Origin of the sequence: Streptomyces sp. WMMC940, assembly GCF_027460265.1 — a bacterium.
Taxonomy (GTDB): Bacteria; Actinomycetota; Actinomycetes; order Streptomycetales; family Streptomycetaceae; genus Streptomyces.
The window spans coordinates 6,255,129-6,370,471 of the sequence record NZ_JAPZBC010000001.1; the positions used below are offsets into that span (position 1 = coordinate 6,255,129).

The 115,343-nt window shown below is 71.9% G+C and carries 107 protein-coding genes and 3 pseudogenes (2 of these 110 cut by a window edge); 74 read left to right on the forward strand and 36 right to left on the reverse strand.

Going from position 1 to position 115,343, the window contains the following annotated elements:
- The 4 genes from O7595_RS27550 to O7595_RS27565 all read right to left on the reverse strand — a co-directional run.
- Positions 1-116 carry the start of a glycerol-3-phosphate dehydrogenase/oxidase gene (locus O7595_RS27550; RefSeq protein WP_269731297.1) on the reverse strand. It extends 1,495 nt beyond the left edge of the window, so only the first 116 of its 1,611 coding nucleotides appear in the window; the start codon lies at positions 114-116; its stop codon lies off the left edge, out of view.
- A gap of 16 nt (positions 117-132) precedes the next feature.
- The gene (gene glpK, locus O7595_RS27555; RefSeq protein WP_269731298.1) at positions 133-1,662 is read right to left on the reverse strand and encodes a glycerol kinase GlpK; all 1,530 of its coding nucleotides are present in this window, start codon (positions 1,660-1,662) and stop codon (positions 133-135) included.
- 37 nt (positions 1,663-1,699) lie between these two features.
- On the reverse strand, positions 1,700-2,485 hold the full coding sequence (locus O7595_RS27560; protein ID WP_269731299.1) for an MIP/aquaporin family protein: 786 nt from the start codon (positions 2,483-2,485) through the stop codon (positions 1,700-1,702).
- Between the two features lie 639 nt (positions 2,486-3,124).
- Positions 3,125-3,892, reverse strand: coding sequence for an IclR family transcriptional regulator (locus tag O7595_RS27565; protein WP_269731300.1), 768 nt, complete (start codon positions 3,890-3,892; stop codon positions 3,125-3,127).
- Positions 3,893-4,133: 241 nt separating this feature from the next.
- Between O7595_RS27565 and metH the strand changes: the two genes are divergently transcribed.
- The 4 genes from metH to O7595_RS27585 all read left to right on the forward strand — a co-directional run bounded on the left by metH (position 4,134) and on the right by O7595_RS27585 (position 12,210).
- Positions 4,134-7,685: a methionine synthase gene (metH, locus tag O7595_RS27570; protein ID WP_269731301.1), complete on the forward strand. Its 3,552-nt coding sequence runs from the start codon at positions 4,134-4,136 to the stop codon at positions 7,683-7,685.
- A gap of 104 nt (positions 7,686-7,789) precedes the next feature.
- Entirely contained in the window at positions 7,790-8,491 is a 702-nt protein-coding gene (locus tag O7595_RS27575) for an HAD family hydrolase (protein WP_269731302.1), read from the forward strand.
- 471 nt (positions 8,492-8,962) lie between these two features.
- A complete protein-coding gene (locus tag O7595_RS27580; RefSeq protein WP_269731303.1) occupies positions 8,963-10,564 on the forward strand; it encodes an ABC transporter substrate-binding protein in 1,602 nt (533 codons plus the stop codon).
- Positions 10,565-10,623: 59 nt separating this feature from the next.
- Positions 10,624-12,210, forward strand: a complete 1,587-nt coding sequence (locus O7595_RS27585) for an ABC transporter substrate-binding protein (protein WP_269731304.1) — start codon at positions 10,624-10,626, stop codon at positions 12,208-12,210.
- 241 nt (positions 12,211-12,451) lie between these two features.
- On the opposite strand, the gene O7595_RS27590 is transcribed toward O7595_RS27585, so the two are convergent.
- Positions 12,452-13,123 carry a response regulator gene (locus tag O7595_RS27590; protein ID WP_093657207.1) on the reverse strand — a complete coding sequence of 224 codons (672 nt, stop codon included), beginning with the start codon at positions 13,121-13,123 and terminating at the stop codon, positions 12,452-12,454.
- A gap of 89 nt (positions 13,124-13,212) precedes the next feature.
- Positions 13,213-14,232 (reverse strand): RecB family exonuclease, encoded by a 1,020-nt coding sequence (locus O7595_RS27595; RefSeq protein WP_443071743.1) that lies wholly within the window; start codon positions 14,230-14,232, stop codon positions 13,213-13,215.
- A 107-nt stretch (positions 14,233-14,339) separates the two neighbouring features.
- Between O7595_RS27595 and O7595_RS27600 the strand changes: the two genes are divergently transcribed.
- The 3 genes from O7595_RS27600 (at position 14,340) to O7595_RS27610 (ending at position 17,357) form a co-directional block, all read left to right on the forward strand.
- The gene (locus tag O7595_RS27600) at positions 14,340-15,584 is read left to right on the forward strand and encodes a site-2 protease family protein (protein WP_269731305.1); all 1,245 of its coding nucleotides are present in this window, start codon (positions 14,340-14,342) and stop codon (positions 15,582-15,584) included.
- A 44-nt stretch (positions 15,585-15,628) separates the two neighbouring features.
- A complete protein-coding gene (locus tag O7595_RS27605) occupies positions 15,629-16,516 on the forward strand; it encodes a tRNA (adenine-N1)-methyltransferase (protein ID WP_269731306.1) in 888 nt (295 codons plus the stop codon).
- Between the two features lie 253 nt (positions 16,517-16,769).
- Positions 16,770-17,357, forward strand: coding sequence for a hypothetical protein (locus O7595_RS27610; protein ID WP_269731307.1), 588 nt, complete (start codon positions 16,770-16,772; stop codon positions 17,355-17,357).
- 30 nt (positions 17,358-17,387) lie between these two features.
- On the opposite strand, the gene O7595_RS27615 is transcribed toward O7595_RS27610, so the two are convergent.
- A complete protein-coding gene (locus O7595_RS27615) occupies positions 17,388-17,666 on the reverse strand; it encodes a ferredoxin (RefSeq protein WP_138056199.1) in 279 nt (92 codons plus the stop codon).
- A gap of 258 nt (positions 17,667-17,924) precedes the next feature.
- Between O7595_RS27615 and arc the strand changes: the two genes are divergently transcribed.
- From arc to prcA, 6 genes are all read left to right on the forward strand, one after another.
- A complete protein-coding gene (gene arc / locus O7595_RS27620) occupies positions 17,925-19,691 on the forward strand; it encodes a proteasome ATPase (protein WP_269731308.1) in 1,767 nt (588 codons plus the stop codon).
- A gap of 269 nt (positions 19,692-19,960) precedes the next feature.
- Complete coding sequence (gene dop, locus O7595_RS27625; protein WP_443071744.1) at positions 19,961-21,472, forward strand: depupylase/deamidase Dop; 1,512 nt, start codon at positions 19,961-19,963, stop codon at positions 21,470-21,472.
- A gap of 132 nt (positions 21,473-21,604) precedes the next feature.
- Positions 21,605-21,823 (forward strand): ubiquitin-like protein Pup, encoded by a 219-nt coding sequence (locus O7595_RS27630; RefSeq protein ID WP_269732650.1) that lies wholly within the window; start codon positions 21,605-21,607, stop codon positions 21,821-21,823.
- A gap of 365 nt (positions 21,824-22,188) precedes the next feature.
- Positions 22,189-22,422 (forward strand): endonuclease VII domain-containing protein, encoded by a 234-nt coding sequence (locus O7595_RS33720; protein ID WP_332328327.1) that lies wholly within the window; start codon positions 22,189-22,191, stop codon positions 22,420-22,422.
- On the forward strand, positions 22,374-23,219 hold the full coding sequence (prcB, locus tag O7595_RS27640) for a proteasome subunit beta (protein WP_269731309.1): 846 nt from the start codon (positions 22,374-22,376) through the stop codon (positions 23,217-23,219). The genes O7595_RS33720 and prcB overlap by 49 nt, the downstream gene beginning before the upstream one ends.
- 62 nt (positions 23,220-23,281) lie before the next feature.
- Positions 23,282-24,043 (forward strand): proteasome subunit alpha, encoded by a 762-nt coding sequence (gene prcA, locus O7595_RS27645; protein ID WP_269731310.1) that lies wholly within the window; start codon positions 23,282-23,284, stop codon positions 24,041-24,043.
- A gap of 169 nt (positions 24,044-24,212) precedes the next feature.
- On the opposite strand, the gene O7595_RS27650 is transcribed toward prcA, so the two are convergent.
- Positions 24,213-25,244: a LacI family DNA-binding transcriptional regulator gene (locus O7595_RS27650; protein ID WP_269731311.1), complete on the reverse strand. Its 1,032-nt coding sequence runs from the start codon at positions 25,242-25,244 to the stop codon at positions 24,213-24,215.
- 140 nt (positions 25,245-25,384) lie between these two features.
- Here O7595_RS27650 and O7595_RS27655 point away from each other — a divergent pair, with 140 nt between their 5' ends.
- The 11 genes from O7595_RS27655 to O7595_RS27705 all read left to right on the forward strand — a co-directional run bounded on the left by O7595_RS27655 (position 25,385) and on the right by O7595_RS27705 (position 36,534).
- Positions 25,385-26,656, forward strand: a complete 1,272-nt coding sequence (locus O7595_RS27655) for an MFS transporter (RefSeq protein WP_269731312.1) — start codon at positions 25,385-25,387, stop codon at positions 26,654-26,656.
- 9 nt (positions 26,657-26,665) lie between these two features.
- Complete coding sequence (pafA, locus tag O7595_RS27660; protein WP_138056207.1) at positions 26,666-28,027, forward strand: Pup--protein ligase; 1,362 nt, start codon at positions 26,666-26,668, stop codon at positions 28,025-28,027.
- Between the two features lie 138 nt (positions 28,028-28,165).
- Positions 28,166-29,098, forward strand: a complete 933-nt coding sequence (locus O7595_RS27665) for an FKBP-type peptidyl-prolyl cis-trans isomerase (RefSeq protein WP_269731313.1) — start codon at positions 28,166-28,168, stop codon at positions 29,096-29,098.
- Positions 29,099-29,141: 43 nt separating this feature from the next.
- A complete protein-coding gene (locus O7595_RS27670) occupies positions 29,142-29,516 on the forward strand; it encodes an FKBP-type peptidyl-prolyl cis-trans isomerase (protein ID WP_269731314.1) in 375 nt (124 codons plus the stop codon).
- A gap of 122 nt (positions 29,517-29,638) precedes the next feature.
- Complete coding sequence (locus tag O7595_RS27675; RefSeq protein ID WP_269731315.1) at positions 29,639-30,595, forward strand: helix-turn-helix transcriptional regulator; 957 nt, start codon at positions 29,639-29,641, stop codon at positions 30,593-30,595.
- A gap of 17 nt (positions 30,596-30,612) precedes the next feature.
- On the forward strand, positions 30,613-31,569 hold the full coding sequence (locus tag O7595_RS27680; RefSeq protein ID WP_269731316.1) for a helix-turn-helix transcriptional regulator: 957 nt from the start codon (positions 30,613-30,615) through the stop codon (positions 31,567-31,569).
- Positions 31,570-31,597: 28 nt separating this feature from the next.
- Positions 31,598-31,852, forward strand: a complete 255-nt coding sequence (locus O7595_RS27685; RefSeq protein ID WP_269731317.1) for a hypothetical protein — start codon at positions 31,598-31,600, stop codon at positions 31,850-31,852.
- Positions 31,853-31,877: 25 nt separating this feature from the next.
- Positions 31,878-32,075: a hypothetical protein gene (locus tag O7595_RS27690; RefSeq protein WP_269731318.1), complete on the forward strand. Its 198-nt coding sequence runs from the start codon at positions 31,878-31,880 to the stop codon at positions 32,073-32,075.
- Between the two features lie 211 nt (positions 32,076-32,286).
- Positions 32,287-32,577 (forward strand): Sec-independent protein translocase subunit TatA, encoded by a 291-nt coding sequence (tatA, locus tag O7595_RS27695; RefSeq protein WP_269731319.1) that lies wholly within the window; start codon positions 32,287-32,289, stop codon positions 32,575-32,577.
- Between the two features lie 42 nt (positions 32,578-32,619).
- Positions 32,620-33,567: a twin-arginine translocase subunit TatC gene (gene tatC / locus O7595_RS27700; protein WP_269731320.1), complete on the forward strand. Its 948-nt coding sequence runs from the start codon at positions 32,620-32,622 to the stop codon at positions 33,565-33,567.
- 138 nt (positions 33,568-33,705) lie between these two features.
- Positions 33,706-36,534 carry a DEAD/DEAH box helicase gene (locus O7595_RS27705; RefSeq protein ID WP_269731321.1) on the forward strand — a complete coding sequence of 943 codons (2,829 nt, stop codon included), beginning with the start codon at positions 33,706-33,708 and terminating at the stop codon, positions 36,532-36,534.
- A 461-nt stretch (positions 36,535-36,995) separates the two neighbouring features.
- Here O7595_RS27705 and O7595_RS27715 read toward each other — a convergent pair whose 3' ends face one another.
- The 4 genes from O7595_RS27715 to O7595_RS27730 form a co-directional block, all read right to left on the reverse strand.
- Positions 36,996-37,808: an anti-sigma factor gene (locus tag O7595_RS27715; protein ID WP_269731322.1), complete on the reverse strand. Its 813-nt coding sequence runs from the start codon at positions 37,806-37,808 to the stop codon at positions 36,996-36,998.
- The gene (locus O7595_RS27720) at positions 37,805-38,389 is read right to left on the reverse strand and encodes a sigma-70 family RNA polymerase sigma factor (RefSeq protein ID WP_269731323.1); all 585 of its coding nucleotides are present in this window, start codon (positions 38,387-38,389) and stop codon (positions 37,805-37,807) included. The genes O7595_RS27715 and O7595_RS27720 overlap by 4 nt, the downstream gene beginning before the upstream one ends.
- A gap of 624 nt (positions 38,390-39,013) precedes the next feature.
- Complete coding sequence (locus tag O7595_RS27725) at positions 39,014-39,850, reverse strand: siderophore-interacting protein (RefSeq protein WP_269731324.1); 837 nt, start codon at positions 39,848-39,850, stop codon at positions 39,014-39,016.
- Positions 39,851-39,897: 47 nt separating this feature from the next.
- The gene (locus tag O7595_RS27730; protein WP_269732651.1) at positions 39,898-40,818 is read right to left on the reverse strand and encodes a 5'-3' exonuclease; all 921 of its coding nucleotides are present in this window, start codon (positions 40,816-40,818) and stop codon (positions 39,898-39,900) included.
- A 142-nt stretch (positions 40,819-40,960) separates the two neighbouring features.
- On the opposite strand from O7595_RS27730, the pseudogene O7595_RS27735 reads away from it, so the two are divergent.
- The 3 genes and pseudogenes from O7595_RS27735 to O7595_RS27745 all read left to right on the forward strand — a co-directional run.
- Positions 40,961-41,233: pseudogene (locus O7595_RS27735) on the forward strand (glycine betaine ABC transporter substrate-binding protein); the annotation flags it as partial.
- 156 nt (positions 41,234-41,389) lie between these two features.
- Positions 41,390-41,941: a helix-turn-helix domain-containing protein gene (locus O7595_RS27740; protein ID WP_269731325.1), complete on the forward strand. Its 552-nt coding sequence runs from the start codon at positions 41,390-41,392 to the stop codon at positions 41,939-41,941.
- Complete coding sequence (locus O7595_RS27745) at positions 41,938-42,648, forward strand: helical backbone metal receptor (RefSeq protein WP_269731326.1); 711 nt, start codon at positions 41,938-41,940, stop codon at positions 42,646-42,648. The genes O7595_RS27740 and O7595_RS27745 overlap by 4 nt, the downstream gene beginning before the upstream one ends.
- On the opposite strand, the gene O7595_RS27750 is transcribed toward O7595_RS27745, so the two are convergent.
- Entirely contained in the window at positions 42,584-43,750 is a 1,167-nt protein-coding gene (locus O7595_RS27750; RefSeq protein WP_269731327.1) for a C4-dicarboxylate ABC transporter, read from the reverse strand. The two genes, O7595_RS27745 and O7595_RS27750, sit on opposite strands and share 65 nt — an antisense overlap.
- Positions 43,751-43,820: 70 nt before the next feature.
- Between O7595_RS27750 and O7595_RS27755 the strand changes: the two genes are divergently transcribed.
- The gene (locus O7595_RS27755) at positions 43,821-44,744 is read left to right on the forward strand and encodes a LysR family transcriptional regulator (RefSeq protein WP_269731329.1); all 924 of its coding nucleotides are present in this window, start codon (positions 43,821-43,823) and stop codon (positions 44,742-44,744) included.
- 67 nt (positions 44,745-44,811) lie between these two features.
- Here O7595_RS27755 and O7595_RS27760 read toward each other — a convergent pair whose 3' ends face one another.
- The 3 genes from O7595_RS27760 to O7595_RS27770 form a co-directional block, all read right to left on the reverse strand.
- On the reverse strand, positions 44,812-45,489 hold the full coding sequence (locus O7595_RS27760; RefSeq protein WP_269731330.1) for a gamma-glutamyl-gamma-aminobutyrate hydrolase family protein: 678 nt from the start codon (positions 45,487-45,489) through the stop codon (positions 44,812-44,814).
- Positions 45,490-45,786: 297 nt separating this feature from the next.
- Positions 45,787-47,238, reverse strand: coding sequence for an ethanolamine permease (gene eat, locus O7595_RS27765; protein WP_269731331.1), 1,452 nt, complete (start codon positions 47,236-47,238; stop codon positions 45,787-45,789).
- A gap of 389 nt (positions 47,239-47,627) precedes the next feature.
- Entirely contained in the window at positions 47,628-48,356 is a 729-nt protein-coding gene (locus O7595_RS27770) for a FadR/GntR family transcriptional regulator (RefSeq protein ID WP_269731332.1), read from the reverse strand.
- A 78-nt stretch (positions 48,357-48,434) separates the two neighbouring features.
- On the opposite strand from O7595_RS27770, the gene O7595_RS27775 reads away from it, so the two are divergent.
- From O7595_RS27775 to O7595_RS27790, 4 genes are read left to right on the forward strand one after another with little or no spacing between them, the layout of a single operon-like run.
- Positions 48,435-49,799, forward strand: coding sequence for a glutamine synthetase family protein (locus O7595_RS27775; protein ID WP_269731333.1), 1,365 nt, complete (start codon positions 48,435-48,437; stop codon positions 49,797-49,799).
- A gap of 8 nt (positions 49,800-49,807) precedes the next feature.
- Positions 49,808-51,178, forward strand: a complete 1,371-nt coding sequence (locus O7595_RS27780; protein ID WP_269731334.1) for an aldehyde dehydrogenase family protein — start codon at positions 49,808-49,810, stop codon at positions 51,176-51,178.
- A 6-nt stretch (positions 51,179-51,184) separates the two neighbouring features.
- Complete coding sequence (locus O7595_RS27785; protein WP_269731335.1) at positions 51,185-51,979, forward strand: 3-oxoacyl-ACP reductase; 795 nt, start codon at positions 51,185-51,187, stop codon at positions 51,977-51,979.
- 31 nt (positions 51,980-52,010) lie between these two features.
- Positions 52,011-52,970, forward strand: coding sequence for a DUF2510 domain-containing protein (locus O7595_RS27790; RefSeq protein ID WP_269731336.1), 960 nt, complete (start codon positions 52,011-52,013; stop codon positions 52,968-52,970).
- Between the two features lie 111 nt (positions 52,971-53,081).
- Here the strand turns inward: O7595_RS27790 and O7595_RS27795 are convergent, their stop codons facing one another.
- Positions 53,082-54,284, reverse strand: a complete 1,203-nt coding sequence (locus tag O7595_RS27795) for an amino acid deaminase/aldolase (RefSeq protein ID WP_269731337.1) — start codon at positions 54,282-54,284, stop codon at positions 53,082-53,084.
- A 1,163-nt stretch (positions 54,285-55,447) separates the two neighbouring features.
- On the opposite strand from O7595_RS27795, the gene O7595_RS27800 reads away from it, so the two are divergent.
- From O7595_RS27800 to O7595_RS27860, 13 genes are all read left to right on the forward strand, one after another.
- Positions 55,448-56,230, forward strand: coding sequence for a hypothetical protein (locus tag O7595_RS27800; RefSeq protein ID WP_269732652.1), 783 nt, complete (start codon positions 55,448-55,450; stop codon positions 56,228-56,230).
- On the forward strand, positions 56,227-57,420 hold the full coding sequence (mycP, locus tag O7595_RS27805) for a type VII secretion-associated serine protease mycosin (protein ID WP_269731338.1): 1,194 nt from the start codon (positions 56,227-56,229) through the stop codon (positions 57,418-57,420). The genes O7595_RS27800 and mycP overlap by 4 nt, the downstream gene beginning before the upstream one ends.
- 70 nt (positions 57,421-57,490) lie before the next feature.
- Positions 57,491-58,228 (forward strand): SseB family protein, encoded by a 738-nt coding sequence (locus O7595_RS27810; protein ID WP_269731339.1) that lies wholly within the window; start codon positions 57,491-57,493, stop codon positions 58,226-58,228.
- A 23-nt stretch (positions 58,229-58,251) separates the two neighbouring features.
- The gene (locus O7595_RS27815; protein ID WP_269731340.1) at positions 58,252-58,632 is read left to right on the forward strand and encodes a DUF1844 domain-containing protein; all 381 of its coding nucleotides are present in this window, start codon (positions 58,252-58,254) and stop codon (positions 58,630-58,632) included.
- A gap of 356 nt (positions 58,633-58,988) precedes the next feature.
- The gene (infC, locus tag O7595_RS27820; protein WP_269731341.1) at positions 58,989-59,657 is read left to right on the forward strand and encodes a translation initiation factor IF-3; all 669 of its coding nucleotides are present in this window, start codon (positions 58,989-58,991) and stop codon (positions 59,655-59,657) included.
- 103 nt (positions 59,658-59,760) lie between these two features.
- On the forward strand, positions 59,761-59,955 hold the full coding sequence (gene rpmI / locus O7595_RS27825; RefSeq protein WP_017945471.1) for a 50S ribosomal protein L35: 195 nt from the start codon (positions 59,761-59,763) through the stop codon (positions 59,953-59,955).
- A 105-nt stretch (positions 59,956-60,060) separates the two neighbouring features.
- The gene (gene rplT / locus O7595_RS27830; protein WP_017945472.1) at positions 60,061-60,447 is read left to right on the forward strand and encodes a 50S ribosomal protein L20; all 387 of its coding nucleotides are present in this window, start codon (positions 60,061-60,063) and stop codon (positions 60,445-60,447) included.
- A gap of 218 nt (positions 60,448-60,665) precedes the next feature.
- A complete protein-coding gene (locus O7595_RS27835; protein WP_269731342.1) occupies positions 60,666-61,556 on the forward strand; it encodes a TrmH family RNA methyltransferase in 891 nt (296 codons plus the stop codon).
- 230 nt (positions 61,557-61,786) lie between these two features.
- A complete protein-coding gene (locus O7595_RS27840) occupies positions 61,787-62,905 on the forward strand; it encodes a sensor histidine kinase (protein WP_269731343.1) in 1,119 nt (372 codons plus the stop codon).
- A 125-nt stretch (positions 62,906-63,030) separates the two neighbouring features.
- Positions 63,031-64,173, forward strand: coding sequence for a phenylalanine--tRNA ligase subunit alpha (gene pheS, locus O7595_RS27845; RefSeq protein WP_269731344.1), 1,143 nt, complete (start codon positions 63,031-63,033; stop codon positions 64,171-64,173).
- On the forward strand, positions 64,173-66,707 hold the full coding sequence (gene pheT / locus O7595_RS27850) for a phenylalanine--tRNA ligase subunit beta (RefSeq protein ID WP_269731345.1): 2,535 nt from the start codon (positions 64,173-64,175) through the stop codon (positions 66,705-66,707). Before pheS ends, pheT begins: the two co-directional genes overlap by 1 nt.
- A gap of 601 nt (positions 66,708-67,308) precedes the next feature.
- A complete protein-coding gene (locus tag O7595_RS27855) occupies positions 67,309-68,649 on the forward strand; it encodes a transcriptional regulator (RefSeq protein WP_269731346.1) in 1,341 nt (446 codons plus the stop codon).
- Between the two features lie 86 nt (positions 68,650-68,735).
- Positions 68,736-69,266: an NUDIX hydrolase gene (locus O7595_RS27860; RefSeq protein WP_269731347.1), complete on the forward strand. Its 531-nt coding sequence runs from the start codon at positions 68,736-68,738 to the stop codon at positions 69,264-69,266.
- A gap of 136 nt (positions 69,267-69,402) precedes the next feature.
- Here the strand turns inward: O7595_RS27860 and O7595_RS27865 are convergent, their stop codons facing one another.
- Positions 69,403-69,660: a hypothetical protein gene (locus O7595_RS27865; protein ID WP_269731348.1), complete on the reverse strand. Its 258-nt coding sequence runs from the start codon at positions 69,658-69,660 to the stop codon at positions 69,403-69,405.
- 221 nt (positions 69,661-69,881) lie between these two features.
- Positions 69,882-70,742, reverse strand: coding sequence for a 3-hydroxybutyryl-CoA dehydrogenase (locus tag O7595_RS27870; protein ID WP_269732653.1), 861 nt, complete (start codon positions 70,740-70,742; stop codon positions 69,882-69,884).
- Positions 70,743-70,993: 251 nt separating this feature from the next.
- Here O7595_RS27870 and O7595_RS27875 point away from each other — a divergent pair, with 251 nt between their 5' ends.
- Complete coding sequence (locus O7595_RS27875) at positions 70,994-72,172, forward strand: glycoside hydrolase family 10 protein (RefSeq protein ID WP_443071868.1); 1,179 nt, start codon at positions 70,994-70,996, stop codon at positions 72,170-72,172.
- 22 nt (positions 72,173-72,194) lie between these two features.
- On the opposite strand, the gene O7595_RS27880 is transcribed toward O7595_RS27875, so the two are convergent.
- Entirely contained in the window at positions 72,195-72,389 is a 195-nt protein-coding gene (locus O7595_RS27880) for a DUF1918 domain-containing protein (RefSeq protein ID WP_138056243.1), read from the reverse strand.
- Positions 72,390-72,454: 65 nt separating this feature from the next.
- Entirely contained in the window at positions 72,455-73,414 is a 960-nt protein-coding gene (locus tag O7595_RS27885; protein WP_269731350.1) for a DMT family transporter, read from the reverse strand.
- On the opposite strand from O7595_RS27885, the gene O7595_RS27890 reads away from it, so the two are divergent.
- The 6 genes from O7595_RS27890 (at position 73,413) to O7595_RS27915 (ending at position 78,794) form a co-directional block, all read left to right on the forward strand.
- Positions 73,413-74,861, forward strand: a complete 1,449-nt coding sequence (locus O7595_RS27890; RefSeq protein ID WP_269731351.1) for an aminotransferase-like domain-containing protein — start codon at positions 73,413-73,415, stop codon at positions 74,859-74,861. The genes O7595_RS27885 and O7595_RS27890 overlap by 2 nt on opposite strands.
- 257 nt (positions 74,862-75,118) lie before the next feature.
- Complete coding sequence (locus O7595_RS27895; protein ID WP_269731352.1) at positions 75,119-75,556, forward strand: GNAT family N-acetyltransferase; 438 nt, start codon at positions 75,119-75,121, stop codon at positions 75,554-75,556.
- A gap of 61 nt (positions 75,557-75,617) precedes the next feature.
- A complete protein-coding gene (locus tag O7595_RS27900; protein WP_269731353.1) occupies positions 75,618-76,193 on the forward strand; it encodes a histidine phosphatase family protein in 576 nt (191 codons plus the stop codon).
- A gap of 88 nt (positions 76,194-76,281) precedes the next feature.
- Complete coding sequence (locus O7595_RS27905; RefSeq protein ID WP_269731354.1) at positions 76,282-76,779, forward strand: DUF2975 domain-containing protein; 498 nt, start codon at positions 76,282-76,284, stop codon at positions 76,777-76,779.
- Positions 76,779-77,063 (forward strand): helix-turn-helix domain-containing protein, encoded by a 285-nt coding sequence (locus O7595_RS27910; RefSeq protein ID WP_269731355.1) that lies wholly within the window; start codon positions 76,779-76,781, stop codon positions 77,061-77,063. Before O7595_RS27905 ends, O7595_RS27910 begins: the two co-directional genes overlap by 1 nt.
- Positions 77,064-77,282: 219 nt before the next feature.
- Complete coding sequence (locus tag O7595_RS27915; RefSeq protein ID WP_269731356.1) at positions 77,283-78,794, forward strand: hypothetical protein; 1,512 nt, start codon at positions 77,283-77,285, stop codon at positions 78,792-78,794.
- A gap of 238 nt (positions 78,795-79,032) precedes the next feature.
- On the opposite strand, the pseudogene O7595_RS27920 reads toward O7595_RS27915, so the two are convergent.
- Positions 79,033-79,450 (reverse strand): annotated as a pseudogene (locus O7595_RS27920) (ricin-type beta-trefoil lectin domain protein); the annotation flags it as partial.
- Between the two features lie 321 nt (positions 79,451-79,771).
- Here O7595_RS27920 and O7595_RS27925 point away from each other — a divergent pair.
- From O7595_RS27925 to O7595_RS27965, 9 genes and pseudogenes are all read left to right on the forward strand, one after another.
- Positions 79,772-81,082, forward strand: coding sequence for an alkyl sulfatase dimerization domain-containing protein (locus tag O7595_RS27925; protein WP_269731357.1), 1,311 nt, complete (start codon positions 79,772-79,774; stop codon positions 81,080-81,082).
- Positions 81,083-81,641: 559 nt separating this feature from the next.
- Positions 81,642-82,235: a TetR/AcrR family transcriptional regulator gene (locus tag O7595_RS27930; RefSeq protein WP_269731358.1), complete on the forward strand. Its 594-nt coding sequence runs from the start codon at positions 81,642-81,644 to the stop codon at positions 82,233-82,235.
- Between the two features lie 13 nt (positions 82,236-82,248).
- Positions 82,249-83,157: a phytanoyl-CoA dioxygenase family protein gene (locus O7595_RS27935; protein WP_269731359.1), complete on the forward strand. Its 909-nt coding sequence runs from the start codon at positions 82,249-82,251 to the stop codon at positions 83,155-83,157.
- Positions 83,158-83,300: 143 nt separating this feature from the next.
- A complete protein-coding gene (locus O7595_RS27940; protein WP_269731360.1) occupies positions 83,301-83,945 on the forward strand; it encodes a GAP family protein in 645 nt (214 codons plus the stop codon).
- Positions 83,946-84,351: 406 nt separating this feature from the next.
- Positions 84,352-85,380, forward strand: coding sequence for an N-acetyl-gamma-glutamyl-phosphate reductase (argC, locus tag O7595_RS27945; protein WP_269731361.1), 1,029 nt, complete (start codon positions 84,352-84,354; stop codon positions 85,378-85,380).
- On the forward strand, positions 85,377-86,531 hold the full coding sequence (gene argJ, locus O7595_RS27950) for a bifunctional glutamate N-acetyltransferase/amino-acid acetyltransferase ArgJ (protein ID WP_269731362.1): 1,155 nt from the start codon (positions 85,377-85,379) through the stop codon (positions 86,529-86,531). The genes argC and argJ overlap by 4 nt, the downstream gene beginning before the upstream one ends.
- 236 nt (positions 86,532-86,767) lie before the next feature.
- A complete protein-coding gene (gene argB, locus O7595_RS27955; RefSeq protein WP_269731363.1) occupies positions 86,768-87,673 on the forward strand; it encodes an acetylglutamate kinase in 906 nt (301 codons plus the stop codon).
- Positions 87,670-88,873, forward strand: a pseudogene (locus O7595_RS27960) (acetylornithine transaminase). The gene argB and the pseudogene O7595_RS27960 overlap by 4 nt, the downstream one beginning before the upstream one ends.
- Positions 88,874-88,880: 7 nt before the next feature.
- Entirely contained in the window at positions 88,881-89,444 is a 564-nt protein-coding gene (locus tag O7595_RS27965; RefSeq protein WP_269731364.1) for an arginine repressor, read from the forward strand.
- Between the two features lie 124 nt (positions 89,445-89,568).
- Here the strand turns inward: O7595_RS27965 and O7595_RS27970 are convergent, their stop codons facing one another.
- The 5 genes from O7595_RS27970 to O7595_RS27990 all read right to left on the reverse strand — a co-directional run bounded on the left by O7595_RS27970 (position 89,569) and on the right by O7595_RS27990 (position 94,997).
- Positions 89,569-90,321, reverse strand: coding sequence for an FAD:protein FMN transferase (locus O7595_RS27970; protein WP_269732654.1), 753 nt, complete (start codon positions 90,319-90,321; stop codon positions 89,569-89,571).
- Between the two features lie 38 nt (positions 90,322-90,359).
- Complete coding sequence (locus O7595_RS27975; RefSeq protein ID WP_269732655.1) at positions 90,360-91,199, reverse strand: FMN-binding protein; 840 nt, start codon at positions 91,197-91,199, stop codon at positions 90,360-90,362.
- A 38-nt stretch (positions 91,200-91,237) separates the two neighbouring features.
- Positions 91,238-92,605 (reverse strand): ferredoxin reductase family protein, encoded by a 1,368-nt coding sequence (locus O7595_RS27980; protein ID WP_269732656.1) that lies wholly within the window; start codon positions 92,603-92,605, stop codon positions 91,238-91,240.
- A 302-nt stretch (positions 92,606-92,907) separates the two neighbouring features.
- Positions 92,908-93,489 carry a pyridoxamine 5'-phosphate oxidase family protein gene (locus O7595_RS27985; RefSeq protein WP_269731365.1) on the reverse strand — a complete coding sequence of 194 codons (582 nt, stop codon included), beginning with the start codon at positions 93,487-93,489 and terminating at the stop codon, positions 92,908-92,910.
- Entirely contained in the window at positions 93,465-94,997 is a 1,533-nt protein-coding gene (locus tag O7595_RS27990; protein ID WP_269731366.1) for a hypothetical protein, read from the reverse strand. The genes O7595_RS27985 and O7595_RS27990 overlap by 25 nt, the downstream gene beginning before the upstream one ends.
- 116 nt (positions 94,998-95,113) lie before the next feature.
- Between O7595_RS27990 and O7595_RS27995 the strand changes: the two genes are divergently transcribed.
- Both O7595_RS27995 and argH read left to right on the forward strand, forming a co-directional pair.
- Complete coding sequence (locus tag O7595_RS27995) at positions 95,114-96,307, forward strand: argininosuccinate synthase (RefSeq protein ID WP_138056265.1); 1,194 nt, start codon at positions 95,114-95,116, stop codon at positions 96,305-96,307.
- Between the two features lie 140 nt (positions 96,308-96,447).
- Entirely contained in the window at positions 96,448-97,875 is a 1,428-nt protein-coding gene (gene argH, locus O7595_RS28000; protein ID WP_269731367.1) for an argininosuccinate lyase, read from the forward strand.
- Positions 97,876-97,958: 83 nt separating this feature from the next.
- Here the strand turns inward: argH and O7595_RS28005 are convergent, their stop codons facing one another.
- A complete protein-coding gene (locus O7595_RS28005) occupies positions 97,959-98,465 on the reverse strand; it encodes a hypothetical protein (protein WP_269732657.1) in 507 nt (168 codons plus the stop codon).
- Between the two features lie 152 nt (positions 98,466-98,617).
- On the opposite strand from O7595_RS28005, the gene O7595_RS28010 reads away from it, so the two are divergent.
- Positions 98,618-99,103 (forward strand): hypothetical protein, encoded by a 486-nt coding sequence (locus O7595_RS28010; RefSeq protein WP_269731368.1) that lies wholly within the window; start codon positions 98,618-98,620, stop codon positions 99,101-99,103.
- A 48-nt stretch (positions 99,104-99,151) separates the two neighbouring features.
- On the opposite strand, the gene O7595_RS28015 is transcribed toward O7595_RS28010, so the two are convergent.
- The 5 genes from O7595_RS28015 to O7595_RS28035 all read right to left on the reverse strand — a co-directional run bounded on the left by O7595_RS28015 (position 99,152) and on the right by O7595_RS28035 (position 103,894).
- On the reverse strand, positions 99,152-99,562 hold the full coding sequence (locus O7595_RS28015; RefSeq protein WP_269731369.1) for a hypothetical protein: 411 nt from the start codon (positions 99,560-99,562) through the stop codon (positions 99,152-99,154).
- Positions 99,563-99,643: 81 nt separating this feature from the next.
- Positions 99,644-100,219, reverse strand: a complete 576-nt coding sequence (locus tag O7595_RS28020) for a DUF6262 family protein (protein WP_269731370.1) — start codon at positions 100,217-100,219, stop codon at positions 99,644-99,646.
- On the reverse strand, positions 100,216-101,265 hold the full coding sequence (locus tag O7595_RS28025; protein WP_269731371.1) for a tyrosine-type recombinase/integrase: 1,050 nt from the start codon (positions 101,263-101,265) through the stop codon (positions 100,216-100,218). Before O7595_RS28025 ends, O7595_RS28020 begins: the two co-directional genes overlap by 4 nt.
- Positions 101,259-102,719: a hypothetical protein gene (locus O7595_RS28030; RefSeq protein ID WP_269731372.1), complete on the reverse strand. Its 1,461-nt coding sequence runs from the start codon at positions 102,717-102,719 to the stop codon at positions 101,259-101,261. Before O7595_RS28030 ends, O7595_RS28025 begins: the two co-directional genes overlap by 7 nt.
- Positions 102,716-103,894 carry a tyrosine-type recombinase/integrase gene (locus tag O7595_RS28035; protein ID WP_269731373.1) on the reverse strand — a complete coding sequence of 393 codons (1,179 nt, stop codon included), beginning with the start codon at positions 103,892-103,894 and terminating at the stop codon, positions 102,716-102,718. The genes O7595_RS28030 and O7595_RS28035 overlap by 4 nt, the downstream gene beginning before the upstream one ends.
- 238 nt (positions 103,895-104,132) lie before the next feature.
- Between O7595_RS28035 and O7595_RS28040 the strand changes: the two genes are divergently transcribed.
- Together O7595_RS28040 and O7595_RS28045 are read left to right on the forward strand one after the other, a co-directional pair.
- Positions 104,133-104,684 carry a TetR/AcrR family transcriptional regulator gene (locus O7595_RS28040; protein ID WP_269731374.1) on the forward strand — a complete coding sequence of 184 codons (552 nt, stop codon included), beginning with the start codon at positions 104,133-104,135 and terminating at the stop codon, positions 104,682-104,684.
- Positions 104,681-106,228, forward strand: a complete 1,548-nt coding sequence (locus tag O7595_RS28045) for an MFS transporter (RefSeq protein ID WP_269731375.1) — start codon at positions 104,681-104,683, stop codon at positions 106,226-106,228. Before O7595_RS28040 ends, O7595_RS28045 begins: the two co-directional genes overlap by 4 nt.
- 196 nt (positions 106,229-106,424) lie before the next feature.
- Here O7595_RS28045 and O7595_RS28050 read toward each other — a convergent pair whose 3' ends face one another.
- On the reverse strand, positions 106,425-107,087 hold the full coding sequence (locus O7595_RS28050) for a lysophospholipid acyltransferase family protein (RefSeq protein WP_269731376.1): 663 nt from the start codon (positions 107,085-107,087) through the stop codon (positions 106,425-106,427).
- A gap of 252 nt (positions 107,088-107,339) precedes the next feature.
- Between O7595_RS28050 and O7595_RS28055 the strand changes: the two genes are divergently transcribed.
- The 3 genes from O7595_RS28055 (at position 107,340) to O7595_RS28065 (ending at position 109,909) form a co-directional block, all read left to right on the forward strand.
- Positions 107,340-108,524 carry a glycerophosphodiester phosphodiesterase gene (locus O7595_RS28055; protein ID WP_269731377.1) on the forward strand — a complete coding sequence of 395 codons (1,185 nt, stop codon included), beginning with the start codon at positions 107,340-107,342 and terminating at the stop codon, positions 108,522-108,524.
- 143 nt (positions 108,525-108,667) lie between these two features.
- Entirely contained in the window at positions 108,668-109,345 is a 678-nt protein-coding gene (locus O7595_RS28060) for a sigma-70 family RNA polymerase sigma factor (protein WP_332328328.1), read from the forward strand.
- A 36-nt stretch (positions 109,346-109,381) separates the two neighbouring features.
- The gene (locus tag O7595_RS28065; protein WP_269731378.1) at positions 109,382-109,909 is read left to right on the forward strand and encodes a GNAT family N-acetyltransferase; all 528 of its coding nucleotides are present in this window, start codon (positions 109,382-109,384) and stop codon (positions 109,907-109,909) included.
- A gap of 107 nt (positions 109,910-110,016) precedes the next feature.
- Here the strand turns inward: O7595_RS28065 and O7595_RS28070 are convergent, their stop codons facing one another.
- Together O7595_RS28070 and O7595_RS28075 are read right to left on the reverse strand one after the other, a co-directional pair.
- A complete protein-coding gene (locus tag O7595_RS28070; RefSeq protein ID WP_443071747.1) occupies positions 110,017-110,484 on the reverse strand; it encodes a hypothetical protein in 468 nt (155 codons plus the stop codon).
- On the reverse strand, positions 110,465-110,824 hold the full coding sequence (locus O7595_RS28075; protein ID WP_269731379.1) for a hypothetical protein: 360 nt from the start codon (positions 110,822-110,824) through the stop codon (positions 110,465-110,467). Before O7595_RS28075 ends, O7595_RS28070 begins: the two co-directional genes overlap by 20 nt.
- A gap of 584 nt (positions 110,825-111,408) precedes the next feature.
- Between O7595_RS28075 and O7595_RS28080 the strand changes: the two genes are divergently transcribed.
- The 5 genes from O7595_RS28080 to cbiE all read left to right on the forward strand — a co-directional run.
- The gene (locus O7595_RS28080; protein WP_269731380.1) at positions 111,409-112,485 is read left to right on the forward strand and encodes a methionine ABC transporter ATP-binding protein; all 1,077 of its coding nucleotides are present in this window, start codon (positions 111,409-111,411) and stop codon (positions 112,483-112,485) included.
- Entirely contained in the window at positions 112,482-113,150 is a 669-nt protein-coding gene (locus O7595_RS28085) for a methionine ABC transporter permease (protein ID WP_269731381.1), read from the forward strand. The genes O7595_RS28080 and O7595_RS28085 overlap by 4 nt, the downstream gene beginning before the upstream one ends.
- Positions 113,151-113,257: 107 nt before the next feature.
- A complete protein-coding gene (locus tag O7595_RS28090) occupies positions 113,258-114,115 on the forward strand; it encodes a MetQ/NlpA family ABC transporter substrate-binding protein (RefSeq protein WP_269731382.1) in 858 nt (285 codons plus the stop codon).
- Between the two features lie 178 nt (positions 114,116-114,293).
- Positions 114,294-114,932, forward strand: a complete 639-nt coding sequence (locus O7595_RS28095) for a GNAT family N-acetyltransferase (RefSeq protein WP_269731383.1) — start codon at positions 114,294-114,296, stop codon at positions 114,930-114,932.
- A gap of 369 nt (positions 114,933-115,301) precedes the next feature.
- A protein-coding gene (gene cbiE / locus O7595_RS28100; RefSeq protein ID WP_269731384.1) for a precorrin-6y C5,15-methyltransferase (decarboxylating) subunit CbiE crosses the window boundary here: on the forward strand, positions 115,302-115,343 show its 5' portion. 1,173 nt of this gene lie beyond the right edge of the window; 42 of the gene's 1,215 nt are visible here — the first part of the coding sequence; it begins with the start codon at positions 115,302-115,304; its stop codon lies beyond the right edge, outside the window.

Sequence of the window (115,343 nt, forward strand, 5' to 3'; positions counted from 1 at the left end):
ATCACCAGGAGGTCGTAGGTCGCCTTCGCAAGCTGCTCCCTCGTCTCGGCGCGGCTCGGGAGGGAACCGGAGGCCGGGTGCGTCCCCAGCGAGGGGACGCTCTGCAGGGTGGTCATTCTCGATTGCTCCTCGTCAGCTCTCGTCGTGCTCGAGCCAGCCCATGGTCCGCTCGACGGCCTTGAGCCAGTACTTGTACTCGTGATCACGCTGGGCAGCGTCCATGTGGGGGGTCCACTCGGCGGCCCGGCGCCAGTTGGCGCGGAGCGCGTCGGTGTCCGGCCAGAAGCCGACGGCCAGGCCGGCGGCGTAGGCGGCGCCGAGGCAGGTGGTCTCGGCCACCATCGGACGCACCACGGGCACGTCCAGGAAGTCCGAGAGGGTCTGCATCAGCAGGTTGTTGGAGGTCATTCCGCCGTCGACCTTCAGGGAGGTCAGCTCGACACCGGAGTCCTTGGTCATGGCGTCCGTGATCTCGCGCGTCTGCCAGGCCGTGGCCTCGAGCACGGCGCGCGCGATGTGCGCCTTGGTGACGTACCGGGTGAGGCCGGCGATCACACCGCGGGCGTCCGAGCGCCAGTACGGGGCGAACAGACCGGAGAACGCCGGGACGATGTAGGCGCCGCCGTTGTCCTCGACGGACGCGGCGAGCGTCTCGATCTCGGGCGCGCTGTTGATGAGGCCCATCTGGTCGCGCATCCACTGCACGAGGGCGCCGGTGACGGCGATGGAGCCCTCGAGCGAGTACACGGGCGCCTCGTCGCCGATCTTGTAACCGACGGTCGTGACCAGACCGGAGTAGGAGTTGATGATCTTGCTGCCGGTGTTCATCAGCAGGAACGTGCCGGTGCCGTAGGTGGACTTCGCCTCACCCTCGGAGAAGCACGTCTGGCCGAAGAGCGCGGCCTGCTGGTCGCCCAGCGCCGAGGCGACCGGGACGCCCGCCAGGACGCCCTCCTTGACCTCTCCGTACACCTCGGCGGAGGAGCGGATCTCCGGGAGGACCTCCATCGGCACCTGCATGGACTGGGCGATCTTCTCGTCCCACTCCATGGTGTGCAGGTTCATCAGCATGGTGCGCGAGGCGTTGGTGACGTCGGTGACGTGGTGGCCGCCGTTGACGCCCCCGGTCAGGTTCCAGATGACCCAGGAGTCCATGGTCCCGAAGAGGATGTCGCCCCGCTCGGCACGCTCGCGCAGGCCGTCGATGTTGTCGAGCATCCAGCGGACCTTCGGGCCGGAGAAGTAGCTCGCCAGCGGAAGACCGGTCTCACGGCGGAACCGGTCCTGGCCGACGTTGCGCCCGAGTTCCCTGCAGAGCGCGTCGGTGCGGGTGTCCTGCCAGACGATGGCGTTGTGGACGGGCTCACCGGTGTTCTTGTCCCAGAGCAGCGTGGTCTCGCGCTGGTTGGTGATGCCGATGGCCTTGACGTCGGCGGCCGTGATGCCGCCCTTCTCGATGGCCCCGGCGACGACCTCCTGGACGTTGTTCCAGATCTCGGTCGCGTTGTGCTCGACCCAGCCCGGCTTCGGGAAGATCTGCTCGTGCTCCTTCTGGTCGACGGAGACGATCCGTCCGTCCTTGTCGAAGACGATGCAGCGGGACGAGGTGGTGCCCTGGTCGATGGCCGCGATGAACGGGCCGGCGGTGTGTGCGTCGGTCACGGTGTGCTCCTGGAAGTCTGAGGAAGAGACGTACGGCTCAGGCGAAGGCGATCTGGTAGATGCCCGCGGCGATGGCGGCACCGATCATGGGGCCCACCACGGGGATCCATGAGTACCCCCAGTCGGAGCCGCCCTTGTTCCGCAGCGGGAGCAGGGCGTGCACGATGCGCGGGCCGAGGTCGCGGGCCGGGTTGATGGCGTACCCGGTAGGACCGCCGAGGGAGAAGCCGATGCTGACGACCACGAGGGCGACGATCAGTCCGCCGAGGACGCCGAGGCCCTTTCCACTGTCGTTGAGACCCATGGTGAGCACGGCCAGCACCAGTACGAGCGTGCCGATGATCTCGCTGGCCAGGTTCTGCCAGACGTTCCGGATCTCCGGACCGGTCGAGAAGATGCCGAGCACGGGGCCGGCCTTCGGGGCGGACCTCTCGTCGACCAGGCCCTCCTCGAGCGGCGGAGGCACGAGCTCCGGGTCTTCCAGATGGGCCTTGAACTGGCCGTAGTACGTGACCCAGGCCAGGAACGCGCCGACCATGGCGCCTATGAGCTCGCCCGCCATCTGCACGGGGACGTTGCTCCAGTCACCGCTGGTGATCGCGATACCCAGCGTGACTGCGGGGTTGAGGTGCGCACCGGAGAGGGGGCCCGCGATGTAGACCGCGGTCATGACCGCGAAGCCCCACCCGAAGGCGATGGCGACCCAGCCGGCGCCCTGTGCCTTTGAGCGCTTCAGTACGACGGCGGCGACCACGCCGGCGCCGAGCAGGATGAGTACGGCGGTACCAATGATCTCGCCGATGAAGATGTCGGAGCTGGACACCCGCGACTCCTTTGTCCTTCGTCCAGGGGAAGGCGAACCAACGGGTCCCTCCGTGGTTCGCGCCCTCGGGGTGAGAGCGATACCGGCCCTTGGCGTTGCCACACTCTAGCGCGTATTGCCGGTAGGTGTTCGACAATGCCGACCGATGCACGGCAGTTTTGTCCTCTGGTTAACACGGCGTCAAGGGTTGTGTGGCCGAAAACCGTTTCGTTATCGATGGTGCGCCCGGAAGGGCGAAATCGCCCGCTGTGAGGGATCTCGGCCGGTCGGGAAGCCGGCGCGGCACCGGTGGGGAACGGTGCGGGAGGGGGGCGGGCCGGATCCGTCGGCCCTTCCGGCCGTATCCGTCCGGCCGCGAGGGGCGGTCGGGCATGGGACGTGCGGGGTGCGGCGGGGCGCCGGGAGTGGGGGGCCGGCCGTGCGGCGGCCGGGCCGCTCCGGGCGGGGGGCGGGCGCCCTGCGACTGGGCGCGGCGCCTCGTACCGCGGCCGACGACGGCGGGGGAGGGCGACGGGGGACGACGGGGGGACGACGCCGAGGGCGACGGCGAAGGGCCGGCCGGGGCGATGCGGGGGAGGCGGGGAGCGCCGGCCGGGTCGAGGGGGCGCGTCCGGCCGCGGGGCGGGCCGGGCCGGCCGGTCAGAAGCGGCCGGCGCCCAGGTCCCGGGAGACGGCGCGGGCGCAGTCCCGTACCGCGGCGACCAGCTCGGCCCGCAGCTCCTTGCCGTCGTCGCACACCCGTTCCACCGCGCCGGTGATGGCGATCGCGCCGACCGGCATCCGCCGGCGGTCGTGGATGGGCGCGGCCACCGCCGCCACCCCCTCCCAGGTCTCCTCCACGTCGGAGGCCCAGCCCCGTGCCCTGGTCAGGTCGAGCTCGCCCTCGAAGGCCCGCAGGGCGGTCACGGTGCGCGGGGTGAACGCCTCCCGGTCGAGCTCGAGGACCTCGCTGTGGGCGACGGGGTCGTACGCGGAGAGCACCTTGCCCAGGGCCGTGGAGTGCAGCGGCTGCATCGCGCCCACCTCCAGTACCTGGCGGCTGTCGTCGGGGCGGAAGACGTGGTGGACGATCAGGACGCCCTGCTGGTGCAGTACGCCCAGGTGGACGCTCTCGCCGCTGGAACGGGCCAGGTCGTCCGTCCAGACCAGTGCGCGGGCCCGCAGTTCGTGGACGTCCAGGTAGCTGTTGCCGAGCCGCAGCAGCTCCGCGCCGAGTTGGTAGCGCCCGGACGCCGGGTCCTGCTCGACGAACCCCTCCGCCTGGAGGGTGCGCAGGATGCCGTGGGCGGTGCCCTTGGCCAGATCGAGGGAGGAGGCGATGTCCGACAGGCCGAGACGGCGCTCGCCACCCGCGAGCAGGCGCAGCATCGCCGCCGCTCGTTCCAGTGACTGGATGTTCTTCGCCATCGTCCCGGCCCTTCTACCCAACCTCGTTCGACAATGCTGAACACTATCGGCCGATGCCGAATCGGTGTTACTGCCGGAACAGTGTGGCAACACCACGCTCACCCGGTCATCACCAGGGACACACGGAGTCCACCTCCTGGACCGCTCCACCGTGTCGCGCCCGGCCCGGCTACGCTGGCCGGGTGCGCCTTCCAAGGGGAGCCGCAAAGCCGACAGCCGTCGCACTTCAGGGAGCACCTTCATGGCCTCGTTGCCGACCCCTTCCGCCGACAGCCCGACTTCCGCAGCCAGCAGTACGTCCCACGACAGCCGTACCCGAGCGGACGCCCTGCGCCGCGCGCTGGCGACCCGCGTGGTGGTCGCCGACGGCGCGATGGGCACGATGCTCCAGGCGCAGGACCCCACCCTCGACGACTTCCAGGATCTCGAGGGCTGCAACGAGATTCTGAACGTGACCCGCCCGGACATCGTCCGTTCGGTCCACTCCGCCTATTTCGAGGTGGGTGTGGACTGTGTGGAGACGAACACCTTCGGCGCCAACTTCGCCGCGCTGGGTGAGTACGACATCCCCGAGCGCGTGTTCGAGCTGTCCGAGGCCGGTGCCCGGATCGCCCGCGAGGCCGCGGACGAGTTCACGGCGTCCTCGGGACGGCAGCGGTGGGTGCTGGGGTCGATGGGTCCGGGGACGAAACTGCCGACCCTGGGCCACGCCCCGTACGTCACCCTGCGCGACGCCTACCAGCGGAACGCGGAGGGGCTGATCGCGGGCGGGGCGGATGCGCTGCTGGTGGAGACGACGCAGGACCTGCTGCAGACGAAGGCGTCCGTCCTGGGCGCCCGCCGGGCGATGGACGCGGCCGGCTTCACGGTGCCGTTGATCTGCTCGGTCACGGTCGAGACGACGGGCACGATGCTGCTCGGCTCGGAGATCGGTGCGGCGCTGACCGCGCTGGAGCCGCTGGGCATCGACATGATCGGTCTGAACTGCGCCACCGGCCCGGCGGAGATGAGCGAGCACCTGCGCTACCTCGCCCGGCATGCGCGCGTCCCGCTGTCCTGCATGCCGAACGCGGGTCTGCCGGTCCTGGGCAAGAACGGCGCGCACTACCCGCTGACCGCCCCGGAGCTGGCGGACGCACAGGAGACGTTCGTGCGGGAGTACGGGCTCTCCCTGGTGGGTGGCTGCTGCGGGACGACTCCGGAGCACCTGCGACAGGTCGTGGAGCGGGTGCGGGACCTCACCCCGGGCGAGCGCCGCCCGCGTCCGGAGCCGGGCGCCGCGTCGCTGTACCAGACCGTGCCGTTCCGGCAGGACACCTCCTACCTGGCGATCGGGGAGCGGACGAACGCGAACGGGTCGAAGAAGTTCCGCGAGGCCATGCTGGAGGGCCGCTGGGACGACTGTGTGGAGATGGCCCGGGACCAGATCCGCGAGGGCGCGCACATGCTCGACCTGTGCGTCGACTACGTCGGCCGGGACGGCGTGGCGGACATGGAGGAGCTGGCGGGCCGGTTCGCCACCGCTTCGACGCTGCCGATCGTCCTGGACTCCACCGAGGTGGAGGTGATCCGCGCCGGTCTGGAGAAGCTGGGTGGCCGGGCGGTGATCAACTCGGTGAACTACGAGGACGGCGACGGGCCCGAGTCGCGGTTCGCCAAGGTCACCGCGCTGGCCCGGGAGCACGGCGCCGCGCTGATCGCGCTGACGATCGACGAGGAGGGCCAGGCCCGCACGGCCGAGAAGAAGGTGGAGATCGCCGAGCGGCTGATCGAGGACCTCACCTCGAACTGGGGGATCCGCGAGTCGGACATCCTCGTCGACACCCTGACGTTCACCATCTGCACCGGTCAGGAGGAGTCCCGCAAGGACGGCGTCGCCACCATCGAGGCGATCCGCGAGCTCAAGCGCCGGCACCCCGACGTGCAGACGACCCTCGGCCTGTCGAACATCTCCTTCGGCCTGAACCCGGCCGCGCGGATCCTGCTCAACTCGGTCTTCCTCGACGAGTGCGTCAAGGCCGGCCTGGACTCGGCGATCGTGCACGCGAGCAAGATCCTGCCGATCGCCCGCTTCGAGGAGGAGCAGGTCGCCACGGCACTGGACCTGATCCACGACCGCCGTGCCGAGGGCTACGACCCCCTGCAGAAGCTGATGGAGCTGTTCGAGGGGGCGACGGCGAAGTCCCTGAAGGCGGGCAAGGCCGAGGAACTGGCCGCCCTCCCGCTGGAGGAGCGTCTGAAGCGGCGCATCATCGACGGCGAGAAGAACGGCCTGGAGCCGGACCTGGACGAGGCACTCCAGGACCGCCCGGCGCTCGACATCGTCAACGACACGCTGCTGGACGGCATGAAGGTCGTCGGGGAGCTGTTCGGCTCGGGTCAGATGCAGCTGCCGTTCGTGCTGCAGTCGGCCGAGGTGATGAAGTCGGCGGTGGCCTATCTGGAACCGCACATGGAGAAGTCGGACGCCGAGGGCAAGGGCACGATCGTGCTGGCCACCGTCCGCGGCGACGTCCACGACATCGGCAAGAACCTGGTGGACATCATCCTGTCCAACAACGGCTACAACGTCGTCAACCTGGGCATCAAGCAGCCGGTCTCGGCGATCCTGGAGGCCGCCGCGGAGCACCGGGCCGATGTGATCGGCATGTCCGGACTCCTGGTGAAGTCCACTGTGATCATGAAGGAGAACCTGGAGGAGCTGAACCAGCGCAAGCTGGCCGCCGACTACCCCGTCATCCTCGGCGGCGCCGCGCTCACCCGCGCCTACGTCGAACAGGACCTCCACGAGATCTACGAGGGCGAAGTCCGCTACGCCCGCGACGCCTTCGAGGGCCTCCGCCTCATGGACGCGCTCATCGCGGTCAAGCGCGGCGTCCCCGGTGCCGCGCTGCCCGAGCTGAAGCAGCGCCGGGTACGGAGCACCGCCACCGCGGTCGTCGAGGAGCGGCCGGAGGAGCAGGGTGCGGTGCGTTCCGACGTCGCCACCGACAACCCGGTGCCGGAGCCCCCGTTCTGGGGCACGCGGGTCGTCAAGGGCATCCAGCTCAAGGAGTACGCCTCCTGGCTGGACGAGGGGGCGCTGTTCAAGGGCCAGTGGGGCCTCAAGCAGGCCCGCACCGGCGACGGGCCGTCCTACGAGGAGCTGGTGGAGACCGAGGGCCGCCCGCGGCTGCGGGGCTGGCTCGACCAGCTGCACACGCAGAACCTGCTGGAGGCGGCCGTGGTCCACGGCTACTTCCCCTGCGTGTCCAAGGGCGACGACCTGATCGTCCTCGACGAGCAGGGCAACGAGCGCACCCGCTTCACGTTCCCGCGCCAGCGCCGCGGCCGCCGGCTGTGCCTTGCCGACTTCTTCCGCCCCGAGGAGTCCGGCGAGACCGATGTCGTCGGCCTCCAGGTCGTCACCGTCGGCTCGAAGATCGGGGACGCGACCGCCAAGCTCTTCGCGTCCGACTCGTACCGCGACTACCTCGAACTCCACGGCCTGTCCGTCCAGCTCGCCGAGGCCCTCGCCGAGTACTGGCACGCCCGGGTCCGCGCCGAGCTCGGGTTCGCGGGCGAGGACCCGGCGGAGATCGAGGACATGTTCGCCCTCAGGTACCGCGGCGCACGGTTCTCCCTCGGCTACGGGGCCTGCCCCGACCTCGAGGACCGCGCCAAGATCGCCGAGCTGCTGGAGCCGGAGCGCATCGGCGTCAAGCTCTCGGAGGAGTTCCAGCTCCACCCCGAGCAGTCCACCGACGCCATCGTGATCCATCACCCGGAGGCGAAGTACTTCAACGCGCGGTGACGGAGCGCGCGCTTCGGTCGCGCGAGTCGTACACTGGTCGGTCCCATACAGGCCGGTCGCCCGATTTGGCGGCCGGCCTGTGCGTCCCCGATGGAGGTGTCCGGATGACCAGTACGGTCCCCGCGTCCCTGGCCCGCACGGCGGGCGGCTCCGCCCTGCAGGCCGTCTTCCTCGACATGGACGGCACCCTCGTGGACACCGAGGGCTTCTGGTGGGACGCGGAGCGCGAGGTCTTCGCCGATCTCGGCCACGACCTGGACGAGGCATGGCGTGATGTGGTCGTCGGCGGTCCCATGACCCGGAGCGCGGGCTACCTCATCGAGGCGACCGGTGCCGACATCACCCTCGCCGAGCTGACCGTGCTGCTCAACGAACGCTTCGAGGCCCGCATCACCAGCGGTGTTCCGCTGATGCCCGGGGCCGAGCGCCTGCTCACCGAGCTGGCGGCGCACAACGTGCCCACGGCCCTGGTCTCCGCTTCCCACCGGCGCATCATCGACCGGGTGCTCGCCTCCCTGGGCCGCGACCGCTTCGCGCTGAGCGTGGCGGGGGACGAGGTGCCCCGCACCAAGCCCCACCCCGACCCGTATCTGCTCGCGGCCCGGGGACTGCGCGCCGATCCCACCCGTTGCGCGGTCATCGAGGACACGGCCACGGGTGTGGCCTCCGCCGAGGCCGCGGGCTGCCGGGTCGTGGCGGTCCCGTCCGTGGCGCCGATCGCCCCCGCCGACGGGCGCATCGTGGTGGGCTCGCTCGAGGAAGTGGATCTGTCATTCCTGCGCACACTGATTACCCGGATGAACTGATCCATTCACCGAGAGTGCAGAGGAATATCCTCGGAAACCATGGGCGTTTGACCGTGTATTTTCCGTGACCATCCATCGTGCGTGACGTTCATCACGCGTGATGCTGCATAAAAAGCGCGGCCATGGCAGGCGCAGTCCGATCTGCGGTGATTTGGGTACGCCTATGTGTCCGGATTGATGTAGTGGTGCACGAATCATTCCGACGCGTGAATATCGACTCCTCGCCATGCCCCCTCATCGAGGGGCAGCCCCCAACTCGGGCCCGGTCAAGCATTCCTGGCGCAGCCACTAATCTCGTCGCGAGAGCTTCGCCGCACCACCGACGTGCCACGGGGACCACCTCCTTCCCCGTGCCCGCAGGACCGATCGCCCCCGCATCCCGGCCCGATCGCACCGCCCCGAACGGGCGGCCGCGGCGGAGTATCCCGCAACCGCTGCATCCCAGTGAGGGATCGAGGGAGAAAGTCCAGGATGAACCGCAAGACTCTGGTGCTGCCGGCCCTGGTGGGCCTGCTCGCCCCCGTACTCGCCGCCTGTGGCACCACGCCCGGGGCGCCGGACGGAGGCAACGCCATTGTCGTCGGGACCACCGACCAGTTCATCGCCGACAGCGGGACCCCGGCGCCCTTCGACCCCGCCTTCGCCTACGACACCGGCGCCTGGAACGTCCTCCGGCAGACCGTGCAGACGCTGATGCACGTGCCGCGAGGCGGCGGGCGGCCCGTCCCCGAGGCCGCCTCCCGCTGCGAGTTCACCGACTCCCGGAGCGAGACCTACCGCTGCGTCCTCCGCGACGGACTCACCTTCGCCGGGGGCCGGCCCGTGACCGCCGAGGACGTCAAGTTCTCCATCGAGCGCGTGCTGGACATCGATTCCGACAACGGCACGGCCGCGCTGCTCTCCACCGTCGGCACCGTCGAGGCCAGGAGCGAGAAGGAGATCGTCTTCCATCTGACCGCGCCGGACGCGACCTTCCCGTACAAGCTCTCCACGCCGGTCGCCGGCATCCTCAGCCGCGACGCCTACGACGCGGACGGGCTGCGCGAGGGCTTCCAGGTCGACGGCTCCGGCCCGTACACGATGGCGGCCGAGACCGACGGCGGCAGGCTCGTCCGGGCCGTCTTCACCAAGAACCCCGACTACAAGGGCGATCTGACGGTCCGCAACGACCAGGTCGAGCTCCGTTCCTTCGCCGATGCGGGCGCGATGGGGGAGGCCCTGGAGTCCGGCGAGATCGACATGATGGCCCGCTCCATGTCCCCGGAGCAGATCAGGGACCTGCGGGAACACCCGAAGGACGGTATCGAGCTCACCGAGGTCCCCGGGCTGGAGATCCGCTACCTCGGCTTCGACACCGAGGACCCGTCCGTCAGGGACAAGGCGGTCCGCCAGGCCATGGCCTCGGTCGTCGACCGCGGAAAGATCGCGAGCAACGTCTACGGCGCCACCGCCGAACCGCTCTACTCGCTGATCCCCACGAGCATCACCGGTCACACCAACTCGTTCTTCGAACGCTACGGCGAGCCCGACCGCCGCAGAGCGGCCCGCGTCCTGGACGAGGCCGGCATCACCACCCCGGTGAAGCTCACCCTCCACTACACCACCGACCACTACGGCTCCGGCACGGCGAAGGAGTTCGCCGTGCTGCGCGACCAGCTCAACGCCACGGACCTGTTCGACGTGACGGTCAAGGGCACGGAGTGGTCCGAGTACCGTCCCGCGCAGAAGCGGGGCGACTACGCCGTCTACGGCCTGGGCTGGTTCCCCGACTTCCCGGACCCGGACAACTACATCGCCCCGTTCCTGGACGAGGACAACTTCCTCAACACCCCCTATGTGAGCACCGCCGCGCGCAATCAGCTCATCCCGGAGTCCCGCCGCAAGGCCGACCGCAGTGCCGCCGCCCTCCCCTTCGCCAGGCTCCAGGACATCGTCGCCACCGATGTCCCGGTGCTGCCGCTGTGGCAGGGCAAGCAGTACGTCGCCGCCCGGTCGGACATCAACGGAGTCGAGTGGACGCTGAACGCCTCCTCCGACCTCCAGTTGTGGGAACTCGAGCGCGGCACCGCCTGACCCTTCATGACCCGGCCGCGAAGGGCGCGGCCGGAAACGAGAGCAAGAGGCAAGGTTCTGTGAAGGCACGATTCAAGCGCACGACGGCGCCGCTGGCCGCGGGGCTGTCCGCCGTACTGCTGGCGGGATGCGGCTCGGAGCACGGCGACGGGTCCGACGGCGACGGCGTCCGCGTCGCCGTCGGCATCTCCGACGACGTCCTCGCCACGGACCCCGCGGACGGTTACGACCCCGGCTCCTGGCTGCTGTTCAACAACGTCTTCCAGTCCCTGATGGCCTTCCCGAAGGGCGGCTCCACCCCGCAGCCGGAGGCCGCGGAGAAGTGCGGTTTCGAGAGCGGCAGCACGGTCTACCGCTGCACGCTGCGCGAGGGTCTCAAGTTCAGCAACGGCAACGACCTGACCTCGAAGGACGTGAAGTTCTCCTTCGAGCGCGCGCTGAAGATCGCCAGCGACTCCGGTCCCGGCCCGCTGCTCTCGACCATCGACAGCATCGAGACGCCCGACGAGCGCACGGTCGTCTTCACGCTGAAGGTCCCCGACGCGACCTTCCCGAGCAAGATCGCCTCCGGTGCGGGCTCCATCGTGGACCACCGCGAGTACGAGGCGGATTCCCTGCGCACGGACGGCAAGGCGGTCGGCTCCGGCCCGTACAGGCTCGAGTCCTTCAGCGACAAGGAGGCCGTCTTCTCGGTCAACCCCGAGTACAAGGGCAACGCCGAGGTCCGGAACACCGGCGTCACCCTGACGTTCTTCCGGGGCGACCAGAAGGGCCTCGGCTCCGCGCTGAAGCAGGGCGACGTCGACGTCGCCTACCGAGGCCTCACCGCACAGGACATCGACGGCCTCCAGGCCTCCGTTGAGGCCGGCAAGCAGGGCATCGCGGTCGTCGAGGGCAACAGCGCCGAGGTCCAGCACCTGGTCTTCAACATGGACCACCCGGTCACCGGCAAGCTCGCCGTGCGCCAGGCCTTCGCCTACCTCGTCGACCGGGACGCCCTCGTCCGCGACGTCTACAAGGGCACCGCCGAGCCGCTGCACTCGATCGTCCCGGCCGGCATCGCCGGTCACAACACCGCCTTCTTCGACCGCTACGGCGGCCACCCGCAGCCGGACAAGGCCCGCAAGGTCCTGCGCGAGGCGGGCATCGACGAGAAGGTGAAGCTCACCCTCTGGTCCACCCCGAGCCGTTACGGCCCGGCCACCGACCTGGAGATGGCCGCGATCGCGCAGCAGCTCAACAAGAGCGGTCTGTTCCAGGCGGACGTCAAGTCGGTCGAGTTCGAGAAGTACGAGAAGGACGTCCAGGCCGGCAAGTACGGCGTCTACGTCAAGGGCTGGGTCCCCGACTACCCGGACGCCGACAACTTCACCCAGCCGTTCTTCGGCGAGGGCAACGTCCTCGGCAACAACTACGAGAACAAGCAGATCATCGGCAAGATCATCCCGGAGACCGCGGCCGTGGCGGACCGGTCCTCCACCGGTGACGAGTTCGCCCAGCTGCAGAACATCGTCGCCGAGGAACTGCCGATCCTCCCGCTGTGGCAGGGCAAGCAGTACGCCGTCTACAACGGCAACATCACCGGCCTGGAGTGGACGCTCGACGCCTCCACGGTCTTCCGTTTCTGGGAGATCAAGAAGGGCTGACACCCGTACGACGGCCGGCTCCGGTCCGGCCGTACGCGGAGGACCCCGGTGGCCATCGGCCCCGGGGTCCTCCGCGGGTGCGGCGGGGCCGCCGGTCCACGCCGGGCGCGGCCGCCGTGGACCGGCCGCTCGCGGCTCACCACCGGACGCCCGGACTCCCGGGACGCCGCCCGGCGGCGCCGGGCGCTGCCGGCCCCGTCAGGTCCCGTCGCCCCCCTGGGGCCCCCGCCGCCCGCGCCGGTCACTGCGCTCCCGGTCGCACCAGCCCGCTCTCGTACGCGTACACCGCCGCCTGGACCCGGTCGCGCAGGCCCAGTTTCGTCAGGACGTGGCCCACGTGCGTCTTGACCGTCGTCTCGCTGACGAAGAGGTCCGCCGCGATCTCGGCGTTCGACAGCCCGCGGGCCACCAGCTTCAGGACCTCGACCTCCCGCTCGGTCAGGGTGTGCAGGGTGTTCGGCGCCGGCTCCTCGCCCGACGGCAGATGCCCCGCGTACTTGTCGAGCAGCCGCCGCGTGATGCTCGGCGCCAGCATCGCCTCGCCGGCCGCGACCACCCGGATCGCCTGGACCAGCTCGTTCGCCGGGGCGTCCTTCAGCAGGAAGCCGCTCGCGCCCGCCCGCAGCGCCTCGACGACGTACTCGTCGAGGTCGAACGTGGTCAGCACCAGTACCTTGGCCGGACCGTCCCGCTCCGGGCCGGTGATCTGGCGGGTCGCCTCGACGCCGTCCATGCGCGGCATCCGGATGTCCATCAGCACCACGTCGGGCTGCAGCGCCCGCACCTGGTCCAGGGCCTGCAGGCCGTCCCCGGCCTCACCGACCACGGCGATGTCCTGCTCGGCCTCCAGGATCATCCGGAAGCCCGTGCGCAGCAGCGGTTGGTCGTCGACGAGTAGGACGCGGATAGCCACGGAATCTCCTCAGGAATACGGGACCGCCCCATTCTGCCCTGACCGCCGGAGGCCGGCCCCGGGCGACCCCGCCCGGGGCACCGGGCGCCTCAGCCCGCGGGGACCACGGGCAGCGGGTACACCGGCGGAGTCCCGCCGAACTCCGGGCACAGGGCCCGGTGGTCGCACCAGCCGCAGAGCTTGGTCGGACGCGGCCGCCAGTCGCCCGTCTCGGTGGCCCGCATGATCGCGTCCCACAGGGCCAGCAGCTTGCGCTCCACCCGCTCCAGGTCCGCCGGGACCGGGTCGTAGGTGAGAACCTCCCCGCTGCCCAGGTACACCAGCTGCAGTCGCCGCGGCACCACGCCCTTCAGCCGCCAGACCACCAGGGCGTAGAACTTCATCTGGAACAGCGCGCCCTCGCTGTACTCGGGGAGGGGCGCCTTGCCCGTCTTGTAGTCGACGATCCGCACCTCGCCCGTGGGCGCCACGTCCACCCGGTCGATCACCCCGCGCAGCCGCAGCCCCGACTCCAGCTCCGTCTCCACGAACAGCTCGCGCTCGGCCGGCTCCAGCCGTGTCGGGTCCTCCAACGAGAACCAGCGCTCGACCAGCGCCTCCGCCTCGGACATCCAGCGCGCCAGCCGCTCGCCGTCCTCGTCCCGGGCGAACAGCTCGCCCAGCTCGGGCCGCGACTCCAGCAGCCTGTCCCACTGACCGGGGACGAGCGCCTTGGCACGCGGCGCCGTGCGCTCCACGGCCGGCGCGTCGAAGAGCCGCTCCAGGACCGCGTGCACCAGCGTGCCCCTGGTGGCCGCCTCGCTCGGCTTCTCCGGCAGCCGGTCGATCACCCGGAAGCGGTAGAGCAGCGGGCACTGCATGAAGTCGCTCGCCCGCGAGGGCGACAGCGACATCGGCGGCCGTCCCTCCGGCGGGGAGGCGGGAGGAGCCTCCGGCGGGACCGGATGCCCGTCGGCAGCGCCGGACTCGTCCGCCGGAAGGGGCTGCGGCGGCACCGCGGCGGCGGACGGAGGACCCTCCACCGCCGGCGCGGGGGCCTCCGCGGCGGGCGTCGGCCCCGCCACGGGGTGCGGCGGGCCTTCCGGAACGGGCGGCTGACTCGTACTCATGACTCAGACCCTACGGCCCGCCACCGACAGCGAGCGGCATACCATCGACGTCAGACCCTCTCGCACTGCATGATCGAGCGAGCCACGCCTCGCGACGAAGGGAACCCGTGAAGAAGGACGAGGAGAGCGGCGAGCGTACGCGCGCGCGGTCCGGCACGGGAGAAGCGGACCCCGGCGGCGGACACGAACGCTCCGCGGAGCCCGGCGGCGGCATCCTCATGGGCCGCCCCTTCGGCGTGCCCGTGTACGTCGCCCCCAGCTGGTTCCTGGTCGCGGCCCTCATCACCTGGGTCTTCGGCGGCCAGCTGGACCGGGTCCTGCCGGAGCTCGGCGGCGCCCGCTATCTCGTGTCGCTGTTCTTCGCGGTGGCCTTCTACGCGTCCGTGCTGGTCCACGAACTGGCCCACACCGTCGTGGCGCTGCGGTACAAGCTGCCCGTGCGGCGGATCCAGCTCCAGTTCTTCGGCGGCGTCTCGGAGATCGAGAAGGAGTCGGAGACCCCGGGCCGGGAGTTCGTCCTCGCGTTCGTCGGGCCGTTGCTGTCGCTCGTCCTCGCCGCGGTCTTCTACGCCGGTATGCAGGCCGTCGAGCCCGGTACGGTCCCCGGCGTGCTGCTGGCGGGGCTGATGATCTCCAACCTCATCGTGGCCGCCTTCAACCTGCTCCCCGGACTGCCGCTGGACGGCGGCCGGATGCTGCGCGCGGTCGTCTGGAAGATCACGGGCAGGCCGATGAGCGGAACCGTCGCCGCCGCGTGGGTCGGCCGTGCCCTCGCCGTCGCCGTACTGATCGGACTGCCCCTCCTCACGCACACCGGCGCCCTCGGCAACCCCACCGAGGACATCGGCGGCATGGAGACCGTCACGGACGCCCTGCTCGCCGCCATCCTCGCCGCGATCATCTGGACCGGTGCGGGCAACAGCCTGCGCATGGCCCGTCTGCGGGAGCACCTGCCCGAACTGCGTGCCCGGGCCCTCACCCGGCGGGCCGTCCCCGTCGGCTCGGAGACCCCGCTGTCCGAGGCGCTGCGGCGCGCCAACGAGGCCGGCGCCCGCGCCCTCGTCGTGGTCGACGGGCACGGCGACCCGACCGCCCTCGTCCGCGAGGCCGCGATCGTCGGCGTCCCCGAGCACCGCCGTCCCTGGGTCGCCGTCGGCGGTCTCGCCCAGGACCTCACGGACGGCATGAAGGTCCCCGCCGAACTCGCCGGCGAGGCACTGCTGGACCGGCTGCGCGCGAATCCGGCCACCGAGTACCTGGTGGTGGAGGAGACCGGGGAGATCTACGGAGTGCTCTCCACGGCGGACGTCGAGCGGGCCTTCGTGGCCGCGATGGCCCGCCCCGGCTCCTGAACCACGTGGCACGGGCGGCTTCCCGCACCCCATACACTGGTCACATGTCCGAACCGACCGGTGCCGCCCGCCGTCGCGGGCCCTTCAAGGTCGGGGACCAGGTCCAGCTCACCGACCCCAAGGGACGCCACTACACGTTCACGCTCGAGGCCGGGAAGAACTTCCACACCCACAAGGGTTCCTTCCCGCACGACGAGCTGATCGGCGCCCCCGAGGGCAGTGTCGTCCGTACCACGGGAAACGTCGCCTACCTCGCGCTGCGCCCCCTGCTCCCCGACTACGTCCTGTCCATGCCCCGCGGCGCAGCCGTGGTCTACCCCAAGGACGCGGGGCAGATCCTGGCCTTCGCCGACATCTTCTCCGGGGCCCGTGTCGTGGAGGCGGGTGTCGGCTCCGGCTCGCTGAGCGCCTTCCTGCTGCGCGCCATCGGCGACGAGGGCATGCTGCACTCCTACGAGCGCCGTGAGGACTTCGCGGAGATCGCAAGGGGCAACGTCGAGCGCTACTTCGGCGGACCCCACCCCGCCTGGACGCTGACCGTCGGTGACCTGCAGGACAACCTCTCGGACGCCGACGTCGACCGCGTCATCCTGGACATGCTCGCGCCCTGGGAGTGCCTGGAGGCCGTCTCCAAGGCGCTCGTCCCCGGCGGCATCCTGTGCTGCTACGTGGCGACCACCACGCAGCTCGCGCGGACCGTGGAGTCCATCCGTGAGATCGGCTGCTACGCCGAGCCGCAGCCGTGGGAGTCCATGATCCGCAACTGGCACGTCGAGGGCCTGGCCGTGCGGCCGGACCATCGGATGATCGGCCACACCGGCTTCCTGGTCACCGCCCGCCGACTCGCGGACGGCGTGGAGCCGCCGATGCGCCGCCGCAGGCCCGCCAAGGGCGCCTACGGCGAGGACTACGAGGGCCCGAACAAGGGCTGAGTACCCGTCAGCAGACCGCCCCGCACCCGTACCGCGTGCGGGGCGGAGGCGTTTGCACAACGCGGTGGCCGTACCGTCGAGTTCCGGTCACGTCCGGGGAACTCGGCGGCCGCCTCGTCGCGTTGGGTCGCGCCGGGCGGATTGCACCGGTTCTTCGCCACGACGGTTTCGCCCCCCGCTGTTCCCGCGCCCTGTGACGTGTGGCACGATGCGGGCACCCCCACCGGAACCGCTGCTCACAGGAGACGCCTCGGTGCAGACCTCCGCCGTCCCGGATCTCGCGCACACCCACGCCCGCCCGGTGCACTGGCTGGCCACCGCGGCGGCGATGTCCGCGGTCGTCGCCGTCGCGGGCCTGCTGCAGCCGGACCACGCCCGAGCGGGGCAGTCCGGGGCCCGGGAGACCACCACCGCGGCAGCCGCCGCTCCGGCGCCGGCCCCCGACGCCGACGGCGTCGCGCTGCCGTTGGAGTGCGGCGGGGGGCCGACCGTGGTGGTCGGGCAGGCCGCCGGCGACCTGGACGGCGACGGCGGCCCGGAGACGGTCGTCGCGGCGCGCTGCGAGGCCGGTTCCGGCACCCCGCCCAGCGGCGTCTACGTGCTGGCCCGGTCCCGCACCGGGGAGCCCCGCCTCGTCGCCACCCTGCTGGAGCCCGCCCGCCGGCAGAGCGTCGGTGAGCTCGCAGTCCGTGACGGAGTCGTCACGGCAGCGCTCCTCGGCTATTCGACGCCTGAGGTGCCGCGCTGCTGCCCGGACGAGCGGGAGACGGTCAAGTGGCGGTGGAGCGGGGGGAAGTTCGTCGAGTCCGGCGTGGGCGGGGACGCCACCGGGAGTGTGTGAGGGGTCACCCTCGGTCCGTGGGGGAACGGGCTACTCGGCGTCGGGCCCGTACACCTCTGTCTTGTCCGAAACGCGGCGTACATGGATGCAGTCGCCGGGGCACTCCTTGGCCGAATCGATGACGTCGGTCAGCAGCGGCAGCGGCACGGGCGTTGTGGCGCCCGGGTCCTGCAGCAGTTCGTCGTCGGCGCTCTTCACGTACGCCAGACCGTCGATGTCCAGCTCGAAGACCTCGGGTGCGTACTGGGCGCAGATGCCGTCGCCGGTGCACAGCTCCTGGTCGATCCAGACCTCGAGCGCCTCGTTCATGTCGCCTGCCGTTCCTGCGCGGTGTGCATCAAGCCGTGTTGTATCAATACGGGCCAGCCCTGACGGGTGTTGACCGTTCCGACCATACAACCGCCCGCTTTCCGATGTTGGTGGGTGGGTATTCCCCTGACGTGAGGGGCCAGCGCAAGGGTGAAGATCGGACACACCCCTTCCGTCTTTGTGATCTAGGGGTTTCAATCACCACCCACCCAGGTAGGGTCAGGAAGCGTCCAGCTCCCCTTGGAGGAGGTGAGGACCGTGGCAGCCCACGACGACGACAACAACCGCGGCTTCCGGCCGGGGCGGGGGTCTGAAGACCCCGCCGGCCAGGTCGCCTATCTCGAGCAGGAAATCGCCGTCCTGCGCCGCAAGCTCGCCGACTCTCCGCGTCATACGAGGATTCTCGAGGAGCGGATCGTCGAGCTGCAGACGAACCTGGCCGGCGTGTCCGCGCAGAACGAACGACTGGCGAACACGCTCCGTGAGGCCCGGGACCAGATCGTGGCCCTCAAGGAAGAGGTCGACCGGCTCGCGCAGCCGCCTGCCGGCTTCGGTGTCTTCCTGCAGGCCAACGAGGACGGCACCGCCGACATCTTCACCGGGGGCCGCAAGCTCCGGGTGAACGTCAGCCCCGGCGTCGAGGCCGAAGAGCTCCGGCGCGGCCAGGAGGTCATGCTCAACGAGGCGCTCAACGTGGTCGAGGCCATGGAGTTCGAGCGCACCGGGGACATCGTCACCCTCAAGGAGATCCTCGAGGACGGCGAGCGGGCCCTGGTGATCGGGCACACCGACGAGGAACGGGTGGTGCGGCTCGCCGAGCCGTTGCTGGACGTCACCATCCGCCCCGGCGACGCCCTGCTGCTCGAGCCCAGGTCCGGGTACGTGTACGAGGTCGTGCCCAAGAGCGAGGTCGAGGAGCTGGTCCTCGAAGAGGTCCCGGACGTCGACTACGACAAGATCGGCGGCCTGGGCGGTCAGATCGAGATGATCCGGGACGCCGTCGAGCTCCCCTACCTCCACCCCGACCTCTTCAAGGAGCACGAACTGCGGCCGCCGAAGGGCATCCTGCTCTACGGCCCGCCCGGATGCGGCAAGACGCTGATCGCGAAGGCCGTCGCCAACTCCCTTGCCAAGAAGGTCGCCGAGGTGACCGGCCAGCCCGCGGGGAAGAGCTACTTCCTCAACATCAAGGGCCCCGAGCTCCTCAACAAGTACGTCGGCGAGACCGAGCGGCACATCCGCCTGGTCTTCCAGCGCGCGCGTGAGAAGGCCGGTGAGGGCACGCCCGTCATCGTCTTCTTCGACGAGATGGAGTCCCTCTTCCGCACCCGTGGCTCCGGTGTCAGCTCGGACGTCGAGAACACGATCGTTCCCCAGCTGCTCGCCGAGATCGACGGTGTGGAGGGCCTGGAGAACGTGATCGTGATCGGCGCCTCCAACCGCGAGGACATGATCGACCCCGCGATCCTGCGGCCCGGCCGGCTCGACGTCAAGATCAAGATCGAGCGCCCGGACGCGGAGGCGGCGAAGGACATCTTCGCGAAGTACCTCACGCCGTCGCTGCCGCTGCACGCGGACGACCTCTCCGAGCACACCGGCTCCAAGGAAGCGGCCGTACAGGGCATGATCCAGTCGGTCGTGGAGCAGATGTACGCGGAATCCGAGGAGAACCGCTTCCTCGAGGTCACGTACGCGAACGGCGACAAGGAAGTCCTCTACTTCAAGGACTTCAATTCCGGCGCCATGATCCAGAACATCGTGGACCGGGCGAAGAAGATGGCCATCAAGGCCTTCCTCGACCACGACCAGAAGGGTCTCCGCGTCGCGCACCTGCTCCAGGCCTGCGTCGACGAATTCAAGGAGAACGAGGACCTGCCGAACACCACGAACCCGGACGACTGGGCCCGGATCTCCGGAAAGAAGGGCGAGCGGATCGTGTTCATCCGCACCCTCGTCACCGGAAAGCAGGGCGCGGACACCGGACGCTCCATCGACACGGTGGCGAACACCGGTCAGTACCTGTAGATCGCAGCCCGGCTGCGGATGTCCTGGGGCTCCCCTTGGAAATCGGGGGAGGGCATCCGCAGCCGGCTGCTTTCCGAGGGTTCCGGACGGGTAATCGCACCACACAGGGCAATGACCGAATTGATCTCCCCACCAGCGCAGAGGCGTTCTAGGCTCGTCCGTACCGCCGCGTCGCGCCGTGCGGGGACGGGCACCGCACAGGCAACGGAGAACGAGCGGTACTTGAGCGCCGCTCCCGGACGGGAGCGCCGCCGGGCAAGGAGGGCCGCATGACCGTACGGCGAGTAATGGGCATCGAGACGGAGTACGGGATCTCCGTCCCCGGCCACCCGAACGCCAATGCCATGCTCACCTCGTCCCAGATCGTCAACGCCTACGCGGCGGCGATGCACCGGGCGCGCCGCGCCCGCTGGGACTTCGAGGAGGAGAATCCCCTGCGGGACGCCCGGGGCTTCGACCTGGCCCGCGAGGCCGCTGACTCCAGCCAGCTCACCGACGAGGACATCGGCCTGGCCAACGTGATCCTCACCAACGGCGCCCGGCTCTACGTGGACCACGCCCACCCCGAGTACAGCGCCCCCGAGGTCACCAATCCCCGCGACGCCGTGCTCTGGGACAAGGCGGGCGAGCGGATCATGGCGGAGGCGGCCGAGCGCGCCGCCCAGCTGCCCGGCGCCCAGCCCATCCATCTGTACAAGAACAACACCGACAACAAGGGCGCGTCCTACGGCACGCACGAGAACTACCTGATGAAGCGGGAGACCGCCTTCTCGGACATCGTGCGGCACCTGACGCCGTTCTTCGTGTCCCGGCAGGTCGTGACCGGCGCCGGCCGGGTCGGGATCGGCCAGGACGGCCACGAGCACGGCTTCCAGATCAGCCAGCGGGCCGACTACTTCGAGGTGGAGGTGGGCCTGGAGACCACCCTGAAGCGGCCCATCATCAACACCAGGGACGAGCCGCACGCCGACGCGGAGAAGTACCGCCGACTCCATGTGATCATCGGCGACGCGAACCTGTCCGAGATCTCGACCTACCTCAAGCTCGGTACGACCGCCCTGGTGCTGTCGATGATCGAGGACGGCTTCATCAACGTCGACCTGGCCGTCGACCAGCCCGTGCGCACGCTGCACCAGGTCTCCCACGACCCGTCCCTGCAGCGGCTGGTCACGCTGCGCAGCGGCCGGACACTCACCGCGGTCCAGCTGCAGATGGAGTACTTCGAGCTGGCGCGCAAGTACGTCGAGGACCGCTTCGGCATGGACGCGGACGAGCAGACCAAGGACGTCCTGGTGCGCTGGGAGGACACGCTCAACCGGCTCGAGAACGACCCGATGAGCCTGTCGGGCGAGCTGGACTGGGTCGCCAAGCGGGAGATCCTGGAGGGCTACCGCAGGCGCGACGACCTCGACTGGGACGCGGCCCGGCTGCATCTCGTGGACCTGCAGTACGCGGACGTGCGCCCCGAGAAGGGGCTCTACAACCGCCTGGTGGCCCGCGGCAAGATGAAGCGGCTCCTGGACGAGCCCGACGTCGAGCGGGCCGAGAGCAAGCCTCCCGAGGACACCAGGGCGTATTTCCGCGGGCGCTGCCTGGAGCAGTACGCGGACGACGTGGCGGCCGCCTCCTGGGACTCGGTGATCTTCGATCTGCCGGGGCGGGACTCCCTGCAGCGCGTACCGACGCTGGAACCGTTGCGTGGTACACGTAACCATGTGAAGGAGCTTCTTGACCGGTGCCGGACGGCGGAGGACCTGGTCCGCGTCCTCTCCGGGGGCTGAAACGGCCCGCGTCCGGGAATCATGGAGGTGTGCCCCGGGCGTTGAGGAAAGTGCGGGGCCGATGTCGGACCCTCCTTGTAGGGTCTGATCTTGAGTCCGAACCATGCGGGCGAACCGAGCGGGGTGAGGGATATGGCGACCAAGGACACCGGCGGCGGGCAGCAGCGGGCGACGCGCTCCACCGAGGAGGTCGAGGAGCAGGCGCAGGAGGCGCAGGCCTCCGAGGACCTCAAGGAGCGCCAGGAGAAGCTGTCGGACGACGTCGACTCCGTGCTGGACGAGATCGACGACGTCTTGGAAGAAAACGCAGAGGACTTCGTTCGGAGTTTTGTGCAAAAGGGCGGTCAGTAGGTAAATGTCCAAAATGGACATTGAGAAAAAATGCTCAACCTGCCAGAAGGTACTTCCGGCCAGCGCATTCGCGTCGAACAAGTCGCGGCCCGACGGGCTGCAGGCCACGCGCCGCGAATGCGCTGCCGAGTACTACCGACACCGCCGGACGGCTCAGGGCGGGACGGTCCGAATCAAGGTCGATGTCCCTGCTGGGTACAAGGAGTGCCGGACCTGCGGCGAGGTGAAGCCCGACAGCGAATGGCATCGCAACGCGACCGCGTCCGATGGCCTCTCGACGCGCTGCAGAGCGTGCAGGGCCGTCCAGAGGCCGTCAGGGACATCTGAAGCGCCGGCACGGCATCACCGAGGCCGAGCGCAACGACATGCTCTCGTTGCAGACGGGTATCTGCGTGCTCTGCCTGTCCGCTCCTGCAGCGCATGTGGATCACTGTCATGAGACGGGTAGGGTCCGTGGCGTACTGTGCTTCAACTGCAATTCGGCCATCGGCAAGTTGGGAGACGATCCCGACACCGTCCGGCGGGCTGCCGCCTACTTGGAAGGAACCTCGTGGAAGCCAACCCTCGTAGCACCGGGCGTCTACCGGCTGCCTTCCTGACGCCCGGCTCCTCGTCCTTCATGGACTTCCTCGGCGAGCACTCTCCCGAGCTGCTCCCGGGCAAGCGCGTCCTGCCTCCGGTGCAGGGCGCGATCGAGGCACCCCACGGCACGACGATCGTCGCCGCCTCGTTCCCCGGCGGCGTGGTGCTCGCCGGTGACCGCCGGGCCACCATGGGCAACATGATCGCCCAGCGTGACATCGAGAAGGTCTTCCCGGCCGACGAGTACTCCGCCGTCGGCATCGCCGGCACCGCCGGCCTGGCGGTGGAGATGGTCAAGCTGTTCCAGCTCGAGCTGGAGCACTTCGAGAAGGTGGAGGGCGCCCAGCTCTCCCTCGAGGGCAAGGCGAACCGTCTGTCCACGATGATCCGCAGCAATCTCGGCATGGCCATGCAGGGCCTCGCGGTGGTCCCGCTCTTCGCCGGCTGGGACGTCGACCGGGAGAAGGGCCGGATCTTCTCGTACGACGTGACCGGCGGCCGTTCGGAGGAGCAGGGCTACGCCGCGACGGGTTCCGGGTCGATCTTCGCCCGCGGGTCGATGAAGAAGCTCTTCCGCGAGGACCTGACCGAGGAGCAGGCGCTCACACTGGTCATCCAGGCGCTCTACGACGCGGCCGACGAGGACTCCGCCACGGGCGGGCCCGACGTGGGCCGCCGTATCTACCCGATCGTCACCGTCATCACCGACGAGGGCTTCCGCAAGCTGACCGAGGCCGAGACCTCCGAGATCGCGCACGCGGTCCTGGAGCGCCGGAGGGAGCAGCCCGACGGCCCGAGGGCCTCGCTGCTCTGATGTTCCCCAGGACACCGCTGGGCGGTGACTCCTCGCCACTGACAGAAAGGGACGGATAGCCGGTGTCGACGCCGTTCTATGTCTCACCCCAGCAGGCGATGGCCGACCGGGCGGAATACGCCCGCAAGGGCATCGCGCGCGGCCGCAGCCTGGTCGTGATGCAGTACGCCGACGGCATCGTGTTCGTCGGCGAGAACCCGTCCCGCGCGCTGCACAAGTTCAGCGAGATCTACGACCGGATCGGCTTCGCCGCGGCCGGCAAGTACAACGAGTACGAGAACCTGCGCATCGGCGGCGTCCGCTACGCCGACCTGCGCGGCTACACCTACGACCGCGACGACGTGACGGCCCGCGGGCTCGCGAACGTCTACGCGCAGACGCTGGGCACGATCTTCTCCAGCGCCGGCGAGAAGCCGTACGAGGTCGAACTGGTCGTCGCCGAGGTGGGCACCTCGCCGGAGGGCGACCAGATCTACCGGCTGCCGCACGACGGCTCGATCGTGGACGAGCACGGCTCGGTCGCGGTCGGCGGCAACGCCGAGCAGATCAGCTCCTTCCTCGACCAGCGGCACCGTGACGGGATGTCCCTCGCGGAGGCGCTGAAGCTCGCCGTGCAGGCCCTGTCCCGCGACACCAACGGCGGCGAGCGGGAGATCCCCGCCGAGCGCCTGGAGGTCGCGGTACTGGACCGCACCCGTCCCCAGCAGCGCAAGTTCAAGCGGATCGTGGGCCGCCAGCTGTCCCGCCTGCTCGGGGCCGACGACGCCGCCTCCGCCCCGACGGAGGCCCCGTCGGACGAGGAGACCCCGGAGGACGAGGCGTAGCCCGCGCTCCGTCCCTCCTCTGCGCCCTGCCCGCGGTCCGTGGGCAGGGCGCGGGCGTGTGCGGGGTGGGACACGGCACCGCCGGGGCCCGCGGACGCGTCCCCACGGCCGACGGGCGCGAGTCCGCTCCGAGACCTCCGAAGGTGTGCGTGCGGCGCCTGGCGCGCCCTCAGGCCGTCGGCGCGGGGCCAGTGGAGCCCCGGGGGACGAGGGTGACCGGGAGGGCGCCGGAGGCCGGGGGGCGGGACGCGAGGACGTCGAGGAGTGCGGTCATGCCGGCCTGGCCGATCCGTTCGGCCGGGAGGCGGACCGTGGTGAGCTCCGGCTCCACCGCCGTCGCCAGGGCCAGATCGTCGAAACCGGTCACCGAGACGTCCTCCGGCACCCGCAGCCCCAGGCGGCGGACCGCCTTGCAGGCGCCGGCCGCGAGGATGTCGTCGTCGCAGACCAGGGCGGTGGGCCGCGGCCCCGGACCGGTCAGGGTCCGCCCTGCCTCCCTCAGCGCACCGGACACGTCGAGCGGCGACGGAACCGTCCGCAGCTCCGCCTCCGGCACCTTACGCAGGGCCGCTTCCAAGGCCCGGGCCCTCACCTCGAAGGTCCATGACGACACCGCGGAGGCGAGATGGACGAAGCGACGGTGCCCGAGGCCGAGCAGATGGTCCGTCACCTGCCGCATACCGTCCGCGACGTCCAGGTTCACCTGGGCCGCTGACCCCGGGTCCGAAGGGTCGCTGTCCAGCATCACCAGCGGCAGATCGGACCCGCGGATCGCGTCCAGCGCCCCGACCGCCATCGAGGAGGCGATCACCCCGTCCAGGGCGGCACGGGCGGACGCGAAGGGGTCCCGGGCGGGTCCCACGCCCTCGGGGGAGGGGTACAGCACCACACCGAAGCCGTGCTCGGCGGCCACCGCGGCGGCGCCCCCGTACACGCGGGCGAAGAACTCGTTGGTCAGGGCGGGCACCACCAGCAGGGCCGTCCGCGTCCGGCCCAGCCGCAGATTGCGCGCGGCGAGATTCGGCCGGTAGCCGAGGTCGGACGCCGCGTCGCGCACCAGTCCGGCGGTGCGCTCGGACACCCGGCCGCGCCACTTCCCACCCAGCACCAGCGACACCGTGGCCTGGGACACCCCGGCGGCGCGCGCCACGTCCCTGCTGGTCGGCCGCGCTCCGCCGGCGGCGGGCTCCCGTGTCTGCACACTCGCCTCCGTGCTCGGTCCCCTGTGCCGCGGGAGTGGACTCGCGGCATCTGACATGGTACGTATGACGCAGCAAGTTATACGTAAAACTTCCCTGGCTCGACGAGAGCGGCCAGGGCGGGAGCAAAGAGGCGGAAGCGATGGGCGCCGGAGCATCCGGGTACATGGACATCCTCAGGGCCCCCCACGCGGCACGCCTGCTCGCGGGCACGCTCGTGGGGCGGCTGCCGAACGGAGTCGCGCACATCGCCATCGTGCTCTTCACCCGGGCCGAGGGCGGCAGCTACACCCTCGCCGGCGCCCTCGCCGCCGTCTACGGGCTGACCACCGCCGCGGGCCAGCCGCTCCTCGGCCGCATGGTCGACCTGCACGGGCAGCCCCGTGTCCAGCTCCCCGCCGCGGTCCTGTCGGGTCTCGGCATGGCCGCCCTCGCCGTGGCGGGCATCGACTCGCTCCCCGTGGCCTACGCCGCCGTCGCCGTCGCCGGGTTCTTCACCCCGCCGCTGGAAGGTGGGCTGCGCGCCCTCTGGCCGGACGTCCTCGGCCACCGGCAGGACCGGGTGCACCGTGCCTACGCCATGGACGCGATAGCCCAGGAAGTCATGTTCACGGTCGGTCCGTTGCTGGTCACACTGCTGGTCTGGCTGATGTCGCCGGCCGCCTCGCTGCTGGTCGTCAACGCGCTGGGCGTGCTCGGCGCCCTCTCGGTGGTGGCCTCCGGGCCCTCCCGCGCCTGGCGCTCGGCGCCCCGCGAGGCCCACTGGCTCGGCGCCCTGCGCTCACCGGGGCTGCTCGCCCTGCTCGGCTCCTTCTTCTTCGTCGGCCTGGCCCTCGGCTCGATCACGGTCGCCGCCTTCGCCTACGCCGACGACCGCGGTGGTGACGCGGTGTACGGCTGGTTCATGGCGGCCCTCGGCCTCGGCGCCCTGATCGGCGGAGCCGCCTACGGCGCGCGCGACTGGGCCGGCGCGCCCGAGCGGCGGCTGCGGGTCATCACCGGACTGCTGGCGCTGGGCTATCTGCCGCTGATGCTCACCCCGGCAGTTCCCGCGATGACCGCGCTCGGCGCCGTCTCGGGGCTGTTCCTCGCGCCCGCGATCGCCTGCGCCTTCATCGTCGTCGACCGGCACGCGCCGCGCGGGACCGTCACCGAGGCGTTCTCCTGGCTGGTGACCACCTTCGGAGTCGGCGCGGCCGTCGGGACGGCCGCCGCCGGTCCGGCCGTGGAATTCGGCGGGACCACCGCGGGCTTCGCCGTCGCCGGCTGCGGGGGGATCACGGCACTGATCGTTCTGCTGGCCACCGGACGGGTCCTCGCAGCTCCCGGCCGCGGCGCGCTCAGGGCGTCCGCGGATGAAAATGATCGAAGCGGTGCCGTCGAACCCGGTTTCAGCTCAGGCCATCGGGCGTAATGTTCCCTCATGGACCGCCGCATTTTCGGGCTGGAGAACGAGTACGGCGTCACGTGCACGTTCAGGGGACAGCGCCGACTGTCACCTGACGAAGTGGCGCGCTACCTCTTCCGCCGAGTCGTGTCATGGGGCCGCAGCAGCAATGTCTTCCTGCGCAACGGGGCCCGCCTCTACCTCGACGTGGGTTCGCATCCGGAATACGCAACTCCCGAATGCGACAACGTGACCGAACTGGTCACCCACGACAAGGCCGGGGAACGCATCCTCGAAGGCCTGCTCGTCGACGCCGAACGCCGCCTGCACGAGGAGGGGATCGCGGGCGACGTCTATCTCTTCAAGAACAACACCGATTCGGCCGGAAACTCCTACGGATGCCACGAGAACTACCTCGTGGCGCGGCACGGGGAGTTCTCCCGGCTCGCGGACATCCTGATTCCGTTCCTCGTCACCCGCCAGCTGCTCTGCGGGGCGGGAAAGGTCCTCCAGACCCCGCGCGGCGCGGTGTACTGCGTCAGCCAGCGCGCCGAGCACATCTGGGAGGGCGTCAGCTCCGCGACCACCCGCTCCCGGCCCATCATCAACACCCGGGACGAGCCGCACGCGGACGCCGAGAGGTACCGCCGCCTGCACGTCATCGTCGGCGACTCCAACATGTCGGAGACGACGATGCTGCTCAAGGTCGGAGCCACCGACCTGGTGCTGCGCATGATCGAGGCGGGCACGGTCATGCGCGACCTGACGCTGGAGAACCCGATCCGGGCCATCCGCGAGGTCAGCCACGACATCACCGGCCGCCGCAAGGTACGCCTGGCCAGCGGGCGCGAGGCGTCCGCCCTGGAGGTGCAGCGCGAGTACTACGAGAAGGCCGTGGACTTCGTCGACCGCCGGGGCATCCGCACCGGCACGGTGGCGCAGGTCCTGGAGCTCTGGGGCCGCACCCTCGACGCCATCGAGCAGGAGGACCTCGACAGGATCGGCACCGAGATCGACTGGGTGATGAAGTACAAGCTCATCGAGCGGTACCGGGCCAAGCACAACATGACCATGTCCCACCCGAGGGTCGCTCAGATAGACCTCGCGTACCACGACATCCACCGCAGGCGCGGGCTCTACTACCTGCTGGAGAAGAAGGGCCAGGCCACCCGGATCTGCAACGACCTCAAGATCTTCGAGGGCAAGTCCGTGCCCCCGCAGACCACGAGGGCGCGGCTGCGCGGCGACTTCATCCGCCGGGCCCAGGAGCAGCGGCGGGACTTCACCGTCGACTGGGTGCACCTCAAGCTCAACGACCAGGCACAGCGCACCGTGTTGTGCAAGGACCCGTTCCGTTCCGTCGACGACCGGGTGGAGAAGCTGATCGCCGGTATGTAGCGTCCGGTCCCGCCCCACCGCAGGGGCCGCGGGACGGGCCGGGAACGTCACCCGGGCCCCGTACGTTTCTCGTACGGGGCCCGCGGCACGGCCTAGAGTGTCGACCGACCGATGTGCCGTCTGAGATCTGAGGAACACGTGCGCCGACTTGCCGGCCTGCTCGTCGTGCCCCTGCTGCTGCTCTCCACAGCGGCTTGTGGCGACGACAAGGGCTCCACTTCCGCCCAGTCGTCGAACGGACTGCCCGCCATCACCGCGGGTGCGAAGTTCGGCGAGAAGCCCACACTGGCCAAGGGCGAGGGCGAGCCGCCCAAGGACCTCAAGGTCGAGGTCCTCAGCGAGGGCAAGGGCCAGGTCCTCAAGAAGGGCGACCAGGCCCAGGTCGACTACCTCGGCCAGGTGTGGGACGGCGACAAGCCGTTCGACAACAGCTTCGACCGGGGCGAGCCCTTCGCCGTGACGATCGGTGGCGGCGGCGTCATCGAGGGCTGGCAGAAGGCCCTCGACGGCAAGAAGGTCGGCAGCCGTCTCGAGGTGTCCATCCCGCCGTCCCTCGCCTACGGCAGCAGCGGCCAGGGCGACATCCCGCCGAACGCCACGCTCGTGTTCGTCATGGACATCGTCAAGGGCACCACGCTCCCCGTGTCCGCCAAGGGCACCGAGGTCGCCCAGGACAACATCGACCTGCCCAAGGTCGGGACGAACACCGACGGCAAGGCGCCCTCGATCACCGTGCCGAAGAAGCCCGCCCCGACGAAGCTCGTCTCCAACTACGTCATCGAGGGCAGCGGTCCCGCGGTCAAGGCCGACGACACGGTGGCCGTCCAGTACAAGGGCGTCCTGTGGAAGGACGGCAAGGAGTTCGACAGCAGCTACTCCAAGGGCGCTCCCGTCACCTTCCCGCTCTCCGGCGTGATCCCGGGCTGGTCGAAGGGCCTGGAGGGCAAGAAGGTCGGCAGCCGGGTGCTGCTCGTCGTGCCGCCGGACATGGCCTACGGCGACCAGGCCCAGGGCCCCATCCCGGCGAAGTCCACGCTGGTCTTCTCCGTCGACGTCCTGGCGGTTCTGTAAGACTGTCGGCGTCGACTCGCACAGAGAACGCAAGGAGCAACACGTGAGCATCGAGAAGCCCGAGATCGACTTCCCGGGCGGCGAGCCGCCGGCCGACCTTGAGGTCAAGGACATCTGGGAGGGCGACGGGCCCGAGGCCAAGGCGGGCGACACCGTCTCCGTCCACTACGTGGGCGTGGCCTTCTCCACGGGCGAGGAGTTCGACGCCTCCTGGAACCGCGGCACCCCGCTGCAGTTCCAGCTCGGCGCCGGCCAGGTCATCCAGGGCTGGGACAAGGGAGTGCAGGGAATGAAGGTCGGCGGCCGCCGCCAGCTGACCATCCCGGCACACCTCGCCTACGGCGACCGCGGCGCCGGTGGCGGCCGTATCGCCCCGGGCGAGACGCTGATCTTCGTCTGCGACCTGGTCGCGGTCTGATCGCGAGCGGTCCGGTGGGGCCCATGCCCGTACGGGCATGGGCCCCCGCGCTTTTGCGACGACGCTCCGTAGCGGTAGGTTCGACGATCAGAAGAACGGTGAGGAAGGGCGGAAGGGCGTCGATGGCCATTGCCAAGGCCGAGCGGCTGATGAACCTGGCGCTGTGTCTGCTCGGGACACGGCGGCCGCTCAGCAAGCGGGAGCTGCGCGGCTCCATCGAGGCCTACATGGAAGCCGCCTCCGACGACGCCTTCAACCGGATGTTCGAGCGCGACAAGGACGACCTTCGCGAACTCGGGCTGGTCATCGCCACGGTGGACAACCTCGACGGCGAGACCGGCTATCTGGCCCGCCGCGACTCCAACCGGCTGCCCCCCATCACCCTCGACGCCGAGGAGGCGGCGGCGCTCGGCCTGGCCGCCAAGGTGTGGCAGCAGGCACGGCTCGCCGGAGCGGCCAGCGGAGCCCTGCAGAAGCTGCGCGCCGCCGGAATGCCGGAGGCGGAGGACCTGTACGAGGCCCAGCACAGCGCCCTGGAGCCGCGCATCCCCGTCCACGAGGCGGCTTTCGAGCCCTTGATGCTCGCCTGCCGGGACCGGCGCCCCGTCGTCTTCGACTACCGCAAGTCCAACGCCGTGCGCCCCGAGACCCGCCACGTCGAGCCCTGGACCCTGGAGTGCTGGCGCGGGCACTGGTACCTCGCCGGCTGGGACCGCGACCGCGGTGCCGAGCGTGTCTTCCGCCTCTCCCGCATCACCGGGAAGGTCCGCTCCCGCGCCGGCTCCTTCACCGCGCCCGTGCCCGACGTGGTCACCGTGCGCGAGACGGTCGAGAGCTGGGCCGGCGAGACCGCCACCAGGTCCGCGCGGATCAGGCTGCGGGCGGGCGCGGGCTACCCGCTGCGCGCCCGCGCCGCGTCCGTGCGGGAACTCGCCGACGGCTGGGACGAGTTGGAGATTCCGTACGGGCACGGTCTGGACGCCTGGCTGGTGGAGTTCGGGCCGGACGTCGTCGTGCTGGAGCCCGCGGATCTGCGGGCCGATGTGGTGGACCGGCTGCGCGCCGTGGCCAAGGGCTGAGGGGGACTCGTACAGGCATGGCCGCGAACGCCATCGACCAGACCCGGCGGATGCTCTCGCTGGTGACCTATCTGCGTGAACGTCCCGGGGCGCGTGTCGGGGACGTCGCCCGGGCCTTCGGGATCACCGAGGACGAGCTGATCTCCGACCTCGACGTCCTGCCCATGTGCGGGACCAGCTTCCGCGGCGGCGATCTCCTCGACATCGACACCGACGGTGAACGCATCTGGTGGCACAACCCCGACGACGTCGCCGAGCCGCTCCGGCTCGCCGCCGACGAGGCGACCGCGCTCCTGGTCGCCGCGCGGGCCGTCGCGACGCTGCCAGGACTGCGGGAGGGCGACCGCGAAGCACTGGTGCGGGCCACCGCGAAGCTGGAGGCCGCGGCCGGCGAGTCCGCGGGTGCCAGCTCCCGGTTCTCCGTGACCTTCGAATCCGAGGGGGGCGTCTTCGCCGACGTCGACCGCGCCATCTCGGAGCGCCGCAGACTGTGGCTCCGCTACTACTCCCCGGCGCGGGACGAGCTCACCGAGCGCGAGGTCGACCCGATCCGGCTCTTCGCCGTCGGCCACACGTATATGGAGGGCTGGTGCTACCTCTCGGAGGCGCGCCGGACCTTCCGGCTCGACCGGGTGGCCGAGATCCGGCTGCTGGACGAGCCGTCGGCACCGCCGGAGACGGAGCTGCGCGATCTGTCGGAGGGGCTGGTGCAGCCCTCGGCGGAGGACCCCGAGGTCGTCGTCGAAGTCGGCCCGGGAGGCCGCTGGGTGGCCGAGTACTACCCGCACGACAGTGCGGAGGAGCGGCCCGACGGCGGGCTGCGGATCAGTCTGCGCACCCCGGACCCGGCGTCCCTGCGGCGGCTCGCGCTGCGGCTGGGGCACGACGGCCGGATCGTGTCTCCGCCCGGTCTCGCGGAGAGCGCCCGGCGGGCGGCGCGTGAGGCACTCGCCGCGTACGACAGCCAGGACTGACGGCCGACCGATGGGAATCAAGAGGGAAATGTCCATTCTGTCAGGAATTCAGGCGCCGAAGGTCCCCCTCCTCTTCAAGGCCGCCTGCCCCGACTGCCGAGGCCGCTTCGAACTCGCGGCGGGCGCGCTGCGCCTCGCGATCGGCGCGAGCAGGCGGACCACCTTCTACTCCTTCACCTGCCCCGAGTGCGGGGCCGCCGTCCGCAAGCCCGCCGGGGAGCGGATAGTCGAACTCCTCACCGGAGGCGGCGTGCGGACGCTGCGCCTCCACTCCACCGTCTGACCCCTGCGACCCCTAGGCTCTGCCCATGTTCTGGCCCATGCTCGCCATCGCCCTGGGATTCCTGGGGATCGCCGTCCTCGGCGTCCTCGGCGTCCTCGTCTTCCTGGAGGCCCGGCGCCTGGGCCGGCAGGTGGCCGCCACCGCCGAACGCGTCAACCGCGCCGCGGAGGACCTGGAGAGAGCGGCGGCGCGGCTGGCACGCACGGGCGAGGCGCTGCGCTAGAGGCAGGCGGTCTCCTCCGGTGGACGGCCCGGAGGTACCCTGCCAGTGGCGGACCCGCTGTCGGTTCGGGTCGCAATCGCCGGTACGCACGGGCATTGCCCTGCGTTTACTCCGGCGGGTTACGATCGCTGTCAAGTCGGTGATCGGACTCCTGTCCGACCGCCCCCGGGCAGCCCGCCCTTCAGCCGTCTCAGTGAGAAGGAAGTCGCACATGATCGGCAATCTGAAGCCCCTCGAGATCATCCTGATCATCGTGGTCATCCTGTTGCTGTTCGGCGCCAAGAAGCTGCCCGACATGGCCCGTTCGCTGGGCAAGTCCGCCCGGATCCTGAAGAGCGAGGCAAAGGCGATGAAGAAGGACGACGAGCCGGCGGGCGGCCAGACGACGCCGGGCGCCGACCCCGCCGCGCAGAAGGACGCCCCTCGCACCATCCAGGCGGCCCCCGGCGATGTGACGAGCAGCCGTCCGGTCTCGGAGCCGAATCGCACGACCCAGAGCTGACCCGGTTCCCCCGACGGTTCCCGCACGAGACGAGGAAGTGGGTTGCTCAAGTCTGCCCGCAAGCAGGAGAGAGACGCCGAGGGGCGGATGCCTCTCGGAGAACACCTGCGTGAGTTGCGCAACCGGCTGATGAAGTCGGTGCTGGCGATCGTGGTGGTGACGATCGTCGCGGCCTTCTTCCAGAAGGAGATCTTCGAGTTCCTGATGCGGCCGATCCTCGAGTCGGTCGGCTGCGTGAACGGTCAGGTCGTCATGCGTAACGGCCAGCTCTGTGCCGAGATGACGACACAGGGCCTTCTCTCGCCGTTCACCATCGCGCTGAAGGTCGCCCTCATGGCGGGCGTGCTGGCGGCGACCCCGGTCTGGCTCTACCAGCTCTGGGCCTTCGTCGCTCCCGGGCTGCACAACCACGAGAAGCGCTATGCGCTGAGCTTCGTGGCCGCCGGCGTACCCCTCTTCGTGGGCGGCGCCTACCTCGCGTACTCGATCCTGCCGCAGACCGCCGAGATCATGCTCGGCTTCGCCCCTTCCGGCGCGAAACCGCTGCTGCCGCTGGACGACTATCTGGACCTGATCACCCGCATGGTGATCGTCTTCGGCATCGCCTTCGAGCTCCCGCTGCTCCTGATCCTGCTCAACATGACCGGTGTGCTGACCGGCAGGCGGATGCTCCGCTGGTGGCGCGGAATGATCATCGGCCTCACCGCGTTCGCCGCGATCGCCACGCCCGGTGGTGAGCCGATCTCGATGCTGCTCCTGGCCGGCCCCCTGGCCGTGCTCTACTTCCTCGCCGTGGGCTTCTCCTTCCTCAACGACGCCCGCCGCGGACGCAGGAACCCCGACGCCGGCCTGAGCGACGACGAGGCCTCCGAGCTCGACCTCACGCCCGAGGCCCTCGGCGAGGTCGAGGCCGTCCCCGCCGCCCGCGCGCTCCCCGAGCAGCAGAGCGGCGACCGGGACCGCATCAACGGGTACGACGACGTCACCTGATCCCGGACGGAGACCCCCGGTCGCGGGGTGTCCCGCGGGCGTGAGCGCGGTGCCCGCCAACGCCCGCCCCGGGCCTCCGCCCGCGCTCGAATAAGATCGCGCCCACTGTCGGACCCGACGGGTAGGCTCGACCACAAGATGACAGAGGACCTCTCACCAGCTGAGCGATACGCAGCTGCTCGGACCCGCGCCGCCGAGCAGGCCACCGCGCTCGCTCCCTTCCGCGAGATGTACGACTTCGAGCTGGACCCCTTCCAGATCGAGGCATGCGAGGCGCTCGAGGCGGGCAAGGGCGTGCTCGTGGCGGCCCCCACGGGCTCCGGCAAGACGATCGTCGGCGAGTTCGCCGTGCACCTCGCCCTCACCCAGGGGCGCAAGTGCTTCTACACGACCCCCATCAAGGCGCTGTCCAACCAGAAGTACTCGGACCTGGTGAAGCGGTACGGCCCCGGGAGGGTCGGCCTGCTCACCGGCGACAACAGCGTCAACTCCGAGGCGCCCGTGGTCGTCATGACCACCGAGGTCCTGCGCAACATGCTGTACGCCGGCTCCCAGTCGCTGAACGGCCTCGGCCATGTGGTCATGGACGAGGTGCACTACCTCTCCGACCGCTTCCGCGGAGCCGTCTGGGAGGAAGTGATCATCCACCTCCCCGAGTCGGTGACGCTGGTGTCGCTCTCGGCGACGGTGTCCAACGCGGAGGAGTTCGGTGACTGGCTGGACACCGTCCGCGGCGACACCGAGGTGATCGTCTCCGAGTCCCGCCCCGTGCCCCTGTGGCAGCACGTGCTGGCCGGACGCCGGATGTACGACCTCTTCGAGGAGGAGACCGACCACGGCGGCCGCGGCGCGGCCCGCCGAGAGGTCAACCCCGACCTGGTCCGCCTGGCCAGGATGGAGAACTCGCGCACCTACAACCCCCGGGACCGACGTCGCGGCAAGATGGTCCGCGAGGCCGACCGGGAGCGCGAGCGCCGGCAGCGCAGCCGGATCTGGACCCCGGGACGGCCCGAGGTCATCGAGCGACTGGACGCGGAGGGGCTGCTGCCCGCCATCACGTTCATCTTCAGCCGTGCCGGCTGTGAGGCCGCCGTCCAGCAGTGCCTGTACGCGGGGCTGCGGCTCAACGACGAGGAGGCCCGCCTGGAGGTACGGGCGATGGTCGAGGAGCGCACGGCGTCCATCCCGCGCGAGGACCTCCACGTCCTCGGCTACTACGAGTGGCTGGAGGGCCTGGAGCGGGGCATAGCCGCGCACCACGCCGGGATGCTCCCGACGTTCAAGGAAGTCGTCGAGGAACTCTTCGTCCGTGGCCTCGTCAAGGCCGTCTTCGCCACCGAGACCCTGGCCCTCGGCATCAACATGCCGGCCAGGTCCGTCGTCCTGGAGAAGCTCGTCAAGTGGAACGGCGAGCAGCACGCCGACATCACCCCCGGCGAGTACACGCAGCTGACCGGACGCGCGGGGCGTCGCGGTATCGACGTGGAGGGCCATGCCGTCGTGCTCTGGCAGCGCGGCATGGACCCGGGGGCGCTCGCCGGCCTCGCAGGCACCCGCACCTATCCGCTCCGCTCCAGCTTCAAGCCGTCGTACAACATGGCGGTCAACCTGGTGCAGCAGTTCGGCCGGCACCGCTCGCGCGAACTTCTGGAGACCTCCTTCGCGCAGTTCCAGGCGGACAAGTCGGTCGTCGGGATCTCGCGCCAGGTGCAGCGCAACGAGGAAGGACTCGAGGGCTACCGGGAGGGCATGACCTGCCACTTGGGCGACTTCGAGGAGTACGCGCGGCTGCGCCGCGAGCTGAAGGACCGTGAGACCGAACTGGCCAAACAGGGCGCGGCCCAGCGCCGGGCGGCGGCCGCGGACTCGCTGGAGAAGCTCAAGCCGGGCGACGTCATCCACGTCCCCACCGGCAAGTTCGCCGGGCTCGCGCTCGTCCTCGACCCCGGCCTGCCGGCGGGCCGGTCCAACGGCCACCGCGGGTACGAGTACCACGACGGGCCACGCCCCCTGGTGCTGACGGCCGAGCGGCAGGTCAAGCGACTCGCCTCGATGGACTTCCCGGTCCCCGTCGAGCCGTTGGAGCGGATGCGGATCCCCAAGTCCTTCAACCCCCGCTCGCCGCAGTCGCGCCGCGACCTCGCCTCCGCCCTGCGGACCAAGGCCGGTCACATCGTGCCCGACCGGCACCGCAAACCGCGCGCCGCCGCCGCGGACGACCGAGAGATCGCCAGGCTGCGCAAGGAGATCCGCGCCCATCCCTGCCACGGCTGCGACGAGCGCGAGGACCACGCCCGCTGGGCCGAGCGCTACCACCGGCTCCAGCGCGACACCCGGCAGCTGGAACGGCGCATCGAGGGCCGGACGAACACCATCGCCCGTACCTTCGACCGCATCGTCGCGCTGCTGACCGAGATGGACTACCTCCGCGGCAACGAGGTCACCGAGCACGGCCGGCGGCTCGCCCGGCTCTACGGCGAGCTGGACCTGCTGGCCAGCGAATGCCTGCGCGAAGGAGTCTGGGAGGGGCTGAACCCGGCCGAACTGGCCTCCTGCGTCTCGGCGCTGGTGTACGAGGCGCGGCAGGCCGACGACGCGGTGGCGCCGAAGCTCCCGTCCGGCAGAGCGAAGGCCGCGCTCGGTGAGATGGTGCGCATCTGGGGCCGGCTGGACGCGCTGGAGGAGGAGTTCCGCATCAACCAGGCCGAGGGCGTGGGCCAGCGCGAGCCGGATCTCGGCTTCGCCTGGGCCGCGCACCAGTGGGCCTCGGGCAAGGGGCTGGACGAGGTGCTGCGCGAGGCGGAGATGCCGGCGGGGGACTTCGTGCGCTGGAGCAAGCAGGTCATCGACGTGCTCGGCCAGATCGCGGCCGCGGCGCCCGGGGAGCACTCCACCGTGGCGCGCAACGCCCGCAAGGCCGTGGACGCGGTGCTGCGCGGCGTGGTGGCGTACAGCTCGGTCGGCTGACCTTCGGTGCCGGTGTGCCGCCCCGGCGCGGGCGGCACACCGGGCTGTGCGGGCGCACACCCTCGAGTGCCGGAGCGCCCGCACCGCGTGCGGCGCCCACCGGCTCGGAGGCCCACGTGCCCGGTCCACCGGCGCCGCCCCGGCGCGCGGAACGTGAGCGCCGTGGGGCTCGGGGCCGACGAGGGATTCGCCCGGCGCCCGCCCGACGCCGGGGAAGCGGGCGCCGGAACACCGCGGTGCGGGCGCTCGGCCGGCACCGGGCCGGGACGTGCACCGCACCCGAACGCGACGGACGGCCACCGCCCGAGCGTGAGCGCCAGGCGCCGCAGGTCAGGCGCGCCGAGGACGCGGGAACCGTGTCCCGGGAGAGGGACGTGGGTAGGACGCGTCCAGCGGGCGGGAATCGCCCCCGCTCCGTGCACCGCCCCGAGGGCAACGCGTCCCTCCCCGCCGTACCCGCCCTACCCGGCCGGGAAGCTGAGCAGGCCCAGTGGTTCGGAGGTCGGGGCCCGGGAGCCGCCGGAGGGTTCGACGGTGATGCCCATGCCCGTCGCCCGGCCGACCGCGCCGTCCATGAGCAGTGCCTCCGCGCCTCCCGCCGAGGCGAGCAGCCCGGCCGGACGCATGGTGTCGCCGTCCGCGAACCAGAGTTGGTACACCTTGCCGCTCTCCGGCCGGGGCAGGCCGGACGCGAGGAAGACGGCACGGTCGCGTTCGCGGGAGACGGCCACCGTGCCGGTGGCGCCCTCGCCGAGCTTCGTGCTCAGCGTGCGCACGTCGGGCGCGGTGAGGACGTCCGCGAGTGCCTGGGTCCGCCGCTGTGCCAGTTCGGCGGCCTCACGGGCCTCGGTCCGCGCCTCGTCGACGGCGCGCTGCTGCGCGAACGTGACGCCGCCGAGCGCCGCGAGCCCCGCGACACAGGCGGCGAGGACGAACCCCGGGAGCCTGCGCCGACCCGCTGGACGGGCCCGGTGGACCGGTGCCGGGATCCGGCCGGCCTCCGCGGCGGCGACCTTCGGGGGTTCCTGGCGTACGGTCGAGATCCGGGCCAGCACCTGGGACTTCATCGCGGACGGCGGGTTCTCGGTCGCGGCGAGCCCGAGCCGTACCGCCGTGGCGCCGAGTTCCCGCACCTCCTGCTCGCAGGCCGCGCACACGGCCAAGTGCCGTTCGAACCGGGCGCGTTCCCGGTCGCCGAGCGCATTGAGGGCGTATGCGCCGGTCAGCGTGTGCAGTTCGGCGTCCCGCCCCGCTCCCTTCGCCGCGGCGCTCATCCGTTCACCCCCAGGCAGTCGCGCAGACGGATCAGTCCGTCGCGCATCCGTGTCTTGACCGTGCCCAGCGGCACCGCGAGCAGTTCGGCGACCTCCCGGTAGGCGAGGCCGCGGTAGTAGGCCAGGGTCACCGACTGGCGCTGGAGTTCGGTCAGCGTGCGCAGACAGCGCCGTACCTGCTCCCGTTCCAGCCGGGCCTCGACCTGTTCGACGACGTCGTCGAACGCCGGTGTGCCGCCGAGCCGTGCGGCTCTGTGCTCGCGTTCGGCGGATGCCTGGGCGGAGCGTACGCGGTCGACGGCGCGGCGGTGGGCGAGGGTGAGGGTCCAGGTGAGGGCCGAGCCGCGGGAAGGCCGGTAGCGCGCGGCTGTGCGCCACAGCTCCACCAGCACCTCCTGCGTCACTTCCTCCGACTGTGCCGGATCGCGCAACACCCCGCGGACGACGCCGAGTACGGGTCCGCAGACCGCGTCGTACACACGCGAGAAGGCCTGCTGATCGCCGCGCGCGACCCGGACGAGCAGTTCGTCGAGTCCCGGCCCCGCCGATGGTGCCCCTGTGATGCGTATCGCTTCCTTCACCGCTCTCCCCTCGCCGCGGCCTGCTCCGGCCGGCCCCTCTTCCCCGGACCTGCGTCGCCGCGGGTGTCACTCCCCCTATACGGAGCGGAGGCGGGTCTTGACTGCCGTCGCGCCCAACTTTTTACGCGTCCGTGTTCCGGCCGAGTCCTTCGCCGTCCGGGGAGTCCCGGGTAGCGGGGGACGGCGAAGGGCCGGCGGGGGAGAGCGGGGCCGTGAGCAGCGGAGACGGCTCCGCGGTGGGGCTTGGGGGACGGCCGGTGGTGCGGGTGCGCCTGAGGTGCCGGTGACGTTCACCCCGCGGGTCGGCGGGTCGGCGGGTCGGCGAGTCGGCGGGGCGTTCCGGCGGGCCGGACGCCGAGTGTGTCCGCGACCACGGCACGCGGGCGCCGTGGGTCCCGCGGGGTGGGTCGACGTCCGTGCCGCGGTGGGCCGGGCGCGACTGCCGTATGCGGTGGCCGCCTCCCTCGCGCGACGGTCCGCCCTGTGTCGGTGCGGGCGGAGGGCCCGGACCCGTGCGGGGCGATGCCTTTCTGTCGTGACGGTCGGCACGTTGACGGCGGTGCGCCCGCACCGGTGCGGCGGCCGTGCGTCCCGCGCCGGTGGGCGCTCGTCCCGCCCGCGTGGTCAGTCCTCCTGCTCGCGCTCCACTTCCGCGTTCCAGTCGCGCTTGATCGCCCGCCAGGCCTCGTCGGACTTGCCCAGGCGCCAGTAGCCGGAGAGGGAAAGCCGCTCGCGCGGGACGCCCCGCTCCATCCGGAGGTGGCGGCGCAGTTCGCGTACCGCGCCCGCCTCGCCGTGGACGAACGCGTGCACGTCCCCTTCGGGGAACTCCAGTCCGCGCACCGCGGCGATCAGTGCCTCGCCGACGGGACGGGAGCCCCGGTGCAGCCAGGTGACGGTCACGCCGTCCGGGGTGGCGATCTTCTGCTCCTCCTCGGGACCGGCGATCTCGACGAAGGCGTGGACCCGTGCGCCCACCGGCATCTGCTCCAGCGAGGCGGCGATGGCCGGGAGCGCGCTCTCGTCGCCCGCGAGCAGATGCCAGTCCGCCGCCGGGTCGGGTGCGTAGCCGCCGCCGGGGCCCAGCAGCCGCACGGTCTCACCGGGCCGCACCGCGGCCGCCCACGGTCCCGCGAGTCCCTGGTCGCCGTGGACCACGAAGTCGATGACGAGCTCACGGTGCGCGGCGTCCCAGGAACGGACGGTGTACGTCCGGTTGCTCGGCCACTGGTCGCGGGGCAGTTCCTCGCGGATGCGGGCCATGTCGAACGGCTCGGGGTACGTCACTCCGGGCGCCGGGAAGACGACCTTCACATAGTGGTCGGTGAACCCCTGCGTGGCGAACGACGCCAGGCCCTCGCCGCCGAGGACGAGACGCACCATGTGCGGGGTGATCCGTTCCGTACGCAGGACCAGCGCCTCATGGACCTGCGGTGCCTTGCGGGCGGCTGTCTCTGCCACGGCGGTCTCCCCTGACTGTAGATGCTTAGGCTTGCCTAAGCTAACACCTAGTCGCGGGGGCTCGCGCTCGCCAGCTCCGTGCGCAGCCGGGCGACCGCCCTGCCGAGCCCCCAGCGCGCGGCCAGTTCCTCCAGCCCGGCCGGGTCGCGAGGCTCCCCGGGCAGAGCCGGATCGAAGGCGGGCAGGGGTACGTCGCCCGCCACCCGGACGACCTTGGGGGCGACCGCCACATAGGGACGCGACTCGTCCAGGCGCTTGCGCTGCGACGGCGTCAGCCCGGACGCGGGGTCGTCGACAGCGGCCATGATCCCGGCCAGGTCGCCGTACGCGGCCAGCAGCTTCGCCGCCGTCTTCTCGCCGATGCCCGGCACCCCGGGCAGCCCGTCGCTGGGGTCGCCGCGCAGCAGCGCCAGGTCCGCGTAGCCCGGGCCGTCCACGCCGTACTTCTCGCGGAGCACCGCCTCGTCGGTGGCCTGCATCATGCCCACGCCCTTCAGTGGGTAGAGCACGCGGATGCCGCGGGCGTCGTCCACGAGCTGGTACAGGTCGCGGTCGCCGGTCACGATGTCGACCGGGCCCGTCGCCCGCGCCGTGAGCGTGCCGATCACGTCGTCCGCCTCGTACCCCGCGACGCCGACCCGCGCGATGCCGAAAGCGTCCAGGACGTCCTCGATGACGGGGACCTGCGGCGACAGGGTGTCCGGGACCTCCTCCGCGTCCGGCCCCGCCTCGCTCTCCACCGCGACCCGGTGGGCCTTGTACGAGGGGATCAGCTCGACCCGCCAGTGCGGGCGCCAGTCCGCGTCCATGCAGGCCACCAGCTCGTCGGGACGGTGGTCCTGGACCAGCCGGGTGATGAACTCGAGCAGTCCGCGCACGGCGTTCACGGGCGTGCCGTCGGGGGCGCGCACGGAGTCCGGCACCCCGTAGTAGGCGCGGAAGTACAGGGAGGCGGTGTCGAGGAGCATCAGGCGTCGCGTCACAGTCCGAATGATGCCGTACGCCGCCGACAACACCCCGGCCCCGTGCCGACCGGACCCGGTCCGCCCGCCCGATCCGTCGCGGGCCCGCCGCGCACCGGGTGCTGCCCGCTCGGCCCGGCACGGCCGCAGCACCTACGACCTGAGGAAGCTGAAGGACCCGAAGGGTGCGTGGGGCGAGGGCGACTGCATCCACACCCTCGCCCGCAAGGGCCTCTCCGAGGAGAACCCGCGGGCCGGCAAGTGGCTCCAGGGTTCCAAGGCGACCGAGGCCCAGCTCACCGGCCTGGAGGCGAAGATCCAGGAGACCGGCAAGGGCGAGGGGCAGGACGCCGTCCGCGCCTGGCCGGCGGAGAATCCCGGTCTCGCCGACGAGCGGACGTGGGTGGCCGGGCCGGGGTGAACGGCTCGCAGCCGCAACAGACCGACCGAATCCCCCACCGGTGAGGACCCCGTCACATAACGTGGCGGGGTCCTCGTCGCCGCGGCAGGGGCGACGGAGGGTTGCCCGGGCCGGAACGTGCGTAAGGTACAGAGAGAGGAGGGAGGGACCTCAGCCATGGGAGACAAGGAAGCGCTCCGCGTGGGCTCCGCCGTCCGCCGAAGGCGCCGGGCCCTGGATCTGACGCTCGCCGCCGTCGCCGGGCGCAGCGGCCTGTCCGTGCCCTTCCTCAGCCAGATCGAGAACGAACGGGCCCGGCCCAGCATGCGGTCGCTGCACCGCGTCGCCGACGCACTGGAGACGACCGCCGCCGAACTGCTCGCCGCCGCCGACTCCTGCCGGGTCGTCGACGTCGTCCGCGCCGACGACACCGGCCTCGTCACCCGGCCGGGCGTGCGCCATCTGGTACGGGGTCACCACCAGCTCCACGCCGTCGAGTTCACCGGCGAGCAGGACGCCGGAGGCGAGCACCAGCACCGCAACGACGAGCTGATGTACGTGGCCGACGGCGGCGCCGAGGTCGAGGCCGAGGGCCGTGCCCATCGCCTGGAGAAGGGCGACACGCTCTTCCTCTCCGGCGGGGTGCTCCACCGCTGGCGGGCCACCCGCCCCGGCACCCGCCTCCTCGTCGTCGCCGTCGCCGACCACATCGAGGCCGTCGCACCGTGACCCGGGTCGTCTCGCTGGTGCCTTCGCTCACGGAGGCCATCGCGGTCAGCGCGCCCGGGCTGCTGGCCGGTGCCACGGACTGGTGCACCCGTCCCGCCGGACTCCGCGCCGCCAGGATCGGGGGCACGAAGAACCCCGACGTGGAGGCGGTGGTCGCGCTGCGGCCCGATCTCGTGGTCGCCAACGAGGAGGAGAACCGGGAACCCGACCTCGCCGTGCTGCGCGCCGCGGGGCTCGACGTGCTCGTCACCGAAGTGAGGACCCTGCCGCAGGCGTTCACCGAGCTGCAGCGGGTCCTGGACGCCTGCGGGGTGCCCCGTCCCCGGTGGCTCGACGACGCCGAGGCCGCCTGGGACGCCGTCGAGCCGCCGGCCGGGCCGCGCCGTGCGGTGGTGCCCGTCTGGCGGCGGCCCTGGATGGTCCTCGGCCGCGACACCTTCGCCGGCGACGTGCTCGCCCGGCTGGGCGTCGACAACGTCTACGCCGCGCACCCGGACCGCTATCCCCGGGTCCCGCTCGACGAGCTGAACGCCGCGGGAGCGGACCTGGTCGTACTCCCCGACGAGCCCTACCGCTTCACCGCGGACGACGGTCCGGAGGCCTTTCCGGGGATCCCCGCCGCGCTCGTCGACGGCCGCATGCTCACCTGGTACGGGCCGTCGCTGGCTGCGGCGCCCACGGCGCTGCGAGCAGCGCTCCGCGGGTGAGACCCCGCAGCGTGAGGATCCCGGTCACGGCCCAGGCCACGACCAGGAAGGCGTACAGCGCGGCCGCGGCCCACGCCGGAGCGGTCGCGCCCGAGCGCGCCGACAGCGCCGCCGCCCCCGTGACGCACGTGCCGACCGGGAACGTGAAGGCCCACCAGGTCATCGCGAACGGCATGCCCCGGCGGGCCGCCCGCGCCACCAGCGCCGCGGCCGGGAGGAGCCACAGCAGCGCGAGGCCGAGCGCGACGGTCCCGTAGCCGGTCGCGAAGGAGCCGAGGGCCGCCGCGTCGGCCGGTCCGACCGCCGAAGGGGCCGCGTCCGCCAGTTTGTGCACGGCGGTCGTGGACTGGCCGAGCGGGCCGAGCACGAGGAACAGGGCCGGCGTGAGGGCGAGCGGCGGCGGACCCTCACGGAGGAGCCGCAGGGTCACCAGCGGGAGGATCACGAGCACGGCGAGCAGGCTCACGGCGAACAGCCCGTAGCAGCCGAGCAGCGCGGCCCCGCGCCACGGTCCGGCGGGCACCCTGTCCACGAGGAGCGCGCCCAGCGTCGCCGCCACCATCGGGGCCACCACGGGCAGCAGCCACACCGGCGACGCGTCCCCCGCCCTCACCCCGCGCCGGGTGACGAGCAGATACGGAACCGCCACCGCGGCCGTCAGCCCGGTCAGCGTGCCGGCGGCGAACAGGGCCGTCGCCGTCAGAACCGCCGCGTGTTGGCCGATGACCCCGCCGCCGACCGTGAGCGAGCCGATGCCGACCGCGAGGAGCGCCATCGCCGTACAGCCCTGGAACGGGGCGACCGCGGGATCGAGGAGGTCGGCGCGCGCCTGGTCGCGGTGGCGCGCCCAGTGCGCGGCGCGCGCGAGCAGCACGGTGGCGAGCGCCAGCGCGGAGAGCACCCAGACCGCCCCGAGTACGTCCGGTGTTCCCGCGGGCCCCGCCGGCAGGGACGCCCCGGCGATGGCCACCGCGGCCGTGCCCATGACGGCGGAGTACCAGTTCGGCCCGAGCCGGCGCAGCGCCGGAGCGGGCCGCGGCGGGCGGACCGGGCCGGGCGGTACGGCGGGGGAGGAGGCGCGGGGATGGGCGACGGTGACCATGGCCCCACTCTGTGGTCCCGACGGGCCGCCCACCAGGCACACCGTCACTATGGCCCCATAAGCTGGCCTTATGAGCGAAGGAGAACGCGGGCCGGTGGCCCACCGGGTGCCCGACCTCGCGGCGTTGGAGCTGCTGCTCGCGGTCGCCCGGCACGGGAGCCTGGGGCGCGCCGCCCGTGAACTCGGCGTCACCCAGCCGGCGGCGAGCAGCCGGATCCGGTCCATGGAGAGGCAGTTGGGCGTCGCGCTGGTGGACCGCTCGCCGCGCGGCTCCCGGCTCACGGACGCGGGCGCGCTGGTCACGGACTGGGCCCGGCGGATCGTGGAGGCGGCCGAGGCGTTCGACGCCGGAGCGCAGGCGCTGCGTGACCGGCGCGACTCCCGGTTGAGGGTGGCCGCCAGCATGACCATCGCCGAGTACCTGCTGCCCGGCTGGCTGATCGCACTCCGCCAGGAACGCCCGGGCACCGCGGTGTCACTGCTCGCGGGCAACTCGGCGGCGGTGGCGGAGCGTCTGCTGCGCGGCGAGGCGGACCTCGGCTTCGTCGAGGGGCTGGCGGTGCCGGAGGGACTCGACGGCGCGGTCGTCGGCCACGACCGGCTCGTGGTCGTCGCGGCGCCGGGCCACGAGTGGGCGCGCCGGCGTTCGCCGCTGTCGCCGGAGAGGCTGGCCGCGACCCCGCTGGTGCTGCGCGAGCGCGGCTCGGGCACCCGGCAGGTGCTCGACTCGGCGCTCGCGGACCACGGCGGTCTCGCCGAGCCCCTGCTCGAACTCGCCTCCACGACGGCGGTGAAGGCGGCTGCCGTCAGCGGCGCCGGTCCCGCGGTCCTCAGCGAACTCGCCGTGACGGAGGAACTGGCGTCCCGCCGCCTCGTCCGCATCCCCGTCGAGGCGGTCCGCCTCCGCCGCGACCTCCGCGCCGTCTGGCCCCACGGCCACCGCCCCACGGGCCCGGCCCGCGACCTGCTGTCGCTGACGCGGTCCGGGGGTTGAGGACCGAGCGGGCCGGGAGCGTTCGCCGTCGGGTGCGGTGCGCTGGGGAGGCTCCCGTCGGGAGCGGTCAGGAGGCGGCGCGGACGAGGCCCGCCATGACGCGGGTGTCGTCGGCCATCTCCGGGTGCCACTGCACCCCGAGGACCCAGGCCGGGTCCGGGAGCTCTACGGCCTCCACGGTTCCGTCGTGCGCGTGCGCCGAGACGACGAGGCCGTCGCCGAGGCGGTCCACGGACTGGTGGTGGTACGTCGGAACCGGCGACTCCTCCGCCACCAGCGAGGCGTACCGCGTACCGGCGACCGGTGTCACGGCGTGCCGGCCGAAGACGCCGACGGCCTCCACGTGCCCGTCGAGGTGCTGGACGAGCGTGCCGCCGAGGGCGACGTTCAGCAGTTGCATCCCCCGGCAGATCCCGAGCAGCGGGGTGCCGGTGTCGATCGCCGCCCGGATCAGGGCCAGTTCCCAGGCGTCCCGCTCCCGGGCCGGAGGTCCGGTGCGGGGATGGGGTTCGGCCCCGTACCGGACGGGCTCGACATCGGGCCCGCCCGCGACGACCAGCCCGTCGAGCCGGGCCACGGTCGCGGCGGCCCGGCCGGGCTCGTCCGGCGGCAGCATCGCGGCGATGCCCCCGGCCGACTGGACGAGGCGCGGATAGCCGACGGGCAGCAGTGCGGCGGGCAGGCGCCACACGCCCCAGGAGGCGTCCTCCAGGTAGGTGCTGACGCCGATGAGCGGCTGGGTCACGGTCGCGGGTCCTCCGGTCGTGATGCGGTGGTTCGGTTGTCCGGTGGTGTGTGGACGTCCTGGTCCAGAAGTCCCTGACACGGGACCGCGGCCCCCATGGCCACGGTGTCGGACGCCCGGCCCCGGGGTGTGCGGCCACCGAGGTCGGGCCCGCCCGGGGCGCGGACACGAGGCCGGCCCCCTGACGCGGGAGCACGGCCGCCGTTACCGGGGTGCACGGCCCCCGGGATCCATGGTGCGGCGTCCGCGGTGCGGCGCCCGGATCGGCGGGCGGCCGCACCGCGGAACGCCGGCGCGTCAGTCGCGGACCAGTTCCGCCTCGGCCGCGGCGAGCGCCGCGAACTCCTCCTCCGGGGCACGGGCCACCAGACGCTTCCGACTGTAGAAGGCGAAGTAGGCGAGGGCGACGCCGTACACGGCGAGTGCGATGAACGCCGCGTCCTTGTCCACCAGGAAGGTCGCCACCAGCGCGGACAGCGCGAGGACGAAGGCGACGGACGAGGTCACCACACCGCCGGGGGTGCGGTACGGACGCGGCAGCTCCGGCTCGCGCCGCCGCAGCACGATGTGGGACAGCGCCATCAGGGCGTAGCTGATCGTCGCGCCGAAGACGGCGATGTTCAGCATCCGCGCCCCGTCCCCGGTGCCGGCGGCCAGCGCGAAGCCGATCGCGCCGGGGATCAGCAGGCCCAGGTACGGCGACTTGCGGCGGCTGGTCAGCGACAGGAAGCGGGGCAGGTAGCCCGCCCGGGACAGGGCGAACAGCTGGCGCGACCCGGCGTAGATCAGGGAGAAGAACGAGGCGACCAGGCCGGCGAGTCCGGCGTAGTTGACGAAGCGGCTCAGCGCGGTCGGGTCGCCGTCGCCCTGCAGTGCCACCACCAGCGGGTTGCCCGCCTCCTGGATCGCGGCCGAGCCGCGGGCACCGGTGGCGGCGAAGAAGGTGATCAGCGCCAGCAGCACCAGGATCGACATCGAGAGCGCGAGTGCCTTCGGCATGGACCGGACCGGGTCCTTGGCCTCCTCCGCGGCGAGCGGTACGCCTTCCACGCCGAGGAAGAACCACATGCCGAAGGGGAACGCGGCCCAGATGCCGAGCAGTCCGAACGGCAGCCAGGAGCTGGAGCCCACCGCGTCGTCGTCGACCGGGATGTCGTCGAGTCCGCTCACCTGGAAGTCGGTGAACGCCCCCGCGGCGAAGATCAGCAGCGCGGCGACGGCGATGACGGTGACGATCAGACTGAAGCGCAGCGCCTCGCCCACGCCCCACAGGTGTATGCCGATGAAGACGGCGAAGCAGGCGAGGTAGACGGGCCAGCCGGACTCCAGCCCGAAGAGCCCGAGTGACTCGACGTAGTCGCCGATGAAGATCGAGATGGCGGCAGGCGCCAGGATGTACTCGATGAGGATGGCCGTACCGGTGAGGAACCCGCCCCAGGTGCCGAGTGCCCGGCGCGCGAACCCGTAGCCGCCGCCCGCGGTCGGCAGGATGGCCGACAGCTCGGCGAGCGCGAAGACGAGGCAGGCGTACATCAGGCCCATCAGCACGGTGGCGGCGGCGAGTCCGCCGAAGCCACCCTTGGACAGGCCGATGTTCCAGCCGGAGAAGTCGCCGGAGACGACGTAGGCGACGCCGAGGCCGGTGAGCAGCAGCCAGCCCGCGCTGCCGCGGCGCAGGGTCCGGCGTTCGAGGTAGTTGTCCGGTGGGGTGTTGCCGCTCCCGGTGGTGTCGGTGTCTTCGAGCGTCATGGCAGAGCTCCCGCGTCGGGCCCAATGGAATGGAGCCATACCTTTGCGGTGGCGGTGGGGGAAACGCAAGACCCCTGCGTTACTTTCGGATTACGCCGTCCCGTTCCCGGCGGCGCGCGGCGGCGTACCCGGAGCGTGTCCGCGCCTCTTCCCGCCCGCCGCCGACGGCATGCCGGCCGGGCCTCGCCCGCCTGCCGCCGCCCCGCGCCGACCGTGCCGGGCGGGGGGTGCCCCCGGCCCTGGCGCGGCCCGTCCGGAGGGTGCCGGGGAGGCCGTCCCCGGGGTCCGTACCGGGCCCTGCCGCGTCCCTTGCCGGTGAGCCGCGCGGTGCTGCTCGCGCACGGGACTGCCTCCGGCGGAGCCCCTACGGGGAGGCCGTGCGGCGTGCCTCACGCGAGGAAGCCGCGCAGCAGCGCCGCCGTGCCCTCGCAGTGCTCCCGCATCACCTCGCGCGCCGCGTCCGCGTCGCCCTCCAGTACCGCCTCGACCAGCGCGACGTGCTGCTGCTGGGAGTGCTCCAGATTGCGCACGAGCAGCGGGATGCAGTCGAGCAGATCGTTCACGGCCGCCCGGACGGCCGCGTACTGCTTGGTCAGCGTGGGTGAGCCGGACAGCTCGGCGAGCGTGAGGTGGAGGAGCGTGTCGCACCGCCGGTAGTCGTCCAGGGGTGCGTCGTGCGTCGCCGTCAGCGCCGTGCGCAGCCGCCCGGCGCCCTCCTCGGAGAGTCCGTGCGCCGCGCACAGCCCCGCCGCGCCGACCTCCAGGACCTCGCGGAAGCGCAGCGTGTCCTCGACGTCCACGGCCGCGATCCGGCGGCGCAGCTCGCCCTCGCCCTCGGTGCGCGGGCGGTGCCGGACGAACGTTCCTCCATAGCGACCGCGCCGGCTCTCCACCAGGCCCTCCTCCTGGAGGACCTTGAGCACCTCGCGCAGCGTGACCCGGCTGATGCCCATGCGCTCGGCAAGTTCGCGCTCGGCGGGCAGCCGTTCGCCGCCGGGCACCAGTCCCAGCCGTACGACCTGCAGGATCTGTTCGAGGGCCTCCTCGAAGCCGTTGCCCCCGCGCACCGGCCGCAGCACGGACGTGAGCCGGTCCCCGGACTCGCTCTTCTCGACCACGTCGCGGTTTCCCCTTCCCAAGCAATGGTCTTCGGCAATACCTTATGGCTCCCGGCTGACCTTAGGAGGCGCTATCCCGTGGCAGACCGCACACCCCCGCTGAGCGTCGAGGAGCTGAGAGCCCTCGTCGCGAGCGGTGAGATCGACACCGTAGTCCTGGCCTTTCCCGACATGCAGGGCAGGCTCCAGGGCAAGCGGTTCGCCGCCCGGTTCTTCCTCGACGAGGTCCTGGAACACGGTACGGAGGGCTGCAACTACCTGCTCGCCGTCGACACCGAGATGAACACCGTGGACGGCTACGCCATGTCCTCGTGGGAGCGGGGCTACGGCGACTTCGCCATGCACCCCGATCCGGCCACACTGCGCCGTGTCCCGTGGAACGAGGGCACGGCCATGCTCATCGCCGACCTGGCGTGGAACGACGGAACCCCGGTCGTCGCCGCACCCCGCCAGATCCTGCGCCGCCAGCTGGAGCGCCTGGCCGAACACGGCTGGACCGCCCAGGTCGGCACCGAGCTGGAGTTCATCGTCTTCAAGGACACCTACGAGCAGGCCTGGGACCGCGGCTACCAGGGCCTCACCCCGGCCAACCAGTACAACATCGACTACTCGGTCCTCGGCACCGGCCGCATCGAGCCGCTGCTGCGCCGGATCCGCAACGAGATGGCCGCCGCCGGCCTGACCGTCGAGTCCGCCAAGGGCGAGTGCAACCCGGGCCAGCACGAGATCGTGTTCCGCTACGACGAAGCCCTCGTCACCTGCGACCAGCACGCGATCTACAAGACCGGGACCAAGGAGATCGCCGCCCAGGAAGGCGTCTCGATCACCTTCATGGCGAAGTACAACGAGCGCGAGGGCAACTCCTGCCACATCCACCTCTCCCTCGCGGACGCCGACGGCCGCAACGCCATGGCGGGCGACGGACCGTACGGAATGTCGCCGGTCATGCGGCACTTCCTCGCCGGGCAGCTGGCCGCCCTGCGCGACTTCTCCCTGCTGTACGCGCCGAACGTCAACTCGTACAAGCGGTTCCAGCCGGGCTCCTTCGCCCCGACCGCCGTCGCCTGGGGCAACGACAACCGGACCTGTGCGCTGCGCGTCGTCGGCCACGGACGCTCGATGCGCTTCGAGAACCGGCTGCCCGGCGGCGACGTCAACCCCCACCTCGCCGTCGCCGCCCTGGTCGCGGCCGGCCTGTACGGGATCGAACAGAAGCTGGAACTCCCCGAGGTCTGCACCGGCAACGCCTACGGCGCCGACTACGAGCACGTGCCGACCAGCCTCCGCGAGGCCGCCGAGCTCTGGGAGAACAGTCCCATCGCCAAGGCCGCCTTCGGGGACGAGGTCGTCGCCCACTACAGCAACATGGCCCGGGTCGAGCTCGAAGCCTTCGACGCCGCGGTGACCGACTGGGAGCTCCGCCGCTCCTTCGAACGCATGTGAGGCACCACTTGTCGCAACCGTACGCACTCGACGTGCTCAACCCGGCCACCGAGGAGGTCGTCGCCACCGTCCCCGGTGCGAACGCCGCCGACGTCGACGCCGCGGTGGGCCGGGCGGCGCGCGCCCAGCGCGCCTGGGCTGCCGCGGCCCCCGCCGACCGGGCCAGGCTGCTGCGCCGTTTCGCCGCCGTCGTCGACCACCATATCGAGGAACTCGCCCTGCTCGAGGTGCGCGAGGCCGGGCACACGCTCGGCAACGCCCGCTGGGAGGCCGGCAACGTCCGCGATCTGCTCGACTACTCCGCCGGCGGGGTGGAGCGGCTCACCGGCCGCCAGATCCCCGTGCCCGGGGGCATCGACCTGACCCTCCTCGAACCGCTCGGGGTCGTGGGCGTCATCGCACCCTGGAACTTCCCCATGCCGATCGCCGCCTGGGGCACCGCCCCCGCGCTCGCCGCCGGCAACGCCGTCGTCCTCAAACCCGCCGAGACGACCCCGCTGACCGCGCTGCGCCTTGCCGAACTAGCCCTGGAGGCGGGCCTTCCCGAGCACCTCTTCCAGGTGCTGCCCGGTCACGGCGCCGTCGCGGGCGACGCGCTGGTGCGCCACCCCGGCGTCGCCAAGATCGTCTTCACCGGCTCCACCCGGGTGGGCAAGCAGATCATGGCGCTCTGCGCCGAGCGTGTGAAGCGGGTGACCCTCGAACTCGGCGGCAAGAGCCCCAACATCGTCTTCGCCGACGCCGACATCGAGGCGGCGGCGGCCGCGGCACCGATGGCCTTCCTCGACAACAGCGGCCAGGACTGCTGCGCGCGCACCCGCATCCTCGTGCAGCGCCCGGTGTACGACGCCTTCCTCGACCGCCTCGCCCCGGCGCTGAAGTCGGTCGTCGTCGGCGACCCCGCGGACGAGGCCACGCAGATGGGCCCGCTCATCTCGCGCGCCCAGCTCGACCGCGTACGGGCGTACGTCACCGACGACCTCGCGACGGTCCGGGGCAGCGCCCCCGACGGCCCGGGCTTCTGGTTCCCGCCGACGCTCGTCACCGGTGTCGCCCCCGAGGCGCCCGTCGCCACCGAGGAGGTCTTCGGCCCCGTCGCCGTCGTGCTGCCCTTCGACGACGAGGACGACGCCGTACGCCTCGCCAACGCCACCGAGTACGGGCTCTCCGGGTCCATCTGGACGCGTGACGTCGGCCGGGCGCTGAGGGTCTCCGGGGCGGTCGCCGCGGGCAATCTGTCCGTCAACTCCCATTCCAGCGTCCGCTACTGGACCCCGTTCGGCGGTTACGGGCAGTCCGGCGTCGGCCGCGAACTCGGTCCCGACGCCCTCACCGCATTCACCGAGACCAAGAACGTCTTCATCAGCACGGAGGCCTGAGATCCCATGACCACTGCCCACAGCGACACCCCCGTCTGCCGCCGGCTCGTCGGCCGCACCGCCGTCATCACCGGCGCCGGCAGCGGCATCGGCCTGGCCGCCGCGCGCCGTCTCGCCTCCGAAGGAGCCCACGTCGTCTGCGGCGACATCGACGAGACCGCGGGCAAGACCGCCGCCGAGGAGGTAGGCGGGACCTTCGTGAAGGTGGACGTGACCGACGCCGAACAGGTCGAGGCGCTGTTCCGGACCGCCTTCGACACCTACGGCAGCGTCGACATCGCCTTCAACAACGCCGGCATCTCGCCACCCGACGACGACTCCATCCTGGAGACGGGACTGGACGCCTGGAAGCGGGTCCAGGAGGTCAATCTGACCTCCGTGTACCTGTGCTGCAAGGCGGCCATCCCCTATATGCAGCGCCAGGGCCGGGGCTCCATCATCAACACCGCGTCGTTCGTGGCCCGGATGGGCGCGGCGACCTCCCAGATCTCGTACACCGCGAGCAAGGGCGGGGTCCTCGCCATGTCCCGCGAGCTGGGCGTGCAGTTCGCCCGCGAGGGCATCAGGGTCAACGCCCTGTGCCCGGGACCGGTCAACACCCCGCTGCTGCAGGAGCTGTTCGCCAAGGACCCGGAGCGGGCGGCGCGCCGGCTGGTGCACATCCCCGTCGGCCGGTTCGCCGACGCGGAGGAGATCGCCGCGGCCGTGGCGTTCCTCGCCAGCGACGACTCCTCCTTCGTCAACGCCACCGACTTCCTCGTCGACGGCGGCATCTCGGGCGCGTACGTCACCCCTGTGTAGGGGCGTGCCCGACCCCTCATAGGGTGGCCGGATGAGCATGACGACCCCTCCCCCCACGCCTGGCGGCCTGGGGGGACCCCCGGGCTGGTACCCGGACCCCGGCACGCCGACCCACGAACGCTGGTGGGACGGCCGTGCCTGGACCGGGCACACCCGCACCGCCGGCGCCCCGCAGCCGCCGGCCGCCGCACCGGCCGTCACCGCGCCCGTGCCGCTCGCCGGCGCGGCCGGGCACGGCGGCATCGGCAAGGGGGCGATCGTCGCGCTCGTCACCGCCGGCGCGGTCCTCGTGGCCGCGATCGCCACCGGCGTCGTCCTCCTCGGCGAGGACGACGAACGAACGGCCCCGCAGTCCGCGCCGGCCGCCCCCTCGGCGCAGCCCTCCGCGACGGGGAACGTCCCGGAGCCGGGCCCGTCGGCCGCCGGCGACCCGGACGTCCTCGTCGACCAGCTCAACGGCATCTCCCTGCCGCTGCTCGACGGCTGGCAGAAGTCGAGCTCCGGCGTCGATCCGGTGCCGACCATGGTGACCGCCGGCTCCTACAAGTGCCCCGGTGACTCCGCCGAGTTCTGCCGCCACGGCACGGTGTCCTCCCGCACTGCCACGGTCACCAACGTGAAGTCGCCCGAGAAACTGGCCGGCCAGGACGTCGGCATCGCCGCGGACTGGGCGTACGACAACGACCGCGTCGGCAACCGTATCCACGGTGGCATCAAGGGGCACGAGTTGGTGAAGTCCGCTCCCGTCACGGTCGCCGGGCGCACCGGCCACGTGGTGCGCTGGCGGGTGACGACGGGCGCCGGCCCGGGCGGCTACGTCCAGTCCCTCGTCTTCCCCTCCGCCGTCGGCTCCGAATCGCTGATCATCGTCCGCTTCGCCTTCGACGCGGGGCCCTACGCCCCGCCACTCGCCGACATGGACCGGATCATCAAGGGCATCCGGCCGCTGACGGACGTCAGCGGGGGAGTCGGCTCCACGGTCGAGCCGTGAACGCCGGGCCCCCGGGCACCGCCGGGCCCCCGGGCACCGCCGGGCCCCCGGGCACCGCCGGGTCGCGGCCGTCCGGGTCATCGAGGCACCCGGGCCCTTCCGCCCGACGACTCAGAGGAACGTACGGCCCTCGCCCCGGTACGTCGGCACGGTGGCCGTCACCCGCTCCCCCTCGACCAGGTGCAGCGAGGCGAAGCGCTCGCACAGCTCCCCGGCCTTCGCGTGCCGGAACCACACCTTGTCGCCGATGAGGAGATCGTCCGCCGGCGGGCCCAGCAGCGGCGTCTGCACCTCGCCCGCCCCCTCCATCGGGTCGTAGCGGAGCCCTTCCGGCAGGTACGGCACCGGCAGCCGGTCCCGCCCGGCGGCGCCCGAAGCCGGGTAGCCGCCGCCGAGCACCGTCACCACGCCGACGCCCGGGCGGCGCACGACGGGCTGCGCGAACAACGCCGCGGGCCGCCCGCTGAACGACGTGTAGTCGTCGAAGAGCCTCGGCAGGTACAGGCCGGAGCCCGCGGCGATCTCCGTGACCGCGTCCTCCGCCGCCGTGTGCTGCACACTGCCGGTGCCGCCGCCGTTCACGAACTCCAGGTCCGGGGCCACCGAGCGCACCGCACGCACCACGTCCGCCCGCCGCCGCGCCAGCTCGCGCCGGGCCGCGGACTGCATCAGCCTGACCATCCGCGAGCGCAGCGGACTGCCCGCGACCGCGTCACCGACTCCCGCGACGTGACCCTCGTACGCCATCAGCCCCACCAGCCGGAACCCGGGGCGGGCGACGATCGCGCGGGCCAGCTCGGCCAGGTCCTCGGGGGCGCGCAGCGGCGAGCGCCGCGCACCGAAACGGATCCGGCCGCCCAGCAGACGCAGAGAGGTGTCCAGTTCCAGACAGATCCGGATCTCCTCGGTGCCGCCGTCCCGGGCGCGGTCGACCAGGTCCAGCTGCGCGGGGTCGTCGACCATGACCGTCACGACGCCCGCGAGCTTGGCGTCACCGGCCAGTTCGGCGAAACCGGCGCGGTCGGCGGACGGGTAGGCGAGGAGCACGTCGCCGAAACCCGCCCGGGCCAGCCAGATCGACTCCTCCAGCGTGTAGGACATGATCCCCGAGAAGCCGTCCTTCGCCAGCACCCGCTCGAGCAGCGCCCGGCACCGCACGGACTTGCTGGCCACCCGGACCGGCTTCCCGCCCGCGCGCCCGACCAGATCCGCCGCGTTGGCGTCGAACGCCTCCAGGTCCACGATGGCGAGGGGCGCGTCGAGGTGGGCGGTGGCCCGGTCGTACCGGGTCCTGAGAGCGGCACGGGGAGTCATGCGCAGAGCTTGCCAGACGGGTCTACCCGAGGGTAGGGGGACGTTCTGCGCAGATCCCCCGGGTGCCGCTGTCCCCATTCCCTTCCGGCGTGCGCCAGCCCGTAGAGTGAGGGGCGCGGCGACGAACGGGCCTGCCCCGAAAGGCGATCCGGCGGCGGTACGAGCACCAGGAAACGGGGGGGCGGATGAGCACCGAGGCGCAGCGCCCGCGTGTCCCCGCCCGCCCGTCCCGCGCCCCGCAGGTCCCGGCCCCCGCACCCGCCGAGACGACCATCCGGCTTCGTCCGGTCAAGGACTCCGTCCCGGACCCCCGCGCCGGCTCCGTCCCGCCGGCACCCCGCCCGCGCACCGCGCCCGCTGACGCCCCCTCAGCCCCCGCGCCCCGATCCCGCACGACCGCCACCACGGGCCACGCCGTCTCGATGTCCCCGGCCCGCGCTGCGAACGATCCGGCCCGCGCCGCGAACGATCCGGGCCGGGCCGGGGGCGAACCGGACGGGTCCGGAACGGGCTCGACCAGCTCGACCAGTTCGACCGGCTCAACCGGTCCCTCCGGTCCGACCGGCCCGGCTCCCGGGTCGGCGTCGCCCCGCCCGCCGCAGCCGTCGGCACCTCGGATCACGGGGAACGGCCCGAGCGCTCCGGCGCCCCGCGGGGCGGTCCCGGGCGCTTCCGCGGGCCGTCCCGCCCGGCCGTCCGTGCCCCCGTCTCCCGCCGGCCGCCAGGACGCTGCCGCGCCCCGTGCCGTGGAGGAGATACCTCCGCGCCCCCTCGCGCCGCCGCATGCCGGTGGTGCGCCCGGGACGTCCCCGGTACCCTCCGCCGGGCCCCTCGCGGCCGAGACGACCCCGGTACCCTCCGCCGGGCCCCTCGCGGCCGAGACGACCCCGGCGCCCTCCGCCCGGCCCCTCGCGCCCTCTGCGCCGCGGACGCCCCCGGCCCCGGCAGGAGTCCCGGCACCCGTGACGGCCACCGGACCCGGAGGGCCGCCGGCAGCCGCAGCTCCTTCCGCGCCGCCGTCTACCGCCCCGTACACCTCCCCGCCGTCACCCGCCCCGGCGGTCGGCGGGGCGGCGGGTGCCCCGGGCAGCCCCTGGCCGTGGAGTTCGCCCGGTGGTCCTCCGGGGCCCAGCGCGAGCCCCGTCCCCGAGACGCCCACCGAGATCACCACCCGGCTGCGGCCCGTCCGGGACCGGCACCCCGCCAGGACCGTGGGTGCCGTCGTCTGCCTCGTACTCGGGCTCGGGCTGATCGGCGGTGCGGTCACCGGAAGCTGGCTCGTGGACGACTCGGCCGCGTCGCCCGCCTCCCAGCCCCTCTACACCGACGCCCGTACGCTCTGGCACAGCGTCCCCGTCGACTCGCTCTTCCCGCGCACGATCAAGGGCGACGGCGCGGGGCCCGGCGGCGCCGACCGCGTGTGGACCCGGATCGCGGTCGCGCCCGACGGCCCGTGCACCGGCGCGTTCGACCCGTTGCTGCTCAAGGCGCTCCAGCCGGTCGGCTGCCTGCGCGTCCTCCGCGCCACCTACACCGACGCCACCGCCTCCAGCGTCACGACCGTCGGCATGGTCGTCACCGAGGCGGACCGGGACGGCATGGCGGCCCTGCGCAAGCGGTTCTCCGAGGAGGGGCTGGACGAGCGCACCGATCTGCTGCCCCGCGCATACGCGGTCCCCGGCACCGTCGCCGCGGGCTTCGGCGACCGCCAGCGGGCCAGCTGGACCGTCGTCGTGCTCACCGACGCGCCCGTCGTCGTCTTCGCCGTCTCCGGGTTCGCCGACGGCCGCCCCGTCGCCGACCCCATGCCCGCCGCCGAGGCCACGGTCCCCGGCGACGCGTCCGCCCCCGCCCAGGCCGGCCTCGGCCACGAGGCCAAGGGAATCGCGGACCGCATCGAGCGCGCCCTGCGCGAGTCCGCCACCCCACCGGAGCGCCCCGAATGACGGCAGCACGCCTCCGCACCCGCGCCACGACCCGACGGCTCCTGGGGACGGTGGCCACGGCCGTCGCGTTCTCGCTCGTCTCCGCCGCGCCCGCGCAGGCCGACGGGATCCGGGTCCGGCAGTGGGCCCTGGACGCCCTGCACACCGAGGACGCCTGGCGGACGACCAAGGGCGCGGGCATCACCGTCGCGGTGCTCGACACCGGGGTCGACGACAGCCATCCGGACCTGGAGGGCAGCGTCCTTCCCACGAAGGACCTCATCGGGTTCGGGGCGAAGCGGGGCGACCGCGCCTGGGCCCGGCACGGCACCGCGATGGCCGGGATCATCGCCGGGCACGGCCACGGTCCCGGCCGCGAGGACGGAGTGCTCGGAATCGCCCCCGAGGCCAGGATCCTGCCCGTGCGGGTGATCCTGGAAGGTGCCGACCCCGCCCGCAGCAAGGCGCGCAACACCCGTGGCACGGCCCTCGCCCGGGGAATCCGCTGGGCAGCCGACAACGGCGCCGACGTCATCAACCTCTCCCTCGGCGACGACAGCGAGTCCGCCCACCCCGACGCCGGTGAGGACGCCGCCGTGCAGTACGCCCTCGCCAAGGGCGCGGTCGTCGTCGCCTCGGCGGGCAACGGGGGCGAGAAGGGCGACCACATCTCGTACCCCGCCGCGTACCCCGGGGTCATCGCCGTCGCCGCCGTCGACCGCTTCGGCACCCACGCCTCCTTCTCCACCCGGCGCTGGTACGCCACGGTCAGCGCCCCGGGCGTCGACGTCGTCATCGCCGATCCCGACCGCAAGTACTACGAGGGCTGGGGCACCAGCGCGGCGTCCGCCTTCGTCTCCGGCGCGGTCGCGCTCGTCCGTGCCGCGCACCCCCGCCTCACTCCCGCCCAGATCAAGCGTCTCCTCGCCGACACCGCCAGGGGCGGCCCGAAGAACGGGCGCGACGACTCCAAGGGGTACGGCATCGTCGACCCGGCGGCCGCGATCGAGAAGGGCGGCGGGCAGGTACCCGGTGGCACCGACCCGAAGACCGCGTCCGTCCAGGGCCACCGCAAGCAGTACTTCGGCACGGGACCGGACGGCTCCTCGGCCGAGCCGGGCGGCGGCTGGCTGGCCCCGGTCACCGGTGGCCTCGGCGCGCTGCTGCTGGCCGCGGCGGTCGTGCTGTGGCGCGGCGGTCGCCGCGCCTGAACCCTGCCGGTACGCGCGGTGCGCCTCCCCGCCGTCCGGGGTACCACCGCCGACGAACTAGGCTCGTCGCGTGGCGCTCAAGAACCTCCCCGACTCCGGCTTCTCCGACGACGACGGCACCGCCGATCCGGCCCTGGAGGCGGCGCTCGCCGCGTGGGCCCGGGACCGGACGGCCGAGGGGCCCGTGCTGGAGGCGCTCAAGGGCGCCCGGCTCCTCGTCCCCGTCGTCGCCGTGCTCGGGGAGGTCGAGGAGGACGAGTCGGGGCTGAGGCGCGAGAAGACCAGCGACATGGCGGTCCCCACGCTGACGGCGGGGAACCGCCGCGCCCTGCCCGCCTTCACGTCGACCGCCGCGCTCTCCCTGTGGGACCCGCAGGCCAGGCCCGTCGCCGTGCCCCTGCACCAGGCCCTCCAGGCGGCCGCCCACGAGAAGGCCGACACCGTGGTCCTGGACCTCGCCGGTCCGGTGCCGTACGAGCTGACCGGCCGTGCGCTGCTCGCCCTGGCCGAGGGGCGTACCAGCACCGACCCGCTGGCCGACCCGGCCGTCGCCCGGGCGGTACGGGCCGTGGTGGCGGCCGAGCCGGCGGTGCTGCGCGCCCATCTCGGCCCCGGCAACGCCGACGGCACGCTCGCGCTCGTCCTCGACGACGGGGCCGGCGCGTCCCCTTCCGAGGCCGCACAGCGCGTCGCCCGCGCCCTGGCCGCCGACGAGACGCTCAGGGCCCGGCTGGTGCGCGGACTCGACCTCGCGCTGCTGCCCGCGTCGGCGGTGCCGCCGGGAGCGCCCCTGTACGTGAGGGCCTGAGGGCACCGCCTATCGTGTGCTCCATGAGTGACGCGACCCCCACCCCCGAGCCGCCCGCGGGCGAGCAGGCTCCCGACTTCGCCGCCATGACCCGCGACATCGCGGAGGTCCCCGCGGTCGAGGTGATCGTCACGGTCGCGGTGAACCTGATGAGCGCCGCCGCGGTGAAGCTGGGACTCACCGAGGACGGCGACGAGCACAAGGACCTGGACGAGGCCCGGAAGCTGGTCCACGCGCTGGCCGGCCTCCTCGACGCGGGCGCCACGGAGATCAGCTCCTTCCACGCGGCACCGCTGCGGGACGGGCTGAAGTCCCTCCAGCTGGCCTTCCGTGAGGCATCGATCGTCCCGGACGAGCCGGGCCGGGGCCCGGGCGAGAAATACACCGGGCCGGTCCACGGCTAGCCGGCCCCGCCGGCCCGGCGGCGCGTCCGCCGCCCCGCGCGCCCGTGGTCCGCGCGGCCTGGCCGTCCTCCGGTTCGCCCCTTCGGGCCGGAGCTGCTAACCTTGAGCAACGACCGGTCGGACACGTGTGTGCCCGACCCACAAGTGGAGGCTCCGATCTCCCACCTGGCCACCCTCGCGGGCGGCGGGTCACCGGTCAGACGGCGCCCATCGTTCCGTACGGACGATGGAGCCGTCCGAAGCAGCGCCCCGCGGCTGACGCGGCGGTGTTCCGGTATCCGAGGAGCCCCGCCTGTGTCCCGTCGGGGCGTTTTTGTTGCACCGGCGCGGTTGGTCCGTACAGAAACAGACGTTGCGTGGCTGTCCGCCAGACCGCCGCGTGGTGCTACCGAGGAGGATCCATCAGCGCCGAGCCCCGCATCAACGACCGGATTCGCGTTCCCGAGGTGCGACTTGTCGGTCCCAGCGGCGAGCAGGTCGGGATTGTTCCGCTTGCCAAGGCCCTGGAGCTTGCGCAGGAGTACGACCTCGACCTCGTCGAGGTGGCGGCGAACGCCCGTCCGCCGGTCTGCAAGCTCATGGACTACGGGAAGTTCAAGTACGAGTCGGCCATGAAGGCCCGTGAGGCGCGCAAGAACCAGGCGCACACGGTCATCAAGGAGATGAAGCTCCGGCCGAAGATCGACCCGCACGACTACGACACCAAGAAGGGTCACGTCGTCCGGTTCCTCAAGCAGGGCGACAAGGTCAAGATCACGATCATGTTCCGTGGTCGCGAGCAGTCCCGGCCGGAGCTCGGCTACCGGCTGCTGCAGCGACTGGCGGAGGACGTCCAGGACCTCGGTTTCGTGGAGTCGAACCCGAAGCAGGACGGCCGCAACATGATCATGGTTCTCGGTCCGCACAAGAAGAAGACCGAGGCGATGGCCGAGGCCCGTGAGGCGCAGGCCGCCCGCAAGGCGGAGCGCCAGGGGGACCGGTCCGCCCAGACCGCGGCCACTCCCGAAGAGCCCGCCGAGGCCTGATTCCGGGGCGCCTGTCCCGGACATCAACCGATACATCTGACGCTTTCGCCTGCCGGTTTACGACCGGCGACGAAAGCGCCACTGACGAGGAGAGAACGGCGCGATGCCGAAGAACAAGACGCACAGCGGTGCCAAGAAGCGCTTCAAGATCACCGGCTCCGGCAAGGTGCTCCGTGAGCGCGCCGGCAAGCGCCACCTGCTCGAGCGCAAGTCGTCCAAGCTGACGCGTCGCCTCACCGGCAACGCCGAGATGGCCCCGGGTGACGCCGCCAAGATCAAGAAGATGCTGGGCATCTGATTGACCTCGCGCCCTCGGTGACCGGGGGCTTCCGGGCAAGACCGGGACCAATTCGTTTCCGGGCCGTGTGAGGACAACCACGGCCCCGCTACAAGGAGTCAAAAAGTGGCACGCGTCAAGCGGGCAGTCAACGCCCACAAGAAGCGCCGGGCGATCCTCGAGCAGGCCAGCGGTTACCGCGGTCAGCGTTCCCGCCTGTACCGCAAGGCGAAGGAGCAGGTCACCCACTCCCTCGTCTACAACTACAACGACCGCAAGAAGCGCAAGGGCGACTTCCGCCAGCTGTGGATCCAGCGCATCAACGCCGCCGCCCGCGCGAACGGCATCACCTACAACCGCTTCATCCAGGGTCTGAAGGCGGCCAACGTCGAGGTGGACCGCAAGATCCTGGCCGAGCTCGCGGTCAACGACGCCAACGCGTTCGCCGCGCTCGTCGAGGTGGCCCAGAAGGCCCTCCCGAGCGACGTCAACGCCCCGAAGGCCGCGGCCTGACGGTCGCGTCCCACCGGACGACAACCCGGACCCGCAGGCCGACGGTCTGCGGGTCCGAGTGTGTTCCGGACGGGCACGCGAGGGCTCCGTACCACCGCACCGCACGGCACCGCCTCGCACCGGACCGAACGCGCCGCACCGCACGGCACCGCCCTGCACCGGACCGAACGCGCCGCCGACCGCGCACCGCGGAACGCCACAAGGAAGTGAGAGCCCCCATGGGGACCCCCGAGCTGATCTCCCCGCGGTCTGCGCGGGTCGTCGCCGCGCGACGGCTCGCCAAGCGGAACTTCCGCTCCAAGGAGCGGCTCTTCCTCGCCGAGGGACCGCAGGCCGTGCGTGAGGCGGTCGCGCACCGGGGCGGCGACGGCCTCCCGACGCTCGTCGAACTCTTCACCACCGTCGAGGCCGCCGAGCGCTACGCGGACATCGTCGACGCGGCCCGCGCCACCGGGGCCCGGATCCACCTCGCACCCGACACCGTGCTCGCGGAGGTCTCCCAGACCGTGACGCCACAGGGCCTCGTCGGAGTCTGCCGCTTCCTCGACTCGCCGTTCGAGGACATCCTGGCCGCCCGTCCGAGGCTCGTGGCCGTGCTGGCGCACGTGCGCGACCCCGGGAACGCCGGCACGGTGCTGCGCTGCGCGGACGCGGCCGGTGCCGACGCGGTCGTGCTCACCGACGCCTCGGTGGACCTCTACAACCCCAAGTCGGTCCGGGCCTCGGTCGGCTCGCTCTTCCATCTGCCCGTCGCGGTCGGCGTCCCCGTCGAGCAGGCCGTCAGCGGGCTGGGGGCGGCGGGCGTGCGCGTCCTGGCCGCCGACGGCGCCGGCGAGGACGACCTGGACGACGAGCTCGACGCCGGGACCATGTCCGGGCCGACCGCGTGGATCTTCGGCAACGAGGCGTGGGGCCTCCCCGAGGAGACCCGGGCACTCGCCGACGCCGTCGTTCGCGTGCCGATCCACGGCAAGGCCGAGAGCCTCAACCTCGCCACGGCCGCCGCGGTCTGCCTCTACGCCTCCGCACGGGCCCAGCGCGCCCCAGGCGGCTGCAGCGCCGCCACCGGCCGTCGGGACGGGTCCGCCGGTCCCTCGGGGACCGTCTGATCCGGTCCGCCGGCCCGAGGTACCGGCCGTGGCCGCGAGTACGACCGCCCGGCGACGCCGGGCACTCCGCGCGGACGGCGCCGCTCTTCGGCCACGCGCCCGCCACCCGGGGGCCGTGCGCCGGCCGACGTCGACCGCCGGTGGACGCAGGGTGTCGCTCCGTCACCGTCGACTAGTAGGGTGACGGGCTCGGGGACCCACTGCACCGGTTCGAGAGGTGGGGTACGGGGATGACTGTCGGCACCAGCGGGCCGTCCGAGGCGTTCCTGGCATCGGCACGCGCCGGGGACGGCGCGGGTCCGGGCATCGGCCCGGACGACCTCCCCGACGGCCTCGTCGTCGCCGACGAGGACGGCCGGATCATCTGCTTCAACGCCGCCGCCGCGCGCATCACCGCCGTGCCCGCCGACCGCGCCCTCGGCCGGCCGCTGGAGCACGTGCTGCCCCTGGAGGATTTGAAGGGCCGCCGCTGGTGGTCGCTCACCGATCCGTACGGCGGCCTCGCCACCCGGGTCGGCCAGCCCGAGCGCAATCTGCTGCTGCCGGGCGGCCGCGAGGTCCTGGTCTCCGCCCGCTACGTACGGGAGGCGCCCACGGGCCCCGTGCGCCGGGTCGTCGTCAGCGTCCGCGGCACCGAGGCGCGCCGCCGCACCGAGCGCAGCCACGCCGAGCTGATCGCCACCGTCGCCCATGAACTGCGCTCCCCGCTGACCTCCGTCAAGGGGTTCACCGCCACCCTGCTCGCCAAGTGGGAGCGCTTCACCGACGACCAGAAGCGGCTGATGCTGGAGACCGTCGACGCCGACGCCAACCGAGTGACCCGGCTCATCGCGGAGCTCCTCGACATCTCGCGCATCGACTCCGGCCGGCTGGAGGTACGGCGCCAGCCCGTCGACGTCGCCGCCGCCGTCGGCCGCCACGTCCAGGCGTACACCGCGGGCGGCCAGTCCCCGGACCGTTTCTTCGTCCGCGTCCACCACGACCTGCCCGAGTTGTGGGCGGACCCCGACAAGATCGACCAGGTTCTCGGCAACCTCCTCGAAAATGCGGTGCGCCACGGAGACGGAACGGTCACCATCGAGGTGGCACCCGCGTCCGGCAGCAGCGAGGAGAAGGGAACGGTCGTCACCGTGAGCGACGAAGGCCCCGGCATCCCAGAGGAGTCGATGGGCCGTGTCTTCACCCGCTTCTGGCGGGGGAGCAAGCGCGGTGGCACCGGTCTCGGCCTGTACATCGTGAAGGGCATCGTCGAGGCGCACGGCGGGACGATCACCGTGGGCCGCGGCCCGGGCGGCGGCGCGGAGTTCCGATTTACGTTGCCCGTGGGCACGCCCGCCTATCTCACCTGATAGGCACCCCGGCGGCCCACGGGCTCATTCGCGTAGCGTCACCCCGCTAAACTCGTCCTTTGGCACCTTTGCGTCCTCGGTCGTCGAGCGGGGGCCCAGCCACCCCATCGGAAGCACGGGAAGAGATGTCGGCACCCAACAAGTCGTACGACCCTGTCGAGGTCGAGGCACTGAAACCGGAAGAGATCGAGCGCATGCGGGACGAGGCGCTCGCCGCCTTCGCCGCCGCGGGCGACCTCGACGCGCTCCACGAGGCGAAGATCGCGCACACCGGCCCCACCTCGCCGCTCGCGCTCGCCAACCGTGAGATCGGCGCCCTGCCGCCGCACGCCAAGGCCGAGGCCGGCAAGCGTGTGGGCCAGGCCCGCGGTGCCGTCAACAAGTCCCTGGCCGCGCGCCAGGCCGAACTGGAGGCCGAGCGCGACGCCCGGGTACTGGTCGAGGAGGCGGTGGACGTCACGCTGCCGTACGACCGCACCCCGTCCGGCGCCCGGCACCCGCTCACCACGCTCTCCGAGCGCATCGAGGACATCTTCGTGGCCATGGGCTACGAGGTCGCCGAAGGCCCCGAGGTCGAGACCGAGTGGCTGAACTTCGACGCGCTGAACATCGCGGCCGACCACCCCGCCCGCGGTGAGCACGACACCTTCTTCGTGAAGGGCGGCGAGGGCACCGGCGGCGAGGGGGACGAGTCCGGCTCCGGCGTGGTGCTGCGCACACACACCTCGCCCGTACAGGTCCGCTCGATGCTGGACCGCGAGCCTCCGCTGTACGTGATCTGCCCCGGCCGCGTGTACCGCACCGACGACCTGGACGCCACCCACACCCCGGTGTTCCACCAGGTCGAGCTGCTCGCCGTGGACGAGGGCCTCACCATGGCCGACCTCAAGGGCACCCTGGACCACATGGTCCGCGCGCTCTTCGGCGGCGAGGGCATGAAGACCCGGCTCCGGCCGAACTTCTTCCCCTTCACCGAGCCGTCCGCCGAGATGGACATGGTCTGCTACGTCTGCCGGGGCGAGTCCGTCGGCAACCCGGACCGGCCCTGCCGCACCTGCTCCAGCGAGGGCTGGATCGAGCTCGGCGGCTGCGGAATGGTCAACCCGAAGGTGTTGACCGCCTGCGGCGTCGACCCCGAGAAGTACAGCGGATTCGCCTTCGGGTTCGGCATCGAGCGGATGCTGATGTTCCGCCACAACGTCGAAGACATGCGAGACATGGTCGAGGGTGACGTCCGGTTCACCCGGCCCTTCGGGATGGAGATCTGATGCGGGTCCCGCTTTCATGGCTGCGGGAGTACGTCGACCTGCCGGCGACGGAGACCGGCCGTGACGTACAGGCCAAACTCATCTCGGCCGGCCTCGAGGTCGAGACCGTCGAGCAGCTCGGCGCCGGGCTCACCGGCCCGCTGGTCGTCGGCCGGGTGCTCACCGTCGAGGAACTGACCGAGTTCAAGAAGCCCATCCGCTTCTGCACGGTCGACGTGGGCCGGTCCAACCAGACCGGCGAGCCGCAGGAGATCATCTGCGGCGCCCGCAACTTCGCCGTCGGCGACAAGGTCGTCGTGGCCCTCCCCGGCGCCGTCCTGCCCGGCGACTTCCGCATCGCCGAGCGCAAGACGTACGGCCGGATGTCCCGCGGCATGATCTGCTCCGCCGACGAGCTCGGCCTGGGTGACTGGGGGGCGGGGACGCACGGCATCATCGTGCTCCCGCCCGAGATCGAGGTCGGCACCGACGCCACCGAGTTGCTCGAGCTGTACGACGAGGTCCTGGACATCGCCGTCACGCCCGACCGCGGCTACGCCCTGTCGATGCGCGGTGTCGCCCGCGAGACGGCCACCGCCTACGGGCTCCCGCTGCGCGACCCCGCGCTGCTCGACGTGCCCGCGCCCAACTCGTACGGCTACCAGGTGCGGATCGCCGACCCGATCGGCTGCGACCGCTTCACCGCGCGCACCGTCGTCGGGCTCGATCCCGAGGCCCGCTCGCCGATCTGGATGCAGCGCCGGCTGCAGAAGGCCGGGATGCGGCCGATCTCGCTGGCCGTCGACATCACCAACTACGTGATGCTGGAGCTCGGCCAGCCCCTGCACGCCTACGACCGCAACCGGCTCGACGGCCCGATCGGGGTCCGCCGCGCCGAGGCCGGCGAGAAGTTCACCACCCTCGACGGGGTCAAGCGCGTCCTGGACGCCCAGGACCTGGTCATCACCGACAGCCGCGGGCCGATCGGCCTCGCGGGCGTGATGGGCGGGGCCAACACGGAGATCGCCGACTCCGAGACCGACCCGGAGACGGGCGAGGTCCGCGGCACCACCGAGGTCGTCGTCGAGGCCGCCCACTTCGACCCGGTCGCCATCGCCCGCACGGCCCGCCGCCACAAGCTGTCGTCCGAGGCGTCCCGGCGCTTCGAGCGGGGTGTCGACCCGCAGGCCGCCGCGGCGGCCGCGCAGCGCACCGTCGACCTGCTGGTCCTGCTGGCCGGCGGCACCGCCGAGGCCGGGGTCACCGAGATCGTCGCCCCGTCCGCGCCTCGCACCATCACGATGCGCGCCGACCACCCCGACCGGGTCGCCGGTGTCGCCTACGGCCGCGAGACGGTGGTCCGCCGGCTGCAGGAGGTCGGCTGCGACGTGTACGGCCAGGACGAGCTCCTGGTGACCGTCCCGTCGTGGCGCCCCGACCTGCACGAGCCGAACGACCTCGCCGAGGAGGTCATCCGGCTGGAGGGGTACGAGAACCTCCCGTCCACGCTGCCCACCCCGCCCTCCGGCCGCGGGCTCACCGCCCGCCAGCGGCTGCACCGCCGCGTCGGCCGCGCACTGGCCGGCGCCGGTTACGTCGAGGCGCTGAACTACCCGTTCGTCGGCGAGGCGGTCCTGGACCAGTTCGGTCTGGCGGCCGACGACCCCCGACGCACGGTGGTCACGCTGGTCAACCCGATCTCCGACGAGGAGCCGGCGCTGCGCACCACGCTGCTGCCCGGACTGCTCTCCGCGCTGCGCCGGAACGTCGGCCGCGGTTCGCACGACCTGGCGCTCTTCGAGACCGGGCTGGTCTTCCGGCCCACCGGTGAGGAGACGGTCCCGGGCGTGCTGCCGGTCGACCGCCGCCCGACCGACGAGGAGATCGCGGTGCTGAACGCGGCGCTGCCGCACCAGCCGCGCCGGGTCGCCACCGTCCTGGCGGGCGCGCGCGAACAGGCCGGATGGTGGGGCGAGGGCCGTCCGGCGGACTGGGCGGACGCGATCGAGTCCGCACGCGCGGTCGCCCGTGAGGCCGGTGCCGGGCTCACCGTCCGCGCCGACCAGCACACGCCGTGGCACCCGGGCCGCTGCGCCGCGCTGTACGCCTCGGTGGACGGCGAGGAGACCCTCGTCGGTCACGCGGGCGAACTGCACCCGCGCGCCATCAAGGCGCTCGGGCTCCCGGAGCGCACCTGCGCCATGGAGCTGGACCTGGACCTGCTGGAGCGGGCCGGTGAGGGCGCCCTCCAGGCACCGCGGATCTCCACCTTCCCGGTGGCCACGCAGGACGTCGCGCTGGTCGTCGCCGCGGAGGTGTCCGCCGCCGACGTGGAGAAGGCGCTGCACGAGGGCGCGGGTGAACTGCTCGAGTCCATCCGCCTGTTCGACGTCTTCGAGGGCGAGCAGATCGGCGAGGGCAGGAAGTCGCTGGCGTACGCGCTGCGGTTCCGCGCCCCCGACCGCACGCTGACCGTCGAGGAGGCGTCGGCCGCCCGTGACGCCGCCGTCGCGCTGGCCGGCGAGCGCACCGGAGCGGTGCTGCGCGGCGCCTGAGCGTCCGCTGCCGACAGCGAGAGGGGCGCGTTCGGACCCGGTCCGGACGCGCCCCTCGCGCATGCACCCACCGCCCCGCCCCTCCGAGGCCACTCGTGCGGTGAGCATCGCTGCGGGGATCCGTGCTGCCCCCGGCCCGTCCGGCCGGATCGCTCGGGCGCCGCGCCCGTGCCGTCCGTCTCGCCCCGTGGGCGCGCTTCCCGCCGTCGCGCCACCCGGACGGCGGGCCGAGCGCTGCTCCGGGCACGCCGCCGTGGCACGAAGGTCGGGCACGGGTGCCGGCGCAGTCCGTCACCGGAGCTGCGCCGTTCCCGCCCTGATCCCTCCAATCACCGACGGGGAAAGGGCCGTTCGCGGCCGGCGCCGTCCGTCCTGCCGCGGAGTGTCGGGCAGATCAGCAGGACGGACGGCGCGGATGCGGGCCGCCGCACTGTACGAGGGGGAGCCGGCGGCCCGGCCGCCTCCTTGAGAGGAAGAACAGTCAACCGGCGCGCGCGGGACAGCGGCAGAGCGCGCACGGCGCGGATATATGCACTTGTTTCACACCCCGTGCGAAGCCCGCTCCACTACTCTGGGCCACACCGAGCCAACGGAGGGGCCCATGCAGCCCAACACCCTGCTCGACGCGCTGCTCGACGAGGCGGGCATCTCGCACGCGGGCCTGGCCGCCCATGTGAACCAGGCGGGCCGGGCGAGAGGCCTCTCGCTCCGCTACGAACACACGGCCGTGGCGCGCTGGTTGAAGGGCCAGCGTCCCCGCGGCCAGGTGCCGGACCTGATCTGCGAGGTGCTCGCCGTCCGGCTGCGCCGCCCGGTCACCCTCGACGACATCGGACTCGGCGTACCGGGGGAGACCGCGGTCCAGCACGGGTCCCCGCTCTCCGGCTTCGTGGAGCGCGCCACGGCGCTGTGGCGCTCCGACGAGCAGCAGCGTCCCCATGTCATCGGCGCACCGGCGGTCACCGGCACACCCGCCGTGATGCCCGTGTGGGAGTGGGAGAACCCGCCGGAGGACGCGGATGTGTCACGCGACGGACGCACCCGCGTCAGCATGGCCGACATCAAGATGCTCCGCGCGGCCCGGGCCCACTACGAGCTGATGTACCGCAAGGCCGGGGGGATCGCCACCCGCTCCCGGATCGTCGGCTTCCTCGACAGCGAGGCGGCCCCGCTGCTGCGCGGCGCCTACAGCGACGCCCTCGGCCGCCAGTTGCACCGGGCGACCGGCGGTCTGGTGGCCGTCGCGGGCATCTGCGCCTACGACTCGGACGCCCACGGGCTGGCACAGCGCTACTTCCACCAGGCACTGCGGCTTGCGAAGGCGAGCGGTGACCGGGGACTCGGCGCGTACGTGATCGCGCTGCTCGTCAACCAGTCCCTGTTCATGGGGGAGTACCGGCAGGCGGTCGCCTTCGCCGAGGCGGCGCTGCGGACGGCCGGCCGGCAGATAACCCCGGCGCTGGCCACCGACCTCTACGCGATGCAGGCGAAGGCGTACGCCCATCTCGGCGACGGGGGCGCGGCGCTGGGCCGGATCCGGCGGGCCGAGGAGGAGGCGGAGCGGATCCTCCCGCGGCACGAGCCGGACGAGACGGGCTATGTGCAGCCGGGGCTGGTGAACGTCCAGGTCGCCGAGGCGCTGCAGTGCCTGGGGGAACTGGGGGCGGCCAGGGAGCACGCCGACGCGGCGGCCGCCGTGCCGTCCCACGACCGCGGTCGGGTGCACCGGTTGGCCGTGCTCAGCCAGATCGAGCTGCGGCAGGGCGAGGACGAGCGGGCGGCGCGGACGGCCGTCGAGATGACCGAACGGGCCAGGGGGATGGAGTCGCTGAGGCTCAGGGACCGCCTGCGGACGGTGCGGGCGAACCTGGCGGCGCACGGCTCCGCCCCGGCCGCCGAGGCGGCCGAAATCATCGAAGGGGCCCTGCGCGTACCCATGTGAGCCCTCCTGCGCCTCCTGTGAGCGTTCCCCTCGGCCCGAGCTCCTGCTGCGATATTGCCACCTACGTGTCGGAAGGTGGCATAACCGTGCAGTGGACGAAGCTGAGCGAGCAAACCGTCTATGAGAACCGCTGGTTCAGGGTCAATCTCGCGGACGTCGAGCTGCCGGACGGCCGGCATCTCGACCACTTCCTGATCCGGCTCCGGCCGGTCGCCGTCGCGACCGCCGTCAACGAGGCAAACGAGGTCCTGATGCTGTGGCGGCACCGGTTCATCACCGACAGCTGGGGCTGGGAGCTCGCTGCGGGCGTCGTGGAGGACGGCGAGGACATCGCCTTCGCCGCGGCCCGGGAGATGGAGGAGGAGACCGGCTGGCGCCCCGGTCCGCTCCGGCACCTGATGACCGTGGAACCGTCCAACGGGCTCACCGACGCCCGGCACCACCTCTACTGGTCGGACGGAGCCACCTACGTCGGCCCTCCAGAGGACGCCTTCGAGTCCTCGCGCCGTGAGTGGATACCGCTGAAGCTGGTCCCGGACATGGTCGCCCGCGGCGAGATCCCCGCCGCCAACATGGCGGCGGGTCTGCTGATGCTGCACCATCTGCGCCTGGGATGAGCCGGGACGAGCGCCCGGCGGGCCCCGGCGACTCCGTGGCTGCGCCGGGGCCCGGACGGCGCTTCCGCGGGACGCCCCGGGCGCGCTTCGAAAGCAGCGTCGCCCGCCCGCGGGCGACGCTGCTTCAAGAAACGTCCTAGCCGCCGGTCGCCTGCCAGACCGCGACCGCCAGCGCGCCCAGTGCGGTGAGCGCGGCGACTGCGGGCAGGGGCCATCTGGTGTGCTCGAGCGTCACCACTCGTGCGGCCAGATCGTCCAGGTCCCGGTCGATCCGGTCGTGGCGCTGGGCCAGCAGGGCGAGGTGCCCGTCGATACGGGCGAGGCCGACGTCGAGGGAGCGGCGCAGTTCGGCGTACTCCTCGACGACGGCTAAGTGATCGGGGTCGGTGGTCACCTGTCTGCTCCTGTTCGGGATGGTCGTCCGATGGTCCCTCGGCCGAGCGATCCCGAGTCAACACTCCCCGGTGGGAGCCGGGGAGCGTGTGCGCACGGCATATGCGGACACGCTCCTCACACCCCGTGTGAAACACCTGTGCGAATCATGCGGCGCGTACCGCGCGGCACGGCGCGGACGAGACGCGACGGATGCGACGCGGCTCGGGCGTACGGTCCGGCTCAGGAGTAGGTGTAGAAACCCGATCCCGTCTTCCGGCCCAGGCGGCCCGCGTCCACCATCCGCTGCAGCAGCGGCGGAGCGGCGTACAGCGGCTCCTTGAACTCGGCGTACATGGAGTCGGCCACCGAGGCGACCGTGTCCAGTCCGATCAGGTCCGACAGCTTCAGCGGCCCCATCGGGTGGGCGCAGCCGAGCTCCATGCCGTTGTCGATGTCCTCCCGGCTCGCGATCCCCGACTCGAACATCCGGATGGCCGAGAGCAGATACGGGATGAGCAGGGCGTTCACCACGAAGCCCGAGCGGTCCTGGGCGCGGATCGCGTGCTTGGCCAGCACTTGCTCGACCACGGCCTCGGAGCGCTTGATCGTCTCCTCCGACGTGGTCAGCGCCGGGATGAGCTCCACGAGCTTCTGCACCGGTGCCGGGTTGAAGAAGTGGATGCCGATGACCTGGTCGGGGCGGGAGGTCGCGACGGCCAGCTTCACCAGCGGGATCGACGAGGTGTTGGAGGCCAGGATGGCGTCCCGGCTGGTCACCACCTGGTCCAGGACCTGGAAGATCTCGGTCTTGACCTGCTCGTTCTCCACGACCGCCTCGATGACGAGGTCGCGGTCGGCGAACTCCCCGAGGTCCGTGGTGAAGGTCAGCCGCTCCAGCGTCGCGCGGTGCTCCTCCTCGCTGATCTTGCCGCGCTCGGCGGCCTTCGCGAGGGAGTTGTGCAGTCGCGTACGGCCGATCTCCAGGGCTTCGCCGGTGGTCTCGGCGACCTTGACCTCGAGTCCGCTGCGGGCGCACACCTCGGCGATGCCGGCGCCCATCTGGCCACAGCCCACCACTCCGACGCGGGATACGCCGGCCACAGTGTCGGTCACATCGTGCCTTTCGCTGATCTCGGTGCGGCGGGCCCCGTATGGTTCCGGCGCCCGCCTCGACGCCACGACGTTACTCCGCCGGTGCGTGTGGACGGGTGCCCGGGGCGGGCATGCTGTGCGCGGACGCCCGCGGAGGCGCGGTGCACGGTGGTGCGGAGGCGCGGTACATGACCCGGCATATGAGGCAGATCACCCGGCGGGGATTCGTCACGGCGGCCGGCGCGCTCGCCGCGCTGGGGATGGCGGCGGACGCGGTCGCGGTCCCCACCCGGGCCCGCGGGCGGGGCTGCCCCCAGGCGTTCCGCGGGATGTGGGTGGCCACGGTCGCCAACCGGGACTGGCCCTCCCGGCCCGGACTGACCGCGGCCCGGCAGCGTTCGGAGCTGCTGGATCTGCTCGACCGCGCGGTGGCCTGCCGGCTGAACACCGTGATCCTCCAGGTGCGGCCGACCGCCGACGCGCTCTGGCCCTCCCCGTACGAGCCCTGGTCCGCGTACCTGACCGGAGTGCAGGGACGGAATCCGGGTTGGGATCCGCTGGGCACCGCCGTCACCGAGGCCCATGCGCGCGGACTGGAGCTGCACGCCTGGTTCAACCCCTACCGGGTCGCCGGCCACACCGACCTCGGCCGTCTCACGGCGAACCATCCGGCCCGGCGGCACCCCGAATGGGTGCTTCCGTACGGCGGAAAGCTCTACTACAACCCCGGTCTCCCGGAGGTCAGGGCCTTTGTGCAGGACGCGATGCTGCACGCGGTCGAGCGCTATCCCGTCGACGCGGTCCACTGGGACGACTACTTCTATCCCTATCCGGTCGCGGGCCAGGTCTTCGACGACGACGACGCGTACCGGCGGTACGGCGGGGGGTTCGGGGACAAGGCCGCGTGGCGGCGCAACAACATCGATCTGCTGGTGCGGGAGACGGCCGCACGCATCAGGCGCGTCGACCCCGGGATCCGCTTCGGCATCAGCCCGTTCGGGGTCTGGCGCAACTCCTCCACCGACCCGCTCGGCTCCGCCACCCGCGCGGGCGTGGAGACGTACGACGACCTCCACGCCGACACCCGGAAGTGGGTCCGCCAGGGCTGGATCGACTACGTGATCCCGCAGCTGTACTGGAACATCGGGTTCGCGGCGGCCGACTACGCGAAGCTGGTGCCCTGGTGGGCCGAGGTGGCCCGGGGCACCGGCGTGGACCTGTTCGTCGGAGAGGCGCTCTACAAGGCCGGCGATCCCGCTCAGCCCGCCGCCTGGCAGGACCCGGCCGAACTCTCCCGTCACCTCAGCCTCGCCTGCCGCCACCCGGAGGTGCGCGGCCACTGCTTCTTCGCGGCGAAGGAAGTCGTCACGGACCGGATCGGCGCCATGGCCAGGGTGGTGACCGACCACTATCCGACCCGGGTCCGGCCGCCGCGCTGAACCTCGAGGCTCGGGACTCGGCTCAGGACTGCTGGCGGTGGCGTACGACGCAGTCGGGGCCGGGCGACATCAGGCACTCGTGACCGTCGTCCTCGAAGCGGACGCGGTAGGGCGGGGTGCCCTTGTCTCCGAGTACCTCGACGACTTCGGCCGTCCGGTCGTGCTGACCGACGACGCGGCCGTGCACGAGCAGCTTGTCTCCCACACTCGCTTCCATCGTGCCTGACCTCCTTGACGGGGGTTGACGGTACTCAGAGTCTACGTCCCGACATATGGCATGTGTCACCTCCGGGCGCCCGTCCGCTGGGTGACGGCGATGCACACCAGAACGGCGACGGCGGCGACGGGAGCGGTGGGGGAGAGCGGCTCCGCGAGCAGCAGCACGGACCAGACGAGGGTGAGCAGCGGCTGGGCGAGTTGCAGCTGACTGGCCCTGGCGATGCCGATCGTCGCCATGCCGCGGTACCAGACCCAGAGCCCGAGGAAGGTCGACCCCGCGGCCACCCAGAGGAGCCCGGCGAACCCCTGCACGCTCGGCCGGACCGGTTCGGCCGTCAGAGCGAACGCCGACCCCACGAGGCCGAGCGGCAGGCACATCACCAGGGCCCAGCCGACCACCTGCCAGCCCGGCATCACCCGGGCGAGCCGGCCGCCCTCCGTGTAGCCCGCGGCGCAGACCAGCAGCGCCCCGAACAGATACAGGTCCCCGGTCGAGAGGGTGCCGCCGCTCTGGGCCAGGGTGAACCCCAGCACCACGGCCGCACCGGCGAGGGCCGCCGCCCAGAACGTCCGGGACGGCCGGCGGCCCGTGCGCACCGCGGCGAAGGCGGCGGTCGTCAGCGGCAGCAGGCCGACGACCACCGCGGCGTGCGACGTGGTCGACGTCCGCAGCGCGAGGGTCGTGAGCAGCGGGAAGCCGACGACCACACCGGCGGCGACCACCAGGAGGGAACCCCGGTGCCGCCGCTCGGGCAGGGGCACCCGAAGCGCGAGCAGAAAGCTTCCCGCGACGACGGCGGCGAGGACGCTCCGTACGGCGACCAGTGACCAGGGGCCGAAGGACTCCAGCCCCCAGACCGTGGACGGGAAGGTGAGGGAGAAGGCGACGACGCCGAGCGACGCGAGCAGGGTGCCGCGCCGGGTGCCGTGCCGGGCCGCCGACGCCGCGGTGTACGGCCCGTGCGGCGGCGAGTCGGCGACCGCTATCGCGCTGCCTGTAGTAGCGCTATTCTTTGCTCTCATGCAAGAGCGTAGCAGTGTCTCCGATCTGGTGAAATCGCTGAAAGCGGAGCTCAACCGCTACTCACCCGGCGAGAAGCTGCCATCGAGTCGAGCACTGGTCGAACGGCACCGCGTCTCACCCGTCACGGTCTCCCGCGCCCTGGCCCGGCTCGCCGCCGAGGGGCTCGTCGTCACCCGCCCGGGAGCCGGGGTCTTCCGGGCGCAGCCGAGGACGGACCCCGCCGTCGTCGACACCTCCTGGCAGGAGGTCGCGCTCAGCGCGGACGCCGCCGCCGAGGTCGTCCCCCGTGCCGTGGACGCCTCCGGCGTGCTCGTCACACTTGCCGCGCCCCCGCCCGGCGTCATCGAGTTCAACGGCGGCTATCTGCACCCCTCGCTCCAGCCCGAGCAGGCCATGGCCGCCGCGCTCGCCCGCGCCGGCCGCCGGCCCGGCGCCTGGGGCCGTCCGCCGACCGACGGACTGGCCGAACTCCGCGACTGGTTCGCCCGCGGCATCGGCCCGGACTTCACCGCCGCCGAGGTGCTGGTGACCGCCGGTGGCCAGTCCGCACTCACCACCGCCCTGCGTGCCCTCGCCCCGCCCGGCACACCCGTGCTCGTGGAATCGCCCACCTACCCGGGGATGCTCGCCATCGCCCGGGCCGCGGGGCTGCGACCCGTGCCGGTGCCCGCCGAACCCGCCCACGGCGTTCGCCCCGACCTCCTCGCCGACGCCTTCCGCGCGACCGGCGCCCGGGTCTTCGTCACCCAGCCGCTCTTCCAGAACCCGACCGGGTCCGTGCTCGCCCCCGAGCGCCGCGGCGAGGTGCTGCGGATCGCGCGTGCGGCCGGGGCGTTCCTCGTCGAGGACGACTTCGCCCGGCGCCTCGTCCACGCCGACGCCGGCCCGCTCCCGGCCACGCTCGCCGCGGACGACCCCGAAGGAGTCGTCGTCCACGTCTGCTCCCTCACCAAGGCGACCTCCCCGAGCCTGCGCGTCGGCGCCCTCGCCGCGCGCGGACCCGTCCTGGAACGCCTGCGGGCCATCCACGTGGTCGACAACTTCTTCGTCCCCCGGCCCCTGCAGGAAGCCGCGCTCGAACTCGTCGGCGCCCCGGCCTGGAACCGTCACCTCCGCTCGGTCGCCGCCGAGCTGAAGACCCGCCGCGACGCCATGACGGCGGCCCTGCGTCTGAGGCTGCCCGAACTCGCCCTGCCGCACGTCCCGGCCGGCGGCCACCACCTCTGGCTGCGCCTGCCCGACGGCACCGACGAGACCGCCCTCGTCTCCGCGGCGCTCCGCGCCGGGGTCGCCGTGGCCCCGGGTCGCCCGTACTTCAGCGCCGAACCACCGGCCGGGCACCTCCGGCTGAGCTTCGCCGGGGTCGCCGGGGCAGCCGAGATCACCGAGGGGGTGCGCCGGCTGCGCACCGCCTGCGACGAGATCCTGGGCCCCGGGTCGGGCTGACGGGGCCGACCCGGGGCGGACTCCGGACCCGGCGGGGGGCCCGGCCGGTCGGGCAGGCCGGCTGACGGGGCCGACCGGGGCGGATTCCCGACCCCGGCGAGGGGCCCGGCCGGTCGGGCGCGGATGGCGTGTGGGTCCGGTGCGGGCAGAGCCCGCGGCACGGGTGGCACGGCCGGGCCTGCGGCACGCACCGCCGTGCCCCGGGCGTCAGAGGCCCCGCCGCTGACAGCCGGCCCCCGTGCTGCGAAGGTACGGGGATGAGCGACACGACCGTCGTACGCGGCGAGTACGAGATCTCTTCCGACCCCGCCCGCCTCGACCCGGCCCGTATCCACCACTGGCTCTCCACCGACGCCTACTGGGCACTCGGCCGCAGCCGTGAGCAGCAGGACCGGGCCATCGCCGGCTCGCTCAACCTCGGGGCCTACGACCGGGCTTCCGGCGAGCTCGTCGCATATGCGCGGGTCGTGACCGACCACGCCACCTTCGCGTACCTGTGCGACGTCTACGTCGACAGGGCAGTGCGCGGCAAGGGCCTCGGGACCGCCCTGGCCGAGGCGGTGCGTGACCGTCTCGCCCCGCTCGGACTGCGGCGGATCGTCCTCGCCACGGACGACGCGCACGAGGTCTACGAGCGGGCCGGCTTCGCCCCGCTCGCCGACCCGGAGAAGTGGATGGCCCTGAAGCCGCGGTAACCACCGACAACGGTCAGTAACCCCTCTTGACCTGGGAGGCGCTCGGTATCACGATCCCGCCATGAGTGTTCGGGTCACCCTCGTCACCGCCGCGCGTTGCGCGTCCCGGCTGGCCGAGCGCTTCGACGACGACCGGCCCCTGGACGAGGCCGGCTGGTACGAGGTGCAGCTCGCCGCGCCCGCGCTCGTTCCGCTGGGCGGGGCGGAACTGCGCTACTGCTCGCCGACCGCACGCAGCCGGGCCACCGCCGACGCCCTCGGCTACGCCACGCTGGCACAGCCCGCGCTGAGCGACTGCGACATGGGCCGGTGGCGCGGCCGCACGCTCGCCGAGGTGGCGGCGGTGGAGCCGGACTCGGTGGACGAGTGGCTCGCCGATCCACGCTCGGCGCCGCACGGCGGAGAGCCCCTGCTGGGCTTCATCACCCGGATAGGGGGCTGGCTCGACACCCGGCCCGCCGACGACGGGAGTTCGGTGCTGGCCGTCGCGGAGCCCGCCGTGGTCCGTGCGGCGCTCGTGTACGCGCTGAAGGCGCCACCCCCGACGTACTGGAACGTGGACGTACGGCCGCTGTCCACGGTGGTGCTGACCGGCAGACCGGGCCGCTGGAACCTGCGGCTGGACACCGGCGGGTGACGCCCGACGGTCCCATGCCCTCACTCCGCCTTGATTTGACTATCGAGTTTCGATAGATTCCCATCGTGAGTCGATTGAAGGAGGGGCGATGGGAAAGCTGACGGTCATCGCGTTGCGCGCCGTGCTCGTGGCGCTGCTCGCCGGCTCGGTGTTCGTGCAGGCGGTCATGGTTCCGCTGCTGGCCGTCGACATGGAGCAGCTCGACGCCGACCACGCGTACCTGCGCACCCCCTTCCTCGTGATCACGGTCCTGGGTGTGGTGACCGTCCAGGTGGTCCTGGTGTCCGTGTGGCGCCTGGTGACGATGGTGGCGCGCGGCACGGTCTTCTCCCACGCCGCCTTCCGGTATGTGGACGTGGTGATCGGCGCGCTCGTGGCGGCCGCTCTCGTGGTGTTCGCGCTGGCGGTCCTCCTGGCGCCCGGTGAGGCCGTCGCCCCGGGCGTGGTCCTACTGATCTGCGGTGTCGTCGTGGCGGTCCTCGGAGTGGCGCTCATCGTGCTCGTCCTCCGCATGCTGCTCGCCCAGGCCGTCGCGCGGGACGCCGAAGCGGCGCAGATGCAGGCCGAGCTGGACGAGGTGATCTGATGCCGATCACCGTCGACATCGACGTGATGCTGGCCAGGCGGAAGATGTCCGTGGGCGAACTCGCCGAGCGCGTGGGCATCACCCCCGCCAACCTGGCGGTGCTCAAGAACGGCCGCGCCAAGGCGGTGCGCTTCGCCACGCTCGCCGCGCTGTGCGAGGTCCTCGAGTGCCAGCCGGGGGACCTGCTGCGCTGGGAGCCGGAGCCGGAGCCGGAGCCGGAGCCGGAGCCGGAGCCGGTGACCGGCGACGCCGGAGCAACCACCGGGGCCGTCCCGGCAGGGTGAGGGCGGCGATGCCGCCGCCGAGCGCCGCGCACGGGGAGCGCCCCGGCGGTGAGACGTCCGGGAGGAGTGGGAGGGCCATGGGACGGCGCGTCCCGGGGTCGGGCCCCGGGACGTCCGCGGTCATCCTGGTGCGCGTCGATCGCCTGGTGGGCTCCGCGCGGATCACCCGGTAGATGTAGATCGGCTGACTGTTCGGGCGCGTTCCGGCAGGATGCGCTCGTGGATGATGTTCTGTGCGGGCTCGCGGCCAATCCGGCCCTGCCGCCCGAACTGGTCGACAGACTGATCGCGGTCGCCGACGACGACCTCGCCCGGGCCCTCACGGACCGCGTGGACCTCAGCCACCCCCAGGCTCTGGCGCTGGCCCTGAGGCACGAGGGGGCCGCCGCCGGGCTCGCTCGTGAGGGCAGGCTGACGGCCGCGGACATCGATCCGGTGGTATGGCCGGACGCCGCCCTCGCCCTGCTGGAGAACGGCGCGGGCGGCCCCGAGTGGGCACGCCTCCTCGTCGGGGATCCGGACGTGCTGCGCCGGGAGAGGCTGGCCGCCTGCCCCGGGCTTCCACCAGACGTGGTGGACAGGCTCGCCGTCGACCCGGAAGTACGAGTCGTCGCCGAACTCGCGCTGTGGGCGCCCCCGGACCTGGCGGCGCGGCTCGCCTTCCACCCGCACACCGAGGTGCGCGGCGCCGTCGCGGCCAACGAGCGGACGCCCCCCGGCACCCTGGCGATGCTCGTCACGGGGGAGGGGGTCCCGCCGGCGCGGTGGTGCCAGGTCTGCGAGCGAGAGGCGACGCCGTTCGTCCACCACTCGAACTGCCCGCGTCCCACCTGCCACCTCTGGCCGGGCGCGGCCTGCGACGGCACCCACCAGACCGCCGTGCACGGCATGTACGAGCAGGCGCTGGGCAATCCCGCGACGCCGGTCGGCGTCGCTGCCGGTTTCGCCCGCCACCCTTCGATGCCGCTCCGCCTGCGGTTGGCCGCCCGACCCGACCTGACCCCCGGGCTCTGGCGACAGCTCTCGGCGGACCCTACTCCCGGCGTCCGGGCGGAACTCGCCGGGAACCCCGCGCTCGACGAAACGCAGATACGGGTCCTGGCCGCGGACCGCGACCCGGAGGTCCGGCGTCGTCTCGCGTTCCACCCCCGGGTGCCGCTCGACGTACTCGGTCCCCTGGCCGATACCGCCAGGATCGGCTCGACCCTGCCGCCCCGGATCGCCGCCGCCACTCCCACCGAGGTCGACGAGCTCGCCCGGTCCCCTCATCCGGCGGTGCGCATGCTCCTCGCCGAACGGCGGGATCTGCCGGCGACGGTGCGCGATCTGCTCGCCGCCGACCCCGATGCGAAGGTCCTGAAGTCCATCGCGGGGCATCCGGGCCTGTCCGAACGGCAGTTGCGCGCCATGGTCGACCGACACGGTGCCCGGGTGATCGCCAGGGTGGCGGGCAACCCGGACGCTTCCCCGGCACTGCTGGAGGACCTGGTGCGGCACGACCCCCCGATCCAGCGGGTGCTCAGGGAGGTGGCCGCGCACGGGGCGGCGACGCCCCCCGCGCTGCTCGGCTGCCTGGCCGACGGGCGGGGAAGGCGCGCCGCCGCCGGTAACCCCGCCCTGCCACCGCGGTCCCTGGCCGGCCTGCTCGACGATGACGACTGGCTCGTGGTTCGGGCGGCGGCCGCGAACCCTTCGCTGCCCCTCGCCGTGATGACCCGGTTCGTACCGTGATTCCGAGGCCGGTCCCGGCTGCCCTCGCAGAGGAGGCCCGGCGAGGCCGGCCCGGTCGGGGACGGACGAAGGAAGGTCGTGGACCTCGCATGCAAGAAGAGCGAGGACAGCTCGTCTGCCTGCTCCATCACCAGGATGATGGCCCGCGGCCGACCGTGCGAACGGGAACGCCCCGGAGCCCGCTCCGGGGGTGGGACCGGATCTCCTCCGGTCCCACCCGGTGACGGCCCGTCGGTTGCCGCTTGGTGCCGCCTGTCACGACGTGGCCGGTCCGGGTGCCGGAGCAGGCGAGGTCGTAGGTGGTGTCGGTGGCGATACCGGTGCGGTGGATCGCGCCCCGGGCGAGCGGTGGCACCAGTTGTCGGGCCCGTCGGTGCCCCGCTCGTAGGTGCCGATGCCTTCGCCGGAGTCTTCGCTGTCGCCGAGCGAGACGATGGAGGTCCAGCGCTCGTCGAACGGGCGCTCGGCGGGGCTTCCGTAGAGCGCTGCGGCCTCCGCCGCCCGGATGCGCTCCAGTTCCGCAGGCAGCGGCGCCGAGACGGCCGGGGGGTGCCGGCCCCGGCTGCCGGCGCCGTGGCCGTCAGACCGCCGAGTGCGGCGGCCGAGGCGACGACGGCCACGAGAGTACGCCGGATCTTGCGTCTTCTGCGGTGTATGGACGTCCTCCTGTCCGTCGAACGGTTTACCGCCGGTTTCTACGGGTGGGCAACGCCGGTGGGAACGCCGAGAACGAGACAAAAGAGGCCGGTTCGCGTAGTGCGCCGTGGCCGCGGTCCACCGGTACGGTCCGACTGCACCGCCGGACCTGGACGGTTCACGAGCCGGCAGGTGGTGTGTGCATGAGCCGACGGCGCCTCGGGACGGGACTGCGGCCGCCGCTCGCCGGCGAACGCCGAGGGCGGCGCAGCACGGGAGGCGACCGTGCCGGCGCACGCCGATCCCCGGGGCTCGCCCCCGGTCCTCGCCCAAGGAGTGAGATGACCTTCTCCGTCACCGAGTACGCCGACCGCGTCTGGAACGGCGAGATCGACGACAGCATCGTGAGCACCCCGAAGAGCGGCGCCGGAGTGATCGACGTCGTCGACGGCGTCGGATGGCGCCCCGGATTCGGCAACGTCTTCGCGTTCCGCGCGGCCGGAGAGCTGCTCCTGTTCGACACGGGGAACCCGTATGACGCCTCAGGCCTCCACCAGGACCTGCGCCGGTGGAGCAGGACGCCGGTGACCACCGCGGTCTTCTCGCACGGCCATGTCGACCACGTGGGTGGGACCGGCCCGTTCGACGCCGAGGAAGGCCCGGCGCTCACCGTCGTCGCGCACGAGAGGACCGGGGCGCGCTTCGACCGGTATCTCCTCACCAACGGCTACAACGCGGTGATCAACCAACGGCAGTTCCAGCTTCCGGACCTGACCTGGCCCACCGAGTACCGCCGCCCGGACGTCACCTACCGAGACGGCATGACCCTCACGACCGGCGGGCTCACCTGCGAGCTGTTCCACGTCCGCGGTGAGACCGACGACGCGACCGTGGCCTGGTTCCCCCGGTGGCGCATCCTGTGCCCCGGTGACATGTTCATCTGGCTCGCCCCGAACTGCGGCAACCCCCAGAAGGTGCAGCGCTATCCGCGGGAGTGGGCCCTCGCGCTGCGCCGCATGGCCGCCCTGGACGCGGAGATCATGCTTCCCTCGCACGGCGCGCCGGTCTTCGGCGCCGATCGCGTCCGCCAGGCGCTGGAGGAGACGGCGGAGTGGCTGGAGAGCCTGGTGGAGCAGACCCTGGCGGGCCTCAACGCGGGCGCACGACTGGACGACCTCCTGCACACGGTCAGCCCTCCGGCCCATCTGTCGGACCGTCCGTACCTGCGGGCCGCCTACGACGAGCCCGAGTTCGTGGTGCACAACCTGTGGCGCCAGTACGGCGGTTGGTACGACGGCAACCCGGCCCGGCTGAAACCCGCTTCCGACGCCCGGCTGGCGGCCGAGCTCGCCGGGCTCGCCGGCGGGGCCCAGGTGCTGGCCGACGCCGCGCGGCGCCACGCCGACGCCGGCGAGTTCCGGCTGGCCGGGCACCTCGCGGAGCTGGCCGTGCTGGCCGAGCCCGACTGGGCGTCCCTGCACCGTGTGCGGGCGGAGGTCTACGAGGCACGAGCGGAGGAGGAGGCGTCCCTGATGGCCAGGGGCGTCTTCCGCTGGGCCGCCTCGGAGTCGCGGCGCAAGTGCGAGGAGGACGCCCGAGGGCCGGCCGCGCGCGAGGGAACGGAGCCGCACGGGGCCTCTGCGTCGACGTAGCCGCCGCGCCTTCGTCCGGGCCCGCCACCCGACGGCGCGGCGACCGGGCGAGGGGCGCGGGCGAGCGGGCGAGCGGGAGGGCCGGTGCCGCACCGGCCAGTCCGGTGGCCGGCGTGCCGGCTGCCAGGGCCTGTTCGTTTCGGACTCGATCAGCTCGATCAGCTCGATCAGCTCGATCCCGATGTCCGTGTTCCTGTCCGTTTTCATCTCCAGGCCGCATCCTCCTTCGGGGGGGACTGGACCGGCGCGGCGTCAGGAGCCGCGCCGGCCATGGGTCCACCCTGGCGCGTCCGCCGGCCCCGGGGCCTCGGTCGATCGGCCGATGGACCGGAGGAACGTCCGATCCGTCGGTGGGGGGAACGGCACAGTGCCGCGCGGCGGCGGAACCCCGTCGAACGCCGCGATCGGCCTCGATCGGACCGCATCGACCGATGCCCGGCCACGCTCGGCGCGGACGACGCGTCCCTGAGCACATCGCATACTGACGGATCGTCAATTCCCAATGTCCGTAGCCCCATTGAAAACTGAGTTGAACTCAACTTAGTCTGAGGAGGTGACCATGCCCACACGTCCCCGCGGCGCCGCCTCGCGCGCCCTGCTGCTGCGCGCCGCGGCCGAGGAGCTGGCCGGGAACGGGACGCTGGAGGTCGCCGCCGTCGCCCGCCGTGCCGGAGTCAGCGTCGGCCTGCCCTATCGCTACTTCGGCACCCGGAGCGGGCTTCTCATCGCCGTCGTCGAGTCCTTCTACGAACGGCTCGCCGAAGCCTGCATGCTGCGCGAGTACGACGATCCGACCTGGGCCGAACGGGAGTCGCGACGGGTTCGCGACTGGGTGGGGTTCCTCTACGCCGAACCACTCGCCCCGTTGATCCTCGGCGGCCACGTCGGCGACGGCGAGGTGGCCGCCTTCCAGACGCGCCGGCGCTCCGTCCTCGTCGAGCTGGCGGCCCGCAACATCGCCCGTGCCCAGCGCACGGGGGAGCTCCCGGCCCGCAGTGATCCCGAGTTGCTGGCCGCCGCCACCCTCGCGGGAGCCGCCGCCATGGTCGCGGTGGCCCTCACCCGCACCCCGCGCCCACCCGCCGAGGAGGTGACCGCCCACGTGTGGGCCTTCCTCCGCGGCGCGGTGCACCTGTCCGGCACCGCCGCCTGAGAGGACGCACGCCGTGCCCCCGACCCCCGAGGCCCTCCGTCGCGCAGGCGGCGATCGCGTCGAGACGCCGGAAGACCTCGCCGCACACCTGGCTGCCGGGTACCCGCGCACCCGCAGCGCGGGCGCAAGGGTCGGCCGCGCCACCGTCGAGGCCGACCTCGCCGCCGTCGAGCGCGACGGTTACGTGCTCCTCCCCGAACTGCTCTCCCCCGGGGAGTGCGCCGAGATCCGGCAGGCTGTGACGCCGCTGCTCGACAGGACCGGGCGCAACGCCTTCGAGGGCCACCGGACACAGCGCGTCTACAGTCTGCTCAACAAGACCCGCTGCTGCGACCGGCTCGTCGACCACCCCAGGGTCCTGGCCCTGCTGGACCGGCTGTTCGAGCCCGGCTACCTGCTGTCCCAGCTCCAGGTCATCAACATCAACCCGGGCGAGCACGCCCAACTGCTGCACACCGACGACGCGTTCTACCGTTCACCGCGCCCGCGGCCACCGCTCGGAGCGGCCACGGTGTGGGCCGTCGACCCGTTCACCCACGACAACGGTGCGACCGTCCTCCTGCCGGGCAGCCACCGCTGGGGCGACGACCGCCGCCCCGGCGGCCGTGACCCCCGCGTGACGGCCGTGATGCCCCCCGGCTCCTGCCTGTTCTTCGTCGGCACCCTGTGGCACGGCGGCGGCGCCAACCGCTCAGGCGGCGACCGCCTCTCCCTGACCGCCCAGTACTGTCAGCCCTGGCTGCGACCCCAGGAAGCCTTCACCCTCTCCGTCACGCGCGACACCGCCAGGGCGGTGTCCGAGGACATCCGGCGCATGATCGGCTACAGCGTCCACCCCCCGTTCATCGGCATGGTCGACGGCATGCACCCTCGACGCCTGCTGGAGGCGCGTCCCTCCGCCTCACGGCCGGCGGGCGGGTGACCGGCCGTGCCCCCGGAGCCCGGCCGCCGGCGCCGCGGAGCACGGCAGCTCGCATCCCATGGACTCCATGATGCGGCCCTGGGTCTCCTCGACTCGGAGGTGCCGCCGCGCGGGACGGGGACGGGGAGCCCGGGGCGGTTGCGGTGATCGCCGAGATCGTGGCCCCGGCGCTGGGGATCGCCCTGTCGCCGTTCCCGGTGGTCCCCGCGATCCTCCTGCTGCTCACCGCCCGGGCGCGGGAGAACAGCAGTGCCTTCGTCGTCGGCTGGACGGCCGGAGTCGCCGGTGCAGCCGTCCTGTTCACCCTGCTGGCCTCCGCCGTCGAGATCACCGGCGAGCCGCCCGCCTGGGTCTCATGGGGGCGGGTCGGCCTGGGCGGCCTCCTGGTCCTCCTCGGCGCGGGGCTGTGGAGGCGAAGGGGCACGAAGGCGGATCCGACGTGGATACGGGCGCTGGAGACCGCCACCTGGCCGAGAGCGCTGCGGCTGGGCCTGCTGCTCTCGGCCGCCAACCCGAAGATCCTGGTCCTGGTCGCGGCCGGTGGCGTCGCGATCGGTTCGGCCCAGCCGGCGGCTGCGGGAAGGGCGGGCTCCATCGCCCTGTTCACGCTCATCGCCTCCGCAGGCGTCGCCCTTCCGCCGCTGCTGCGCCTGCTCGCCGGGGAGCGGATCCTGCCACCGCTGGGGCGGGCCAAGGACTGGCTGAGGCTCCACAACACCGCCGTCGTCGCCGTCGTGATCGGCCTGATCGGGATCATGCTGGTGGCGAAGGGCGCCGGAGGGCTGTGACGCCGTTCGCGGCCGAGCGCCCCTCGGGCTGCGGATCCGCTCCCGGGTGCGTCGTGTCATCGCCGCGCATTCCTCGGTGCGGCTCGTTCCACCCCCTTACGGCTGCACCGAGCGACGTGCGGTCCGCGGCATCGGCCGGTCGCCTCGGCCGGTAGCGCTCGCGACGTCGTCCGTCTGCGATCGCGGCCACCGCGACGCCGGGGCGGTGGGAACGCCTTCCGGCGTCGCGGTGGGCGAGAGGGGTGTTCCTCCCCGGTCGGTCCTCGATCCGACCGCCTGTGATCGGCACCGCCGGGGTGCGCGCTTGGCGCGCAGTCTCCTTCGTTCGACGCGGGACGGCGAGATCAGTCCATTGCATAAAACTGCAGTGATGCGTATAGTCATGCCATCACGTACGGAGGAATCGATGGCACTGAGCGCAGCAGTCGCGGGAGCGAGCGGATACGCGGGCGGGGAACTGCTCCGACTGCTCCTCGCGCACCCCGGGGTCGAGATCGGGGCCCTGACGGCCCACTCGAACGCCGGACAGCGGCTCGGCGCGCTGCAGCCCCATCTGCTGCCGCTCGCCGACCGGGTACTCGCGGCAACCACCGCCGAGGTGCTCGCCGGGCATGACGTGGTGTTCCTCGCGCTGCCGCACGGCCAGTCCGCCGCGGTCGCCGAGCAGCTCGGTGACGATGTCCTGGTCGTCGACATGGGCGCCGACTTCCGCCTGCGCAGCGCCGCCGACTGGGAGCGGTTCTACGGTTCCGTGCATGCCGGTAGCTGGCCCTACGGCCTCCCCGAACTGCCGGGCGCCCGCGCCGCGCTGGAGGGGTCCAAGCGCATCGCGGTGCCCGGTTGCTATCCGACCGCGGTCTCGCTCGCGCTGTTCCCGGCGTACGCGGGCGGCCTCGCCGAGCCCGAGGCCGTGATCACCGCCGCCAGTGGCACCTCCGGTGCCGGCAGGGCGCTCAAGCCCCATCTGCTCGGCTCCGAGGTCATGGGCTCCATGAGTCCGTACGGCGTCGGCGGCGGCCACCGGCACACCCCGGAGATGATCCAGAACCTCAGCGCGGTGGCGGGGGAGCCCGTCACGGTGTCCTTCACCCCCACCCTCGCGCCCATGCCCCGCGGCATCCTCGCCACCTGCAGCGCCAAGTCCGTGCCGGGCGCCACCGTCGAGGCCGTGCGCGCCGCGTACCAGAAGGCCTACGCGGACGAGCCGTTCGTGCGGCTGCTTCCGGAGGGGCAATGGCCGTCCACGGCGTCCGTCCAGGGTTCCAACGCCGTACAGGTCCAGGTCGCCCTCGACGCCGCCGCCGGCCGCATCATCGCGATCAGCGCCATCGACAACCTGACCAAGGGCACAGCGGGCGGCGCTGTCCAGAGCATGAACATCGCCCTCGGTCTGGACCAGACCACGGGCCTTTCCACGATCGGAGTGGCACCTTGAGCGTCACCGCTGCACAGGGATTCACGGCGGCCGGGATCGCCGCCGGGATCAAGGAGAACGGCAACCCGGACCTGGCCCTCGTGGTCAACGACGGGCCCCGCCACGCCGCCGCCGGCGTCTTCACGTCCAACCGCGTCAAGGCAGCCCCCGTCCTCTGGTCCGAGCAGGTCCTCAGGGGCGGCGAGGTCTCCGCGGTCGTCCTCAATTCCGGCGGCGCCAACGCCTGCACCGGCCCCAAGGGCTTCCAGGACACCCACGCCTCCGCCGAGAAGGCCGCCCAGGTCCTGGAGGGCCACAGCGCCGGCGAGATCGCCGTCGCCTCCACCGGCCTCATCGGAGTCCTGCTGCCCATGGACAAGCTGCTGCCCGGCATCGAGAAGGCGGCCGCCGAACTGAGCGTCCACGGCGGCGAGAAGGCCGCCATCGCGATCATGACCACCGACACCGTGCACAAGACGGCCGTGGTGACCCGGGGCGGCTGGACCGTCGGCGGCATGGCGAAGGGCGCGGGCATGCTGGCCCCCGGCCTCGCCACCATGCTCGTCGTCCTCACCACCGACGCCGACGTGGACAGCGCCGGCCTGGACGAGGCCCTGCGCGACGCCACCCGCGTCACCTTCGACCGGGTCGACTCCGACGGCTGCATGTCCACGAACGACACCGTGCTGCTCCTGGCCTCCGGCGCGTCCGGGATCACCCCGGACCGCGACGAGTTCGCCGAGGCGGTACGGGCCGTCTGCGACGATCTCGCCCGCCGGCTCATCGGCGACGCCGAGGGCGCCAGCAAGGACATCCGCATCGAGGTGGTCAACGCCGCGAGCGAGGACGACGCCGTCGAGGTGGGCCGCTCCATCGCCCGGAACAACCTCCTCAAGTGCGCCGTCCACGGCGAGGACCCCAACTGGGGCCGTGTGCTGTCCGCCATCGGCACCACCGGGGCCGCCTTCGAGCCGGACCGGCTCAACGTCGCCATCAACGGCGTCTGGGTGTGCCGCAACGGTTCCGTCGGCGAGGACCGGGAGCTGGTCGACATGCGCTACCGGGAGGTCCGGATCACGGCCGACCTGGCAGCCGGGGCCGAGTCCGCCGTCATCTGGGCCAACGACCTCACCGCCGACTACGTCCACGAGAACAGCGCCTACTCCTCCTGAACGAGCCCTGCCGCTCTCCCGAGCGAGATTTCCGCGACGGGATTTCCGCGACGGGATTTCCGTGACGGGATTTCCGTGACGGGATTTCCGTGACGGGATTCAGTTCTCCCGGACGGGATTCCGCGCAGGCCGGAGCACGCCGGCGAGCCCGGGCCCGGACCCCCGGCGCGGCAGCGAGTCCCGGGCGAGCGAGCCGTGGAACGACTTCTGAGCGAGACCCGAGAAAGCCGGAGCCGATGAGCACCCGCAAGCACACCGCACTCCCCAAGGCACAGACGCTGATCGAGGCGCTGCCCTGGCTCACCCGCCATCACGGCAGGACGGTCGTGATCAAGTTCGGCGGCAACGCCATGGTCGACGAGGAGCTGAAGTCCGCCTTCGCCCAGGACGTGGTGTTCCTGCGGCATGCCGGACTCAAGCCCGTCGTCGTGCACGGCGGCGGCCCGCAGATCAGCGCCCAGCTGGACAGGCACGGCCTGGTCAGCGAGTTCAAGGCCGGACTGCGCGTGACCACGCCCGAGGCCATGGACGTCGTCCGCATGGTGCTCGCCGGGCAGGTCCAGCGCGAACTGGTGGGGCTGCTCAACCAGCACGGCCCCCTCGCCGTCGGCCTCACCGGCGAGGACGCCCACACCATCACCGCCACCCAGCACCGGCCCACCATCGACGGCGAACTCGTCGACATCGGCCGGGTCGGCGAGATCACCGAGATCGACACCGGCGCGATCAGGGCCCTCCTGGACGACGGCCGCATCCCCGTCGTCTCCTCCATCGCCCGCTCCGCCGACGACGGCCACGTCTACAACGTCAACGCGGACACCGCTGCGGCCGCCCTGGCCGCCGCTCTCGGCGCGGAGACGCTGATGGTCCTCACCGACGTCGAGGGCCTCTACGAGGACTGGCCCCGCAGCGACGAGGTGATCAGCCGGCTCACCGCCACCGAGCTGGAGAAACTCCTGCCCGAGCTCTCCAGCGGCATGGTCCCCAAGATGCAGGGCTGCCTCCACGCCGTGCGCAACGGCGTGAACACCGCGCGCGTTATCGACGGCCGGGTGCAGCACTCCATCCTGCTGGAGATCTTCACCGACGAGGGCATCGGCACGATGGTCGTGCCCGACGGGACCGAAGGGGGACCGGCATGAGCGACGCCACCGCCAACCAGCGGCTCTCACAGCGCTGGCAGGGCTCGATGATGGACAACTACGGCACCCCGGCGCTCTCACTGGTGCGCGGTGAGGGAGCCAGGGTCCAGGACGCCGACGGCACCGAGTACCTGGACTTCGTCGGCGGCATCGCCGTCAACGCGCTCGGCCACGCCCACCCGGCCGTCGTCGAGGCCGTCACCCGCCAGATCGGAACGCTCGGCCATGTGTCGAACCTGTACGTCGCCGAACCGCCCGTCGCGCTGGCCGAGCGGCTGCTCCGGCTGTCCGGCCGCCCCGGCCGTGTCTTCTTCTGCAACTCCGGGGCCGAGGCCAACGAGGCAGCCTTCAAGATCGGCCGGCTGACGGGCCGTCCGCACATGGTCGCCACTCAGGGCGGTTTCCACGGCCGGACGATGGGCGCGCTCGCGTTCACCGGCCAGCCGGCCAAGCAGCAGCCCTTCCTGCCCCTGCCGGGAGACGTCACGCACGTGCCGTACGGGGACGCCGACGCGCTGCGGGGCCGCCGTCACCGAGGACACCGCCCTGGTGATCGTCGAGCCGGTGCAGGGTGAGAACGGCGTGGTCGTACCGCCGCCCGGCTATCTCCGGGCCGCACGGGAGATCACCCGCGCCACCGGGACGCTTCTCGTGCTCGACGAGGTGCAGACGGGCATCGGCCGGACCGGCCACTGGTTCGAGTACCAGGCCCACGACGGCGTCGACCCCGACGTCGTCACCCTCGCCAAGGGACTCGGCGGCGGCCTGCCGCTCGGGGCCGCCATCGCCTTCGGCCCGGCCGCCGAACTGCTCCGGCCCGGGCAGCACGGCACCACGTTCGGCGGCAACCCGGTCGCCTGTGCCGCCGGGCTCGCCGTCCTCACCGCCCTCGACGGCACGCTCGACGAGGTCAAGCGGACCGGGGAGAAGCTGAGGGACGGGGTCGAGTCCCTGGGGCACCCACTGGTCTCCCACGTCCGCGGGGCGGGCCTGCTGCTGGGTATCGTGCTCACCGAGCCTCTCGCCGCCCGGGTGCAGCAGGTGGCTCAGGGTGCCGGACTCCTGGTCAACGCGCCCGCCCCCGACGTCGTACGGATCATGCCGCCGCTGATCATCGGCGACGCGGAGGTGGACGCCTTCCTCCGGGTGCTCCCGGGCATCCTCGACGAGACACACGGGGACGGACGATCCGGAGAATGAGACGACGATGACCGATGCGCAGGGCACCGAGAACTGGGCGTCCCCCCAGACGGAGTCCGGGGGAGGGCCGTCCGTGCCGCAGACCCGCACGGCCCGCCACCGCCGGATCGTGGACATCCTCAACCGGCAGCCGGTGCGCTCCCAGAGCCAGCTGGCCAAGCTGCTCGCCGACGACGGGCTGAGCGTCACCCAGGCGACCCTCAGCCGCGACCTCGACGAGCTCGGGGCGGTGAAGATCCGGAACACCGGTGGGGAGCTCATCTACGCGGTGCCGAGCGAGGGCGGATTCCGCACCCCGCAGGCCCCGTTGGGCGAGTCCGCCAAGGAGGAGCGGATGCGCCGCCTCTCCGGTGAGCTGCTGATCTCCGCGGAGGCCTCGGCGAACCTGGTGGTCCTGCGTACGCCCCCGGGCGCGGCGCAGTTCCTCGCCTCGGCCATCGACCAGGCCGAACTCCACGCGATCCTCGGCACGATCGCGGGCGACGACACCCTGCTGCTCATCTCCCGCGATCCGGCGGGCGGCCAGGCCCTCGCGGACCATCTGCTGCGACTGGCGCAGAGGGACCGCTGACCGGCCGGCACGGAGGGACCGCCGACCGGCCCCGCCGCAGCGGTCGCGCGACCGCTGCGGCGGGACCGGTCGGCGGCCCGCGAAGGCGTCCACGCCCGCCTGCCCACCCGGTCCGGGGCCGCCCTCAGGCCGCCCGGCCCTCCCCGTCACCGTGCCGCCCCTGATACCGGGCGAATCCGCTGGTCTGCCAGGTGGTGCCGTCCGCGGTGACGGCGAACCCCTCCGTGCCGGGTAGCTGTTCCAGCCAGGCGCGTGCTCCCGCGCCCATGGCGTACGCGGCCGTCGCCCGTGCGTCGGCCTGGGTCAGCCCCCGGCTGACGACGGTCATCGACGCCAGGCCGTCGTCCGGAGCGCCGCCCGAGCGCGGATCGACGATGTGGCAGCCGCGTTCGGCCGGGCCCGAGGTCGCGACGGCGAGACCGTCGTGCGCCTCGACGACCGCCGCGAGACCCCCGGGGTGGAGCGGGTCGGAGATGCCGATCCGCCAGGGGCCGCCGTACAGCTGGACGTCGCCGCCGCCGTTGAGGCAGACCGCCGCCGCGCCGGACGAGGCGATCATGACCACCGCGCGCTGCACGGCCCATCCCTTCACCAGGCCGGTGGGATCGAGCCCGCCCGCGTAGCGCGGGGTGAACCAGCCGTCGCTCAGGCGTTCCTCGGTCTCGCAGAGCCCGAAGACCTCGGCGACGTCCGGCTCGCAGTCGGCGAGGGTGAGCTCGCCGACTGCGAGCCTGCTGATCTGGCTGTCCGGGCGGTACGGCGAGAACACCTCGTCCACGTGGTGCAGTCCGGCGACGGCGGCGGCGAGCCCGGCACGCACACGCTCGCGGTCGGCATCGCCCTCCAGCCGCACATCGAACGAGAACACCGTGCCCATGACGTGCTCGACATGGCGCATCCGCGCCCGTTCCCCGGTCACAGTCCCGCCTTGTCGAGGGCGCTCTGCAGGGAGCTGATGTAGCCCTGGCTGGTGTAGGTGGCGCCGGAGACGGCGTCGATCTCGGCGCTCTGGGCGGCGACGGCCGCCTGGTTGAGTTTGGGTACGGCGTCGGCGGCGATCTTGCGGCTGTTGGCGTCGGAGCTGGGCGCCTTGACGGCCTCGGCGGCGGTGACCCGGCCGCCGCTGACGGTGAGGCGCACCTGTACGTCGCCGTACTGGGTGCCCGCCACGTCCCCGAGCACCGATTCCGCGGCGCCGTCCTGCCCGGAACCGGAGCCGGAATCCGAACCGTCGCCGTCGCCGGTGCCCGTCTCCCCGCCCGGGGCGTCCGCGCCGCTCCCGGCGCCGGGCGTCGCACCCTGCTGCGCACCGTCCCCGGAGCCGGATCCCGCCGCCCCCGCCTTGTCGAGGGCGCTCTGCAGGGAGCTGATGTAGCCCTGGCTGGTGTAGGTGGCGCCGGAGACGGCGTCGATCTCGCCGTTCTGGGCGGCGACGGCCGCCTGGTTGAGTTTGGGTACGGCGTCGGCGGCGATCTTGCGGCTGTTGGCGTCGGTGCTCGGCACCTTGACGGCCCGGGCCCCCGTGATCCGGCCGTTGCTCAGTGTGAGCTCGACCTGCACGGGCCCGAACTGGGTGTCGGCCTCGTCCCCGAGCACGGTCTCGCCGCCCGCCGGTACGGCGCCGCTGCCGGCGGGTGCCGAGGCGGCGGGCGGTGCGCCGCCGGCCTGCGACGAGGCTCCCGCCACCGTGGTGCCCGGCTGCTTCAGCGTCAGCAGTAGCGCGACGGCCGACGTGGTGCCGGCGACCGCGACCATCATCCGGAGCAGTGGATGCTTCCTCTTCACGTACGGCCTCACATCTCGAACGACTCGTGATGGATGCGACGCGACGGCACGCCCGCCGCCCGCAGTGCGTTGTAGGACTCCTCGGCGAGCCCGGGCGGGCCGCAGAGGTACACGTCGTGCTCGTCGATGTCGGGGAACACTTCCTTCAGCCGCTCGGTGGTGATCTCCGGACGTGCCCCGTCCGGCCCGTTCACGGCGTACAGCAGCTTCGCCCGGCGGGCCTCGGCGATCTCCTGGAGCTCGGTCCACAGCGCCAGGTCCTCCGTCGAGCCGGCGCGGTAGAGCAGCGACAGGTCTCCCGGGCCGCCCGGCAGCGTCTCGAACAGTGCGCGCAGCGGGGTGATCCCGGCGCCTCCGGCGATCAGGAGCACCTTGTTCCGGCTGCGCCGGCCCGCGGTCATCGCCCCGTAGGGACCCTCGGCCCAGACCCTGGTCCCCGGCTCCAGCCGGCCGAGCGCCCTGCTGTGCTCCCCGGCGGCCTTGACGGTGATGCGCAGCAGATCGGGGCGGGGCGGCGCGGAGAGGGAGTACGGGTTGGAGCTCCAGCGCAGGCCGTCGGCGAGGAACCGCCAGCGGAAGAACTGGCCCGCCTCCGCGCCGATCCGGTGCAGCCGCCGCCCCGTGATCAGGACGGACACCACGCCCGGTGCCTCGTCCACCACGGATTCCACCCGCATCCGGTGCCGCAGGTTGAGCCGCACCGGGGCCAGGATCCGGTACCAGAGGAGCAGTGCGCCGACCGTGCCGTAGAGCACGTACCAGATCGTGCGGGCGGTCGCGCTCGCCACGAACTCCGAGCCCGTGGCGAGCTGGTGCCAGAACGTCAGGTACACGGCGACATAGGTCAGCAGATGCAGGTAGTACCAGGTCTCGTAGCGCATCCGGCGGCGCACCGCGCCCGCCGAGACGAAACCGACCACCAGCAGCAGCGCCGTACCGATCGTCGCCTCGACCATCTCGGGGAAGTCGACGACGACGGTGACGGTCTGCTCGACCAGGCCGGTGCGGGCCTGGACGGAGTACCCCCAGACGGTGAGGACGACATGGGCGGTGACCAGGCTGATCGCGTACCGGCCGCTCATCGCGTGCCAGCGCGTCGCCCGGTCGGAGCCCACCCGCCGCTCCAGCGCGGGGACGCGGGCCATTTGCAGCACCACGAGGGCGATCATGTAGCCGCCGAGCAGGCCCGTGATCCGGCCCGCGCCGATCAGCCACTCCGCGGTGTCCATGTGGACGACCGCGGTGTTGTCCCACCACAGCCACATGACGGCGGCGGCCCCGGCCCAGGCGGCGACCAGCAGCACCGTCGCCGGATTGCGGCGCGGCCGGATCGCCTGCATGGTCAGGCGTCTGGCGGCCCGACCGCTCTGAATCATCGTCACCGCTGCTCCTCGGTCATCCGTCTCGCCCAGGTGGATACGGAGAGGAGGTACGCGGAGTTCAATCGGCGGGCGGACCGCTCGGAGCATCGCCGGGCGAGGCGCCCCAGGGATCCCCGGCCCGCCGCCCGGAAGGGGATGGTCCGCTGTCCCCGGCACCTCCTTCCCCACGGCCGCCCCCGGGGCCGGCGGCGGGCGTGCCGTCGCGGCCACGGCCTGAGTCCGGCGTGGCGGCGGGGAGGCGCCGAGGGCCGCACGCGTCCGGCGTCCGTGCGCGGTACGGTCGCGACGCGCGCGGCTCAGTCGGTGCGCGCGGGCAGCGGCAGCGGCAGCGCCGGCAGCCCGTCCAGGCTCTCTCCGACGTGCGGCTTCCTCTCGCAGTAGGCCGCGAACTCCTCGTCGGTCTTGCGCGCGAGGTACTCCGCGTGCTGGGTGCGCTCCTCGCGGTAGTCCATGAAGGGGACGGCGAACCCGCAGGCGTCGCCGATGCGCCGGGCGCGTACGACGATCACCGCGCGGGCGCCGTCGCCGTCGGCGTCCCGGAAGTGCGCGAGGTACCCGGCCCAGCGCGGGTCGTCCCGGAAGACCGCCTCGCCTTCCCCGTGCACCCGCAGCACCTTCGGCGACCCGCTGAACGCACACCACATCAGGGTGATACGGCCGTTCTCCCGGAGGTGGGCGATGGTCTCGGCGCCGCTGCCGCCGAAGTCCAGGTAGGCCAGGGTCAGCTCGTCGAGGACGACGAGGGTGCCCTTGCGGCCCTTGGGGGAGAGGTTTACATGGCCGTCGGCGGCGAGCGGCGCGGTGGCGGTGAAGAAGACAGGCTGCTCCTCGATGAAGGTGCGGATACGGCCCTCTATGCGTTCGTACGTCTGACCCATGCCCGGATTATGGCTCGGACGCGCCAACGGCGCCGAGGTGCGCCGCTGTTGGCCGGGTGTGCCGGGGCCGCCCCCGGCTCCGGAACCGTCCCCGCTTCCCCGTCCGCCCCCTTCTCCCCGTCCGTCCGGGGCCGTTCGGGCAGTCCCGCCCGCCACCGCAGGCGCAGCAGTACGTACTCGCTGAACAGATGCGTGCAGCGGTTCAGCAGCGCGTCCAGTTCGGTGGGGTCGTGGTGCCCTCCCACCGGCGGCTCCCACTGCTGGATCGCGGGCGCCGCCAGGGCCCTGAGCGACGGGTCCCGGTCGTCCAGCAGGGCGACCGCGGCACGCAGTTCCGCGACCCCGCCACGGGCGCGCAGCAGACGGAAGGCCGCCAGCCGGGTGTGGGCGGGGCTCCGGCGCGCGGTGAGCCGGTGCAGGAGCCAGCCCTCCGGGAGCCGGTCGGCCCAGGGGAGCAGCGCGGTCGCGGCCTCCCGGGCGACGGCGGGCGCGGGGTCGTCGAGCAGCGGCCGCAGCCGCTCGAGGTCGGTCCTGCCGAGCAGACGGAGACCGGCGACGGCCCGGGCCCGTACCGACGGGACGGGATGGGCGGTCAGCGGCCACAGCAGTCGGGCGTCCCGGGGCTCGCCGCACTCGGCGAGTCCGAGCGGCGCCCAGGCCGGAATGCCGCGGTCGGACGGGTCGGCGCACAGGGCGCGGTAGACGGGGAGCGGTTCGGCTCCCCCCTGCCGCAGCACATAGCGGGCGCAGGCCCGTACCAGCCCCGAGCGGTCGGTGAGGTACGGACGGGCGTCGCCGTGGCGTCCGGCCCGGCGCAGGACCGTCACCCCGGCGGACCGCGCATCGGGGTGCCGTGACCGCAGCAGCGGGACGAGCACGTCGTCGCCGGTGGGGCCGAGCGCGAGTGCGGCCTCGGCGCACAGGCGCCGCACGACGGCGTCGTCGTCGGCCTCGGCGGTGAGGGCCAGGCGCGCTGCGGGGAGGAGCCCGCGCTCCACGGCGAGGCCGTGGGCGAACCGGCGGGTGGCGCGATCCGGCGCGGCCAGCAGGGGTTCGAGGGCTGCGGGCCGGGCGGTCTGCAGGAGCGCGGCCACGGCCTCGCGCGCGAACTCGCCGCGCTCGCGGCGCGCCAAGCGCAGGACGAGCGCTGTCAGCGGCACCAGTGTTTCCGGCTCCGCCCCGGCCAGCAGTACGGGAAGCAGCTCCCGGGCCCGCGACCGGACCGGACCGGCCCAGTCCGCGGTCCGGATCACGAGCAGCGGCAGCAGCTCCGGGCGACCGGCGACCTGCTCCAGAGCCGCTTCCCGGACCCTCCCGTCGCGGTGGCACAGCGCCAGTGCGGGCACGAGGGCGCGGTCCCGGGACTGGCTCTCGGGTGCGTTCGGCCGTACGAGGCGGGCCTCCGCGTCGAGCTCCAGCCAGGCGTCCGGGTCCGTCGCGCCGAGCGCCTCGTGGAGCCCCATCCCCTGCATGAGCCGCTCGGCGGCCGTGTTCCCCCTGGTCAGCATGGTGTGAGGGTATGCAGCGGGGTGACCGGCGGCCATCGGATTTCCCGTGCGTTGACAAAACATACGGAGGACTGCATAGTTATACCCATCACCGCATGCACCGTAAGGAGAAACCCGTGACCGAGCGCGTCGTACTCGCCTACTCGGGCGGTCTGGACACCTCCGTCGCCATCGGCTGGATCGCCGAGGAGACGGGCGCCGAGGTCATCGCCGTTGCCGTGGACGTCGGCCAGGGCGGCGAGGACCTGGACGTCATCCGCAAGCGCGCGCTCGCCTGCGGTGCCGTCGAGGCCGAGGTCGCGGACGCCAAGGACGAGTTCGCCGAGGAGTACTGCCTCCCGGCGATCAAGGCCAACGCCCTCTACATGGACCGCTACCCGCTGGTCTCCGCCCTCTCCCGGCCGACGATCGTCAAGCACCTCGTGGCCGCCGCGAAGAAGCACGGCGCCTCGATCGTGGCCCACGGCTGCACCGGCAAGGGCAACGACCAGGTGCGGTTCGAGGCGGGCATCGCCTCCCTCGCCCCCGACCTGAAGTGCATCGCCCCGGTCCGTGACTACGCGATGACCCGGGACAAGGCCATCGCGTTCTGCGAGGCGAAGCAGCTCCCGATCGCCACCACCAAGAAGTCGCCCTACTCGATCGACCAGAACGTCTTCGGGCGCGCCGTCGAGACCGGCTTCCTGGAGGACATCTGGAACGGGCCGATCGAGGACATCTACGAGTACACCTCCAACCCGGCCGAGGTCCGCGAGGCCGACGAGGTGATCATCTCCTTCAAGGAGGGCGTGCCGGTCGCACTCGACGGCAAGCCCGTCACCGTCCTGCAGGCGATCCAGCAGCTCAACGAGCGGGCCGGCGCCCAGGGCATCGGCCGGATCGACATGGTCGAGGACCGGCTCGTCGGCATCAAGTCCCGCGAGGTGTACGAGGCCCCGGGCGCGATCGCGCTGATCACCGCCCACCAGGAGCTGGAGAACGTCACCGTCGAGCGCGAGCTGGCCCGGTACAAGCGGCAGGTCGAGCAGCGCTGGGGCGAGCTCGTCTACGACGGCCTGTGGTTCTCGCCGCTCAAGCGGGCCCTGGAGGGCTTCGTCGACGAGGCCAACCAGCACGTCACCGGCGACATCCGGATGACCCTGCACGGCGGCCGCGCCGTCGTCACCGGCCGGCGGTCGGAGCAGTCGCTGTACGACTTCAACCTCGCGACGTACGACACGGGCGACACGTTCGACCAGTCGAAGGCCCAGGGCTTCATCGACATCTTCGGTCTCTCGTCGAAGATCGCCGCGAAGCGCGACCTCGCCTGATTCCCGTTTCCTGGGGCAACGTCTTCCACAGGTGCACCGCCGCCTCCCCTCCCGTCCGCCGGGGCCGGGCCCGCCGAGGCCCGGGAGCAGGGGAGGCGGCCGTACATCCGAAGCCCGGCAATTCTTGAGGAGCAAGTGCTGTGAGCAGCAACAACGGTGACGTCCGGCTCTGGGGCGGCCGGTTCGCCGACGGTCCCGCCGAGGCGCTGGCGAAGCTGTCGGCGTCGGTCCACTTCGACTGGCGACTCGCGCCGTACGACATCGCCGGCTCCCGCGCCCACGCCCGCGTGCTGCACAAGGCGGGCCTGCTCACCTCCGACGAGCTGGAGCGGATGCTCGCCGGGCTCGACCGGCTGGAGGCGGACGTCGCGGACGGCAGCTTCACCGGCACCATCGCCGACGAGGACGTCCACACCGCCCTCGAACGCGGCCTCCTGGAGCGCCTCGGCCCGGATCTCGGCGGCAAGCTGCGCGCCGGCCGGTCCCGCAACGACCAGGTCGCCACGCTCTTCCGGATGTACCTGCGCGACCACGCCCGGATCATCGGAGGGCTGATCGCCGAACTCCAGGACGCCCTGGTGGGGCTGGCGGAGGCCCACCCCGACGTCGCCATGCCGGGCCGCACGCACCTCCAGCACGCACAGCCCGTGCTCTTCGCCCATCACGTGCTCGCCCACGTCCAGTCGCTCTCCCGGGACGCCGAACGGCTGCGTCAGTGGGACGAGCGGACCGCCGTCTCCCCGTACGGCTCCGGCGCGCTCGCCGGGTCCTCGCTCGGACTGGACCCGGAGGCGGTGGCGCAGGACCTCGGCTTCGAGCACGGCAGCGCGGGGAACTCCATCGACGGCACGGCCTCTCGGGACTTCGCCGCCGAGTTCGCCTTCATCGCCGCGATGATCGGGGTGAACCTCTCCCGGATCGCCGAGGAGGTCATCATCTGGAACACGAAGGAGTTCTCCTTCGTGACGCTGCACGACGCCTTCTCCACCGGCTCGTCGATCATGCCGCAGAAGAAGAACCCGGACATCGCCGAGCTGGCGCGCGGCAAGTCGGGCCGCCTCGTCGGCAATCTGACCGGTCTGCTCGCCACGCTGAAGGCCCTGCCGCTCGCCTACAACCGCGACCTGCAGGAGGACAAGGAGCCGGTCTTCGACTCCTGCGACCAGTTGGAGGTGCTGCTGCCCGCCTTCACCGGGATGATGGCCACCCTGACCGTCAACCGCGAGCGGATGGAGGAGCTCGCACCCGCCGGCTTCTCGCTGGCCACCGACATCGCGGAGTGGCTGGTGAAGCAGGGCGTGCCGTTCCGCGTCGCGCACGAGGTCGCGGGCGAGTGCGTCAAGGAGTGCGAGGCGCACGGGATCGAGCTGGACCAGCTCACGGACGAGCAGTTCGCGAAGATCTCGCCGCACCTCACGCCCGAGGTCAGGACCGTGCTCGACGTTCCCGGCGCGCTCGCCTCCCGCAGCGGCCGCGGCGGTACGGCGCCGTCCGCCGTCGCCGTCCAGCTCGCGGAGGTCAAGGCGGACCTCGCCGCCCAGCACGCCTGGGCCACCGCCGAGCACTGACCGCCGCGGCGGCACCGGCCCGACCGGTGCCGCCGCGGCACCGCCCCTCCCCGCAGCACCGCCACCCGCAGCGCCCCCGCCCCTCACAGCGCCGCCGCCCAGTCCGCGAGCGCGTCGAAGTCCGGCCGGATCAGTCCGATCCGGTGGTCGACGTGCAGCAGCAGGGCGGCGGCGAGGTGCTTCCGGTCGACGTACTCGCGGTCCGGGTCCGTGATCTCGTCGTCGATCCAGGCGAACGGTCGCCCGGCCGCGTACTCCAGCACGTACTGCGTCTTCCAGAACGTCCCCCGCGGCGAGGCGCCGTGCATCACGGGCCAGTCGATGAACGGCAGCTCGGGCAGCCCCAGGCGCGGTCCCACCCAGACATTGGCGTCGCCCTTCCACGTCGTCGCCCAGACCAGTTCGTACCGGTCCCCGAGTGCGAGCAGCTCCGCGCCGTGACCCGGGTTGAGCCAGACCCGCAGGGGCTTGTCGTGCGCCCAGCCGCCGGGCCGCATCCGGTGCGTCGTGTACCCCTCGGGCCGGCGTTCCGGTTGCCCGCCGTACGGGTTCAGTGGTCCGTCTATTTTACCGACCACAGGAGCCCTGATACCGGCTCTGAACTGCGACGATACATAGACTACATGTACGTGACGCCGAGTTGGGGCCGATGATGTCGTCCGTCTGAGTGATCCGGGGCCCCATGTCTTTGGCCAAGGAAAACGAGGCTGCGCTTGATCGAGGAGTCGGGCAGCATGACGGTGTGGCTGATCTGCTGTGGGGAGACGTGAGCCGTTTCTTCGACCCGGATGTGATGGGGTCTCTGCCGGACCTGCGTGTCCCAGATGCCTCGGTGGAGAGCTGGCAGGCGGTCCTTGATCTTGTCGAGGCGAGAGGTTGGCATTGCCGGTACTCCGAAGGCGAGACCGTGCTGCCGGTCCCTCGGGCGGAGACCGTCCTGTCCCGCCCGGCGGACGCTGAATGTCCGAACCTGCGGGTCTGGCCGACTGCCGATGTTCTGGCGATCTTCCGATTCCAGGACGACGGTGAGATCGACTTCGACGTCGACCTGCGGGAGTTGCAGGGCCAGGAGCGACTTGATGTGTTCTGCGACTTCTTGCGGGAGATCGGGCGGTGCTTGGGCAAACCGGTGTTCATGGACGCTGAGGGCGATCATGGTCATCCGGTGCTCGGCTTCGATATCGACGCCGACCGAGTCGTCCTCCTGGCCGAGCCGCCGGCCAGGTGATTGCGGTCGCCGGCCGCGACCCGCAGCGGGCGCCACTGCGGAGGATGATCAGTCGGTAGCGCCCGCCGAGCGGAGCGAGCGGCCGAGCTCACCGACGAGCAGACGAGGGTGGCGCCGCCACCACCACATGTCGCTGGGGTCGAATCCGCTGATCCGGTGGAACCGTGACAGCGAGATGCCGTCGTCGAAGACGGTGGCGGCCCGGAAACGGTCGTCGAGGGCCTTGACCTGCGGGGTCCATAGGACGATCACGCGCTCCGTGAGGATCGGCCACGCCTCGTGCAGCCAGTTCCGGCTGTAGAGGTCGTTGGTGTATTCGTCCACCAGGTCGCTGTAACCGTCCTCGACCTGGCCCACGAGCCAGGCCCACTTGTCGACCATCTCTTGGACGGTGAATGCCTTGCGCCAGCCGCGTTGACGCAGGACCTCGCCTGCTGCCGACTCGTTGTGGGGCTCCATCTGCCGGATCCTGGCATACGACTCGGTCCGGTGACCACGGGTTTCCCGTGGTCACCGGACCGAGCGGCACTACTTGAGTTCTCAGCTGTCGACGATCTGGGCTTCGAGGTCGGCGAGGCGCCGGTCCTGGAAGCGGAGGTTGGAGCGGGCGGCCTTGAGTCGCTCGTCGAGGGTGCGGTTGTCGGTCGTGAGCTGGCGGACGCGTTGTTTGAGGGTGGTGTTCTCGGTGGTGATCCGCTGGATGGCCTCTTCGGTCCACTCGGCTTCCAAGTCCCTGATCTGGCCGAGGAGTTCGCCGATGCGGGTGCGCTGGGTGAGGATCTCGGCCTGGGCGGCCTTGAGAGCGTCCTCGGCGTTCAGGGCACGTTCGCGCCAGGTCGCCTCGCGTTCGTCGTGCTGGTCGGCAAGCAACTGGGTCCGGCGGTCTCCGGACTCGGCCATCGCGCTGGCGACCGTGGCTCGGGCCTCGGCGTTGTCGTAGAGGAAGGTGCGCGAGACGTCTGCGCGACGGGCGACAGCGGCGACGCTGACCTGGGCTTTCTCGCGCCGAAGCCGGGTGATGGCTTCGCGGACCCGCTGGAGCGCGGTCTCCGTCCTGTGGCGGCGGGCCTCCAGGGCGGCGGCCGTGCGGGGTTCTGGGACGGCAGCGGTCTTCATACGATGTCCTGATCGGGGTCGTTGTCGGTTGTGCGCGTATCGCTGTACTCGCTCTGGTCGCCTTCGCCGCCTGCGGCGGCGAGGTCCGCGGCGCGGAAGGCGGTGGACCACACGCGGTGGAAGTAGTCCTGCGGTTTGCGCAGATCCAGGGCGAGCGCGTCGTCGAGGAGCCCGAGCCCCGCCAGGGCCTTCTCCAGGCCGTCGATGGCGCGGGCGGTGGGCTCGAAGTAGCGGTGGAGGTAGTCGGCGGTGGCGTCGTCCGGGGCGCCCTCGGCCAGCAGCCGCCACTGCTCGCGCTTGCGCTGCCAGTAGAGGAGGTCCGCGCCGGAGAGGACGAACTTGTCGCAGTTGTGGCAGTCGAGGTTCCAGGGACAGGCGCCGCCATCGACGACCGGCTGGAAGGTGCAGAACCCACCCTCAGCTGGGGTGCTGCGGCGGGCCAAGTCGACGGCGATGGCCAGTGCCTGCTCCTTGGTGAGTGCCTCGGACGAGTCCCCCGCGAGAAGCTCCCCCGGCGTGGCGGTACCGGGGCCGGCGACCCACACGTGCTGGAGCACGTTCTCCAGGTCAGTGTTGGAGAGATGGACGTAGTGCTCGGCCATCCTGTCCGAGACGTGCCCGAGATAGCGACGGATGTGGGTGAGGGTGGCGCCTTGGCGGAGGAGGCTGGTGGCCAGGGTGTGGCGGGCCTGGTGGGGGACGCAATGACCGATGTCCATGGAGTCGACCCAGGGGCGGAAACGGCTGTAGAACCAGGGTCTGCTCAGTGCGATTGTTCCGTCGGTGCTGCGGTAGTTGGTGGGGAACAGCGCGAGGCCGTCGCGTTCCTTGCCCGTTGGGGTGTAGCCGTGTTCGTCGGCGAATCGGCCGAGGGTCTTGCGTTGCCGGTCGGCGATGAGGCCGAAGAGCGACTCGGGGATGCGGATGGCCGCGTCGTAATTGCCCACCTTGGTCTGGTCGTGCCAGAGCATCGCGAGCCCGTTGAGCCGGCCAATACAGTTCCAGCGGAGCTCGATCACCTCGCCCAACCGTCGTCCGGTCACCACGACGATCTCCCAGATGTCTCGAGCTCCCTCGTCATCCGGATCGTGGACACGTGTGAGCTCGGCGAGATTGCGCTCGTCTGCCAGTGCGCGTGCCACCTCGTCGGCGAAGGGGCGCCGACGCTTCGGATAGGCCGTGGCGCCGGCGTTCGGCAGCGCGACGACGCATCGGACCGGACCATGGCCAAAGAGGGGAGTCCATGGCGTTCGCGATGTCTCTGATCTGCCACGAAGCGATCGGCGTGCTCCTTCGCCAAGACTGCGGGGTCGTGGCCCCCGCCAGGGGCATCGACTTCAAGGAAAGCGCTTAATTCGGTCATCGCGCGGCGAATTTGGTCGAGTTTGTGAGCGCTGGGGCATCGGGGTGAACTCAGGATCTCGGCAAAGTAGTCCCACGCGATTCCCTGTAGCCATTGTTGGGAGATCTCGGTGAGGCTGATATGCCCGAGTCGCTGATCGAGGCTGACGCCGAAGTGCCTGGTTTCGATAAATCCAGCCGCCTTGGTCTCCTCGCGCGTGAAATAGATTAGACGCAACTCATGGAGGATCTCTTTCGTGATCCCCGTGGCGGTCTTAGTCAAGGAGGAGACGTCCAGATCGATGATCGAGCTCGCGTCTGTTTCGCGACAGGCATTCACTACCATGCGGAGTGCGATGACATCCCAACGGGCAGGACGCGACCGTTGGGTGTGAGTGAACAGTCCCCACTGGATCTCCTTCTGTGTCAGGGGACGCAGGCCACGCAGGTTCAACTGGGCGGGCAAGGCAACTGCGGCCTCCGCATTGCACCATGTCTGGAACTGGTTGCGGTCCGTGTAACTGACTGCAGCTTCGTCGTCACGCCACCATCTCTGCGAAATCGATGCGCCGCCGGGAGCACCCGCCCTCCGGTAGGCGTTACCGTGCCGACGGCATAGTCCAATCGGCGACTCTGCCAACAGAGGACAGACCAGCACCGCGCAAGCCCCAAACCCCGGAGAAGGGCTTTGCTCGGCGACCCACTCATCCAAGTCGAGTACGGCTTCTTTTCCAGCTCGCGCCCGACTCCACTTCTTGAAGTGCAATTCGCAGAGACGGTACTCACCCGGTCGCGCGGGGCGCTCGGGACAGATCAGGCACGACATATTGCCGTAATGATCGGTTGATTGACCCAAAGGTTCAGCAGTGCTGAGAAAAGCAGACCGGCTGACTCCTTGCTTCGCGACGGTCAGCCACTCTTCTCGATGGCTGTGGCAGAAGTCGCCGAGGCCGGTAGCGCGCTCGCAACCACCGACCCGGCAGAACCATCGATAGGTCTGGTGTCCCTGTGGGATTTGGATGATGTCGTCGTGAAACAGGGGATCGAAGGAGGGCGCGTTCATCAGCGCGGTGAGGATCTCCAAACGATCTCTGCCGATCCGCGTGTCGCTCCGGTGCGTGGTCAGCAAGGGCAGCAGGAAGGCGTCCCGGCGCTTCATCGGTTCTCACCCCAGACGGTACGCAGAGCAGCGTCGAAGACCGGATCGTGGATGTCGACGTGGCCGTAGACCTCGTCGACCATCGCGGCCGAGGCCCAGCCGCCCGCGTCCCGGGCGATCAGGGTGTTGCCCTTCGCAGCGTCGAGAACAGCCGAGGTAAACGTGTGCCGGAAGGCATGAGGCTTCACCAGCCCCAGACCAGCGCGTTTCCCTGCCCGGCCGAGCATCCGGCGGGCGCCGACCGGGGCCCACGGCTGACCCGCATCAGCGCCGTGCAGCTGGACCAGGAGCATGCCGTGCCGGGCGCCGCGCGGGAACTCGGTCGTCATGTACTCGAAGTAGGAGTGCACCATCGCCGGGCTGACTCGCTTGATCAGCCCGCCGGTGACCGTCCCCCGCGTGACCTGCCACGGGTGCTTGGTCTTGGCCTCGGCCTGGTTCGGGTTGCCGGGTCGGTGGCAGACGTGCAGGTGCGGGGTGCGGCACTCGCCGCAGGCCGCGTTCTCCCGTAGGTGCAGGTCGACCAGGTGCAACCCGCACAGTTCGCCGATCCTCAGACCCCCGTCGGCGAGCCAGTCGACCACCAGCCGGTCCCGCGCGGCGTTCACCGCCTCCAGCAGCTTCTCCCTCGCCCCGTCGGGCAACATCTTCGGGTGCCGGCGGTGCGGCCCCTTCGGTGCCAGCGGGTTCGTGGGCAATGGCGACTTCGCGTGGCCGAGGAACGAGCGGCGGCGGTCCACCCGCGACGGCAGCCGGGACCTGTCGAGCTTCCCACCGAGCTCGCCGTTGATGCCGAGGGAGGCTTGGTGCAGGTAGAAGCCCTTCAGACAGGCCGCCGCAGTCGACAGCGCGGAGGGGCTGTAGGGGCGCTTGCCGACCCGCCATGGTTCTCCGAGAGGCATGCGGACCTCGGCGCCGACGATCCCCATGTACCGTTCCAGGTCGCGCAGTTGGACCGCGTCGAAGGCCAGGCACTCGCGCTCCAGCCAGCGCAGATGGTCCACCAGGTAGTACGCGTAGGTCTTCTGTGTGCCCGAGCCTTCATGCTCCCGCAGGAACCGATCCGCCTCCGTGTGGAGCGTGCCCTCAGGCCAGACGATCGTCCATGATCTCCGCCCGTCCTTCCGCTCGATCCGCTGGACCCTCAGGTCTCCGATCACGACGTGCCGTACCACTTGTCCTCCGTACCGACTCCGGAACATGACAGACATCTCGGCCCCGGTCGGTAAACGAGCCCATGACGTCCTGGTCACAAGCCCAGACGGACATCACGGGCGGCACTACCCGCGGTCGGTAAAGTCTATGTCGATCAACAGCAGTGGCTTCATGCGCTCAGCTTCCCGTCCCATCCTTCGATGAGGCATTGAATATTCGTTTGAGACATTTACGTCTCAATCGGTGTATGGTTGTCTCATGGCCATGGATCGTGAACAGGTGCTGCGCGCCGCCGCCGCCCTCCTCGCCCGCAAGTCGACCGCGACGATGGACGAGGTCGCCCGTGCGGCGGGCATCGGTCGCGCCACCCTGCACCGGCACTTCGCCGGGCGGGACGCGCTGGTGAAGGCGCTCGAAGCCTTCGGCATCGAGGAGTTCGAGGCGGCCGTCGACCGTGCGGCGCTCGAGGACGGTCCCGCCGGCGACGCGCTGCGCCGGCTGATCGCCGAGATGGAGTCGGCGGCGGAGCTCCTCGCGTTCCTGGTCACCGAGAACCAGCTGTTCGAGGGCGACCAGGTCGACGAGGGCTGGGCCCGGCTCGACGCCCGGGTCGGCGCCCTGTTCCGACGGGGCCAGGAACAGGGCGAGTTCCGGATCGACCTCCCGCCCATCTGGCTCACCGAGGCCCTCTACGGCCTCATCAGCACCTGCGCCTGGGCCGTCATGGACGGCCGGGTCGCCAAGAACGACTTCCAGTACATGATCGCCGAGCTGCTGCTCGGCGGAGCACGACGGAGTGTGGAGAAATGACCAGCAGTACCGTCCGGCGCGTGAGCGGGGCGGACGAGACCGTGTACCGCCCCGGGCGCTGGCTGGCCCTGGCGGTGCTGGTCCTGGCCGTCCTGCTGGTGGCCGTGGACGCCACCGTGCTCGGCCTCGCGACGCCCTTCCTCAGCGAGGACCTCAAGCCCACCGGCACCCAGCTGCTGTGGATCGGCGACGTCTACTCGTTCGTCATCGCGGGCCTGCTCGTCTCCATGGGCAGCCTCGGCGACCGGATCGGCCGCAAGAAGCTGCTGCTGACCGGTGCCGTCGCCTTCGGCGCCGTGTCCGTGCTCAACGCCTACGCCACCACGCCCGAGACGATGATCCTCGCCCGGGCCCTGCTGGGCGTCGCAGGGGCCACGCTCATGCCCTCCACACTGGCGCTGATCCGCAACATCTTCCACGACCCGCGCGAACGCAGCATCGCCATCGGGATCTGGGGCGCCATGGCCTCGGCCGGTGCCGCCGTCGGACCGGTCGTCGGTGGCTTCCTGCTGGAGCACTTCTGGTGGGGCTCCGTCTTCCTCATCAACCTGCCCGTGATGGCCGTCCTCGTCCTCGTCGGTGTCAGACTGCTGCCCGAGTCGAAGAACCCCGTCGCCGGCCCCTGGGACCTGGTCAGCGTCGCCCTGTCGCTGATCGGCATGGTCGGCGTCGTCTACGCGATCAAGGAGGCCGCGAGCCATGGAGTGGGCTGGGAGTCCGGCGCCGCCGCGCTCATCGGCGCCGCCGCGCTGTACGGATTCGTCCGCAGGCAGTTCACCCTGCCGTCGCCGCTGCTCGACATGCGACTGTTCCGCCACCGCGGCTTCTCCGGTGCGGTGCTCGCCGACCTGCTGACCATCCTGGGCCTGTCGGGGCTGGTCTTCTTCCTCTCCCAGTTCCTCCAACTCGTCCAGGAGAGGCCTCCGTTGGAGGCCGGGCTGGCGGAACTGCCCGCCGCGATCGGCGCGGTGGCGACCGGACTCGTCGCCGGTCGCTTCGCCCGGCGGTTCTCCGTCCGGTCCGTCGTGGCCGGGGGGCTCGCCGCCGTGGGCGTCGCGCTCGCCGTGCTGACCGTCATCGGCAGCTCCACGGGCTATCCGCTGCTCGGCGCGGCCCTGCTCGTCGTCGGAGTCGGTGCCGGTTTCTCGTTCACCGTCACGGCCGACGTCATCCTCTCCAGCGTGCCGAAGGAGCAGGCCGGCTCTGCCTCGGCCGTGTCCGAGACGGCGTACGAACTCGGTGCCGCACTCGGTATCGCGCTGCTCGGCTCGATCGTGACCGGTGTGTACCGGGACTTCGCGACACCGGCCGGGGTGCCGGCGGACGTGGCGTCCGCCGCCCATGAATCGCTGGGCGGGGCGGTGGAGGCGGCGGCCGTGCTGCCGGCCCACCAGCAGGCCGAGCTGGTCGGCGCGGCGCAGGAGGCGTTCGTCGAGGGGCTGCGGCTCGCGTCGGGCGCGGGCGCCGCGGTGCTGCTGGCCACCGCGGTGGCCGCCTGGTTCCTCATGCGCGGCCAGAAGCTGGCGGACGGCATCGAGCACTGACGCCCGGGTGCGGCGGCTCCTCCGGTGCTCCGGGGCCACGGTCCCGCGCACGGGAGCGGGGCCGGGCCGATGGCCGGCCGGCGTCACGCGGCCCGGCACCGTCGACCCGCGCGCTGCTCCGTGCGAGGTTCCGGCCGGGGGCCGCGGCCCCCGGCCCCGAGGGGCGGCCGGACGAAGCCGACCGTCCGGAGAAGGCTCAGGCGGCCTTCGCCTTGGTGGCGTACATGTCCACGTACTCCTGGCCGGACAGCCGCATCACCTCGGTCATCACCGAGTCGGTCACCGCCCGCAGCACATAGCGGTCGCGGTCCATCCCCTCGTAGCGGGAGAACTCCATCGGCTTGCCGAAGCGGACCGTCACCCGGCCCGGACGCGGCAGGCCGGCGCCGCCCGGCTGGAGCTTGTCCGTGCCGATCATGGCGAACGGGACGACGGGGGCACCCGTCATCAGGGTGAGCCGCGCGATGCCCGTACGGCCGCGGTACAGACGGCCGTCGGGGGAGCGGGTGCCCTCGGGGTAGATGCCGAAGACCTTGCCCTCCTCCAGCACCCGCCGGCCCGTCATCAGTGCCGCCACACCACCGTTCGCGCCGTCCCGGTCCACCGGGATCATGCCGACGCCGGTGAAGAACCAGGCCATCAGCCGGCCCTTGAGCCCCTTGCCGGTGACGTACTCGTCCTTGCCGATGAAGTAGACCGGCCGGTCGCACACGATCGGGAGCACCATCGAGTCGATGAAGGTGAGGTGGTTGCCGGCGAGGATGACGGGGCCGTCCCCGGGGATGTTCTCCGCGCCTTCCACACGCGGGCGGAACATCAGGCGCAGGATCGGTCCGAGCACTGCCTTGATGAGTGACAAGCGGGACAACGGGTCCTCCGGTGTCAGGAGCGGGACGGCGGTACGGCCGGCGAAGTCTCTGCAGGTGAGGACGATACTCGCGGGTGCCGCCCGACCGCACATTGGGTTCACCGAGCAGATACACAGTGTTGACCTGAGTTTGGTCCGCGTTTGCCCCGGGTCTCCCGCAGGTAACGCCCCCGGGCCTAGCCTGTCCGCCGCGCGGCCGCGCCGATCGGGCGCGGGACGACACCATCAGACGGAGGAGCGTTTATGACACACGGTGCGGAAAGTACCCCCGGGCGGCGGACCCTCCTGGGGGCGGCGGTGCTCGGGTCGGCGGCTCTGGGGACGGCCGCCGCGCCGGGCGCGCACGCCGCGGAACGCGCCGCCGGGGACGGCCGGACCCCGGGCGAGCGGCACGGCGGCGGCTCCGGCCACCGCTCGCTGCCGGTGCCCACCGTCATCGCCCACCGCGGGGCGAGCGGCTACCGGCCCGAGCACACCATCGGCGCGTACCAGCTGGCCCTGGACATGGGGGCGCACGTCATCGAGCAGGACCTCGTGCCCACGAAGGACGGGCACCTGGTCTGCCGCCACGAGAACGACATCACCGGCACCACCGACGTCGCCGCCCGTCCCGAGTTCGCCTCGCGCAGGACGACCAAGTCGGTGGACGGCGCCGGTATCACGGGCTGGTTCACCGAGGACTTCACGCTCGCCGAGCTGAAGACGCTGCGCGCCAAGGAGCGGATACCGGCGAGCCGCCAGGAGAACACCCTCTACGACGGGCGGTGGACGATCCCCACCTTCGAGGAGGTACTGCGCTGGGCCGACGCGGAGGGTCGCCGCCGGGGCCGGCCGGTCTGGCTGCACGCCGAGACCAAGCACCCCACCTACTTCCGCGGTATCGGCCTCGGCCTGGAGGAGCGCCTGGCGAAGCTGCTGCGCCGTTACGGCCGGCACCGCGCGCACTCGCCCGTCTTCCTCCAGTCGTTCGAGCCGAGCAGCATCCAGCGGCTCGCGAAGCTGGTGGACTCGCCGCGCGTCGTCCTGCTCTCCGGCGCGAACACCCGCCCCTGGGACTTCGTCCAGGCCGGTGACCCGCGCACGGTCGCGGACCTGATCACCCCCCAGGGCCTGAAGTGGATCTCCTCGTACGCACAGGGCATCGGACCCACCCTCGACCTCATCGTGCCGAGGGACGCGAGCGGCAGGCTGGGCACGCCCACCACGCTCGTCCGCGACGCCCACGCCCGGGGCCTGATCCTGCACCCGTACACGATGCGGAACGAGAACTCCTTCCTGCCCGCCGACTTCCGGCGCGGCACGGACCCGAACGCGTACGGGGACGTGTTCGGCGCGTACCGGGTGTACTTCGAGCAGGGCATCGACGGGATCTTCACCGACAGCCCGGACACGGGCCTGCTGGCCCACGCCGACTTCGTCGGCGGCTGACGGTTCGTCGAACCGCGCACCGGCCGGGTGACGGGCCACCGTCGCCCGGCCGGCCCCCGTCAGCCGCCGTACGGCCGTCATGCGGTCGGGTGAGACCGTGCCGCGGTGGAAACCACAGATCGTGGCGGGGCGTCCCGCAAGGCATGACACCGTGTGAAGAGGACGCCGCCCCACCCGCCGTCACCGCGCGGGGCGCGATGGCGACCAGGCCCGCGACCGTCGTCCGGACCGGTCCCGCGCAGGGGCCGGGGGCCGGCCGTGGCGCCGCCGGGGCCCGCACGGCCCCCGGCGCCGTGCGGTCGGGGGCCGCCGGAGCGCTCGTGCGCGATCTGCGGCCGCTCGTCGCGGCGGAGGCGAGCGCCGAGGCGCACGGCGAGGCCCTGGACTCCGGGGACCTGGAACAGTCCGTCTGGGTGCGGCTGCTGGAACGGCTCGACGCCGAAGGCCCACCGCCCGACGCGGCCGGCTGGGTCGCGGGGGCCGTACGGGAGGAGGCGAGCCGGGCCCGGCACCACGCCCTGCGGGAAGCCCCCTACCCGGACGAGCCCGCCACGGGACCCGCCGCCTGCCCCGAACGGGCCGCGCTCGTCGCGGAACGGCGCCGCGCCCTGAGGGCCGCCGTCGCCCGGGCACCGGGTCACTGCCGTCGGCTGCTGACTGCGATGCTGGCGCCGGAGGACCCCACGTACCGCGAAATCGCAGGAGAGTTGGGAATCTCACAAGGAAGTCTGGGGCCGATGCGTTCCCGCTGCCTGGGATGTTTGCGCAGAATGCTCGCGACAGAGGTTGCGGCTCCTGAACTCCGGGGAATGGAGCGGTAGACAACCGGGCGGCAGGTGAGCGGGAGGCATGCGCACATGGGCATGAGCGTGACCATCTCAGCGGCAACGGCAGAGGACGCCGAACAGATCCTCAAGCTGCAGTACCTGTGCTACCAGAGCGAGGCCGAGCTCTACGGCGACTACCGCCTGGAACCGCTCACCCAGACCCTCGGCGAACTGCGCGCCGAGCTCGACCGCGGCCACGCCCTGGTGGCCCGCCTCGGTGACGAGGTGATCGCGTCCGTACGCGGCGAGATCGACGGCGAGGGCACCGCCACGATCGGCAAGCTCATCGTCCACCCCCGGATGCAGCGCCACGGACTCGGCGGCCGGCTGCTCGACGCCATCGAGGCGCACTTCGCGGGTGAGCCCGCGGCCCGCCGCTTCCAGCTCCTCACCGGCCACCGCAGCGAGCGGAACCTGCGCCTGTACCGCAGCCACGGCTACGCGACCGTGTCCACCCGGGTGCTGACCCCGAAGCTGACGCTCCTCACGATGGAGAAGGACGCGACGGCCGCGGTGCCCCCGGCCCGGACCGCGGGGACGTTCGTCACCAGCGCGTAGTCCCCGCGCGGTCCGCCGGGGGCCGGTCCGGAGGGAGGCCCCCGGTTCGCGGGCGAGGGGCCGGTCCTTCGAGGCGGCCCGTCCGGCATGTGGCCGCGGGGCAGGGTTCAGCGCCGGGCCCCGCGCAGCCAGAGCATTCCGGTGACGGGCAGCAGCACCGGAATGAACAGGTACCCGATGCCGTAGTCGGACCAGACCGTGGTGTCCGGGAAGGCGGACGGATCCACCAGCGTCCACGTGCCCACGGTCAGCACGCCCACCAGCTCCGCGGCGCAGCACACCAGTGCCGCCCTGCGGGCCCGCTCGCCGCCGCGGAACAGGGTGTACGTGATGAAGGCGTACACCACCGCGGCGATCGCGGAGAGCGAGTACGCGAGCGGGGCGCGTTCGTACGCGGTGGCGATCTCGTAGACCGAGCGCGACACGGCGCCCACCGACATCACCCCGTACAGCCACACCAGCAGCAGTCCGGGGCCCTTGACCAGCCTCGTCGCCGACGCCTCCCGGACGCCGCCCTCGGCGGTGCTCCCGGTCGTCCCCGTCTCGCCGGCCACCTCAGCCTCCCCAGATGTCATGGAGCCGGACCTCCAGCACCGCGAGCACGACCGCCCCGGCCGCGACCGTCGCCGAACCCCAGCGGGTCCGCTCGGCCAGTGACAGGAACCCGGCGGCGGGAACCGCGGCGAACGCCCCGATCAGATAGGCGATGAAGATCGTCGCGCCCTCCTCGGCCTTCTCCCCCCTCGCCAGCTGCACCACCCCGATCACCAGCTGGACCAGCGCCAGCAGCGTGACCACGGCCATGCCGATGAAGTGCCAGTCCTTGGTGGGCTGGTCCCGGAATGCGGCGAAACCGCACCAGGCGGCGAGGGCGAGAGCGGCCACGGACACCGCGACGGTCAGGGCGACGAGCATGGGTGAGAGCGTATTACGGGCCAAAAGACCCCATGCGCGCGGCCCCGGCGGGACCGGTGCCCGAGGTGGGCGTGGGCTTCGCCGCCGGGGTGACGACCGTGGCCCCGACCACAACCGGGGCCGCCCCCGAGCCGGCCTCCGGCACCGTCGTCCCCGGCCGCCCGGCCGTGTCCGCGCAGGTCACGGCCCATGGGGGTGGAGATCGCCGCCATCGCCTTGCGTCCGGATTCCGGACTCCCGCGTTCCGCTATTCGGACGGCCGTGATCCGCTCCCGGGGCGGTCTGTTTTACTGGCCGCATGACCACGACGAGCAGCCGCACCCTTGCGACCGAGGCGATCACGACGCCCGGTGCTCGTTGTATGTGTCGAATGTGCGCCTTCTGAGGGCCCCTGCCTGAGCCTCGCGCCCCGAAGCGAGACCCCGACAGCCATGCCGTGTCCGCCGTGACGGCGACGGACCGAGCCTGCCCGCGCACACGCTGCCGAACCGGCCGTCCGTGCTGCGCCGACTGTCCCCAAGACGACATGCCCCGTGCCCGGCGAGGGAACCCCGCGCCGTGCACTCGACAGTGACGGAAACCCTGTGATCACCACTACGGGCCTCACCAAGGTCTATCAGTCGCGAGGCCGCGACATCACCGCTCTCGACGGAGTCGACCTGCACGTCCGCGAGGGCGAGGTGTTCGGCGTCGTCGGCCGCAGCGGAGCCGGGAAGTCCTCCCTCATCCGCTGCGTGAACCTGCTGGAACGCCCCACCTCCGGCAGCGTCCTCGTCGACGGCGCCGATCTGACCGCCCTGGCCGGACGCGGCAACCGCGCCGGAAGGGAACTCCGGCGGGCGCGCAGCCGCATCGGCATGGTCTTCCAGCACTTCAACCTGCTGTCCTCGCGCACCGTGCGGGACAACGTCGAACTGCCGCTGGAGATCCTCGGCGTCTCCGGAGCCGAACGTACGCGCCGCGCCCTCGAACTCCTCGATCTCGTCGGCCTCGCAGACGAGGCCCGGGCCTATCCAGGACAGCTCTCCGGCGGCCAGAAGCAGCGCGTCGGCATCGCCCGTGCCCTCGCCGGCAACCCCAAGGTGCTGCTCTCCGACGAGGCCACCAGCGCCCTCGACCCCGAGACCACCCGGGGCGTCCTCCAACTGCTGCGCGACCTCAACCGGCAGCTCGGGCTGACCGTGCTCCTCATCACGCACGAGATGGACGTCGTCAAGACCGTCTGCGACTCCGCCGCCCTGATGGAGCAGGGTCGGATCGTCGAGTCCGGCACGGTCGGCGAACTGCTCGCCACGCCGGGCTCCGAGCTCGCCCACGAGCTGTTCCCCGTCACCGGGGACGCCTCGGGCCCGGACCGCACCGTCGTGGACGTCACCTTCCACGGCGACGCCGCCACCCAGCCGGTGGTGTCCCAGCTGTCCCGCACCTACAACATCGACATATCGATCCTCGGCGCCGCGATGGACACCGTCGGAGGCAAGCAGATCGGCCGGATGCGCATCGAGCTGCCCGGCCGCTACGAGGACAACGTCGTACCCGTCGGCTTCCTGCGCGAGCAGGGCCTGCAGGTCGACGTCGTCGACGAGGACGCGCCGCCCGCGGTACCGGCGCAGAGCACCGGGGCCCGGGGCGCCGCACTGGTGAAGGAGGCCGTCAAGTGACGTGGTCGGAGATGCAGCCCCTGCTCACCCAGGGCACCCTGGACACCCTCTACATGGTCCTGTGGTCCACTCTGGTCACCGCGATCGGCGGGCTGCCGCTCGGTGTCCTCCTCGTCCTCACCGACAAGGGCGGACTGCTCCAGAACACCCCGGTGAACAAGGCCGTCGGCGTCGTCGTGAACATCGGCCGCTCGCTGCCGTTCATCATCCTGCTGATCGCGCTGATCCCCTTCACCACGGCCGTGGTCGGCACCTTCATCGGCCCGACCGCCATGATCGTGCCGCTGGCCGTGGGCGCCGTCCCGTTCTTCGCGCGACTCGTCGAGACGGCGATCCGCGAGGTCGACCACGGACTGGTCGAAGCCGTCCAGTCCATGGGCGGATCCGTCCCGACGATCATCCGCAAGGTGCTGCTCCCGCAGGCCCTTCCCTCGATCGTGGCCGCCGTCACCACCACCGTGATCGTGCTCGTCGGCTACTCGGCCATGGCCGGCGCGGTCGGCGGAGAGGGCCTCGGCTCCAAGGCCGTCACCTACGGCTTCCAGCGGTTCGAGACCGAGTTCATGCTCGTCACGGTCGTCGTCCTGATCGCGATCGTCACGGCCGTACAGCTGATCGGCGACGGGATCGTCCGGCTGCTGGCCCGCCGCGGTCGCGCCGCCTGACCACCACCCCGCACCACCCGGTGCCGGCGCTTCGCCCCGGCACCTCCAGAGAGCCCGCACTCCTTGTCCGGGCGCCATCACCGCAACACCAGAAAGAGGCACTCTTCGTGCGCAACCACCGACAGAACACCAGGCTCGCCGTCGCCGCCACCGCCGCGCTCGCGCTCGGCCTCACGGCCTGCGGCACCGCCTCCGACCCGGCCGTGACCGGCGACAAGGCCGCGGAGTCCGAGCCCCTCGTCGTCGCGGCCTCCCCGACCCCGCACGCCGACATCCTGAACTTCGTCGAGAAGAACCTCGCCGACAAGGCCGGACTCGAGCTGGAGGTCAGGGAGTTCACGGACTACGTCCTGCCGAACACCGCCACCCAGTCCGGCCAGGTCGACGCCAACTACTTCCAGCACAAGCCGTACCTGGACGACTTCAACGAGAAGAACGACACCACCGTCGTCCCGGTGGTCGACGTCCACCTCGAGCCGCTCGGCCTGTACTCGAAGAAGTTCCGGTCGGTCGAGGACATCGCGCCCGGGCAGACCGTCGCCGTCCCCAACGACACGACCAACGAGGGCCGCGCGCTCCGGCTCCTCGCCGAGCACGGCCTCATCACCCTCAAGCCGGGTGTCGGCACCAGCGCCAAGCTGTCCGACATCACCGACAGGAAGGGCCTGGAGTTCAAGGAACTGGAGGCCGCCACCGTGCCCCGCGCCCTGAACGACGTCGACGCCGCCGTCATCAACGGCAACTACGCCATCGAGGCCGACCTCAAGCCCTCCGAGGACGCGCTCGTCCTGGAGAAGGCGGAGGGCAACCCCTACGCCAACTTCCTCGCCGTCAAGAAGGGCAACGAGAAGGACCCGCGCGTCGCGAAGCTCGCGAAGCTCCTCAACTCCCCCGAGGTGAAGAAGTACATCGAGGACACCTACACCGGCTCGGTCGTCCCGGCGTTCGGCGCCCCCGCCAAGTGACGCCGTTCGTACGGCCCTTGAGGACGTCCCGATGAACGCGGGCCCCGCGCACCACCGCGGTGCGCGGGGCCCGCGGCGTATCGTGGGCCGTTCCGAACCCGGCCATGCACATCGCCGCCCCGATGCTGCATGCTGTGCCTTTACGGCCCTTACGACGGTCTTCGGCATGGAGCTGCGCATGACTACCACCTTCCCGGACATCTCCATCAGCACGGAGAGGTTGGTTCTGCGCGCGCTCGAACCCGCCGACGCCCCCGCTCTCGCCGAGATGATGAACGACGAACAAGTCGCCGCCTGGACCGCCGTGCCCCAGCCCTACACCGAGGCCGCGGCCCACGGCTGGATCACCGACCGCGCCCCCAAGGAACGCGCCGCGGGCCGGGGCATAGACCTCGCCGTCACCGAGTTCCTCACCCAGCGCCTGGTGGGGGTGATCCAGCTGAGCAGGACCGACTGGCGGGTGCGTGCCAGCGAGATGTCGTACATCATCGCCCCCTGGGCCCGCGGCGAGGGCTACGCCTCCGAGGCGGCCCTCGCCACCGCCCAGTGGCTCTTCCGCGACCAGCGCTTCGAGCGCCTCGAACTGCGTACCGCCGCCGACAACACCGCCTCCCAGCAGGTCGCCCAGAAGATCGGCTGCATCAGCGAAGGCGTCCTGCGGGGCGCCTGCATAGCCCGCACCCGCACCGAGGGCGGGGGCTGGGCGGATCTGCGCACCGATTTCATCGTCTGGAGCCTGCTCCCCGAGGACCTGGAAGGGGTCGCCGACCAGATGGCCGAGGCGGGCGGATTCGGCGCCTACACCGACTGGAACTGACCGGCCGCCGGCGGCGGCGGGACCGCGGACCGGGCCCCGGGAATGGGGCGTACGGACCGGGCCGGCGCGCCGTCCAGGGCGAAGGGTCCCGTCGACCGCCCGGACGCACGGGGAGGCGGGTGGACGGTCTCCGGGTGGACGAGCCGGGCGGCGGGTGGACGCTCTCTCCGGTGGACGCACCGGGGGGCGCGCCCGAGTCGTCCCTTCCGGACGCGGGCCCGGCCGTACGGGTCCGGAGGAACCGGCGGACCCCGCACCGGAGCGGCCCGCACCCCCGCCCGTCACCGACACCGGGTAACCTCGGCCCTGCCTGCCCCACACCCCGTGGGTACGGTCCTCACCTGCGACGACACCAGGAGAAAGACGACCATGGCCGACCGGGTCACGGTGATCGGCTGGGACGGCTCGCCG

Coding starts and splice junctions, on each gene's coding strand:
- O7595_RS27790 (WP_269731336.1), top strand. CDS start 52,011: ATGAGCATGACGACCCCTCCCCCCACGCCTGGCGGCCTGGGGGGACCC.
- eat (WP_269731331.1), bottom strand. CDS start 47,238: ATGACGCTCGAAGACACCGACACCACCGGGAGCGGCAACACCCCACCG.
- dop (WP_443071744.1), top strand. CDS start 19,961: ATGACCGTACGGCGAGTAATGGGCATCGAGACGGAGTACGGGATCTCC.
- O7595_RS33720 (WP_332328327.1), top strand. CDS start 22,189: ATGCTCTCGTTGCAGACGGGTATCTGCGTGCTCTGCCTGTCCGCTCCT.
- O7595_RS27685 (WP_269731317.1), top strand. CDS start 31,598: ATGTCCATTCTGTCAGGAATTCAGGCGCCGAAGGTCCCCCTCCTCTTC.
- O7595_RS27930 (WP_269731358.1), top strand. CDS start 81,642: ATGCCCACACGTCCCCGCGGCGCCGCCTCGCGCGCCCTGCTGCTGCGC.
- O7595_RS27655 (WP_269731312.1), top strand. CDS start 25,385: ATGGGCGCCGGAGCATCCGGGTACATGGACATCCTCAGGGCCCCCCAC.
- O7595_RS27715 (WP_269731322.1), bottom strand. CDS start 37,808: ATGAGCGCCGCGGCGAAGGGAGCGGGGCGGGACGCCGAACTGCACACG.
- O7595_RS27875 (WP_443071868.1), top strand. CDS start 70,994: ATGGCGGCGGACGCGGTCGCGGTCCCCACCCGGGCCCGCGGGCGGGGC.
- O7595_RS27630 (WP_269732650.1), top strand. CDS start 21,605: ATGGCGACCAAGGACACCGGCGGCGGGCAGCAGCGGGCGACGCGCTCC.
- O7595_RS27840 (WP_269731343.1), top strand. CDS start 61,787: ATGACTGTCGGCACCAGCGGGCCGTCCGAGGCGTTCCTGGCATCGGCA.
- O7595_RS27750 (WP_269731327.1), bottom strand. CDS start 43,750: ATGGTCACCGTCGCCCATCCCCGCGCCTCCTCCCCCGCCGTACCGCCC.
- pafA (WP_138056207.1), top strand. CDS start 26,666: ATGGACCGCCGCATTTTCGGGCTGGAGAACGAGTACGGCGTCACGTGC.
- O7595_RS27815 (WP_269731340.1), top strand. CDS start 58,252: ATGAGTGACGCGACCCCCACCCCCGAGCCGCCCGCGGGCGAGCAGGCT.
- argB (WP_269731363.1), top strand. CDS start 86,768: ATGAGCACCCGCAAGCACACCGCACTCCCCAAGGCACAGACGCTGATC.
- O7595_RS27755 (WP_269731329.1), top strand. CDS start 43,821: ATGAGCGAAGGAGAACGCGGGCCGGTGGCCCACCGGGTGCCCGACCTC.
- O7595_RS27890 (WP_269731351.1), top strand. CDS start 73,413: ATGCAAGAGCGTAGCAGTGTCTCCGATCTGGTGAAATCGCTGAAAGCG.
- O7595_RS27580 (WP_269731303.1), top strand. CDS start 8,963: ATGAACCGCAAGACTCTGGTGCTGCCGGCCCTGGTGGGCCTGCTCGCC.
- O7595_RS27980 (WP_269732656.1), bottom strand. CDS start 92,605: ATGATTCAGAGCGGTCGGGCCGCCAGACGCCTGACCATGCAGGCGATC.
- O7595_RS27785 (WP_269731335.1), top strand. CDS start 51,185: ATGACCACTGCCCACAGCGACACCCCCGTCTGCCGCCGGCTCGTCGGC.
- argC (WP_269731361.1), top strand. CDS start 84,352: ATGGCACTGAGCGCAGCAGTCGCGGGAGCGAGCGGATACGCGGGCGGG.
- O7595_RS27990 (WP_269731366.1), bottom strand. CDS start 94,997: ATGCTGACCAGGGGGAACACGGCCGCCGAGCGGCTCATGCAGGGGATG.
- O7595_RS27575 (WP_269731302.1), top strand. CDS start 7,790: ATGACCAGTACGGTCCCCGCGTCCCTGGCCCGCACGGCGGGCGGCTCC.
- O7595_RS27855 (WP_269731346.1), top strand. CDS start 67,309: ATGCAGCCCAACACCCTGCTCGACGCGCTGCTCGACGAGGCGGGCATC.
- O7595_RS27680 (WP_269731316.1), top strand. CDS start 30,613: ATGGCCGCGAACGCCATCGACCAGACCCGGCGGATGCTCTCGCTGGTG.
- O7595_RS27975 (WP_269732655.1), bottom strand. CDS start 91,199: ATGGTCGCGGTCGCCGGCACCACGTCGGCCGTCGCGCTACTGCTGACG.
- O7595_RS27705 (WP_269731321.1), top strand. CDS start 33,706: ATGACAGAGGACCTCTCACCAGCTGAGCGATACGCAGCTGCTCGGACC.
- O7595_RS27605 (WP_269731306.1), top strand. CDS start 15,629: ATGTCCGAACCGACCGGTGCCGCCCGCCGTCGCGGGCCCTTCAAGGTC.
- O7595_RS27675 (WP_269731315.1), top strand. CDS start 29,639: ATGGCCATTGCCAAGGCCGAGCGGCTGATGAACCTGGCGCTGTGTCTG.
- O7595_RS27925 (WP_269731357.1), top strand. CDS start 79,772: ATGACCTTCTCCGTCACCGAGTACGCCGACCGCGTCTGGAACGGCGAG.
- O7595_RS27885 (WP_269731350.1), bottom strand. CDS start 73,414: ATGAGAGCAAAGAATAGCGCTACTACAGGCAGCGCGATAGCGGTCGCC.
- O7595_RS27565 (WP_269731300.1), bottom strand. CDS start 3,892: ATGGCGAAGAACATCCAGTCACTGGAACGAGCGGCGGCGATGCTGCGC.
- O7595_RS28095 (WP_269731383.1), top strand. CDS start 114,294: ATGACTACCACCTTCCCGGACATCTCCATCAGCACGGAGAGGTTGGTT.
- O7595_RS28030 (WP_269731372.1), bottom strand. CDS start 102,719: ATGAAGCGCCGGGACGCCTTCCTGCTGCCCTTGCTGACCACGCACCGG.
- metH (WP_269731301.1), top strand. CDS start 4,134: ATGGCCTCGTTGCCGACCCCTTCCGCCGACAGCCCGACTTCCGCAGCC.
- O7595_RS27615 (WP_138056199.1), bottom strand. CDS start 17,666: ATGAACGAGGCGCTCGAGGTCTGGATCGACCAGGAGCTGTGCACCGGC.
- O7595_RS28060 (WP_332328328.1), top strand. CDS start 108,668: ATGACACCGTGTGAAGAGGACGCCGCCCCACCCGCCGTCACCGCGCGG.
- O7595_RS28045 (WP_269731375.1), top strand. CDS start 104,681: ATGACCAGCAGTACCGTCCGGCGCGTGAGCGGGGCGGACGAGACCGTG.
- O7595_RS27905 (WP_269731354.1), top strand. CDS start 76,282: ATGGGAAAGCTGACGGTCATCGCGTTGCGCGCCGTGCTCGTGGCGCTG.
- O7595_RS27740 (WP_269731325.1), top strand. CDS start 41,390: ATGGGAGACAAGGAAGCGCTCCGCGTGGGCTCCGCCGTCCGCCGAAGG.
- tatA (WP_269731319.1), top strand. CDS start 32,287: ATGATCGGCAATCTGAAGCCCCTCGAGATCATCCTGATCATCGTGGTC.
- O7595_RS28070 (WP_443071747.1), bottom strand. CDS start 110,484: ATGACATCTGGGGAGGCTGAGGTGGCCGGCGAGACGGGGACGACCGGG.
- O7595_RS27730 (WP_269732651.1), bottom strand. CDS start 40,818: ATGCTCCTCGACACCGCCTCCCTGTACTTCCGCGCCTACTACGGGGTG.
- O7595_RS27880 (WP_138056243.1), bottom strand. CDS start 72,389: ATGGAAGCGAGTGTGGGAGACAAGCTGCTCGTGCACGGCCGCGTCGTC.
- rpmI (WP_017945471.1), top strand. CDS start 59,761: ATGCCGAAGAACAAGACGCACAGCGGTGCCAAGAAGCGCTTCAAGATC.
- O7595_RS28015 (WP_269731369.1), bottom strand. CDS start 99,562: ATGGAGCCCCACAACGAGTCGGCAGCAGGCGAGGTCCTGCGTCAACGC.
- pheT (WP_269731345.1), top strand. CDS start 64,173: ATGCGGGTCCCGCTTTCATGGCTGCGGGAGTACGTCGACCTGCCGGCG.
- O7595_RS28075 (WP_269731379.1), bottom strand. CDS start 110,824: ATGCTCGTCGCCCTGACCGTCGCGGTGTCCGTGGCCGCTCTCGCCCTC.
- O7595_RS28065 (WP_269731378.1), top strand. CDS start 109,382: ATGGGCATGAGCGTGACCATCTCAGCGGCAACGGCAGAGGACGCCGAA.
- O7595_RS27595 (WP_443071743.1), bottom strand. CDS start 14,232: ATGAGTACGAGTCAGCCGCCCGTTCCGGAAGGCCCGCCGCACCCCGTG.
- O7595_RS27690 (WP_269731318.1), top strand. CDS start 31,878: ATGTTCTGGCCCATGCTCGCCATCGCCCTGGGATTCCTGGGGATCGCC.
- O7595_RS27835 (WP_269731342.1), top strand. CDS start 60,666: ATGGGGACCCCCGAGCTGATCTCCCCGCGGTCTGCGCGGGTCGTCGCC.
- O7595_RS28040 (WP_269731374.1), top strand. CDS start 104,133: ATGGCCATGGATCGTGAACAGGTGCTGCGCGCCGCCGCCGCCCTCCTC.
- O7595_RS27895 (WP_269731352.1), top strand. CDS start 75,119: ATGAGCGACACGACCGTCGTACGCGGCGAGTACGAGATCTCTTCCGAC.
- O7595_RS27985 (WP_269731365.1), bottom strand. CDS start 93,489: ATGGGTCAGACGTACGAACGCATAGAGGGCCGTATCCGCACCTTCATC.
- O7595_RS27965 (WP_269731364.1), top strand. CDS start 88,881: ATGACCGATGCGCAGGGCACCGAGAACTGGGCGTCCCCCCAGACGGAG.
- O7595_RS28055 (WP_269731377.1), top strand. CDS start 107,340: ATGACACACGGTGCGGAAAGTACCCCCGGGCGGCGGACCCTCCTGGGG.
- O7595_RS27970 (WP_269732654.1), bottom strand. CDS start 90,321: ATGGGCACGGTGTTCTCGTTCGATGTGCGGCTGGAGGGCGATGCCGAC.
- O7595_RS27910 (WP_269731355.1), top strand. CDS start 76,779: ATGCCGATCACCGTCGACATCGACGTGATGCTGGCCAGGCGGAAGATG.
- mycP (WP_269731338.1), top strand. CDS start 56,227: ATGACGGCAGCACGCCTCCGCACCCGCGCCACGACCCGACGGCTCCTG.
- pheS (WP_269731344.1), top strand. CDS start 63,031: ATGTCGGCACCCAACAAGTCGTACGACCCTGTCGAGGTCGAGGCACTG.
- O7595_RS27795 (WP_269731337.1), bottom strand. CDS start 54,284: ATGACTCCCCGTGCCGCTCTCAGGACCCGGTACGACCGGGCCACCGCC.
- O7595_RS27900 (WP_269731353.1), top strand. CDS start 75,618: ATGAGTGTTCGGGTCACCCTCGTCACCGCCGCGCGTTGCGCGTCCCGG.
- O7595_RS28020 (WP_269731370.1), bottom strand. CDS start 100,219: ATGAAGACCGCTGCCGTCCCAGAACCCCGCACGGCCGCCGCCCTGGAG.